This is a genomic window from Streptomyces sp. NPDC041940, from assembly GCF_055589465.1.
The window spans coordinates 57,672-168,611 of sequence record NZ_JBVJBP010000006.1 but is presented as its reverse complement, the minus strand read 5'-3'; the positions used below and the strand labels follow the sequence as shown (position 1 = coordinate 168,611).

Below are 110,940 nucleotides of genomic sequence, written 5' to 3'. Positions count from 1 at the left end.
TTGGTCTTGGCGGGCAGCGGCACCCCGGCGAGCAGGGCGGCCAGGCGGGGCGGGCAGCCGTGCCGGTCGGCGTAGGCGCGCAGCGTGTCCCGTACGCGTGCCCACAGTGCCGCCTCCGTCTCCGGATGCAGGTCGGCGAGGGCCGCGAGCATCTCGGCCACGTGGTTGACGAGCAGGCAGTACACGACCCGGTCCCAGCCGCGCCGCGCGTCGTACGTCATCGGCCCGGCCACGTCCGGCGGCAGCGCGGACAGCGTCTCGGCGTGCTGCTCGGGCACCAGCTTGGTGCCCTCCAGGTCCCGGAAGAGGACCTGGGCGGGCCGTCCGCCGCCGTCGACGCAGAGCAGCACGTTCTGCAGATGCGGCTCCAGGACCAGGCCGTGGTCGAAGTAGGCGGCCAGGACGGGCGGCAGGAGGAGGTCCAGGTAGGCCGACCACCAGTCGAGCGCCGTGGCCGCGTCCGCCCCGGCGAGGAGCCGGGAGGCCTGGGCGGCACCCGTCGGGTACTCGTCGGCGACGGCGGCCGCGAGCAGGGGAGTGGTGCCCGGGGCGAGACGACGGGACAGGCCCTCGCGGACGATGACGCCGAAGCCCTCCAGCAGATCGCGGTCCGGTGTGCCGTCGGGGCCGGGCAGGGCGAGGGTGCGGTAGGCCGGTTCGCGCAGCACGGCACTGCCGGGGAAGCGCCCGGCCAGGTCGGACAGGGCCGGGGCCAGCGCCCGGGTGAGGGCGACCGCCCCGGCCAGCTCGTAACTGCTGTTCTTGCGCAGACAGTTGGTGATCCGCACGTTCAGGCTGAACTTCAGGAACGTCTCCCCGTCGTACAGCGTGCGCACGGACGCGGTCGCCGCGAAGGGGCGGCCGCCCGGTCCCAGGTCGAGGACGTCACCGCTGTCCAGGGCGGCGCGCAGCAGCGGGTGCTCCCGGAGCGTCTCGTACTGCCAGGGGTGGGCGGGCAGCAGCCGGTAGCCGGCCGGGACGTCCGGGCGCTGCCGGTCCAGGGCGGCGGTCGCCCACGGCTCCGCGCTCTCCTGCGCGATCAGGTGCTCCCGCACGGCGAGGTGCCGCAGCGGGAAGGAGGCGCCCGTCTCCGGGGCGTACGCGGCCCAGGAACGCGGGTCGCCGGTGCGGGCCTTGGGCGTGGGGTGGAAGCGGTGCCCGAAGAGCAGGGACTGCTCGGAGGCGAGGTAGGCGGCCAGCGGGTCGTCCGGGGGCTCCGGAACCTCAGGCAGTGCCGGCCGGGCGGTGAGCGCTCCCTCGACGGCCGCGTGGCTGGAGGCGACCTGCGTCAGGAACTCCTCGTTGCGCACGCCGGTGCGCAACGACAGCTCGTCACGCGCGTACTCGGCCAGCCGCCGCCAGTCCACGTCCGCCCAGCCGCCGGCCCGCTCCTCGCGCACCGGGCCGGTGAACCGGTGCGCGCCGAGCAGCGATGTACGGCGCAGGGCGACACACAGCAGCACCCCGCGGCGGGGCAGCCGCAGCAGCAGACGGCCGTCGGCGACGACGGTCTGCCGCTCGGGCCCGGACACCTCGCGCAGCAGACAGTTCAGCAGGGTGTGGGCCACCACATCGTCGGCGGTGGGCAGACAGACCGGGTCGGCGGTGCGGCGGGGAGATTCGGTCAGCGGGGGCATGGCAGGCTCCAGCGGTTGCGCGGGTTCGTGGGAGGAAGGGGGCGAGTACGGGGAGGGACAGCGGAACCGGCGGTCCGGCTCGCGGCTCTCACGGCGTACTCCGCGACGGCAGCAGGTAGTTGGGCCCGGTGGTGTAGTGCTTGTTGATGTCGGCGGCGCCCGACCGCTCCTTGCTGAGCAGCGTCCCGGCCGAGACCATCGCCTTCACCGGCAGTTCCGGGGCGTCGAGGACTCGGGCACGCAGGACGTCCCCCGCCTCGCCGCCCAGCCGCTCCACGGCCTCGGTCAGCCGTTCGCGCACCAGCCGCAGCAGCACGGGCAGCGGGGCGCGGCCGTGCCGGGCCAGTCCGAACGCGTAGGCGCCCGCGCACAGATGGACGGTGATGGTGGCGAAGAGGTCGGCCACCGGGCCGTCCTCCGTGCCGAGGACCCGGGGGTCGTCGAAGTCCCACCGGCCCGGGAGCCGTGCGTGCAGCCGCCGCGTGTCGACGCGCGGCCCGTCGTTGTCCTTGAACAGCAGGCGGAGGCTGCCCGGCCGCAGTACCAGGGAGATGTTCTGCTGGTGCGACTCCAGCGCGACGCCGTACCCGAACAGTGTGGTCTGCCAGTCGAACAACAGCGTCAGACAGGCGTCGAGCAGGGCGAGCGGGTCGCCGTCGTGGAAGCGGTCGGCGAGATGGTCGACGACCAGCCGTCCGTCCGGCGCCTCGGCGAGGAGCGCCGCCATCGGCACGACGACCGAGTCCTCGAGACCGGCCGGGTGGCGGCGGCACAGCACGGCCAGCAGTTCGTGTCCCGCGTGGGCGTACGTGGTCTCGTCGGCGTGCAGGATCGTGTCCCGGAACCGGGGCTCGCGCGCGACCACCTCTTGGACGATCCGCTGTCCGACGGCCCCGTCGACGAGTGTGCCGGGCTTGACGGACCGCTTGTTGCGCAGTCCCAACGAGGAGGTGACGAGGGGCAGTTTGAGGTGCAGCGCCGGGTCCGCCACGGTCGCCACCGTCCGCATGGACAGGGTGGGTACGACGTCGAGGCAGCCTTGTCCGGCCAGTACCGCCCGCCCGCGCAGGCCGGTGGCGCGTAAGGCCGCGTCGAGCGGAGGGCCGACGGCCAGCGGGTGCACCGGCAGGGCGAGGTGCGTGCGCTCCAGCCCGGCCAGACCGAGCCGCGCGGGCGTGGGCCACAGCTCGGGAAGCGTGCCGGTCAGCAGGAGCGCGTCCCGGGGCACGGCGAGCCAGCGCAGCGGGAACCGCGGATGGAACTCGGGTGCGTACGACCGAAGTTGCTCCTCGTCCAGCCCCGCCCGGCCGCGTGCGGTCGGGTACACCGGATGGTCCAGCCGGGCGGCGAGCGCGTCGAACGCCGTCCCGCCGCCGAGGCCGGTCCAGCGTGCCGGATCGGCGCCGTGACGGCCGGTCAGCCGCCCGGCGACGGCATCGCGGGTGTCCGCGTGCAGCTGTAACGTGGCCAGCGTCTGCCGGCACTCCTCGGCGAAGGCGTCGAAACCGGCCCGGTCCTCCGGGGCGGCGAGCGCGCGCAGCGCGTCCAGCACCTCTTCGTGCGACGTCAGTTCGGCGCCGTCCGGCGCGCGCAGGAGCAGCGGCAGCCGGGCGGTGTACCGGCACTGGAAGCCGTCCTCGGCGACCGGCAGCAGCAGGGCGTCACGACCTGCGGCAAGCCGCAGCCAGGGACCGTCCGGCCGGTGGACGAGCGTGCTCCGGGTGCGCAGCCCGACGACGTCCTCCCGCAGCAGCGCGCTCAGCACCCGGGTGAGCAGTTCGGCCGCGCAGCTGTCCGGCGCGGGTGGCAGTACGGTCACGCCCGGATCTCCCAGCGGAGGCCGGCCAGGAAATCGGCGGCCACACGGTCCACGGTGTCCTGGTCGGTGCCGGTGGCCCGCAGGACGCCGAGGTAGTCGCGGTTGGTGCGGTACAGCTCGTGCCGCTCGCCCACCGCGCGCAGCGGACGGTACGTCAGGCACACTCCGTCGACGCTGAGCTCGGTGGCGGCCGGGGCGTCGGTCAGGGTCCCGGCGCGGTCGGCGCACGGGTACTCCAGGAGGGCGGCGCGGTCGCGGCGGGCATCCGGATCGGGCGGGAGCGGTTCGCCCAGGTGGGTGCGGAGGATGTGCTCGAACAGCGGGATGCCGAGGAGCCGTTCGAGCAGCAGGTCGCACTGGTCGCCGATGGCCCGGTAGTTGACCTCGATGATCCGTGCCCGCCCCTCGTGCACCACGAACTCGGTGTGACAGGCGCCGAACCCGACGCCGAGCGCGTCCAGTTGGGCGAGCACCTGCGCGACGACCGGCTCCGGGTGGGCCGGGACGAACGTGAGGCGCTCCTCGACGAAGTACGGGAGTGGCGACAACGCGGTGCGGAAGCCGCCCAGGACGTGCCGGACCCGGCCGTCGCCCAGCGTCTCCAGCGTGCACAGCTCGCCGGGGAGGTACTCCTCGACGACCAGGGCGGTGTCCGGCCGGCGCTCCAGGATCTCCTTCGCGCGGAGCGCCAGGTCCTCGGGCCCCTCCACTAGCACGACGTCCTCGCTGGCCACGCCCTCACGGGGCTTGACGACACAGGGGTAGGGCGCGTCGAGCGGGGCCGGTGCGGTGAGTTCGGCCGACCAGACGGTGTCCGCTCCGGCGGCGGCCAGCCGGCGGCGCGTCTCCGCCTTGTCCTTGCAGCGCAGGGTGGCCCGCCAGTCCTTGCCGGGCAGGCCGAAGTAGGCGGCGGCCAGGGCGGCCTGGGTCTGGAGGTGGTCGCTGTTGGTGAAGACGGCACCAGGGCTGCCGTGGACCGAGATGCGCGACACGACGGCCCGGAAGTCCCGCACGTCACACTCCAGGACCTCGACGTCCGGGCAGGTTCTCCGGTGGGCGTCGGGCTGGTCGGTGAGGACGGTCACGTCCAGGCCCAGCCGGGCGGCGGCGGGCATGAAGCCCTCGGTGACGGAGTCGGTCGGATTGAGGGCGAGCAGGTACAGGTGCATGGCGGTCTTCCATCGGTGGGTCGGGAGCACGTCCGACGATCTTGTACCTTAGGTTAGCCTTACCTATCCAATCGCGGGTGGCAACTGCCCGTAGGAGTGATCGATGCGCACTGTCCTGGAGTCACCGCCGACCCTCGCCTCCGTCCTCGGTACCGCCTACCGGCGGCTGACGGGCATCTGCGAGGCGCTGAGCGTCGAGGTCGCGGACCCCCGGACGGCCTACGGCGAACAGGCGCTCACCGCAGCCGGGCTGACGTCGGATCAGTCCGCCCTCGACGCCTTCCTGAAGGCCGAGGAGACGCGCATCCGCACCCGCTTCGCCCACACCCCCCGCCCCCACGTCACCGCCTCACGCGCCCTGCACGACTACGCCTGGTCCATCGCCCTCCTGATGAGCGGCGTCTGGTACCTGGAACGCCGGGTGCCGCGCATCCGGCCGCAGTCGGTGCGCCTGGACCTCGAGGCCGGGGCGTACACGATCACTCCGGAGTCCCGCGTCGCCTGCCTGCCCGGCGACCCCGTCGCCGCGCTGCCCGGCGCGGTGACCGTCGCGGGCGAGGAGGCCCTGCGGGCCGAGCTGCGCGCCGCGGTCGCCGACCACATGCGCCCGCTGCTCACCGCCCTCGGCCCCGCCGTGCGCCGCGGACCGCGCGCCCTGTGGGGCATGGTCGGCGACGACCTCGTCTCCGGGATCTGGTACCTGGGCCGGACCCTCGGCCGCGAGGAGGACGCCGTACGCGCGGCGACCGCGCTGCTCCCCGAGCCCGTCAGCCCCTACCCCTCGGGAGCGGACTTCCGTCTGCTGACCGGCACCGACGGCCGCCGTCACACGACCCGCACCCGGGCCGGCTGCTGTCTCTACTACGCCATCCAGCCGGACGAGGCCTGCGGCACCTGCCCCCGCACCTGCGACACGGAACGGCTGCGCCGGCTGGAGGAGTGACCAGCCGTCAGTCTCCTGACTCCACCTCTCGCCAGAACGCGTCGACCCGCGCGTTGAACACCTCCGGCACCTCCTGGAACGGCTGATGAGCCTCTCCGGGCAGCACCTCGAACTCGGCGTCCGGAATGCTCTGCGCGACCTCCCGGCCGAGGCGCGGCGGCGTGGCGAGGTCGAGTTCGCCGGAGAGGACGAGGGTCGGCGCGGTGATGCCGCCGAGACGGTCGGACGTGTCATGGCGGCAGAACGCCGCGAGCTGGCGCTGGAAGGCCTCGGCGGACTGCGGGTGCTCGAAGGCCAGCGTCTCGTCGATGAGGCGGTCGACCAGGCCGTCGGCATGGGCGCGCGGTGTGTAGATCCACAGGTAGAACGCCTCGAGCATGGCGCGCTCGGTCGGAGCCCGCTCCACCATCCACTCCCAGAAGCGCGTCATCGCGCGGAAGTAGGAGTCCGGGCGAGCCGTCGTGCTCATCAGGACCAGGCTGCGGACGAGGCCGGGATGCCTCAGCGCCAGCTCCTGGGCGATGAAGCTGCCTCCCGAGAAGCCGGTCACGTGGGCGGCCGGGATCTGGAGCGTGCGCAGCAGCGCGGCGGCGTCGTCGGCCATCCGGGGCATGGTGAGCGGCCCCTCGGGCAGGGGTGTACGCCCGGCGCCCCGGTTGTCGAAGGCGGTGAGCCGGTAGCGGTCCGCGAGCCCGTCGAGCTGTGACCGCCACGCCTCGGCCGGGTCCCCGAGCCCCGAGATGAGCAGGACGTCGGGCCCCTGGCCCCGTCGCTCGACCCAGAGCTCCACGCCGCCGGCGTCGATCATCTCTCCCATGGCCGCCTCCCGGAGCGGGGAACCGTGGCCGTCACCCCCGCGCCGGCGCGATGTTCTGGTTGGCGTGGAACAGGTTGTCCGGGTCGTAGGTCCGCTTGACCCGGGCGAGCCTGTCGTAGTGGTCGCGGTACGTCGCCCGGACCCGCTCCTGGCCCTCGCCCGTCCCCATGAAGTTCACGTACGAGCCGCCCATGGAGTACGGGTGCAGCTCCTCCTGGTAGTCGACGCACCACTGCCTGATGGCCCCGGCGTTGACCGGATCGGGGTCCACACCGGCGAAGACGCCCGACCAGACCGCGTCCCGGTAGCTCCACGCCGTGTCGTCCGGGCCCACTCGGTGGGCCGCCCCGTCGACCGGGTAGAGGTGCATCAGCGAGAGCTGGGTGGGGTTGTTCTCGGCGTATTTGAGGTGCACGTCCAGGGCGGCGTCCGGGATGTGGTCGAAGAAGTCGCCGCGCCAGTACCACTGGTAGCCGGTCGGGATCAGTTCGTCGAACATGCTCTGCAGCGCGACGTACGGCATCGGAGTCGTGAAGTGGAAGGCCGGCGATCCGGCCTCGTTCACCACGGAGAGCGTCTCGTCGAGCCGGTCCAGATCGTCGGTGAGGCACCACACGATGCCGCACACCTTCCGCCCGTGGAGTTCCTCGGGGAAGGGCGGGCCGGGCGGGACGACGAAGACGTTGAAGAAGCCGTACACGTCCTCGGGCGCCCGCGGGAGGAACTCGCGGTACCACGCCAGCGCCTCGCGGGTGTGCTCGACCGGCCAGACGGTCACCCCGACCCCGACCGTGTCCACCGGGTGCAGCCGGTAGGTGAGGGAGGTCGCGATGCCGAAGTTGCCGCCGCCTCCGCGCAGGGCCCAGAACAGGTCCGGGTGCTCGTCCGCGTTCGCGGTGACGTAGCTGCCGTCGGCCAGGACGACGTCGGCGGCGATCAGGTTGTCCGCGGTCAGGCCGTACTTGCGGGTGAGATAGCCGTGTCCGCCGCCGAGGGTCAGGCCCCCGACCCCCGTCATGGAGATGATGCCGGTCGGGGTGGCCAGGCCGAAGGCGTGCGTGGCGTGGTCCAGGTCGCCGAGCTGAGCGCCGCCGCCGGCTTGCGCGGTCCGCGCCGCCGGGTCGACCCGCACCCCGCGCATCGGCGACAGGTCGATGGTGACGCCGTCGTCCACCAGACACAGGCCCGGGCCGCTGTGCCCGCCGCCCCGCACGGCGAGTTCCAGACCGTGATCGCGGACGTAGGCGACCGCGGCCATGACATCCGCGGCGTCCGCGCACCGCACGATGGCGGCGGGATGCTTGTCGATCATCGCGTTGTAGATCTTGCGGGCCTGGTCGTAGTCCGCGTCCCGTGGGCCTATGACCGGCCCTCGCAGCGTGGTCCGCATGTCTTCCAGGGTGGCGCTGTTCATGACGATCTCCTCGGGACGCGTGCCCGTGCTGATATCACCAGCCTCCCGCCGACCGCGCGGCTGTGCATGTCCGGCGGAGAGCCACCGCCCGGCTGTCCGCGGACTCAGGTCAGGGTGACCTCCACCGGCAGCTTCTTGATCCCGTTGACGAAATTGGACCGCACTCGCGGCACGTCACCGGCCAGGCGGATGTCCGCCAGGCGCGGGATCAGCTCCTCGAACATGATCCGGATCTCGGTGCGCGCGAGGAGGTTGCCCAGGCACAGGTGAGGGCTGCCCTTGCCGAAGGTGACATGGTCGTTGTCGCGGCGCGTGACATCGAAGTCGTAGGGGTTGCCGAAGGCCTCCTCGTCGCGGTTGCCGGAGGCGAACCACATCACGACCTTGTCGCCCTCCCTGACCAGCCTGCCGCCCAGTTCGACGTCGCGCGTGGCGGTGCGGCGGAAGTGGTAGACGGGGGAGGCCCAGCGCAGGAACTCCTCCACCGCGACCGGGATCAGTGAGGGGTCCTGCTGGAGGCGGTCCAGCTGCTCGGGGTGCTGGATGAGGGCCAGCATCGAGTGGGAGATGGTGTGCCGGGTGGTCTCGTTGCCGGCGACGACCAGGAGCAGGAAGTAGTTGTCGAAGTCCTGCGGGGAGAGCGGCACACCGTCCCGGGGGGTGGTGTTGACCAGCCGGGACACCAGGTCGGTGCCGTCGCCGCCGCGTCGCCGCCGCGCCAGCTCCCGGCCGTACTCGAAGACCTCCAGCGAGGCGGGGGAGCGGAACGGCAGATCGCGGTACCGCTCGCTCTCCTCGCTGTGCAGCAGGACGTCCGCGTAGTCGGGGTCGGTGTGGCCGATGATGCGGTTGCCCCAGTCGATCAGCCGCTGGTTGTCCTCCGGGGGCACGTCCAGCAGCCGGGCCAGGACGTTGATCGGGAAGTCCGCCGAGACGTCCTCGACGAAGTCGAAGCGGCCCTTGGCGAGCGCGGCGTCGAGGGTGCGTGCCGTCAGTCCGCGCAGGAAGTCGGTGTAGCCGCCGATCACGTTCGCGCCGAACTGCCGCTGGATCAGGCTGCGCAGCGCCCGGTGCCGGACCCCGTCCAGTTCGAGGATCGAGGCGCGTTTCTTGATCTGGTCGTCGTCGACCTCCTCCAGGTTGACGAACCTCGTCGACGTGAAGGTCTCCGCGTCGCGGTCGACCCGGACGATGTCCTGGTGCCGGGTCACCGCCCAGAATCCGGAGTTGGGTGCCTCCTCGGGCTGCCAGTGCACGGGGTCCTCGTGACGCAGGGTGTGGAACATCCGCCAGGGCGTGACACCGTCCGTGAAGCGGTCCAGGTCGGCGAGGTTCACGTCGGCCAGGGGCAGCGGCTCGCGCAGGGCGTCGGTCGGGGTCTCGGTGGTCATCGAACAGCTCCTCGGCGTCACAGCGGGCGTCACAGGTGGTAGGCGTACTCGGTGAACTCCCAGTCGGTGACGTGCCGGTGGAAGCGTTCGACCTCGTCGCGCTTGTAGGAGAGGAAGGACGTGGTGAAGCCCTTGCCGAGCAGGTCGGTCAGGGCGGTGTCCGCCTCCAGCGCGTCCAGCGCTGCGGACAGGGTCTGGGGCAGGGCGGCGGACCGGGAGGTGTCGTAGCCGTAGCCCTCCAGCGGGGCGGGCGGCTCCTCGCCGGCCAGGACGCCCAGGAGGGCGGCGGCCGTCGTGGCGGCGATCGCCAGATAGGGGTTGGCGCTCGCGTCGCCCAGCCGCAGTTCGAGCCGGGCACCCGAGCCGCGCTCGGGCGGGACGCGCACCATGGCGCTGCGGTTGTCCAGCCCCCAGTCGATCAGCCAGGGCGCGAGGGTGTCCGGCCCGAAGCGCTTGTACGAGTTGACGGTGGGGTTGAGCAGCGCGGCCAGGGCGGGGGCGTGGGCGAGGACACCGGCGATGGCGTGCCGGGCGACGGCGGACAGGCCGTACGCCCCCGACGGGTCGTCGAAGGTGTTGCCGCCCTGGTCGTCCTCGCCGGAGAGGTGGAGGTGGAAGCCGGAGCCGCCCGCGTCGTTGAAGGGCTTGGCCATGAACGTGGCCAGGCGGCCCTCCTTACGGGCCAGTTCCTTGATCGCGGCCTTGAAGCGGAAGGACCGGTCGGCGGCCGAGAGGGCGTCGGAGTGCGCCAGGTTGATCTCGATCTGGCCGCCGTCGAACTCGTGGTTGCCGCTGATCGCCCCGATCCCCAGGTCGCGTACGTGGCGCAGGGTGCGCAGCAGGTGGTTGCCGGGGTCGGCGCGCAGCCCGGCGGTGTAGACGACGCCCGGCTCGGGCGCGTAGCGGCGCCAGCCGCCGGACGGGTCCTGCTCACACAGGAAGTACTCCAGCTCGGGCCCGACCACCGGCCGCAGCCCGTGCTCGGCGCACCGGGCGAGGACGGCGCGCAGCAGGTCGCGGGGCGACTCCGGGGCGGGCGCGCCGGTCGCCGGGTCGACGACCTCGCCCAGACAGGCGGCCACCCCGGCTCCCAGGGCAGGGGCACCAGGGTGCCGAGGTCCGGCCGTACGCAGATGTCCGGCAGCCCCGCGTCCAGCCCGCCGCTCACCGGGACCACGTCGCCCTGCGGGCTGGTGTGGTAGACGGCCCGGCAGAACGCGAGACCGTGCGCGCAGGCCCGGGGCAGCTCATCGAGGAGCACGTCACGCGCCCGGTCGGTGCCGATGAGGTCGGGATAGGTCACCCGGACCACGTCGATGCCGTCGGCGGCGAGCCGCTCCATGTGGCGGCGGACTTCTTCAAGGTCGTGAGCGCTCACCGTTGTCTCCTCGGGCGGACGTCGGGACACCTCCGGGGCACGGGGCCGGGGAGGCGGGTGGCGGGAGAGCGAGCAGGCCGGGCGCGGCGGAGCCAGGGACCGCCCGGTACTTTGTTTGATGCCAAACGGTAGGGGTGGGCGAGGGGGGCCGCAAGGGGGTGGGGGCAAGAATTTATCCATCCGGATAGCTATTGACCAGACCCCTGCCCCTGCCTACCTTGTTTGAAGCCAAACGAGTTCGGGGTGCGTCGAACCGCACCCCGTTGGCCGGGGCCCGGCCCGTCCGGCCGGGCCCCTTTCCCTCTCCCTTCGACGCCCTCACATTCAGGAGGACCGGCCATGAAGGTCGTCGTCGACATGAACAAGTGCCAGGACCACGGCCAGTGCGTCTTCGCGGCCCCCGACGTCTTCCACCTGGACGACACCGGCCGCCTGGCCCACGTCCCCGACCCCGACGACGCGCTGCGCGACGAGGTCGAGGAGGCCGCGGACGTCTGCCCGCTCCAGGCCATCCGGATCGAGGACTGACATGAGCGGGCGCATCGTCGTGGCAGGCGCCTCCCTGGGCGGCCTGCGGGCGGCCGAGCAGCTGCGCACCGCCGGCTGGACCGGCGGCATCACGGTGCTCGGCGACGAGCCGCACCCGCCGTACAACCGGCCCCCGCTGTCCAAGGAGGTCCTCGCGGGCAAGGCGGCCTTCGCGTCGCTGGCCTTCACCCCGAAGGCATCCGTGGCGGACGTGGAGTGGCGGCTGGGCACGAAGGCGGTCGCGGCGCGGCTCGCCGAGCGGACCGTCGAACTCGACGACGGCTCGGTGCTCTCCTACGACGGTCTGGTCGTCGCCACCGGCATGCGGCCCCGCCGGCTGCGCTGCCCCGGCCCGCTCGCCGGCCGCCACACCGTCCGCACGATCGACGACGCCCAGGTCCTGCGGGGCGAACTGACCCGGCCCGGGGTGCGGGTGGTCGTCGTTGGTGCGGGGTTCATCGGCTGCGAGGTCGCCGCGACGGCTCTCGGGCTGGGCGCGGCCGAGGTGACGGTCGTCGACCCGCTGCCCCTGCCGATGGTCGGGCCGCTCGGCGAGCTGCTCGCCCGCGCGCTGCTGCGGCGGCACGAGGAGCGCGGGGTCCGCTTCGCGCTCGGTGCGGGTGTCGCCGGGTTCGAGGGGCGGGACCGCGTCACCGGTGTCGTCCTGGGTGACGGCTCCGTGCTTCCCGCCGACGTGGTGGTGGAGTCCGTCGGCTCGGTCGCCAATACGGAGTGGCTGGACGGCAACGGGCTTGACCTGGACGACGGCGTGCTCACCGACGAGCACTTGCGGGTCGGTGGCCGCCCGGACGTCGTCGCCGTCGGCGATGTCGCCCGCTTCCCCAACGCCCGCTACGACGGGGTGCCGCGCCGGGTCGAGCACTGGTCCGTCCCGGCCGACTCGGCCAAGCACGCCGCGAAGGTGCTGGCCGGTGGTGTGGCCGGCCTGACGCCCTTCGCGCCGCTGCCCACCTTCTGGAGCGACCAGCACGACTTCCGGCTCCAGTCCTTCGGCGCACCTGCCCTGGGGCTCGGTGACGTCCGGGTCCTCGACGGCGACCCGTCGGGGGACGTCCTGGTCGGCTACCACCGCGACGGACTGCTGGTCGGTGTCGTCGCGCTCGGCGGACCGGCCGTCGGCCGTGCCGCCGCCCGCTGTCGCGCCGAGCTGCTGAAGCAGCCCGCCCTCACTGCGCAAGGAGCCCTCAAGTGACCGTTGTTCAGGGGTACTTCCACCCCAAGACGGCGAGCGGTGCCTCGTCGCTGATTCCCGCGCCGCCGTGGCACTACTCCGGAGACCTGCTGACCGTCGAGTACCGGACGGATCCCTCGCGGGTGCGCGAACTGCTGCCCGATCCCCTGGAGTTGGCCGACGAGGATCCGGGGGCCGTCGCCCTGATCTGGGCGGACTGGCAGTCGTGCTCGGGGGCGGGGGAGGAGCTGCTCGATCCTGTGCGGGCGCAGTACAAGGAGGCGTTCGCGGTCGTGCGGTGCGCGTTCCGTGGGCGGACCTACTCGCGGTGCGTCTACATCTGGGTCGACAAGGACTTCGCGATCGCGCGAGGGCTGCACCAGGGGTATCCGAAGAAGCTCGGGTCCATTCATCAGACGCGGCCTCATCCGTATGGGCCCGCGCCGCGGATCGAGGCGGGGGCGCGGTTCGGGGCGACGCTGGCCGCGGCGGACCGGCGGCTGGCTCAGGCCGTGGTGACGCTGCGCGAGCCTTCCGAGAGCGGCGGCTTCGTCAACGCGCATCCCATGGCTCATCACCGGTGGTTGCCGTCGATCGAGGGTAAGGGGCTGGCTCTTGATGAGCTGATCGCGTCCGGGGCGGCTTCGTTCGAGGGTGGGCAGGCGTGGGTCGGTGACGCGGAGTTGGAGCTGTTCGAGGCGCCTACCGAGGAGCTTGCCCGGCTGGAGGTGCGTGAGCCGATCGCTGCGTATTACCGGCAGGTCGGGGTGGTGTGGGACGGGGGGCGGCTGCTTGAGGTCGGTACGTCAGCAGCGTGTGCCGAGTGAGGTTTGTGGGCGGGTGCGGGTCCGTCGTGATTGTTCGCGCAGTTCCCCGCGCCCCTGAGGACGTGCGACAGCCCCTCTTCTGAATGGAACCCTTCTCATGCCTGACAACATCATCGTCGCCGGTGTCTCCGTCGATGCCCGGCACTGGATCGGCGGGCAACGCGTAACCTCCGCCGATACGTTCACTGACCATTCGCCGATCGACGGCAGTGCTCTCGGCGAGATCGCCCGGGGCGGTCCCGCTGAGGCCCGAGCCGCCGTCGCCGCCGCCCGGGACGCCTTTCCCGCCTGGGCGACGACCTCCCGTACGGAACGCGCCCGCATCCTTCACGCCATCGCCGACGGGGTCGAGAAGCGGATCGAAGAGCTCGCGATCGTCGAGACCACCGACAACGGCGCCCTCCTGCGTTCCCACTGCCGGGGCGTGATGCCCCGTGTCGCTCACAACTTCCGGTTCTTCGCGGACTGGTTGCTGTCGCTCGGCCACGAGGACTTCGAGACCCGGGGGCACACCAACCACGTCAGCTGGGATCCGGCGGGGCCCTGTGTGCTGATCACTCCGTGGAACGCGCCCCTGATGCTGGCCACCTGGAAGGTCGCCCCCGCCCTCGCCGCGGGCAACACCGTCGTTCTCAAGCCGGCGGAGTGGTCCCCGCTGACCGCCTCCCTGCTGGCCGACATCGCAGCCGAGGCGGGGCTGCCGGCCGGGGTGCTGAATGTCGTGCAGGGGTACGGCTCGGAGGTCGGGGACGCTCTGACCTCGCACCCGGAGGTGCGCCGGATCAGTTTCACGGGGTCCGTGCCGACCGCGAAGCGGATCGCGGAGTCGGCCGCTTCGCAGCTCACCCCCTTGAGTCTCGAACTCGGGGGCAAGTCACCGCTGCTGGTGTTCGCCGACGCCGATCTGGAGCTGGCCGTCGACCTCGCCGTCGAGCAGTACGACAACGCCGGGCAGGTCTGTCTGGCGGGCACCCGGCTGCTGGTCGAGGAGACGGTCGCCGACGAGTTCACCCGCCGGTTCGTCGAGAAGGCCACGGCCCTGGAACAGGGCGACCCGCGGGACGAGGCCACCGACATCGGGCCCACCATCCATCCCCGCCAGCTGGAGAAGATCGACGGGTTCGTGCGGCGGGCCGTCGCGGCCGGGGCACGGGCCGTCGTCGGAGGGCATCGGAAGGACGGGCAGTACTACGCGCCGACCCTGCTCACCGATGTCGCCCAGGACTCCGAGATCGTGCAGGAGGAGGTCTTCGGGCCGGTTCTGACCCTCCAGACCTTCGCGGGCGAGGACGAGGCGGTCCGGCTCGCCAACGACACCCGTTTCGGGCTGGCCGCCACTGTCGCCACCGGCGATCGCGACCGTGCCGAGCGGGTCACCGCGCGGCTCGTCGCGGGCACGGTCTGGGTCAACTGCTTCTTCGTACGCGACCTCCAGGCACCCTTCGGCGGCTCCCGGCAGTCCGGTGTCGGCCGTGAGGGCGGTACCTGGAGCTTCGACTTCTACTGCGACCTGAAGAACACCGTCACCGCCCCGAAGGGATGGAACCAGGACCATGGGTGAGATCGTCGGGGCCGGGCTGCTCGCCCACGTGCCCACCATCGTGCTGCCCGAGGCGGATCGCCGGGAGCTGAACGAGGGCAAGGAGATCACCCTCGTGACCGGGCTCCGGGAGCTCCGCGGGGACGTCTTCGAGCGTGATGCCGCCAACGAGTACGACACCGTGGTCGTACTCGACTCCCACTGGGCGACCACCGTCGAGTTCGTCGTCACCGCGCAGGAGCGGCGCGCGGGCCTGTTCACCTCCGAGGAGCTGCCGCGCGGCATGTGCAGGATGCCGTACGACTTCCCCGGCGACCCCGAACTCGCCCACAACGTGGCCGGGTTCGCCGACAAGCACGGCACCTGGATCACCCCGATCGACGACGCGTACCTGCCGATCTACTACGCCACCCTCAACCTCTGGAAGTACCTGGGGGAGGGACTGCCGGACAAGCGGTGGATCACCATCGGCGTCTGCCAGACCGGCGACATGGAGGACCATCTGCGGCTCGGGCGGGCGCTGGCCGACGGGATCGCCGCCACCCCCGGGAGACGGGTCCTGGTCATCGCCTCCGGCGCCCTGTCGCACACTTTCTGGCCGCTGCGCGAACTGCGCGACCATGAGGCCAGCGACCCCGTCCATATTCGTACGCCCGAAGCGCGCGAGGCCGATGAGGAGCGGATCGCCTGGTTCAAGGAGGGCCGTCACGACAAGGTCCTCGCCACCATGGACGAGTTCTGGCGGTACAAGCCCGAGGCGAAGTTCTTCCACTACCTGATGCTGGCCGGCGCCCTCGGCGAGCAGGCCTGTGTCGCCCCGGCCCGGCAGTACGGCGCGTACGAGAACTCCGTCGGCACCGGCCAGGTCCATCTCTGGTTCGACCGCCCGGCCGGCGGCTGGACCGGGGACCACGCCACCCCCGCCGCAGACCACACCCCCGCGCAGGAGTCCGCCCATGCCTGAGTACCGCCGTATCCTCCTCGACGGTGCCGCCGTCCAGGTCACCGTCGACGGTGACGAACTCGTCGCCGGGGACGGCCGCCGCGTCAAGACCGAGACGGCACAGCATCTGCCGCCGGTCGTGCCGTCCAAGGTCATCGCCGTCCATCTCAACCACCGCAGCCGGGTCGACGAGTTTCAGATCGGCCTGCCCGGCACCCCCACCTACTTCCACAAGCCGACCTCCGCCCTCAACTCCCACCGGGGCGCGATCGTCCGCCCCGAGGGCTGCAAGTGGCTCAACTACGAGGGCGAGGTCGCCATCGTCATCGGGCGGACCGCGCGGAACATCGCACCGGCCGAGGCGGGGGAGTACATCGCCGGGTACACCGTCGCCAACGACTACGGGCTGCACGACTTCCGCGACACCGACGCCGGCTCCATGCTCCGGGTCAAGGGTTCCGACACCCTCTGCCCGCTCGGCCCCGGCCTCGTCACCGACTGGGACTTCCACGGCAAGCGGCTGCGGACCTTCGTCAACGGAGAGGTCGTGCAGGACGGCTCCACCGACGAGATGACGTGGGACATGCACTACCTCGTCGCCGACATCGCCCGCACCATCACCCTGTACCCCGGGGACGTCCTGCTGTCCGGCACCCCGGCCAACTCGCGCCCCGTCCAGCCGGGAGACGTGGTGGAGGTGGAGGTCGAAGGGCTGGGACGGCTCACCAACCACATCGTGACCGGCCCGACCGCCGTCCGCACGGACGTGGGTGCCCAGCCCACCGAGTCGGAGGAGGTGCTGTCGACCGCGCTCGGCGGCGACTGGGAGTTCCGTGGCATCCGGCCGCCGCGTCGCTGAGGCGGGCACCGGACGCGGTGTCTCCGACGGGGGCACCGGCCCCGTCGCCGACCGGGACGGCCCGGGTAGGGTCGCGGGCATGACCGAGCCCGCCGGCCGCCGCCCCCGCAAGCGCGTGAACTACGGCACGGGCCGCGAGGCCCTGCTGGAGGCCGCCGTGCGGGTCGTCGCCCGGGGCGGGCTGCGCAGGCTCACCTACCGGGCGGTCGCGCAGGAGGCCGGTGTCACCCACGGCCTGGTCGTGCACCACTTCGGCTCCCGCGACGCCCTGATCGAAGAAGCCCTGACCCACGCCATCCGGTCCTCCCTGAGCAGCAGCGCCCTGGAGCCCGGCACGGGCGAGGCCGCCGACTTCTCGGTGGGCCTGACGGACATGGTGGAGTCGGGGCCGGACCTCCAGGCGTTCCAGTACGAACTGCTGCTGGAGTCCCGGCGCCGCCCCGAGCTCCTGGCCCACCTGCGGTCGCTGTACGAGGAGTACTTCGACGCGACCCGGCGCGAACTCACCCAGATGCTGCCCGGACCGGTCGACGAGGGCCTGTCCCGGATGGTCTTCGCCACGCTGGAAGGACTCGTCCTGCACCAGCTGGTCTTCGGCGAGCGCGAGGTCATCGACGCGGCCCTCGACGAGCTGCGCTCAGTGCTGCGGCTGCTCGCCGAGCGACGGGGCGACGAGGCCTGACCTCTCGGCGTCCTTCCGCGCCGCCCCGGCCCCGAAGCTCTGGAATTCCTCGTCCCTCACCCCTTGCCAAACGGATAGTTCCGCCCCACGATGAGGCAACTCGTTTGGCCTGAAACGATCCTTCCTCCCTCTGGCAGGTGATCCGAGTGGACAGTCAGACGGTCTCCCCGCACCCGGCGAAACCGGACGCGCCCACCACAGGCACGCTCAAGCCCGACGCCCTCGGCGTCCTGGGCATCCTCTTCTTCGTCCTGTCCGCCCAGGCCCCGCTCACCGGCATCGCCGGCGCGGCCCCCATCGCCGTGGCGCTCGGCAACGGGCCCGGCGTGCCCGCCGCCTATCTGGTGGCGGGCCTGGTGATCCTGCTGTTCTCGGTGGGCTTCGTCGCCATGGGCCGCCATGTCGTGGACGCGGGCGCCTTCTACACCTACATCGGCAAGGGCCTGGGCCGGACCACCGGCACCGGCAGCGCGGGCCTCGCGCTCTTCGCGTACTGCACCATCCAGGCCGCCATGTACGGGCTCTACGGAGCCATCGTGAGCGGCCTAGTCGCCGGCCACACCGGCCTCGACCTGCCGTGGTGGGTCTGGACGCTGGTCACCATGGCCGTCGTCCAGGCGCTCGGCGCGGCCGGTGTCGAGATGGGCGCCAAGGTGCTGGCCGTCTTCGTCCTGGCGGAGTTCAGCATCCTGGCGGTCTTCGCCCTGGTCACCCTCGTCAAGGGCGGCGGCCCCGAGGGGCTCGGCCTCGCCGACAGCTTCTCCCCGTCCGCCGCCCTGGACGGAGCGCCGGGCGTGGCCGTGATGTTCGCTGTGGCCTCCATGTTCGGCTTCGAGGCCACCGCGATCTACGGCGAGGAGGCCCGCGAGCCGAGGAAGACCGTGCCGCGGGCCACCTACCTCGCGGTCGCCGTCGTCACCGGCTTCTTCGCCCTGACCTCCTGGATGATCATCTCCTCCTACGGCCCCTCCCAGGCCACCGCGGCCGCGGGCAAGGCCCTGGAGGGCGGTGACGGGGCCGGGTTCGTCTTCGCGCCCATCGCGGCCGAGTTCGGCGGCTGGGTGGGCGACGTACTGCCGATCCTGCTCGCCACCTCCCTCTTCGCGGGCATCCTCACCTTCCACAACTCCGCCAACCGCTACCTGTTCTCGCTCGGCCGCGACGGACTGCTGCCGCGCCGGCTGTGCGGACTCAACCGCCGCCACGCCCCCTGGACGGCGGGGTGCGTCCAGACCGTCCTGGCCGTCCTCCTCGTGCTCCCCTTCGCGCTCGCGGGCAAGGACCCGGTGCTCACACTGTTCTCCTGGTTCAGCGGGGTCGCCGTCCTGGCGATGATGCTGCTGTACCTGCTGACGTCAGTGTCCGTCGTCGTCTTCTTCCGACGCGTTCGTCTCGACACCCGCCCCTGGAACACCCTGGTCGCACCCGTCCTGGGCGCGCTGGGCATCGCCGGGGCGATCTGGCTCATCCTCGCCAACTTCACCACCCTCATCGGCGGCGACCGCACCACGGCCCTGTGGCTCACGCTGCCGGTCCCGGTGGTCATGGCGCTGGGCGTCGTGGCCGCGCGGGTGCGCAAACCGTCCGTCAGCACATCGACCTGATCAGGGAAGCCCCCAAGGAGGTTCCATGCCGGCCGTCACCCACGACGAGTGGCTGCGCCGCGCCAAGGCGTTCCAGCTCTCCGGCGCCCATCACCTCGACGGCGCCGACGAACCCGGGCACGGGGCGACGTTCCCGGTCGTGTCCCCACGGGACGGCCGGATCATCGCCGAGGTCGCCGACGCCGGCCCCGCCGAGGTGGACGCGGCCGTCGCCGCCGCCCGGCGGGCCTTCGACACCGGCCCCTGGCCGCGCCTGGCACCCGCCGAGCGCGGCCGGGCCCTGCTCCGCCTCGCCGGCCTGCTCGACGAGCGGCGCGAGGAACTGGCGTTGACCGTCAGCCTGGAGATGGGCAAACCGATCACGGACGCCGACGGTATCGAACTGCGCGCCGTCATCAACACCTTCCGCTGGTACGGCCAGCTCGCGGACAAGCTCACCGACGAGTCCCCGCACACCGCCCCGGACGCCCTCGCCCTGGTCACCCGGGAACCCGCCGGGGTGGTCGGGGCGGTCGTCCCCTGGAACTTCCCGCTGACCCTGGCCGGCTGGAAGATCGCCCCGGCGCTGGCGGCCGGCTGCACGGTCGTCCTGAAACCCTCGGAGCACTCCCCGCTCTCCGCCCTGCTCCTGGGCCGCCTCGCGACCGAGGCCGGACTGCCGCCGGGCGTGCTCAACGTCGTGGGCGGCGACGGACCCACGGCCGGCCGGGCCCTCGGGCTCCACCCCGGCGTGGACGTCCTGGCGTTCACCGGCTCCACCGCCGTGGGCCGCCACTTCCTGCGCTACGCCGCCGACTCCAACCTCAAGCGGGTCTGGCTGGAACTCGGCGGCAAGTCGCCCAACATCGTCCTGCCCGACGCCCCCGACCTCGACAAGGCCGCCGCCACCGCCGCCTGGGGCATCTTCTTCAACCAGGGCGAGATGTGCACGGCCCCTTCGCGGCTGCTCGTGCACACCTCGATCGCCGAGCGCGTCACCGAGGCCGTGGTCCGGCGTGCCCGGGAGCTACGGGTCGGCGACCCCCTCGACCCGGCGACGGAGATGGGAGCACTGGTCGGACAGGCCCACCTGGACCGCGTACGCGACCACGTCCGACACGGCGTCGACGAGGGCGCCCGTCTGCGTACCGGCGGCGAACGGGTCCTCGCCGAGACGGGCGGGACCTACCTGGAGCCGACCGTCTTCGACCAGGTCGACCCCGGTGCGCGACTGGCCCGGGAGGAGATCTTCGGCCCCGTCCTGTCGGTGCTCGCCTTCGACGACCTCGACGAGGCGGTCCGCCTGGCCAACGCCACCGAGTACGGCCTCGCCGCCGGCCTGTGGACCTCCGACCTGTCCACCGCCCACCAGGTCTCCCGCAGACTGCGGGCCGGCACGGTCTGGGTCAACTGCTACGAGGAGGGCGACCTGACCGTGCCCTTCGGCGGCATGAAGCAGTCGGGCAACGGCCGCGACAAGTCCGCCCACGCGCTGGAGAAGTACACCGAGCTCAAGACCACCTGGATCCAGCTGTGAGGCCGCTGATCGCCGTCCCCGCCCGGTTCTCCGCACGGACCTCCGCCCTCCGGTACGCCGCCGAGGTCACCGCCCGGGCCCTGACCGAGGCCGTCTGGCGGGCCGGCGGCGAACCGGCGAGCATCCACCCGGCGGACAGCGGCACCGCCGCCCGCCTCGCCCGCTTCGACGGCGTCCTGCTCCCCGGCGGCGGAGACCTCGCCCCCGCCCGCTACTCCGCCGCCGACACGCACGACACCGTCTACGACGTCGACACCCTCCAGGACACCTTCGACCTCGACGTCGCCCGCCACGCCCTGGAGTCGGGCCTGCCCCTGCTCGCGATCTGCCGCGGCCTCCAGGTCGTCAACGTGGGCCTCGGCGGCACCCTGGAGCAGGACATGGGCGGCCCGGAACGCGAGCACCGCCACCTGGTGCACCCCGTCACCCTGGAACCGGGCTCGGTCGTCGCCCGGGCCACCGGAGCCGAGAAGACCGACGTCTCCTGCTACCACCACCAGCGCGTCGACCGCCTGGGCACCGGCCTCCGCGTCACGGCCCGGGCGGCCGACGGCACCATCGAGGCCCTCGAACTCCCCGGCGCCCACGGCTGGTTCACGGCCGTCCAGTGGCACCCCGAGGACACCGCCCACGAAGACCCCGCGCAGCAGGGCCTGTTCGACGCGCTCGTACGGGCCGCCGCCCGGTGACGCCGCCGCGGGAGTCAGGCCCGGGGCCGCCGCCCGCTGCGCCGGGGCGCGGGCTCGGCACCGCCCCGCAGGGACTCCCGCCGCTCCTCGCCGTGCTCCTCCACCTGGAGCACCACGCTCCGCAGCCCCTCGGCGAGACTGCGGCACTCGGCGTCGCTCAGCCGGCCCGTGACGAAGGCCTCCTCCTCGTTGAACGCCGGAAAGACCCGCTGCATGAACGCGTCGCCCTCCTCCGTCAGGCTCAGCAGCACCAGCCGCCCGTCACTCGGATGACCGTCCCGCCGCAGCAGTCCCCGCGACTCCAGCGTGCGCACCACCCCGGTCAGCGTGCCCTTGGAGATCCCCGCCTCGTCCGCCACGTGCCGGGTCTCCGACTCGCCCCACACCCAGACCACCCACAGCACGACGAAGGCCGTCCAGGTCAGGTCGGAATCGCGCAGCACCGAGTTCTCCAGGTGCTGCCGCACGGCGGACGCGGCCCGGTGGATGTTCGCCACCGCCGCCATCTGCTCCCGGCGGATCGGAATGCCGCCGAGCTTCGCCGCCGCGAGCTTCTCGGCCTCGGTGATGGATCGGTGGCCCGGCACGGGCGGCTCCTTCGTCTGGTCGCGACGTGTCACGCACGGGCGGCTCACCCGGGCCGTCCAGTCGTTCGGACTCAAATTGTACGAAGCCGAAAGGGAAACCCGTCATGCCCAGTCCTCCCCGCATGCTCCTCGTCCTCAGCGAGAACTGGACCCTGACCGGCGGCCGGGCCGATCTGCCCGCCGCCGTCCGCTGGGCCCGCGAGGCCGAGGACGCCGGCTTCGACGCCGTCATGGTCAGCGAGCACATCGTCCTCGGCCCCGACGCGGCAGCCGCCGGCATCATGGGCAACCCCCGCGACTACGCCCTCCCGGGCAACCAGGACCCGCACACCCCCTGGCCCAACTCCCTGCTGCTGCTCGCCGCCATCGCCTCCGTCACCTCCCGGCTGCGCCTCGCCGCCGCTGCCGTTCTCGCCCCACTTCGCCACCCGCTGCTGCTCGCCCGTGAGCTCGGCACCCTCGACCTCCTCAGCGAGGGACGGCTCGTCGTACAGCCCACGGTCAGCTGGAGCGAGGACGAGTACGACGCCCTCGGCGTGCCCTTCGCCCGGCGGGGACGGCTCCTCGACGAGCAGCTGGAGGTCTGGGCGAAGGCCTGGGGCCCGTCCCCGCTGTCCCACGAGGGACCGCACTACCCCTTCCAGGACGTCTGGTTCGAGCCCAAGGCTCACCGTCCGGACGGTCCCCGGCTCTGGTTCGGCGGGCAGCGCCTGCACGGCCCCGTCCTGCGCCGCCTGGTGCGCTACGGCCACGGCTTCCACCCGCTCGGCCGGCCCACGCCCGAGGACCTCCGGACGCTCAAGGAGTCGATGGCCGCCGCCGGGCGGGACATCGCCGGTCTGGAGATGATCGGCGGCACCCGGGCCGTCTTCCCGGACGACCGTTCACCGGCGGACCTCGGTGCGGCGCTCGCCGTGATCCCGGAGCAACTGGAGCAGGGCTTCACCACGTTCTGTGTCAAGCCGAACCAGTTCATCGACGACCCCGAGGGGGTCGGGGCGTTCTGCCGCGAGGTCATGCGGCGCGTCGGGCGACTGACCTCCTGACCTCGTCCCTTCCGACCGCCACGGCCCGGATCACCGCTCGACGAAACGCGCGAGGTGATCCGGGTCCGGACGCAGCAGCCCGTCCCGGACCGCGAGCGCGGTGGCCTCGGCGCGGGAGGCGCAGCCGGTCTTGCGCAGCAGATGCTCGACATGGCTGTGCACGGTCCGCGGCGACAGGAACAGGGCCTGCGCGATGGCCTGGTTGGTCTGCCCCGTGGCCGCCCGGGTGAGCACCTCCAGCTCCCGGGGGCTCAGCCCGTACGGCAGCTCCGTGGGCGTCTCGTGCACCAGTACCGCCGCCGACGCGAGGCCGGGGCCCGGCGGGTGCCGGTGCAGGGCGACCCGCCGCCAGCCGCCACCGGCCGGCCACAGCAGCCGCAGCCGCCGCCCGCCCATGCCCGTGAAGGCGTCGAGCAGCGCACGGAAGGGTCCGTCGTCCCGCAGTACGAGGGGCCGGTCCCGGCCGGGCAGGTCGATCACCCCGCCGTCGCCGGTGACCAGGCTCGCCGCGTCCTCCCCGGCCAGACCGTGCAGGTCACCGGCGTGTGCCAGCGGGTCGGCGAACGCGGCCAGGGCGGGGATCACGGAGGCGAGCAGCAGCCGGGCGTCGGTGTCGTAGGCGTCCGCGCTCTCGGTGGAGAGATGGACCAGCCCCACCAGACGGCCACGGTGGCGCAGCGCTCCCGTGACGCCGTCCCGGAAACCGGCAGGGCGGACGCGCTCGGCGTAGAACCAGCCGTGCCGGAAGCGCGGTCCGGCGTCCTCGGGATCCTCCGCGTCCTGGGAGATGGACGGTGGCAGCTCACGCCGTACGACGTTGCGGTACCAGGGCGTCCCGACGAACTCACGGGCCAGGGCCTGCGAGGCCGCGTCGGTGTAGCCGATGCCCGCGACCTGCACGTGGGAGCCGGTCACCGGGTCGATCGTGAGCAGGGTCGCGGCGTCCAGCGGCAGGGCGCCGGCGAGTTCGCGCAGGGCCTGCGCGGAGGCCGACGCGGTGTCGCGCTCGCGGGTGAGCATGCCGATGCGGGCGGCTGCCGCGATCTGGTGGTGGCTGGGCATGACGAGCCTCCGGGCGGCTCGGGCGACGATGTCGTTTGGGGCCTAACGATAGGGCTCCGGTCCGTGCCGGACAAGGTGTTCACCGGGCCTCGCCGCGCCCGCGGTCGGTATTTGTACGGATGGTGCGCAAGGCCCGGCGGGTCTTTCCTGTTCGGCACAGCCGGACGCCCGCTCACACCGGGCCCGCCCCTCGGAGAGCCCTCACCATGACCCCACCCCCGTACACCGCCTCGCGCAGACGCTTCCTCGCCCTCTCCGCCGCCACCGCCCTGGCGGCCGCCGGATGCTCGGCACCGGAGAACACGTCCGCCTCGTCCCGACCGTCGGCCTCCGGCGGCACCCGCCTGACGAAGATCGGCCTCGACTACCCCTTCACCCAGCTCCCGCTCTACTCCACGCTGGTCAAGCTCTCCACCGCCCAGGCCGAGCGGCACGGCATCTCGCTGCTCACGACCAGCGACAACGCGAGCGCCGACACCCAGGCGAGCAACCTCAACACCTGGGTCGCCCGCGAGGTCCCGGCGATCGTGTCCTTCCCGATGGTCTTCGAGGCCGCCGAGCCCATCGCCAAGGCGGCCCTGGACGCCGGACTGATTTGGGTGACCTACGGTGGCTCCCTCCAGCACCAGAGCGCCGACATACAGTTCAGCTTCCGCGAGGGCGGCACCCAGCTCGGCGAGGCCGCGGCGAAGTGGGCCGAGGAACACCTCGGCGGCAAGGGCAAGATCGCCTTCCTCACCGACAGCACCATCGAGCTGGGCCGGGAGCGCACCAAGGGCATGATCGACGCCTTCACCGAGCTGGCGCCCGGCGTCGACGTCGTGGCCCGGGAACAGGCCATCGACCCGGACACGGGCCTGTCCAAGACGAAGGCGATCCTCGCCAAACACCCCGACCTCAACCTCGTCCTCGGTGTCACCGACGCCGCCGCGTACGGCGGGTTCAAGGCACTCCAGCAGGCAGGCCGGGAGAAGGATGACGCGAAGACCTTCGTCGGTGGGCAGGACGGGGCCGCGCCGTCGCTCCTCGCCGTCAAGCAGGGCACCTTCTACCAGGCCTCCGCCGCCTTGGCGCCGAAGGACATCGCCGCCGCCGTCGTCGAGGTGCCGCGCGCGGTCGCCGCGGGCAAGGCGAACCCCAGCGCCCAGGTGCCGATCACGCTGGTCCGGCGTGGCGACGGCGCCGAGATCGACAAACTGCTCGCACAGAACGCGTAGGCCCGCCATGACGACCACGAACCTCCGCATCCGCGGCCTGACCAAGTCGTTCGGCGGAGTCCGGGCCCTGGACGGCGTGGACCTCACCGTCCCGGCCGGCCAGGTGCACGCACTGCTCGGCCACAACGGCGCCGGCAAGTCCACTCTCATCAAGTGCCTGGGCGGCGCCTTCCCGCCCGACGCCGGCACCATCGAGGTGGGCGGGACGACCCACACCCGCCTCAGTCCCCGCGAGTCGATCGCGGCCGGCGTGGCGATCATCTTCCAGACGCTCAGCGTGGTCGACGCTCTGACCGTGGCGGAGAACATCTTCCTCGGCCAGGAGTGGACCCGGTACGGCCGCATCGACCGGCGCGCCCAGGAGGACGTCGCCGCCGGGCTGCTGGAGCGGGTCGCGGCCCGGTGCTCCCCACGCGACCGGGTGGCGGATCTGCCCATGGGACAGCGGCAGTTGGTGGAGATCGCCAAGGCCCTCAGCCGCAGCGCCTCCGTCCTGGTCCTCGACGAGCCGACGGCCGCCCTGTCCGGGGCGGAGACCGACGCCCTGGCCGAACGCGTCGAAGACCTGCGCACCCAGGGGCTCGCCATCGTCTACGTCACCCACCTGCTGGCGGAGGTCGAACGGCTCGCGGACGCGGTGACGGTCCTGCGCGACGGACGGGTCGCGCACCAGGGCACGGTGGCGGGGCAGACCCGGGCCGAACTGGTCGCGGCGATCGCGGGGCGGCCGACGGAGGAAGTGCGCGGGCCCCGGCCCCGCCGTACGTCAACCGCACCCCGGCTCGTCGTCAATGCCCTGCGCGGCCCCGGCTTCGGCCCCGTCGATGTCACCGTGGGCGAAGGCGAACGCGTCGCCCTGTTCGGGCTCATCGGTTCCGGCCGTACCCGCGTCCTGGAGACCCTCTACGGCAGGCGGCGCGCCACCGCCGGATCGATCAGGGTCGGTGACCGTACCGTCGCCCCGGCCCGCCCGGCCGACGCGCTCGCCGCAGGGATCGCCCTCGTACCGGCGGACCGGCGCGCACAGGGCCTGTTCCCGTCGCTGTCCGCGCAGGACAACACGCTGCTGCCGGCCGTCCGGCCCCTGGCCCGGTACGGCGTGCGGGCATTGCGCACCGAGCGGCGGGTGTTCGAGGCGCTGGCCACAGCGGTGGGCCTGCGCCCGGCGCGGCCCGGGCTGCCGGCGGGCGCGTTCTCCGGCGGCAACCAGCAGAAGCTCGTCCTCGGCCGGTGGATCAACGAGGCCCGGCACGTGGACGTCCTGCTGCTGGACGAGCCGACGCAGGGCGTGGACGTGGGGGCCCGGCAGGAGATCTACCGGGTCGTGTCCTCCCTCGCCGCCGAGCGCGGCACCGCCGTGCTGTTCGCCTCCAGCGACCCCGAGGAGATCGTGGCGCTCGCCGACCGCTGCCTGATCGTCGCCGGGGGACGGATCGCCGGCGAACTCTCGGGCGCCGAACTCACCGAACAGGCCCTGCTGTCGGCCGTCCACACCCCCCTGTCCGCCGAAGGAGCAGCATGACCACCGCCGACCGCGTCCTCACGCGCCCCCGACTCCTGGCCACGGGCGGGCTGGACACCGTACGCCGCAACCCGCTGCTCGTCGTGCTAGTCGCGATGGTGCTGGTCTTCCAGCTGACCACGGGCAGCTTCCTCGACCCGGCCAACCTGAGCGGCATCACCACCGACGCCGCCACCCTCGCCATCGTCGCCGTCCCGCTGGCCCTGCTCGTCATCAGCGGCTACCTCGACCTGTCGGTCGGCTCCACGCTCGCCCTCGGCGGGCTGGTCGCCGGCTGGCTGGCCGGGCAGCACCACCAGTCACCCGCCGTCGCCCTGCTGGGTGCGCTCGCCGCCGGGGCGGCGGTCGGGGCGGTCAACGGCGTCCTGTGCTGCTACTTCGGCCTGTCCGCGTTCATCGTCACCCTCGGGATGCTGACGGCCGTACGGGGCCTGGCACAGCAGCTCTTCCCGCTGCCGCTGAGCGGCTTCGGGTCCGGGTTCGCCTGGATCGGCGGGGCGCGGATCGCCGGGTTCGCGGCGCCGGTCGTCATCGCGGCGCTGGTGCTGGCGGCGGGCACGCTCTTCCTGGCGCTCACCCCGGCCGGACGCCACGTCTTCGCCATCGGCGTCAACCGGGAGGCCGCCCACCTCTCCGGCATCCAGGTCCGCCGGACCCCGTTCGCGCTGTTCGTCGTCACCGGCGTGGCCGCCGCCCTGGCCGGGGCCGTCAAGGCGTCGGTGCTGGACAGCGTGGTCGCCGGAACCTCCGGGGCCGGGTTCGAACTGACCGTGCTCACCGCGGTGCTGCTCGGCGGAGTCGCCCTCACCGGCGGCACCGGCTCGATCCTCGGCGTCCTGCTCGGCGTGCTCTTCCTCGGCGGCCTGCAGAACGGCCTGACCCTGCTGAACGTGCCGACGTTCTGGCAGCAGATGGCCCAGGGTGTCGCGCTGGTCGCCGGCGCGGCCCTCGCGTACTTCGCACCCCGCTCGGGGCGCTGACCCACCTCCCCCCCCCCGAATCCGAGAACCCGAGAACCCGAGAACCCGAGAACCCGAGAACCCGAGACCCGAAGAGAGGTCACCTGTGAGCGACACCGCTCCCACCCTCGTCCTGACCGGCGGCCAGGTCCTCACCGTCGACGCCGGCTTCACCGTCGCCGAGGGTGTGGCCGTGCGCGGCCGCGACATCCTGGCCGTCGGCAGCGACGCGGAGATGCGCGCCCTGGCCGGACCCGGCACACGGATCGTCGAACTGGGCGGACGGACCGTGCTGCCCGGCATCAACGACTCGCACCTGCACGGGGCCGCCTACGGGATGACGAAACCGCCGTTCGCCATCGACGTCGGCCATCCGGCGGTGGGTTCCCTCGCCGACGTCGCCGCGGCCGTGGGCCGGGCGGCACGGGACGCCCCGGACGGCGAGTGGATCGTCGGCCTGGGCTGGGACCCCGGCTATCTCGCCGAGTGCCTGGCCGACCCGGGCCGCTTCCCGCACCGCCGGGACCTGGACGCGGTGGCGCCGCACCACCCGGTCTGTCTGACCGACTTCTCCTCGCACATGGTGTGGGCCAACTCCGAGGCACTGCGCCGCTGCGGCATCGACGCGGACACCGCGCCCCCGCCCGGCGGCGTCATCGACCACGACCCCGACGGCCGGCCGACCGGCATCCTGCGCGAGGCCGCCGGGCGCCTCGTCCAGGCCGAGCTGCCCGCCCCCACCGTCGCCCAGCGCCGCCAGGCCATCCAGGGCGTGATCCGCGAGCTGCACGCGCGCGGCATCACCAGCTACACCGAGCCCGGCCTCGGCCCCGGCGGCGCCGGAACCCTGTTCGGCGGCCTGAGCACCGAGAACTGGACCGCGTACGCCGAACTCGCGGCCGAGGGCGCACTCGAAGCCCGCGTCAGCGTCCTGCTCCTGCCCGCCCCCATGGGCGGTTCCGCCGCCGACGTCCGCAAGGGACTGGCCGAACTGCGCCGCCCCGAGTCGGCCGACCCCCGGCTGCTGCGGGCCATCGGCGTCAAGGTCTTCGGCGACGGCGTACCGCCCAACCGCACGGCGTGGATGAACGAGCCCTACCCGGAAGGCGGTCACGGCGCCCTCTGCGTGCACGGCGACACCCCCGCGCTCCAGGCGGACGAACTGCGCGAGATGATCCGGGTCGCCCACGAGGCCGGCTTCCAGCTCGGCGTGCACGTCACCGGGGACCGGGCCATCGACACGGTCGTGGACGCCTTCGTCGCCGCCGACACGGCGGCGCCCCGCCCCGACACCCGCCACTACGTCATCCACGGCGACTTCATCGGCCCCGGCAGCCTCGCCAAGCTCGCCGCGCACGGCTACGGCGTCAACATGAACCCCGCCATCAAGTGGACCATCTCCGACCTGATGGACGAGGTCGTGGGCCCCGAACGCTCGGCCTACCAGTGGCCGGTGCGCTCCGCGCTCGACGCCGGAGTACGGGTCTGCGCCAGCTCCGACGCCCCGATCACCGAGCCCGACTGGCGGCAGGGCGTGGCCTCGATGATGCTCCGCGAGTCCAAGGCCAGCGGCCGGCCCAGCGGCCCCGAACAGTGCGTGCCGCTCGCCGACGCCCTGCGCGCCTACACGGCCACCGCCGCCTGGCAGGACTTCGCCGACGACTGGAAGGGCACCGTCGAACCGGGCCGGGCCGCCGATCTGTGCGTCCTGGACCGGCCGCTGCTGGGCCTCGACCCGCACGAGATCACCGAAGTGCGGGTGGACCTCACCGTGTTCGACGGGCGGGTGGTCTTCGAACGCTGAGCCGCCGGCCGGCCACCCGGCACACGGCGTAGACGCCGAACGAGATCGTCGTGACGTAGGGGCTGATGGGGACGCTGCTGCCCAGCGCGAGCAGGATGCCGCCCTCGATCGAGGCCACGGCGAACAGCACGCTCAGCAGGGGCAGCAGCACCGGCGACGCGGTGACCCGGGCGGCGGCAGCGGCCGGGGTGACGACCAGGCTGAGCACCAGCAGCGCGCCGACGACCTGCACCGACAGGGCGACCGCGAGCCCGAGCACCAGCATGAAGCCGAAGGACAGCGCCCGCACCGGCACCCCGCGCGCCTGCGCCACATCCGGGTCGGCGCTGGCGAAGGCGAGCGGGCGCCACATGACCGCCAGGGCGATGAGCACCAGCACGGACGTGCCGAGCAGCCACGACATCTGCGGGGTGTCCACGGCGACGATCTGCCCGGTGAGCAGCCCGAACTTGTTGGCCGCCCGGCCCTTGTAGAGGGCCAGGAAGAGCACGCCCAGGCCCAGCCCGAACGGCATGATGATGCCGATCACCGAGTTGCGGTCCCGGGCCCGCGTCCCCAGCACCCCGATGGCCCCGGCCGCGAGGAGCGAGCCGGCGATCGAGCCCGCCACGATGTTCACGCCCAGCAGCAGCGCCGCCGACGCGCCCGCGAAGGACAGTTCGCTGATGCCGTGCACCGCGAACGGCAGGTCCCGCATCAGCACGAACACCCCGGCCAGCCCGCCCACCAGCCCCAGCGCCACACCCGCGACGAGGGAGTTGCGGACCAGGGCGAGGAGTTCGCCGTAGTCGGTGAAGTCGAAGATCTGGTGCCAGATCCCGGCGGCGAGCGTCATGCGCGCACTCCGTCCGCCTCGTGCGGCTGCTCGGGATGGTGTGCCGGTGCGGCCGGTTCGTCGGGCGCGCCCGCGACCACCACCCGGCCGCGCACCCGTACGACGTCGACCTGCGTGCCGTACAGCCGGGACAGCGACTCGGAGGTCAGCACCTCGTCCGGGGTGCCGACGCGGTGACCGCCGGGGGCCAGGTACAGCACCCGGTCGACCATGCCCAGCACCGGGTTGATCTCGTGCGTCACGAAGACCACCGCCGTGCCGCGGGAGCGGCGCCGGGCGTCGATCAGTTCGGTGACGGCCCGCTGGTGGTTCAGGTCGAGCGACAGCAGCGGCTCGTCGCACAGCAGGATCCGCGGGTCGGTGGCCAGGGCCTGCCCGATGCGGACGCGTTGCCGTTCGCCGCCGGACAGCATGCCGAGCGGGACATCGGCGTAGGACGAGGCTCCGACCGCCTCCAGGATCTCGTCCACCCGGCGGCGGACCCCGCCGGTGCGCAGCCGTGGCCCGAAGCGGTGCCCGTCGATGCCGAACCGTACGAGGTCCCGGGCCCGCAGCATGGCCTGGGCGGACAACGCGGCCTGCTGCGGGACGTAGCCGATCTCCCGGGCGGCGTCGCGCGCGGGGCGGCCGAGGACGGTCAGCGTCCCGGCGGACAGCCGCCGGCGGCCCAGCAGCGCCCCTACGAAACTGGTCTTGCCCGCACCGTTCGGCCCCAGCACGGCCAGGAACTCCCCGGCCCGTACGTCGAGATCGAGGCCGCTCCACACCTCGCGGGCACCGTACGACAGGGCCGCACCGCGCAGACTGATGACAGGAACGCCGTCCTGCCCGGATATCGCGGTCACTTGGCCAGCGCGCCCGCGAGCGCGTCGACGTTGGCGGTCATCCAGCCGAGGTAGCTCTTGCCCTTCGGCAGGGTCTCGGTCACGGGCACGACGGGGATGCCGGCCGCCTTGGCCGCCGCCTCGGTCCTCTCGGTCTGCGGGCCGGTGGTCTGCTCGTTGTAGACGAGGGCCTCGACCTTCCCGCCGCTGAACAGCGCCAGGTTCTCCTTGAGGATCCGGGGGGAGACGTCGTCACCCTCCTCGATCGCCTCGCTGAACTCGGCGGGCGTCCGGTCGACCAGGCCGCTCGCCTCGGTCATGTACAGCGGCACGGGCTCGGTGATCGCCACGCCCGCCCCGCCGTGCTCCTTCCTGATCCGGGCTTCCTTCGCCTCCAGTGGCGTGAGCCGGGCCTTGAAGGCGGCGGCGTTCTTCTCGAAGACGGCCGCATCCGACGGGGCGGCCTCGGTGAGGGCCGCGGCTATGCGGTCGGCGACCTTGGCGACGGTGGGGAAGTCGTACCAGACGTGCTCGTTCAGCTCGCCGCCCTTCGGCGCGGTCTTGCCGGACACCTCGACCGCGTTGATCACCTGGGCGGAGTCGTTGTGGCCGCCCTTCAGCATGCGGTCGACGAAGTCGTCGTAGCCGCCGCCGTTCTCCACGACGACCTCGGCCTTGGAGAGGGCGAGCTGGTTCTGGGGGTCGGCCTCGTAGGAGTGCGGGTCCTGGTCGGGGTCGTTGATGAGCGAGGTGACGTCGACTCTGTCGCCGCCGACCCGCCGCACGATGTCGCCGTAGACGTCCGTGGAGGCGACCACGGAAACGCGGGCTGGTGCGCTCTCGCCGCCGACGGAGTCCGAAGAGCTGCCGCAGCCCGCGAGAAGGGCGAGTGACGCGCTGGTCAGCAGCGCCAGGCGGCGGGACGTGGACAGGGTCATGGCTCCTCCAGGACGGACACGCACAGGGGTGTTCGGCAGCGCCACGCTAGATGGGAATGAATGTCAAGAGCGGGTTCCGGCCGAAGTCATGTGAAAACCATTGCCAATTGTTGAAGCGGAGATCTGGATCGGCTCTGGACTAGAAATCCAGACATTGGATGCGTAGTCTAAATCCATGCGAGAAACTCTGACCGCGGAACGGGATGCGATCCTCGCCGCGCTGACGCCGGTCGTCGAAGGAATCGCCGCGACCTTCGGGCCGGTCTGCGAAGTCGTGCTGCACGACTACCGGAGCCCGGAGAAGTCGGTGGTCGCCGTCGCCGGATCGGTGACCGGGCGGACGGTGGGCGGCGCGATGAGCGAGATCGGCATGCGCGTCCTCGCCGGGGGCGACGAGGCGGCCGATGAGCTGAACTACGTCACCCGCACCCGGAACGGGGCGCTCGTGAAGTCCTCCACGATGGTGCTGAGAGATTCCACGGGGGCCGTGTTCGGCGCGCTCTGCGTCAACGTGGACGTCAGTGCCGTCAGTCAGGTCCACGGCCTGCTCGGCGCACTCGCCGGAATCCGTCCCGAGCCGGCGGAGCTGCCGACCACCACCTTCGGCAACGACATCGACTCCGTGGTCGACGCCCTCGTCGACGTCCACCAGTCGCAGCAGCGGGGGAGCTGGGCGGAACTGGACCGCGCGGAGCGCCTGGAGCTGTTCGGCGGGCTGGACACGCGTGGCGTCTTCGCCGTGCGCGGCGCGGTCGAGCAGGTCGCTGCCCGGCTCGGCATCTCCCGCGCCTCCGCCTACAACTACCTCTCCCACGCCCGGGCCGCCCACGACACTTCCACCGGAGGAACCGCGTGACGACCACCACCCCACCGGTCGGCCTCGACGACGTCCGGGGCGCCGCCGCCCGGCTCAAGGGCGTCGCCCACCGCACCCCGGTGCTGCGCTCCCGCACCCTCGACACGCTCGCCGGTGCCGAGATCCACCTCAAGTGCGAGAACTTCCAGCGCGTCGGCGCCTTCAAGTTCCGCGGCGCCTACAACGCCGCCTCCCGCCTCACCCCCGAGCAGCTGTCCCGGGGCATCGCCGCCTACTCCTCCGGCAACCACGCCCAAGCCGTCGCCCTGGCCGCCCGCGAACTCGGCACCACCGCCGTGATCGTCATGCCGGAGGACGCCCCGCCGTCGAAGCGGGCGGCCACCACCGGCTACGGCGCCGAGATCGTCACCTACGACCGCTACACCGGCGACCGCGTCGCCATCGCCGAGGCCCTGGCCGCCGAGCGGGGTCTCACCGTCATCCCGCCGTACGAGCATCCGCACGTGATGGCCGGCCAGGGCACGGCAGCGCTCGAACTCCTCGAAGAGGCGGGAGAGTTGGGGGCGATAGTGACACCGGTCGGCGGCGGCGGGCTCATGGCCGGGAGTGCCACGGTGGCCAAGGGGCTGCACCCGGACATCCGGATGATCGGCGTCGAACCGGAGGCGGGAGACGACACCAAGCGCTCGCTGGAGGCCGGGCGGCGCATCAGCATCCCGGTGCCGCACACCATCGCCGACGGACAGGCCCTGCACACACCGGGCGAACTCACCTTCTCCGTCAACCGGCGGCTCGTCGACGAGATCGCGCTGGTCACCGACGACGAGATCCGGGACGCGATGCGGTTCGCCTTCGAACGCCTGAAGATCGTCCTCGAACCGAGCGGCGCCACCCCGCTGGCCGCCCTGCTGACCGGTCGCGTGGGCCGTCTCCCGCGCCGTGTCGGCGTCATCCTCTCCGGCGGGAACATCGACGCCGGACGCTTCGCCGAGCTCTGCGGACCCCAGGTCTGAGCGGGTGTTCCCCGGTTGGCGGCCCCGGATGGACGGGCGGACGATTGAGGGGCAGGAGGCCGGCCGCCGACGGCGGCGTCCAGGGCCGCCGGGGAGACCGGCCCCCGGCCGCGGTGCGCCGCGGTCGGAAGGGAGCGCGTCATGCTGGAAGTGAAGACGCTCGACAAGCCGGACGAGCGGCGTGATTTCCCCCGCGGCCACCTCGAAGCCGTCCACATGACGGATCTCGACTTCGCCGTGGCGACCTTCGAGCCCGGCTGGCGCTGGACGGAGTCCGTGGCCCAGCTCGCCGGCACCGAGACCTGCCAGATGCACCACAACTGCTTCATGCTCCAGGGCCGGATGCACATCCTCATGGACGACGGCGGCGAGAGCGAGGTCGGCCCCGGTGACGTCTTCGTGTGCACACCCGGCCACGACGCCTGGGTGGTGGGTGACGAGCAGGTCGTGGTCTACGACTTCCAGGGGCAGACGGCGAGGGAGTACGCGAAGAAGTAACCGCCCGGGGGAGAGAGGCGAGGTGCCGAGCAGGTGTACGCGACCGCGGCTCGCCGTCGCCTGATCACGCCCTCGGTCACACCGGCAGCAGCCGTGCCACCAGTGCGCTGAGCTGTGCGACATTGCGGCACTCGTGCATCTCGACCAGCTCGGCATAGAGCGGCGCGACGGAATCGCCCGTGCCCCACAGGGAACGCTGTTCGGGGTTCAGCCAGTAGACACGGCGCGCCCGCTCGGCGATCCGCCGCACGGCGGGCGGATTGGGGTCGCTCCGGTTCGTCCGGGCGTCACCGAGGACGAACACGGTCGTGCGATGACCGACCGCCTCGCCGTAGGCCTCGGCGAACTCGCCCAGCGCCGTGCCGTAGTCGCTGCTGTCGTGCCATCCGGTGAGGGTGGCCTCGGCCCCGATGCGGGCGCTGAGCCCTTCCGGGTCCGCGGTGCCGTGCCGGAGAAGCGCGGTCACCTCGTCGACCCGGTTGACGAAGGCGAACACCCGCACCTTGCTGAACTGGTCGTGCAGCGCCTGGACCAGCAGCATCGTGAAGTCCGAGAAACCCGACACCGACCCCGACACATCGCACAGCAGCACCAGTTCGGGACGGGCGGGGCGGCGCCTGCGCAGCACCGGCCTCATCGGCACCCCGCCCGTCGACAGCGAACCGCGCAGCGTCCGCCGCAGGTCGATCGTGCCCCGGGAGGCGCGGCGGCGCCGGGCCGCGAGCCGGGTCGCGAGCTTGCGGGCGAGCGGCTGGACCGCCCTGCGCAGCTCGGCCAGCCGGGCCTTCCCGGCGAACAGGAAGTCGACCCGGTCGGCGGTCGGGGCCACCGCCCGCCGGGCGATCTCGTCCCGGTCGCGCCGCTCGGCGACCCGGCGCCGCGCCTCCGAGGCCACCAACGCGCGGAAGCTCTCGATGCGTCGCCGGATCTCGTCCTCCAGCAGCCGGTCGGCGAACCCCGGACTGCCGCCCTGCCCGCGCACGTCGTCGCGGACCCGGGCGAGCAGGGTCTGCGGGCGCAGCCGCTCCAGCGCCTGGTACGACGACCAGCCGTCCGACTCCGGCGAGGAGCCGTAGCCACCGAAACCGTCGATCGCCTCGACCGCCAGCCGGCCCAGCAGCGCCTGGTCGTCGGCGGCGAGTGCGGCGGCCAGCCGGTCACGCAGGTTCTCCCTGCCCGCGGCCTTCTGCTCCGGGGCGCCGACGCCGCGCGGGAAGTACAGGTCGAAGACCGGGTCGAACACCTGGCGTTGCCCGGTGCCGTGCAGCAGCGTCGCCGCCAGCCCCTCGCGCAGCAGTTCCCGGTCCGTGAGGCCGAGCGCCTCGATCGCCTGCCCCGCGTCGACCGTCTCGCCCGTGCCGATCCGGATGCCGTGCGCGCGCAGCGCCCCGACCAGGGACGTCAGCCGCTCGGCGACACCCGCGCCCGCCGGGGTGGTCACAGGGCGTCCAGGTCGAGCTTGGCGCTCGCCTTGAGGACGTCCTCCTGATGCTTGAGGAGCACGCCGAGGCTGGCCCGCACAACCGTCTCGTCCAGGGTGCCGGCGCCCAGCGCGAGCAGCGTGCGCGCCCAGTCGATGGTCTCGGCGACCGACGGCACCTTGCGCAGGTCCATCGCCCGCAGCGCGCCCACGACCCGGACGACCGAGCGGGCCAGCGCCTCGTCGAGCCCCGGCACCTTCAGCCGTACGATCCGGCGCTCCAGCTCCTGGTCCGGGAAGCCGATGTGGAGGAAGAGGCAGCGGCGGCGCAGTGCCTCGGACAGCTCCCGGCTCGCGTTGGAGGTGAGGACGACGAAGGGTCGGCGCGTCGCGGTGATGGTGCCCAGCTCGGGCACGGTCACCTGGAAGTCGCTGAGCACCTCCAGGAGCAGGCCCTCCACCTCGACGTCCGCCTTGTCGGTCTCGTCGATCAGCAGCACCTTCGGGTCGTCGCCCCGGATGGCGGTCAGCAGCGGCCGGGTGAGCAGGAACTCCTCGCTGAAGATGTCCGTGCGCGTCTCGTCCCACGACTCGTCGCGGCCCGCGCTGATGCGCAGGAGCTGCTTGGCGTGGTTCCACTCGTACAGCGCCCGGGACTCGTCGACCCCCTCGTAGCACTGGAGGCGCACCAGGCGCGCTCCCGCGACCTCGGCGACGGCCTTGGCCAGCTCCGTCTTGCCCACCCCGGCCGGGCCCTCGACCAGCAGTGGCTTGCCCAGGCGGTCGGCGAGGAAGACGGTCGTGGCGACGGCGGGCGAGGCGAGATACCCGGTGTCGGCCAGACGTGCGGAGACGTCGTCGACGGATGTGAACAACGGGGCCTCCCGGACGGCGGCGATGGACAGAGCGGTGATCAGAGCACTATCTAAGCGCTTGTTCAGCCAGGATGTCACGGGGGTTCCGGGTACCGTTCGTCACGCCACCGCGACCGCCCCGACCGCCGGAGTGCGCAGCGTCCGCCGGGCCGTTGCCAGGCTCGTGCCCAGCGTCACCACCGTCGCGACCGCGACGACCGCCGCCCCGATGCCGAAGAACTCGCCCGGCACCACCTCGTCGGTGCGCACCACGGTGAAGGGCACGACCCCCGCCAGCGCCGCCAGCGTGCCGAAGACCACCCCCGTGACCATCAGGATCAGCCCTTCGGCCCCCACCAGCCCGAGCACCTGCCCCGGAGTGGCCCCCGCGAGACGCTGCTGCCCGAACTCCCGGACCCGGTAACTCGTCGCCGCGTAAAGCGAGTTGACCAGCATGACGCACACGAAGACCACGATGATCCCGACGACCGTGAAGTTGAGCGTCTCGAGATTCTTCGCGTCGACCGACTTGACCATGCCCGAAGCCTCGACGGCGTCGCTCTCCACCGCCTGCATGGTCAGCGTCGCCGTGGCGACCGCCGTGAACAGGATCAGCGACATCAGGATCCCGGCCAGCTGCCCGGCCCGCTCGCGCAGATTGCGCACCGCAAGCCAGCCGCTCGCGCCGTCGAGCGGCAGCCGGTCCAGCACGGCCGCCAGCAGCCGCGGCGCCCGCAGCGCGCACCCGACGGACAGCAGGATCGCCCCGTACGCCGGCGGCGCCATCAGAGCGGAGTCCGTCGCCGAGAACACGAACGTCGAGGTCGCCGAGGCGGCACCGGCCACCAGCGCCGCGTAGGCGAGGACCGTCCGCGCCCGGCCCCGCGCCCGGCTCCGGCCCGTCGCACGCCGCACGGCGAGGAACGCGGCCCCCACGGCGGCGAGCAGCGTGATGCCGGCACCGGACGCCGACGCCACCGGACCGAAGGAGTACTCGACGGACCGCGCGACCTGACCGCTGTCCTGGAACACCTCCAGCAGCGCCCGGCCACCCAGCAGCGCCGGGCCGACCGCCAGTGCCGCGCCCACCAGGGCCACGGCCAGCGCCTCACCCACGATCATCCGCTTGAGCTGCGCCGGCGTCGCCCCCGAGCAGCGCAACAGCTCCATCTCGGCGGCCCGCTGACGCACGTTCACCGTCAGCGTCGAGGCGATCGCGAAGAACACCAGCAGGGTGCCGTAGCCGCCGACCACGCCCGCCGCGGTGGACAGGGTCTCCTCGCTCACCGGGTCCACACCCGGCTGCCCGGCCGTGTCGTGCATCGAGTTGAACGTCATGACGATCGCCGCGCCGAGGAACGCGGACAGCAGGGTCGCGAGGAACCGCCCGGGCCGCTGCCGTATCGACCGCATCGCGAGAACGAACACGGCTCACACCCCCGCCTGCACGTCGTCGCCCAGGTGCGCCAGCCGCTCCGCGACCGCGTCGGCCGTCGGCGCGTCCATCCGGCCCGCGAGCCGGCCGTCCGCCAGGAACAGCACGGTGTCGGCGTACGAGGCGGCGACCGGGTCGTGCGTCACCATCACCACGGTCCGGCCGTGCACCCGCACCGCCTGCCGGAGCAGCCGCAGCACGTCCCGCGCGCTGCGCGTGTCCAGCGCGCCCGTGGGCTCGTCCGCGAAGATCACCCGCGGTTCGGTGACGAGCGCCCGGGCGATCGCGACCCGCTGGCGCTGACCGCCCGACAACTGATCGGGCCGGTGCCCGAGCCGGTCACCCAGTCCCACCGCCGTCAGCACCTCGCGGACCCGCTGCCGGTCCACCTTCCGCCCGGCCAGCTTCAGCGGCAGCACCGTGTTCTGGGCGACGGTCAGCGTCTCCAGCAGGTTGTACTGCTGGAACACGAACCCGATCCGGCCGCGCCGGAACCTCGTCAGCTCGGCCTCGCCGCCGCCCGTCAGCTCGGTGCCGTCGACCTGCACGATCCCGCTGTCGGGCCGGTCGAGTCCCGCCGCGCACTGCAGCAGCGTCGACTTGCCGGAACCGGACGGCCCCATCACCGCCGTGAACGTGCCACGTCCCAGACCGAGCGTCACACCGTCCAGGGCGGTCACGGCGCTGTCGGCGCTCCCGTAGGTCTTGGTGACCTTGACCAGCCGCAGCGCCTCGACAGCGGGTCCCGGGTCCTGGTCCTGGTCCTGTCGTGGGCCCCTCGTGCGCACCATCGTCGTCCCCCCCTTCGTCCGACACGCCCTGTGTCTCGTCCTCGACGCTACGGAGAAGGTGACGTGACCACACTGGCCGCAGAACCCGTATCGGGGGGTGTACTCAGCGACACCCCGGGGGTACCCGATCACACCGGCACCGAAAGGGATGACATGGCATGCGGATCGATCTGAAGGGCCGCACCGCGCTGGTGACCGGCTCCACGCAGGGCATCGGCGCCGCGATCGCCTCGGGCCTGGCCCGGGCGGGCGCCAGGGTGGGTGTCAACGGCCGCTCGCCCGGGCGGGTGGAAGAGGCCGTGGACCGGATGCGGGGCGAGGCCCCCGGCGCCGACCTGGTGCCCGTGGCCGCCGACGTGACGACCGAAGAGGGGGCGCGGCAGGCGGTGGACACCCTGGGGCAGGTGGACATCCTCGTCAACAACCTCGGCGTCTTCGAGTCCGCGGACCCCCTGGAGATCAGCGACGACGAGTGGCGGCGCTACTTCGAGGTCAACGTCCTGGCCGCCGTACGCCTCACCCGGCTCGTCCTGCCCGGCATGACCGAACGCGGCTGGGGGCGCGTCCAGTACATCGCCAGCGACTCGGCGGTCGTCGTCCCCGCCGAGATGATCCACTACGGCATGTCGAAGACCGCCCTGCTCGCGGTGAGCCGGGGCTTCGCCAAGCAGGCGGCCGGCACCGGCGTCACGGTGAACTCCGTCATCGCCGGGCCGACCCACACCGGCGGCGTCGAGGACTTCGTCTACCAGCTCGTCGACCGCGAACTGCCCTGGGACGAGGCCCAGCGCGCCTTCATGCGACAGCACCGGCCGCAGTCCCTGCTCCAGCGGCTGATCGAGCCGGAGGAGATCGCGAACATGGTCGTCTACCTCGGCTCCGACCAGGCCTCCGCCACCACGGGCGGCGCCCTGCGCGTCGACGGCGGCTACGTCGACTCGATCCTGCCCTGACCGACCAGCACCACTTCCAGCGTGCGCGGACCGTGCACTCCCTCTACCCGGTCCAGCTCGATGTCACTGGTCGCCGACGGCCCCGAGATCCACGTCAACGGGCGCGCCGGGTCGAGGCGTTCGAGGCCCTGCGGCACCGACGACACGACCTGCCCGGGGACGCGGACCACGCAGACGTGGTGGTCCGGGACGAGGGTGATCCGGCGCCGCCCTTGGTCGGGCGAGCCGTCGAGGACGATCGTGCCGGTCTCGGCGATGGCGACGGCACACCCGGTGACGACGCTGTCGACCCGGTCGAGTTCGTGCGGCGTGCTCACGGCCCGGTCGTGGACGCGTGTCGCGTCGACCGCCTTGAGCCAGTGCGGCGGCAGTTCGGGGGGCACCAGCACGGATCGCGTGCCCCGCTCCGCCAGGAGCCGCATGAGCACGTCCGGCAACTCGCCGTCCGTGCAGCGATGCACGACCGCCCGGTAGTCCGCCAGGTTCTCGGCGAGCAGATCCACCGTCTCCGCGACGGTCCGCTGCCCGTGCTCGCGCAGATAGTCCCGAGCGATCGGCACCTCGTCGGCCTGCACATCCGCCAGTGCGCGCCGCACCCGCCCCAGGACCCGCTCCCTGCTGTTCACTTGGCCCCGTCCTTCCCACCATGCGTGCGCTGCCACCAGTCCCGGAACGGCTCGGCGGGCACCGGCGGCAGATCCCGGGTCCCGCTCCAGGCCCGGCCGGGCCCCGGCAGCGTACGGGGATGGAAGCGCCGGGTCCGTGAGGCGGCGCGCTGGCCGGTGCGCAGCGCGCCCGGGTGCGTGAACGCCCAGCGGGCCGCCCGCATCGCCGCCCGCTCGGCGGCATGTCCCTTCGCGGGCCGCAGCACCACCTTGTTGCCCTCCCGGGTGACCTCACCGCCCTCCACGACCCGTTCCCGCAGATGCACCAGCACCTCGGGGATGTCGATCGCGACCGGGCACACCTCGTAGCACGCCCCGCACAGCGAGGACGCGTACGGCAGCGAGGCGTCGATCTCGCTGGCCGTGCCCCGCAGCTGGGGGCTGAGGATCGCCCCGATCGGGCCCGGGTAGACCGAGCCGTAGGCGTGGCCGCCGGCCCGCTCGTACACCGGGCACACGTTGAGACACGCCGAGCACCGGATACAGCGCAGCGCCTGCCGGCCGACCTCGTCGGCGAGGGTGTCGGTGCGGCCGTTGTCCAGCAGCACCAGATGGAAGGCGCTGGGTCCGTCCCCGTCGGTGGTGCCGGTCCATGTCGAGGTGTACGGGTTCATCCGCTCGGCCGTGGAGGAGCGGGGGAGGGTCTGCAGGAACACCTCCAGGTCCCGCCACGTGGGCACGATCTTCTCGATGCCGACGACCGAGATGAGTGTCTCGGGCAGGGTCAGGCACATCCGGCCGTTGCCCTCCGACTCCACGACCACCAGCGTGCCCGTCTCGGCGACCATGAAGTTGGCGCCGGAGATGCCGACCTTGGCGCGCAGGAACTTCTCCCGCAGATGCAGCCGGGCCGCCTCGGCGAGTTCGGTGGGCGTGTCGGTGAGGCCCTCGGGGGCCGGGCGGCCCCACTCGCTCATCTCGGAGCGGAAGATGTCCCGGATCTCGCCCCGGTTGCGGTGGATGGCCGGGACGAGGATGTGCGAGGGCCGGTCCTTGCCCAACTGCACGATCAGCTCGGCGAGATCGGTCTCGTAGGCGCGGATGCCCTCGGCCTCCAGCGCCTCGTTGAGCCCGATCTCCTGCGTGGCCATCGACTTGACCTTGACGACCTCCGACTCGCCGGTCATCTTCACCAGCTGGGTGACGATCTCGTTGGCCTCGTCCGCGTCGGCGGCCCAGTGGACGACGCCGCCCGCCGCCGTGACCGACTCCTCCAACTGCTCCAGATAGCGGTCGAGATGGCGCAGCGTGTGGTCCTTGATCCGCTTGCCCGCCTCGCGCAGCTCGGCCCAGTCGGACACCTCCGTCACGGCTTTCGCCCGCTTGGCGCGGATGGTGTGCGTGGCGTGCCGCAGATTGCCGCGCAGGGTCTCGTTGCCCACGGCCTCCCGTGCGGCCTCCGGAAACGCCGGCATCCCGACGAACGTCCCGCTCATACGGCCGGTTCCTCCTCCGTGCTCGCCAGGATCTCCGCGAGGTGCACCGGCCGCATGCCGGTCCCCAGCCGGGTCATCGTCCCGCCGATGTGCATCAGACAGGAGTTGTCGGCGGCGCACAGCACCTCGGCGCCCGTCGACTCGGCGTTGCGCACCTTGTCGGTGCCCATCGCCGCCGAGACATCGGAGTTCTTCAGGGCGAAGGTGCCGCCGAACCCGCAGCACTCGTCCGCCCCCGGCAGCTCGGCCAGCTCCAGCCCCTTCACGGCCTGGAGCAGCCGCCGGGGCCGGTCGCCGAGCCCGAGTCCGCGCAGTCCATGACAGGTCGGGTGGTACGTCACCTTGTGCGGGTAGTACGCCCCGACGTCCGTCACGCCCAGCACGTCCACCAGGAACTCCGTGAGTTCGTACGTCTTCGGCACCACCGGCGCCAGCGTGGCCGCGAGGGTGTCCCCACGCCCCTCGGCCCGGGCCCGCTCGCCCATCCGTGGGTACAGCTCACGCACCATCGCCCCGCACGACCCGGACGGCGTCACGATCGCCTCGTAATCGCCGAAGACATCGGAGAAATGCCGGGCGAGCGGCTCGGCCTCGTGACGGTATCCGGTGTTGTAGTGCGCCTGTCCGCAGCACGTCTGCGCCATCGGGAAGTCGACGTCGACGCCCAGTCTGGTCAGCAGTTTCACCACGGCGCGCCCGGTGTCCGGATACAGCGTGTCGTTGACGCAGGTCAGGAACAGGGCGACACGCATCGCGGCTCCTTGTGGTCGATCATCGGATGAGTGCAGCGTAGTGCGGGGACAAGACCCGGGGGAGACCCCGTCAGTCCCCGGCGAGCCGGTCCCGTGCGGCGCGCCACCGCCCGGTACCGCCGCGGGGCTCGTACCGCGTGAGCGGCTGCGTACGCACGAGCCGCCGCCGCATCCCCGCCAGGTCACCGACCAGACCGTGCGCCCACGCCTGTACCAGCACATTGCCCAGCGCGGCGGCCTCCGTCGGCCCGGCGACCACCGGCAGCCCGCAGGCGTCGGCGGTCAGCTGGCACAGCAGCGCGTTGCGCGTACCCCCGCCCACCACGTGCACCACGTCGACCGGATGCCCCGCGAGCCGCTGCGCGTCCTGGACGGCCTGGCGATGCGCGAGGGCGAGGGAGTCGAGGATGCAGCGCGTCACCTCGGCAGGCGACCCGGGCACGGGCTGCCCCGAGGCCCGGCACGCCTCGGCGATCCGCTCGGGCATCCGCCCCGGCGCGAGGAACGCCGCGTCGCCGGCGTCGACCACGGACCGGAGCGCCGGCGCCTTGGAGGCCTCCAGCAGCAGCGCGCCCAGGTCCGTCTCGCCCCAGGCCCGCACGCACTCCTGGAGCAGCCACAGCCCCATGATGTTGCGCAGATACCGGACGGTGCCGTCCAGCCCCAGCTCGTTGGTGAAGTTGGCCGCCCGGCTCTCCTCGGTCAGCACCGGCGCGTCCAGCTCCAGACCGGCCAGGGACCAGGTGCCGGTGCAGATGTACGCGAACCGCTCGCCCGACGCCGGTACGGCGGCGACCGCCGACGCGGTGTCGTGCGACCCGACGGCCGTCACCGGCACGGGCCCGGTCAGCCCGGTCTCCTCCAGCACCTCCGGCCGCAGCACCCCCGCCGGATCCCCGGGCTGCCGCAGCGGCGCGAACAGCCCGAGATCGATGCCCAGCCGCTCCGCGACCCCGTACGCCCAGTCCCGGGTGCGCGGGTCGATCAGCTGGGTCGTCGAGGCGTTGGTCAGTTCCGTGCCCTGCTCACCGGTCAGCCAGTACGTCAGCAGATCAGGCATCAGCAACAGCCGCCGACCCTGGGCGAGTTGGGACGTGGAACGAGCGGAGGTCAGCTGGTACAGGGTGTTGAAGGGCGCGTACTGAAGCCCCGTCGCCGCGTACAGCTCCTCGGCGGGCACCGTCGCCCACACCTTCTCCGCGACGCCCTCGGTACGGCTGTCGCGGTAGTGCACCGGGTTGCCGAGCAGCGCCCCGTCGGCGTCCAGCAGGCCGTAGTCCACGGCCCAGCTGTCGATGCCGACGGAGTCGACCGGCCCGGCCGCCCGCAGCCCGTCCAGCACCCCCGCGTAGAGCCCCAGCACGTCCCAGCGCAGCCCCTCGGTCACCCGCACCGGCCGGTTCGGGAAGCGGTGGGCCTCGCTCAGCTCCAGCGAGTCCGGACCGACCCGGCCGACCATGACGCGCCCGCTGGACGCGCCGAGGTCGACCGCGGCGTACGACTTCACACCCGCGCTCATCGCAGGAAGGCGGCCGCGACGCCGGCGTCGACCGGGATGTGCAGCCCGGTGGTGTGGGTCAGGTCGCCGCCGGTCAGCGCGAAGACGGCGCCCGCCACATGCTCGGGCAGCACCTCGCGCTTGAGGATGGTCCGCTGCGCGTAGAACTCACCCAGCTTCTCCTCCTCCACCCCGTACACGGCGGCCCGCTTCGCCCCCCACCCGCCGGCGAAGATCCCGGACCCGCGCACGACGCCGTCCGGGTTGATCCCGTTGACCCGGACCCCGTGTTCGCCCAGCTCGGCGGCGAGCAGCCGCACCTGATGGGCCTGGTCGGCCTTGGTGGCCGAGTAGGCGATGTTGTTGGGCCCGGCGAACACGGCGTTCTTCGAGGCGATGTAGACGATGTCGCCCCCGAGCCCCTGCGCGATCATCACCCGCGCCGCTTCCCGCGACACCAGGAAGGACCCGCGCGCCATGATGTCGTGCTGCAGGTCCCAGTCCTTGGCGGAGGTCTCCAGCAGCGGCTTGGAGATCGAGATGCCCGCGTTGTTGACGACGAGATCGACTCCGCCGAAGGCCAGCACGGCCGCACCGAACGCCTCGGCGATCTGCTCCTCGGACGTGACGTCGACCGTCACCGCGACGGCCTTGTCCGCCCCGCCCAGCTCCTCGGCGACGGCTTGGGCGTTCGCACCGTTGAGGTCCGCGACGACCACACACGCGCCCTCGGCCACGAGCCGGTGCGCGATGGCCTTCCCGATCCCGCTGCCCGCACCGGTGACGAGCGCGACCCGCGTCGCGAGCGCCTTGGGCTTCGGCATCCGCTGAAGCTTGGCCTCCTCCAGCGCCCAGTACTCGATACGGAACTTCTCCGACTCCTCGATCGGCGCGTACGTCGAGACGGCCTCGGCACCCCGCATCACATTGATGGCGTTGACGTAGAACTCCCCGGCCACCCGCGCGGTCTGCTTGTCCTTGCCGAAGCTGAACATGCCCACGCCCGGGACCAGCACGATCGCCGGGTCGGCGCCGCGCATGGCGGGGGAGTCGGGCAGCGCGTGCCGCCGGTAGTAGGCGGCGTACTCCTCGCGGTACCCCGCGTGCAGCTCCTTGAGCCGGTCGACGGCCTCGTCGAGCGTCGAGGACGGGGGCAGGTCGAGCACCAGTGGCCGGACCTTGGTCCGCAGGAAGTGGTCCGGGCAGGAGGTGCCCAGCGCCGCCAGCCGCGGATGCTCGGCGCTCGCCAGGAAGTCGAGAACGACCTCGGAGTCGTCGAAGTGCCCGACCTGGGGCCGGTCCTGGGAAGCGAGGGCACGTACGTACGGCGCGAGGGCGGCGGCCCGCTCCCGGCGTTCACCGGCGCTCAGCGCGGCATACCCCTCGATCACCGGCCCGAAGGGCTCGTCCTTCCCACGCTCGGCCAGGAACGTCTCGGCGGTCCGGATGATGTGCAGTGAGTTCCGCTCGCACTCCTCGGAGGTGTCACCCCAGGCGGTGATCCCGTGCCCGCCGAGCACGCATCCGATGGCCCCCGGATTGGCCTCCTTCACGGCGGCGATGTCCAGCCCGAGCTGGAACCCGGGCCGCCGCCAGGGCACCCACACCACACTGTCCCCGAAACACTCGGCGGTCAGCTTCTCCCCGTCGGCCGCACAGGCGAGCGCGATCCCGGAATCAGGATGCAGATGATCGACATGCGCGGCCCCGACCAGCCCATGCATGGCGGTGTCGATCGAAGGAGCCGCACCGCCCTTCCCGTGCAGGCAGTAGTCGAACGCGGCGACCATCTCGTCCTCGCGCTCCACCCCCGGATACACATCGACCAGCGCCCGCATCCGATCCAGCCGCAACACGGCCAGCCCGCCCTCGGTCAACGTCCCCAGATCCCCACCGGACCCCTTGACCCACATCAACTCCACATCACCCCCGGTGACGGGATCGGTCTCAGTGCCCTTGGCGGAGGCGTTACCGCCCGCGTAGTTGGTGTTGCGGGCATCGGAACCGAGCCGATGCGACCGAGCGAGCAGAGCAGCGGCCTCGGGATGGGTTGCCATGGATACGTGTTCCTTTCAAAGGAGGGTGGGGTGACTCACTCAGGGGCGCGGGGAACTGCGCGACCAGCCACAACCGGCCCGCAGTCCGAATCAAACAGAACCCGGCAGACGCTTACGCTCCCCAACCGGCCTGCTCCCCACCAACCCGCTCGGCAACGATCTTCTCCGCCCACCCCGAACGCCGGTACGCCGAAACAGGCTCGGGGTCCAACCCCATTTCCTCCCGCACCTCCCGAAGCAACGGCCGCACGTCCGTGTTGTACGCATCCATCACCACGGCATTGGCCTCCAACACATCCCCCGCCCCCTGAGCCGCGCGCAGCGCACCCCCATCGACCAGCAACGCCTTCGCCGTAGCCTCCTGCACATTCATCACCGACCGGATGATCGCCGGAATCTTCGCCTCGATGTTGTGACACTGATCGAGCATGAACGCGACCTCAGGCGTGAACCCCCCGCCCCGAATCACCTCGTACATGATCCGGAACAACTGGAACGGATCCGCGGCCCCCACCATCAGGTCGTCATCCGCGTAGAACCGCGAGTTGAAGTCGAACGCCCCGAGCTTCCCCTCACGCAACAGCGTCGCCACGATGAACTCGATATTGGTCCCCGGCGCGTGATGCCCCGTGTCGACCACGACCTGCGCCTTCGGTCCGAGCTTCAGACAGTGCGCGTAAGCGGTGCCCCAGTCCGGAACGTCCGTCGTATAGAACGCCGGCTCGAAGAACTTGTACTCCAGCAGCATCCGCTGCCCCTCGCCCAGCCGCTCGTAGACCTCGGCCAGCCCCTCGGCCAGCCGGTCCTGCCGCCCCCGGATGTCGTCCTGCCCGGGATAGTTCGTCCCGTCGGCGAACCACAGCTTCAGATCCGTCGACCCCGTCGCGTCCATGATGTCGACGCACTCCAGCAGATGGTCCACGGCCTTCCGCCGCACCGCCGCGTCCGGGTGGCAGATGCTCCCGAGCTTGTAGTCGTCGTCCTGGAAGGTGTTCGAGTTGATCGCGCCGAGCCGCACACCACGCCGCTCCGCGTGCTTCGCCAGCGCCGCGTAGTCGTCGACCTTGTCCCACGGAATGTGCAGGGCCACCGTCGGGGCGACCCCCGTGAACTCGTGCACCTTCGCCGCGTCGTCCAGCTTCTCGTACGGATCGCGCGGCACGCCCGCCTGCGCGAACACCTTGAACCGGGTGCCCGAGTTCCCGTACGCCCACGACGGCGTCTCGACGGCCTGGGTCTTGAGCGCGGTCTTCGCCGCGGCGAGCTCGGTCACGTCAGGGCTCCTGTGGCATCGGGTCGTAACGACCACCGAATGAAACGATTCAGGACGCGAAGCTATGGGCCCCCCGAAGGGGTGTCAACCCCTCCGGCCCACACGGTTACCCGTGACCGGCGCGTGACCTTCTGTCCTCGACCGGGCATCGAAATATTTTCGACCGGTACCCATTGACGTGACATGCGCGGCCCGCCTAACGTCCCGGCAACCCAGTTGAAACCTTTCACGACGCCGAGAGGGCCTCCCGCCGGCGTCGTCGAGGAGCCCTCATGACCCACCCGTCCACCACGGGTCCGGCCCCGGTTCTGGCGCTGAGGGGCGTGTCCAAGTCCTTCGGCGCGGTCCGCGCACTGCGGGACGTCTCCCTGGAGCTCTTCCCCGGGGAGGTGCACGCCCTCGCCGGCGAGAACGGCGCCGGCAAGTCCACCCTCATCAAGGCACTCGCCGGAGTGCACCGGCCGGACGCCGGCCAGGTGCTGCTCGACGGTGCGCCCGTCGTCTTCAACGGCCCCGGCGACGCCCGCGACGCCGGCATCGCCGTGATCTACCAGGAGCCCACGCTCTTCCCCGACCTGTCGATCGCCGAGAACATCTACATGGGCCGCCGGCCCAAGCGCGCCCTCGGCCGGATCGACCACAAGGCCACACACAACGCGACCGCCGCCCTCATGGAGCGCCTCGGCGTCGAACTCGACCCCGACCGGCCAGCCCGCGGCCTGTCCATCGCCGACCAGCAGATCGTCGAGATCGCCAAGGCCCTCTCCTTCGACGCCCGCGTCCTGATCATGGACGAGCCGACCGCCGCCCTCACCGGCAGCGAGGTCGCCCGCCTCTTCGGCGTCGTACGCACCCTGCGCGACCAGGGCGCCGCCGTGCTGTTCATCTCCCACCGTCTTGAGGAGATCTTCGAGATCTGCCGGCGCGTCACCACCCTGCGCGACGGCGCCTGGATCGCCAGCGAGCCCCTGGACGCCATGACCGAGGACGACCTGGTGCGCCGCATGGTCGGCCGCGACCTCGATGAGCTGTACCCCAAGCAGGACGTGACGCCGGGCGAAGTCGCCCTGAGCGTGCGCCGCCTCACCCGCGAGGGCGTGTTCACCGACGTCTCCTTCGAGGTGCGGCACGGCGAGATCGTCGGCCTCGCCGGGCTCGTCGGCGCCGGGCGTACGGAGGTCGCCCGGGCCGTGTTCGGCATCGACCGCTGGGACGCGGGGGAGGTCTCCGTCCAGGGCAAGGCCCTCGTCAACGGCGCCCCCTCCACCGCGATGTCCGCCGGACTCGCCCTGGTCCCCGAGGACCGGCGCGCCCAGGGCCTGGTGATGAACATGTCCATCGAGCGGAACATCGGCCTCACCGGGCTGCGTACGACCGTCAAGGCGGGGCTGATGGACCGGGGCGCCGAGCGCAGCCGCTCCCTCGACTGGGCCGTCAAACTCCAGGTGAAGTACGCCCGGATCGCCGACACCGTCAACACCCTCTCCGGCGGCAACCAGCAGAAGGTCGTGCTCGCCAAGTGGCTGGCCACCGGCCCCAAGGTGCTGATCGTCGACGAGCCGACCCGGGGCATCGACGTCGGCACCAAGGCCGAGGTGCACCGGCTGCTGTCCCAGCTCGCCGCCGACGGAGTGGCCGTCCTGATGATCTCCTCCGACCTGCCCGAGATCCTCGGCATGGCCGACCGCGTGCTGGTGATGCACGAGGGCCGCCTCACCGCCGAGATCCCGCGCTCCGACGCCACCGAGGAAACCGTGATGGCCGCAGCCACCGGGAGGGCCGCCGCATGACGGTCGTCACTCCCCGAGAGGCCCCCGTGGCCGACGTGCCCAAGTCGAGCGGCACGCGGCTGGTCGACCGGGTCTTCAAGATGCGCGAACTCGCCATCCTGGCCGTGTTCCTGGTGATGATCGCCGTCACCCAGGCCGGCAACAGCGAGTTCCTGTCCGAGCAGGGCATCAAGGACCTGCTGCTGAACGCGACGATCCTGGTGCTGGTCGCCACGGGCCAGTCCCTGGTGGTCATCACGAGGAACGTCGACCTGTCCGTCGGATCCACGCTCGGCATCAGCGCGTTCGCCGCCGGAACGTATCTCCAGGGCGGCGGCAACCCGGTCGTGGCGATCGCGCTGGCCGTCCTGCTCGGCATCGGCTTCGGACTGCTCAACGGACTGCTCGTCAGCCTCGGCCAGGTGCCCGCGCTCGTCGTCACCCTCGGCACGCTCTACATCATCCGCGGCATCGACTCCATCTGGGTCGGCTCCCGCCAGATCACCGCGGCCGACCTGCCCGGCGGGTTCGTCGACTTCGGCTCCGGCGGCATCTGGGCGGTGCCGTACCTGGCGCTGATCGCCCTGGCGGTGCTGGTGGCGACGGCCTACTACCTCAAGCACTACGGCAGCGGACGCGAGCTCTACGCCCTCGGCTCCAACCCCGAGGCCGCCCGGCTCGCCGGCATCCCCGTCCGCAAGCGGATCCTCGCCGCGTACACCTTCTGCGGCGCCCTCGCCGGACTCGCCGGCGCGATGTACCTCGCCCGGTTCGGCAACGTCGACTCCGGCACCGGCAACGGCTACGAACTGACCGTCGTCAGCGCGGTCGTGGTCGGCGGCGTCGTCTTCACCGGCGGCTCCGGCAGCGTCTACGGCGCGGCCCTCGGCGCGCTGCTGCTGACCTCCATCAACAGTGTGCTGCCGGCCCTCGGTGTCAGCTCGGTCTGGGTGCTCGCCATCAACGGCATCCTGCTCATCCTCGCGATCGCGGTCGACCGGGTCGTCGCGCTGCGAGTGGGCTCCGCCCTGAAGAAGAGGAACGCCCGTCATGCCTGACTCCTTGATGCGTACGGTCCGTTGGGACACGGTGGTGGGCGCCCTGCTCGTCGTCGTCCTGCTGTTCTCCTTCGGATACGTGGACGGGTTCGGCAACGCGCTCAACCTGTCGTTCCTGATCGGCAACACGCTGCCGATCGCGCTGATCGCCCTGCCGATGACGCTGCTGGTGGTGTCCGGGGAGATCGACCTGTCGGTCGCCTCCACGGCTGGTCTGTCGGGTGCCGTGATGGGTGCCCTGTGGAACCAGGGCATGGCCATCGAGACGATCATCCCGATCTGTCTGCTGCTGGGTGTGGTGTGCGGGCTGGTCAACGGGCTGCTGGTGACCAGGCTCGGGCTGCCGTCCCTCGCGGTCACCATCGGCACGCTCGCCGCCTACCGGGGGATCGCGCAGATCGTGCTCGGGTCCGACGCGGTGACCGACTTTCCCACGCAGTACCTGGACTTCGCGGCCGGGCGCCTAGGTGACACGTTCATCCCGTACGCCTTCCTGCCGTTCCTCGTCCTGCTCGCCATCGCCGTGGTCGCGCTGCACGCCACGCCGTTCGGGCGGTCGTTGTTCGCGATCGGGGCGAGTGAGGAGGCGGCGCGGTTCGCCGGTGTCCGCGTCAAGCGGCAGAAACTGCTCCTGTTCACGCTGACCGGGGTGATGGCCTCGCTGACCGGTGTCTTCTGGGCGCTGCACTACGCGAGTGCGCGCTACGACAATGCGACGGGGCTCGAACTGTCGGTTGTGGCCGCGGTGTTGCTCGGTGGGATCGACTTCGACGGGGGCAAGGGCACGTTGGGTGGTGCGATCGCCGGGGTGTTTCTGCTCGGCGCGTTGCAGAACGTGATGAGCCTTCAGGATGTCTCGGCGCAGTCGCAGATCGTCGTGACCGGTGTGTTGCTCGTGCTTTCCGTGCTCGGGCCGCGGGTGGCTCGGCAGATCGCCGTCTTGCGTGCGCAATCGTCCGGCTGACCGGCCGTCCGTGGCTGGTCGCGCAGTTCCCCGCGCCCCCAAGACAAACAAGGACGCGTCCCTCAACCTCGTTCAAAGGAAACCGTCATGCGTAAGTCCACCCTCCGCCGCAGCTGTGCGGCGCTCGCCACCGCCACCTCCCTCGCCCTGGCCCTCACCGCCTGCGGCGGTGGTACCACCAAGAAGGACGTGGCGAACGAAGGGGCGTCCGCCGCCACCGCCGGCAAGGCCGATCCGAACGCGGCCACCAAGAAGGGGCTCACCGTCGGGTTCCTGCCCAAGCAGGTCAACAACCCGTACTTCACCTCCGCCGACAAGGGCGGCGAGAAGGCGCTGAAGGAGCTCGGCTCCAGCTACAAGGAGGTCGGTCCGTCCAGCGCCACCGACACCGCCGGGCAGGTCAGCTACGTCAACACGCTCACCCAGCAGCAGGTCGACGCGATGGCCGTCTCCGCGCAGGATCCCGGCGCCCTGTGCACCGCGCTCAAGCAGGCCATGAAGAACGGCATCAAGGTCGTCACCTACGACTCCGACACCACGGCCGGCTGCCGCAACGCCTTCGTCTCGCAGGCGTCCGCCGAGGACCTGGGCCGCACCGAGGTGCAGCTGCTCGCCAAGCAGCTCGACTACAAGGGCGAGATCGCGATCCTGTCGGCCGCGCAGACCGCGACGAACCAGAACACCTGGATCGACTTCATGAAGGACGAGCTGAAGAAGCCCGAGTACAAGAACATGAAGCTGGTGAAGACCGCGTACGGCAACGACGACGCCCAGCAGTCCTTCCAGCAGACCCAGGGCCTGCTCCAGGAATACCCGAACCTGAAGGGGATCATCTCCCCGACCACCGTCGGCATCAAGGCCGCCGCCCAGTACCTGTCGGGCTCCAAGTACAAGGGCAAGGTCAAGCTGACCGGTCTCGGCACCCCGAACGACATGCGCAAGTACGTCAAGAACGGCACCGTCGAGGCGTTCGAGCTGTGGGACCCGGCCAAGCTCGGCGAGCTGGCCGCCCGCACCGCCGTCGCGCTGTCCTCCGGGCAGATCACCGGCAAGGAGGGCGAGACCTTCAAGGCCGGCTCCATGGGCGAGTACACCATCGGCAAGGACGGCGTGATCAGCCTCGGCAAGCCGACCGTGTTCGACGCCAAGAACATCGACCAGTTCAACTTCTAGTCCCCGGAGGTCTGTTGATGCAGCGCGTGTGCTTCCTGCTGAAGGTCAGGGCGGACCGTCTCGACGAGTACCGCGAGCGGCACGCCACCGTGTGGCCCGAGATGCGCCAGGCGCTCTCGGACACCGGCTGGCACAACTACTCGCTGTTCCTGCGCGAGGACGGACTGCTCGTCGGCTACCTGGAGACCGAGGACTTCGCGGCCGCCCTGGCCGGAATGGAAGCCACCGATGTCAACGCCCGCTGGCAGGCGGAGATGGCGCCGTTCTTCGAGTCGCTGGACGGCGCCCGGCCCGACGAGGCCATGAAACCGCTCACGGAAGTGTTCCACCTCGTATGACGATGGAGTCCATGAGATGCACAGACGTACGCTGCTGGCCGCCGCCCTCGCCGGAGCCGTGGTGACCCCCGCCCTCGCCTCCGGCACCGCCCGGGCCGCCGACCCCGGCCCCTCCGTCACCCGGACCGGCACCACCACGCTCGACAACCAGGCCGTCTTCTTCGTGTCGTACGACGGACTGGTCAACAACAACGCGTTCCAGAAGAACGGCCTGCTGACCTACAAGGGCTACCAGTACGCCGTCTGGTACACCGCCGACCGCAACGCCGTCGTCGGCCGCCGCGCCCTCGGGTCGAGCACCTGGTCCACCGTGAAGGTCGGGCACACCCTGCGGTACAACGACTCCCACAACGTCATTTCCATGGGCGTCTCCAAGGTCGACGGCCGGCTGCACCTCAACATGGACTCCCACAGCGACGGCTTCACCTACGTCAAGTCGGTCGCCGGGCTGATGGACAACCCCGGCGGGCTGAGCTGGACCGCCGCCCGTTTCGGGGCGCCGCAGTCCACCCTCGACGGCCTGGCGCTGACCTCGCAGTTCACCTACCCGCAGTTCGTCTCCACGCCCGAGGGCCGGCTCCAGCTGAGCTACCGCGTCGCAGTCTCCGGCAACGGCCGCAACGCGCTCGCCGAGTACGACGGCAGCAAGTGGACCAACCTGGGCGAGTGGTCCGCCTCCACGGGCACGTACACCAGCGAGCACGGCTCCTCGGCCGCCCGGAACATGTACCTGCACGGCATCGACTACGACCGCAACGGACGGCTGCACTCCTTCTTCACCTGGCGCGAGCAGAACGGCGCCGTGATGTGCGACGGCGGCGGCATCAGCAACCACGACACCGGCTATGTCTACTCCGACGACCGGGGGCGCACCTGGCGCAACAACGCCGGAACCGTCGTGGGTGTGACGGGCGGCTCCGACAAGGTGTCCGTGACCGACACCGGCCTGGTCGTCGACCCGCTGAACCCGGACCACTCCCTGATGAACCAGGAGAGTCAGTTCACCGACTCCGCGGGCCGGCCGCACGCGATCATCTCCTACGTCCCCGGCCGCTTCGGGCAGTGCACCACGAACTACGTCGCGAACCGGACCGCCAACGGGCGCGCCTTCCATGTCCGCAGGAACGCCTCCGGCACCTGGCAGAAGACCGAGATCCCGGTCCCGCTGAACTCCAGCCAGCGCACCAAGCTGATCCTGGACAAGTACGACAACGCGTACGCGGTCCTCCCCTTCGGCCGGATCGCCGCCGCCTCCGCGGCATCCGGGTACACCGACTGGAGGATCCTGTTCGACGGCAGCGGTCTCAACGCCTTCGGCGAGGTCGTCATCGACGAGACACGCGTCGCGCAGGACGGGGTGCTGTCCTTCATGTACCAGGAGAAATCCAGCGGTACGACGCCCTCGGCGCTGCACGTCACCGACTTCCGTCTGCCCGCCTGACCGGACCCGGTCGCCGGGGCGGCATGCCGGTAATGTGAAGCCGCGCCGGCCGCCGCCCCCTCTTTCCCCCTTCTGGAGGTCCCTGTCCGATGTCCCAGTCGGTGGGTATCAAGGACGTCGCCCGTGCCGCCGGAGTCTCCGTCGGCACGGTGTCGAACGTCATCAACCGGCCGGACACGGTCGCGACCGAGACCCGGGCCCGCGTGCAGTCCGCGATAGACCGGCTCGGCTACGTCCGCAGCGAGTCCGCGCGGCAGCTGCGCGCGGGCCGCAGCCGGATCATGGGGCTGCTCGTCCTCGACATGGGCAACCCGTTCTTCGTCGACGTGGCACGCGGCGCCGAGCGTGCCGCCCGTCAGGCCGGACTCGGTGTGATGGTCTGCAACAGCGCCCAGAATCCGGGCGAGGAGGCCGACTATCTCTCCCTCTTCGCCGAGCAGCGCGTGCGCGGCGTGCTGCTCACCCCCGCCGACGCCACGGGGCGCAACATCGAGGCGTTCCGCCGGCACGGCATCCCGTTCGTCCTGGTCGACCGGGTCGCCGAGGGCACCACGGAGTGCTCGGTCTCCGTCGACGACGTCGCGGGCGGCGCCCTGGCCGTACGCCATCTCGTCGACGCCGGGCACCGCTCGATCGCGTATGTCAGCGGCCCGCCCGGCCTCAACCAGGTCCGCGACCGGCGTACGGGCGCCCTGGAAGCGCTCGCCGAGGCCGGGCTCGGCCCCGACGCGCTGCGCGAGCTGCCCACCGAACGTCTTGACGTCGCGGCGGGCCGTGACGCCGGAGCCCGGCTGCTCGGCCTCGCCGACCGGCCGACCGCCGTGTTCTGCGCCAACGACCTGCTCGCGCTCGGCGTCCTCCAGGCCATGTACGCGGCGGGTGTGGGTGTCCCCGACGACCTCGCCATCGTCGGCTACGACGACATCGAGTTCGCGGCCGCCGCTGCCGTACCACTCACCTCGGTACGCCAGCCCGCCGTCACCATGGGCGCCATGGCGGCCGATCTGCTCCTGGAGGAGACGGAGGCGGAGGGCGCGGTGAAGCCGCACGAGCACCGACGGGTCGTCCTCCAGCCGGAGCTGGTGGTCCGCCGCTCCAGTCTGTCCGCCCGCTGAGCCCACCGAGCCTGAACGGCCGTTCAGCAAGATTTCATGATCCGAAGGGCCCACCCGCGGACGTTCCCTGTGATGAACTGGGACGCGGTCCGAAAGTCCGTCCGTCCCGGGAGCCCTGTTGACCGTCAGCTACCGCCAGCCCGGAGTCGTCCTCACCGACCGCCGCTTCACCGTCCCCCTCGACCACGACCGCCCCGAGGGCGACACGATCGAGCTGTACGCCCGCGAGGTCGTCGCGAGCGACAAGGCCCACCAGGACCTGCCCTGGCTGCTCTATCTGCAGGGCGGCCCCGGCTTCGGCGCGGACCGCTCCGTCGGCAGGCCCGGCTGGCTGGGCAGGGCCCTGAAGGAGTTCCGCGTCCTGCTCCTCGACCAGCGCGGTACCGGCCACTCCACGCCCGCCAACCGGCAGACGCTCCCGCTGCGCGGCGGCCCCGCCGAGCAGGCCGACTACCTCACCCGCTTCCGCGCCGACTCGATCGTCCGCGACTGCGAGGCCATCCGCCCGCTGGTCACGGGCGGCGCGCCCTGGACCGTCCTCGGCCAGAGCTTCGGCGGCTTCTGCGCGACCAGCTACCTCTCCCTCGCCCCCGAGGGCCTGGCCACCGCCGTGATCACCGGCGGGCTGCCCGCCCTGGACGCCCACGCCGACGACGTCTACCGGGCCGCCTTCCCGCGCATCGAACGCAAGGTCGCCGCCCACTACGCCCGCTACCCGCAGGACTCCGAACGCGCCCGCCGGATCGCCGACCACCTGCTGACCCATGACGTGGTCCTGCCGAACGGCTACCGGCTCACCGTCGAGGCGTTCCAGTCCCTCGGCATCCTCCTCGGCACCGGCGACGGCACCCACCGCCTCCATTACCTCCTGGAGGACGCCTTCGTCCGCAGCCCGCAGGGCTTCACCCTCTCCGACGCCTTCCAGGAGCAGGTGCAGGGCATGCTGTCCTACGCCCGCCACCCGCTGTACGCCCTGGTCCACGAGTCGATCTACGGCCAGGACGGCCGGCCCACCGCCTGGTCGGCCGAGCGGGTCCGCGCCGAGTTCCCGCAGTTCGACGCCGCCAAGGCACTGGCGGGTGACGAGCCGCTGCTGTTCACCGGCGAGTCGATCCACCCCTGGATGTTCGACTGCGACCCGGCCCTGCGCCCCCTGCGCGACACCGCCGACCTGCTCGCCGCCCGCACCGACTGGACACCCCTGTACGACGCGGCCCGCCTGGCAGCCAACAAGGTTCCGGTCGTCGCGGCCGTCTACCACGACGACATGTACGTCGACACGGACCACTCCCTGCGGACCGCCCGCACCATTCGCGGCCTGCGGACCTGGATCACGGACGAGTTCGAGCACGACGGTGTGCGCACCGGCGGCACCCGGGTCCTCGACCGGCTGCTGGCCATGGCGCGTGACGAGGCCTGAGACCGGTCCCCGGACTAGTCTGCGGACATGACGACCACTCAACTCCAGCCCATGCCCGACGACTGGCGGCGTGCCCTCGCGGTCGTGGCCCACCCGGACGACCTCGAGTACGGCTGCTCGGCGGCGATCGCGGCCTGGACCGACGGGGGCCGTGAGGTCGCCTATGTGCTGGCGACCCGGGGCGAGGCGGGCATCGACACGCTGGAGCCGGAGAAGTGCGGCCCGCTGCGGGAGCGCGAGCAGCGGGCGAGCGCGGCGGTGGTCGGCGTCTCGGCCGTGGAGTTCCTCGACCACAAGGACGGGGTGATCGAGTACGGCACCGCCCTGCGCCGCGACATCGCCGCCGCCATCCGCCGGCACCGGCCCGAGCTGGTCATCACGCTCAACCACCGGGACACCTGGGGTGGCGTCGCCTGGAACACCCCGGACCATGTCGCCGTCGGCCGCGCCACGCTCGACGCGGCAGGCGACGCCGGCAACCGGTGGATCTTCCCGGAACTCGTCGAGCGGGGCCTCGAGCCGTGGGACGGAGTGCGCTGGGTCGCCGTCGCCGGTTCCAGCACCCCCACCCACGCCGTCGACGCGACGTCCGGACTGGAGCGCGCTGTGGCCTCGCTGCTGGAACACCGCAGCTACATCGAGGTGCTGACCAGCGAGGACCCGGAGACATACGTCCGCCGCTTCTTGACCGGGCACGCCGAATCCATGGGGGAGCGGTTCGGGGGCCGGCCGGCGGTCGCGTTCGAACTGTTCAGCAGATGACGGGGGAGAGCATGACAGGCAGTGAGGAACTGGCCGACCGGTTCGAGGACCAACGGGGGCACTTGAAGGCGGTCGCGTACCGCATGCTCGGGTCACTGGCCGAGGCGGAGGACGCCGTCCAGGAAGCCTGGCTGCGGCTGAGCCGCACCGACCCGGACGACATCCAGAACCTCGGCGGCTGGCTCACCACGGTGACCGGCCGCATCTGCCTCGACCTCCTGCGGTCGCGCACCGCACGCCGTGAGGAGCCGATGGGCGACGCCTACGTCCCGGACCCGGTGCTCAGGCCCCTGTCGCACCTCGACCCGGCGGAGGAGGTGCTCCAGGCCGACTCGGTCGGCCTCGCCCTGCTGGTCGTCCTGGAGAACCTGGAGCCCGCCGAGCGGCTCGCGTTCGTGCTGCACGACATGTTCGCCGTGCCGTTCGACGACATCGCGCCTGTCGTGGAGCGCAGCCCGGCCGCGACCCGGCAGCTGGCGAGCCGCGCCCGGCGCCGGGTCCGCGGCGCCACGCCCTCGGCCGAGCCGGACCTCGGCCGGCAGAAGGAGGTGCTCGACGCCTTCCTCGCCGCCTCGCGCGGCGGCGACTTCGAGGCGCTGCTCGCGCTGCTGCACCCGGACGTGGTGCTGCGGGCCGACTCGGGTGCCCTCGTGCGGGGCGCGGCCGCGTCCAAGGTCGTCCAGGGCGCGAAGACGGTGGCGGAGCAGGCGCTCATGTTCGCCCGGTACGCGACGTCCGCGCGGCTGGTGCTGGTCAACGGCTCGGTAGGCCTCGTCCACGCACCCGAGGGGCGCGTGCAGTCGGTCATGGGTGTCACGATCGCCGACGGCCGGATCACCGGCATGTACATCCTGGCCGACCCGGAGCGGCTGGAGCGTCTGGAGGTGCCCGGACTCACGGGCTGACCGGTGTTCTTCGTTTCGTATGCTGAACGTCATGCGAGATCACCAAGCCGCGCGAGCGGAACTTCGCGGCGACTGCGAGCGGTGTTTCGGGCTGTGCTGTGTCGCCCTGCCCTTCGCGCGATCGGCGGACTTCGCGGTCGACAAGGACGCCGGAACACCCTGCCGCAACCTCCAGGACGACCACCGCTGCGGCATCCACGCCGGACTGCGGCAGAAAGGGTTCACCGGCTGCACCGTCTACGACTGCTTCGGCGCCGGACAGCAGGTCTCGCAGATCACCTTCGGCGGGCAGGGCTGGAGGTCCGGGCCGCCGGAGCGTGCCCGCCGCATGTTCGAGGTGTTCCCGGTCGTCCGGCAGTTGCACGAGCTGCTGTGGTACCTGACCGAGGCGCTCGCCCTGCCCGCGGCCCGCCCGGTCCACGCGGATCTGCGCACGGCCCTGGAGAGGACCGAGGAGCTGACCGACGGGACTCCCGAGGAACTCGCCGAGCTGGACGTGGCGGCGCACCGCCAGGAGGTCAACGTCCTGCTGCTGAGGACGAGCGAGCTGGCCAGGGCCGGCATCAAGGGCCGTAAGAAGAACCGCCGGGGCGCGGACCTCATGGGGGCCCGGCTGAAGGGCGCCGACCTGCGCGGCGCCAATCTTCGCGGCGCCTACCTCATCGCCGCCGACCTCACCGGCGCGGACCTCAGGGGCGCCGACCTGATCGGTGCCGATCTGCGCGACGCGGATCTCACCGGCGCCGACCTGACCGGGGCGTTCTTCCTCACCCAGCCGCAGCTGAACGCGGCCCGGGGGAGTGCCGGGACCCGGCTGCCCGAGTCAGTCACCCGCCCCGGGCACTGGACAGCGCAGCTCTGAGGCCGGCTCCCGCGCCGGAGTCCGTCGCTCCGGGTGCAGCCGCAGGTCCTCCGGCATCAGCGTCAGCCGTTCCGTGACGCGCAGCCGGTAGGCCGGGTCGGCCCGCAGCTCGTAGCGGCGCAGCAGCAGACCGAGGACCAACGTCGCCTCGTGCAGCGCGAACTGGCGGCCGATGCACGCCCGCGCCCCGGTCCCGAACGGCTTGAAGGTGTGCGGGGCCCGGGACCGCACGGCCTGCGCGTCGAAGCGGTCCGGGTCGAACCGCTCGGCGTCCGCGCCCCACACCTCGGGGTCCCGGTGCAGCATCGGCGTCAGCACCAGCGTCCACGCCCCGCGCCGCATGGGATGCTCCCCGGCCAGCACCGTGTCCTCGCGTGCCTCCCGGGCGAAGGCGGGCGCGGTGGGCCACAGCCGCAGCGACTCGTCCAGCACCCGGCGGACGTAACGCAGTCTGGCCACCTGCTCATAGGCCGGTTCCGCCGTGTCGCCCCACACCCGGTCCACCTCGGCGCGGGCCCGGGCCGCCGCCTCGGGGTGCCGGGAGAGGTAGTGCAGGGCGAAGGAGAGCGCGCCCGAGGTGGTCTCGTGGCCCGCGACGAGGAAGGTGATCACCTGACGGCGGACGTTCTCCGGCGCGAGCCGCTCCCCGGTCTCCGGGTGGGCCGTCTCCAGCATCCTGTCCAGCAGGTCGCCGTCGCCGCCGCCGGTCGCGCGCCGGGCCCGGACCAGCTCGTCGACCGTGCGGTTGAGGTGGGCGATGTCGGCCGCGTTGCGGCGGCTCGCGCTCCGCAGCAGCAGCGGGGCCAGCGGGAAGGGCACGGTGTTGAGCCGCTGCGCGTAGGTCAGCGTGCCGACCATAGCGGTCACGAAGGGATGCGGCCGGGAGCGCTCGAAGGACCCGAAGTCGTGCCCGAAGCCGGTCCGGGCGATCGTCTCCAGCGTCAGCTTCGTCATGTCGCCGGGCACGTCCACCGACCGGCCCGTCGCCGCCGCCCGGTCCCAGTGCTCCGTCAGCCGCCGTGCGACGTCCAGCATCATCGGGTGGTAGCCGGCCATGGCCTCGCGGCTGAACCCCGGGGCGAGCACGTCGTGCGCCAGCTGCCAGTTCGGCTCGTGGTTGTACGCCGTGAACAGGCCGTCCCCGGCGAGGGGCCGCAGATTGGCGATGCCGAGCCCCACGTGCTTGGCGAACCGCGACTCGTCCGCGAGATCGGCCGCGTGCCGGGCGCCCCACACGAACACGAACTCCTTGCCGAAGGCCTTCCGCCGGAAGACCGGCCCCAGCTGCCGGGCGTACCGCAGCGAGTCCTGGAGGGGGGTGCGCCGGTTCACGCCCACCACGTCACCGAGCAGCGGGATCCGGCGCGGCGGATGCGGAATGCGGTCCAGCTCGGGCCAGCCCAGCTCGGCACTCCGGAACCCGTTGGGCCCCGCGGCCCGTATCGGCGCCTCCGTCATGACGCGATCTCCCTTGATCCGGCGGCCGGTTCGCACGCGGCGTACGTGTTGTACGTGGGTTCAATAGCGCGGGTTCAGTCTGATCCCGTTGTTGAACCGGCGTCAAGTAAAGTGCGGGCATGGCCGCGAACCAGGGCGGGCGCACCCGCCGCCGGCTCAGCACCGAGGAGCGCCGGGAGCAGCTCCTGTCGGTCGGGGCGCGGCTGTTCTCGGAGAGCCCGTACGACGATGTGTGGATCGAGCAGGTCGCCGAGATCGCCGGGGTGTCGCGGGGGCTGCTGTACCACTACTTCCCGACCAAGCGGGACTTCTTCGCGGCGGTTGTGGAGCGCGAGAGCGAGCGGATGCTGCGCATGACGGCGGCGGTTCCGGGCGTCCCCGTGCGCTCGCAGCTCGCGGCCGGTCTCGACACGTTCCTGGAGTACGTCCGGGCCCACGCGCACGGCTATCGCGCCTTCCACCGTGCCGACGCGGCCGGGGACCAGGCGGTGCGGCGGGTCTACCAGCGGGCGCTGGCCGCACAGGAGCGGCAGATCCTCGCCGCGCTCGCCGCGGACCCCGAGTTCGGCCCGGCCTTCGAGGAGCGGCCCGAGGTGCGGCTCGCCGTGCGTGGCTGGCTGGCGTTCACCACGGCCGTCTGCCTGGAGTGGCTGCGCGACGCGGAGTTGGGCCGGGAGCAGGTGCGCGAACTGTGCGCCCGCGCCCTGCTGGGTGTGCTCACTCCCTGAAAGGCCTCGTAAAGATCACGTGACGTGGTTGGCTCACACCCGGATCTTCGGTAGGTTAGGCAAGGCTTACCTAAGGAGGTTCGGGATGGGTGACGACAGCCAAAGCTGGACGGCGGCCCCTGCCGCGGCGGAGCGGGCGCGCTCGGTGCTCGCCGCCGCGTGGTCTTGCTCGGTGACCGCGGAGGGCACGCGGGAGGAACTGGTCGGCGCGCACACGGTGACCGAGGACGGCAGGGTACTCGTGACCGTGCCGGAGGACAGCGCCCTGCTGGCGGCGGCGATCTGCGCGCCCCGCGGCGAGCCGTCCGCGGTGCTGGAGTTCGCCGATGTCGCGCCCGTCCCCGTGCGGGGCCGGATCCGTGCCCGGCTGTGGCTCGCGGGCTGGTTCGCGGTGGAGGAGGGGCAGCTGGCCTTCCGGCCCACGCGGGTCGTGCTGCGGCAGTCGTCCGGTGCGGTGGTCGTGGACCTCGACGACTTCGCCGCCGCCGTGCCCGACCCGCTCACCACGGCCGAGGCCCGGCTGCTGACCCACCTCGCCGACTGCCACGCCGACGCGGTCGAGCGGCTCACCCGGCTCGTGGAGCACGACAGCCTGCACGGCGCGGTCCGCGTCCAGCCGCTCGCCGTGGACCGGCACGGACTGACGCTGCGCATCGAACGGGCCCGTGCCCACGGCGACGTACGCCTGGCGTTCCACGCGCCCGCCGACGACGTCGCGCAGCTCACCGAGCGCATGCACGTCCTGCTCACGCAGGCGAGTGCCGCGTCCTGCCCGCGGGCCCTACAGCGGCAGCGCACAGACGGCGACCGGTGAGGGAAACGGTTCGCCGGCGCGCCGCAGCGCACCGGTCGTCTCGTCCACGTGGAAGACGGTGACCGTGCCGGACTTCTGGTTCGCCGCGAACAGCAGTGTGCCCTCCGGGGAGAAGGCGATCTGGCGGGGGAAGTCCCCGTCCACCGGCACGGTGTCCAGCGGCCGGAGCCGGGCACCGTCCGCCTCGACCGCATAGCGCGTGAGGCTGTTGGGGCCGCGGTTGGCCAGATAGGCGTACCGGCCGTTCGCCGTCACCAGGAGCTGTGCCGGGTAGTTCGTGCCCGAACCCGTGCCCGTGGACTGCGCCTCACCGACGGTCACCCGGCCGGAGGCCGGATCGTACGAGCAGACCGCCACCGTGTTGTCGACCTCGTCGGCGAGGTAGGCGTACCGGCCGCCGGGGTGGAACGTGAGGTGCCGCGGCCCCGCGCCCGGCCGGGTCTTCGCCCGCGACACCTCGGTGAGCTTTCCGGCCTTCTCGTCGAGCCGGTACGTGTACACCGTGTCCGTACCGAGGTCGACGGCGAGCACGTGCCGCCCGTCGGGGCTGGTGAAGATCTGGTGGGCGTGCGGCCCGTCCTGGCCCGGACCGGGCGGCGGAGCGGAGTGCCTCACGAGGTCGGTGCGCTCGCCGAGGGCTCCCGAGGAGTCGATCGGATGCACGGCCACGCTGCCCGAGCCGTAGTTCGCGCTGAGCAGCCAGCGCCCGCCCGGATGCACCGACAGATGGCAGGGGGCCGCGCCCCCGGTGCTCCGGCTGCCGAGGACCTTCCGGTCGGACAGCCGGACGGCGGTCACGGCGCCGTCCTCGCGTTCGTTCACCGCGTACAGCGTGCGGCGGTCCGGGTGGATCGCGAGATACGACGGGTCGCCGACGCCCGTGATCGTGCCGGTGCCGGTGATCCGGCCCGTCTCCGCGTCGTAGGTCGCGAGGCCGATGCCCTTGCCGCCGCCTTCGACGGAGGTGTAGGTGCCGAGGTAGAGCGGGCGCGGCCCGGAAGGCCGCCGGGCCTCTGCGGACGGGCTCGACTCGGGGGCCGACGGGGTCGTCGAGGCCGCGGGCGCGGGCGCCTTGTCACAGGCCGGGAGCGCCGCTGCGGCGGATCCTCCTGCCAGCGCGCCGACGAACCGGCGCCTGCTCCAGCCACCACTGCCCATGTCGCCCCTCAGGTCGTCACTCGTCCCCGTCGCGACAGCCACCTTGGCGTGGATCACCCACCGGGTGCAACAACGGCACCGCGCGTTGCGCGATACGCAACGGTTGGTGCCGACTGTCAGCGGGTCAGCGGGAACGCCCGTCGAACCCGGCGCGGTTCCGCCACAGCTCTTCCGTGACGCCCAGCCGTTCGCGCAGGCGCGTCAGCCGGGGCATCCGTGCGCGCTGCTCGCGCGACACACGGTCGAGTTCCTCGAACAGGCGCCGGGTGCGGTGCTCGGTGTCGAGTTCGTCGAGGATGCGGTTGACCTCCGTCAGGACGGCGCCCGGAAGCTGCCAGTGCCCGGGATCGCGCTCGGCCTCCTCGCGCAGCAGCAGGCCCAGCTTGTCGCGGGTGCCCGCCGCGGTGTGCAGTTCCGCGGCGAGACGTTCCTCGGCCGACTCGGCACTCGTGCTGAGGTGGGTGGTGACCAGCACCGCGAAGCTCACCACGGCGTCGGCGATCTCGGACAGCAACTGCTCCAGGGCGGCCCCCGTCTCGGCCTCGAACAGCGGCTTGGGTTCGCGCTCCTTCGCCAGGTCGGTGAGGGAGCGCGCGAGCACGCGCAGGACGACCGTGCAGATCTCCAGCGTGTCCAGGCCGGTGCGCATCACCACCCGGTGCAGCACGCTGTCCTGCACACGCGGGTTGAGCCGCAGACTGTCCTCGGCCTGTCTGAGGGCCGCGTCCACCTCGACGATGTCGTGGTCCAGGCGCCGCGCCTCGTGCAGCTGCTCCGCCGCGCGGTCCACGGGCGTACCGCCGGCGGCCTCCTCGCCCATGCGCAGCATCAGCTGCCGCAGCCGGCGTGCCAGCCCCTCGATCGACTCGCCCGCCTCCTCCACCCACACCGGCGGAGCCAGCAGCAGATTGCAGGCGAGCCCGACGCTCGCGCCGATCAGCGTCTCCACCACCCGGGCCCAGGCGGTGTTCCCGACGGTGGTGACCCCGAGGACCAGCATCGCGCTGATCGCCACCTCGGGGACGTACTCCTCCACCCGGACCAGCCGCCCCACGACCAGCGCGGCCACGAGGAGCATCGCCAGGCTCCACCAGGTCAGGCCCACCAGCAGGCTGAAAGCGATGGCGACGAGGACTCCCGTGACCACGGCGTTCACCCGGCGGAAGCCGTTGGTGAGCGTGGCGTACAGCGTCACCTGGACGACCAGCAGCGCGGTCAGGGGAGCGGTGAGAGGTGCGGCCGTCGGCTCGGGGCTCAGCCGGAGCGCGATGACGTACGCGATCGTCGCCGCGGTCGCGGACCGGAACGTCTGGACGACCACGGGATCCCGGCGCTTGTGCATGATCCGAGTCGCGTGCGCCGTCCACTCACGTACCTCTCGCATCCTCGGGCCGTTCCCCTTCGCCTGGCGCATCGAACGCATCCATGAAGGACGTTAGCGCCGCGGGAAAACAGGGGCGACCGTGGACGCTCAGGCGTCCACCTTGTCGAGAAAGGCGGCCAGCCCCTCCGTGGTCCGGTCTATCTGCTCCGCCAGGGTGAGGCTCTCCTCGAGGCGGGAGCCGCTCTCCGGCACCTTCTTCCCGCGTACGTAGAGGGAACAGGCGAGATCGGTGCACATGTACACACCGACGGAGTTCCCCTCACGCCCGGCCGCCCCGGCCTTCCGTGCGGTCATCAGCGAGACCCCGCCCCGCGGGTGCGTCGTCAGGCACAGCGAACACATGCTGCGCTGCAGGGACCCCCGCTGCGCCGGCTGGAACCGCATCGTCACCCCGACGAGCCGGCCGTCCCGCTCGGTCACGAGACAGCTCCGATCGGGCGCTCCCGGATCCCGCCATCCGAGGAAGTCGAGATCGTCCCAGGGGCGTTCCCCGAGATCCCGGGGGACGGCCAGGCGCTTGGCCTCTCCCTTCGAGCAGTTGATGAACGAGGTGCGGATGTCCTGCTCGGTGAGCGGCTTCATGGGAGGGCTCCTGGTTCTCTTCGGCCAAACCTAGGGGTCCTAGGTTTGCGAGGCCCGGTCAGGTTAGACAGCCGCGGCGGACGAGGCGAGTGGATTTCCGGAAGGCCGCCTCACTCCGGCTCCGCCGACGAGACCTCCGGCGGCCACACCCCTGGGGTCAGTACCCCCAGGGCGTAGGCGCGGGCCACCAGTTCCGTGCGGTTGGCGGCGTGCCAGCGGGAGGACAGACGGCGGAGGTGGTACGTCACGCCGTCGGTGGTGAGGCCGGTCTCGCGGGCGGCCCGGGCCGTGGTGGCGCCCGCTGCCAGCAGGGCCAGGATGCGGGCCTCCGCCGGGGTGACCCGTTCGGCGGGCGGGACGCCGCGGGCCTCGTGCTCGCCGTCCACCCGCAGCATCACCAGCAGGGCGGGTGTGTCCTCCACCGTGTCGCTCACCGGGTCCGCCGTCAGCTCCCCGTACCGCTCCGCCCCGCCGGGCGCCCGCCAGCGCACCGACACCTGGTACCGCGAGCGGTGCCGCAGCCGCAGCGCCTCGGCGATCCGCTCCACCTGTGTCGCCTCCCGCGGGCTGAACAGCTCCAGCACGTCACGGCCGCGCAGCCGCCCCGGCGTCGTACCGCACTCCGTGGCCATCGCCGGGTTCGCGAGCAGCACCGCCCCGTACACGTCGCACACCGCGACCGGCATCGCGACCCGGTCGAAGAGGAGCAGGGCACGGTTGCGCCAGGTCACGGCCTCCTGCCGGGCCAGGTCCACGAGCGTCTCCTGCCACGCCGGGTCGCTCCCGCGCAAGAGCGACGCATCTCCTTGCACTACACAATCATGTAGGGGTGCGGCACCGCCCGCCGGGCCCCGTGGATCACGCTGGATCGCAGTACTTCCGTACCGCGAAAGGCAGTTGCCGCGTCATGCCCCCCACCGGACAGACCTCCCGCCCCGCAGACACCCGCGACGACATCCCCGTCGCCGACATCACCGCCACCGGACCCGGCCCCGCGCCCATCCAGCAGGCCATGGACCTGATGCGCGAGCACGGTCCCGCGTTCGTCCGGCGGCTGTACGGGCGGGACACCCTGTTCGTGGGCGACCTGGACCTGGTCGCCGACCTCGCGGACGAGCAGCGGTTCGCCAAGCACATCGGGCCCGGCCTGGAGAACGTCCGCGAGTTCGCCGCCGACGGCCTCTTCACCGCCTACAACGACGAGCCCAACTGGGCCAAGGCGCACGACATCCTCATGCCCGCCTTCGCGCTGGGCTCGATGCGGACGTACCACCCCGTGATGCTGCGGGTGGCCCAGCGGCTCGTCGCGTCCTGGGACCGCGACGCCGGTGCCGGGAAGCCCGTCGACGTGCCCGGCGACATGACCCGCATGACGCTCGACACCATCGGTCTCGCCGGCTTCGGCTACGACTTCGGCTCCTTCGAGCGGGCCGAGCCGCACCCCTTCGTCGAGTCGATGGTCCGCTGCCTGGAGTGGAGCATGAAACGCCTCGCCCGCGTCCCGGGCCGCGACTACTCGGCCGAGGACGCGGCCTTCCGCGACGACTCCGCCTACCTCGCCCAGGTCGTCGACGAGGTCATCGCCGCCCGCACCGGCACCGACCAGAGCCAGGCCGACGACCTCCTCGGCCTGATGCTCACCGCCGAGCACCCGGCCGACGGCACCACGCTCGACACGGCCAACATCCGCAACCAGGTCATCACCTTCCTCATCGCGGGCCACGAGACCACCTCCGGCGCCATGTCCTTCGCGCTGTACTACCTCGCCAAGCACCCGACCGCGCTCCAGCTGGTGCAGCGCGAGGTCGACGAGATGTGGGGCGACGCGGCGGACGTCGAGCCGACGTACGACGAGGTCGGCCGGCTGACCTACACCCGCCAGGTACTCAACGAGGCGCTCCGGCTCTGGCCCACGGCCGCCGTGTTCGCCCGGCAGGCCCGCGAGGACACGCTGCTCGGCGGCCGCATCCCGATGCGCGCCGGGGACTCCGCCCTGGTGCTCACCCCGATGCTGCACCGGCAGCCCGTCTGGGGCGACAACCCCGAGCTGTTCGACCCCTCCCGCTTCACCGCCGAGGCGGAGGCGGAGCGCCCGGTGCACGCCTTCAAGCCGTTCGGCACCGGTGAGCGCGCCTGCATCGGCCGCCAGTTCGCGCTGCACGAGGCGACCATGCTGCTGGCCATGCTCGTGCACCGCTACCGGCTGGGCGACCACGCCGACTACCGGCTCGACATCAAGGAGACCCTCACCCTCAAGCCCGAGGGCTTCACCCTCGCGCTGACCCCGCGCACCTCCGCCGACCGGGTCCACACGCCGCTGCCCGGCGCCGCCCCGCTCCAGGACACCGGCTCGGCCGAGCCGCAGGACCTGCCCGCGCGCGTCCGCCCCGGCACCGCCGCCCTCTTCCTGCACGGCAGCAACTACGGCACCTGCCGCGACTTCGCCGCCCAGCTCGCCGACGAGGCCGCCGCCGTCGGCTGCGAGACCCAGGTGGCAGCCCTGGACGCCTACGCCGGCGGTCTGCCCACCGACCGTCCCGTCGTCATCGCGGCCGCCTCCTACAACGGCCGCCCCACCGACGACGCCACCGCCTTCGCCGCCCGCCTCGAAGAGGACCACGACCTGTCCGGCGTGACGTACGCGGTCCTCGGCGTCGGTGACCGCAACTGGGCCGCCACCTACCAGCACGTCCCCACCCGGATCGACGAGCGGCTCGCGGAGTCCGGCGCCACCCGGCTCCTCGACCGCGCCGCAGCCGACGCCTCCGGCGACCTCACCGGCACCGTCCGGGAGTTCACGGCGGCCCTGCGCACCGCCCTCCTGCGGCAGTACGGCGACCCCGACGCCACGACCCCGGAGCCCGAGCCCACGGCCGCCTACGAGGTCCGCACCCTGACCGGCGGCCCGCTGGACGCCCTCGCCGAACGGCACGAACTCGTCCCGATGCGGGTCACCGAGGCCCATGACCTCACCGCGCCCGGCTACGCGCGCCGCAAGCGGTTCCTGCGCGTCGCCCTCCCGGACGGCGTCACCTACCGCACGGCCGACCACCTCACCGTGCTGCCCGCCAACGACCCGGACCTCGTCACCCGCACCGCCACCGCGCTCGGCCTCGACCTCGACACCGTCCTGGACATCCGCGCCACCCGCCCCCGCCGCGACGGCATCGCCGTCGACCGGCCCGTGACGGTACGGCAGCTCCTCACCCACCATGTGGAGCTGCAGGAGCGCCCGAGCGCCGGGCAACTGGCCGCGCTCGCCGCCGCCAACCCGTGCCCGCCGGAGCGCATCGCCCTGGCCGCCCTCACCGACGACCCGCGCACCCTCGTGGAGATCATCGAGGACCACCCGGCCCTGCGGGGCGCCCTGGACTGGCCGCAGCTCCTCGACCTCCTCACCCCGCTGCGCCCCCGGCACTACTCCATCTCCTCCTCGCCCGCCGTCGACCCCGGCCACGTGGACCTGATGGTGTCGCTGCTGCAGGCACCCGCACGCTCCGGCAAGGGCGTCTACCGGGGCACCGGATCCGGCCACCTCAACGCGGTCGAGCCGGGCGACACGATCTACGCGCGCGTGCAGCCGTGCCGGGAGGCCTTCCGCATCGACGCCACCGGCGGATCCGCACCCGTCGTCATGGTCGCGGCCGGCACCGGCCTCGCCCCGTTCCGCGGCGCCATCGCCGACCGCACGGCCGCCCTCGCGGCGGGCGCCGAACTGGCCCCGGCCGTCTGCTACTTCGGCTGCGATGCGCCCGACGCCGACTTCATGCACGCCGACGAACTGGGCGCCGCCGACACCGCAGGTGCCGTCTCGCTGCGCCCCGCCTTCAGCGAGACCCCCGAGGGCGAGGTGCGGTTCGTGCAGCACCGCATCGCCGCCGAGGCCGAGGAGGTCTGGGCCCTGCTGGACGCCGGAGCGCGGGTGTACGTGTGCGGCGACGGTTCGCGGATGGCGCCCGGGGTGCGGGAGGCGTTCCGTACCCTGTACCGGAAGCACACGCAGGCCGTCGACGGCGCCGACGAGACGGCCGCCGAGCAGTGGCTCGACGGGCTGGTCGCGGACGGGCGTTACGTCGAGGACGTGTACGCGGCCGGCTGACCGAAGCGGTGGGGGAGGGGTGGGCGCACGGTGGTGGACTCCTGGGAACGGGCCCGGCGCGTCCTGGAGGCGGCGGGCCTGGACCCCGGCCGCCTCGCCCACCTCCGCCCGCTGACCGGCGGCACGTACAACACCGTCGAGGAACTCCGCCTCACCGACGGCACCCGCCATGTGCTGAAGATCCCGCCCGCCGCCGCCGTCCCCGGCCTCCGGCACGAGCGCCGACTGCTCGTGTCGGAGGCCGAGTTCTACCGCTCGGCCGCCCGCGCCGGGGTCCACGCGCCGCGGCTGGTGGCCATGGGGGACGACTTCCTGCTGATGACCGCCTGCCCGGGCGACCCCTGGGACGACTCCCTCACGGCCGCGGAACAGACCGCCCTGCGTACCGAGCTGGGACGCCAGACGGCCCGCCTGCACCGCGTGACGGGCCCCGGCTTCGGCTACCCCTCCGGCGCCCTCGGACCGCTCGCGCCCGACTGGCGGACCGCGTTCACGACGATGCTCGACGCCGTCCTCGACGACGCCCGGCGCTACGGGGCCCGGCTGCCGCGCCCGGTCGACGCCGTGGCCCGTACCGCCCGCTCCGCGTGCGGCGCCCTAGACGAGGTCACCGTCCCGTGCCTGGTCCACTTCGACCTGTGGCGGGGCAACATCCTCGTCGACCGCTCCGACGGAGAAGCCCGCGTCGGCGGCCTCATCGACGGGGAGCGCATGTTCTGGGGCGACCCCCTGGCCGAATTCGTCTCCCTCGCGCTGCTGGGGGACATCAAGGAGGACGAGGCGTTCCTGTCGGGCTACCGGGAGTCCGGCGCCCGGGCCGACTTCGACGCCCCGGCCCTCCTACGCCTCGCCCTGTACCGCGCCTACCTGTACCTGATCATGCTCACCGAGACGATTCCGCGCGAGGCCGGCGAGGACCAGGAGCGCTGGGTGCAGGAGGCCGTCGCCCCGGAACTCGTCGCTGCCCTGGACGAGATCGAGGAACTCCTCGGCAGGAAATCTCACAGCGTGAAATAAGGGGTGGAGGAATGTCACGCCGAGCCTGCCCCGGCGGTATGTTGCAGGTCGGAAGAGGGGCGGAAGGAGCCACATGGCGGGGCGGAACGGGCGCACGGTGCGCGATCTCAGGCGGGCCAACCGCACGGTCGTCCTCCAACGGCTCTACTTCGACGGACCGCTCAGCCGCTTCGCACTCGGCCCGGCGACCGGACTGAGCTCCGGCTCCGTCAGCAACGTCGTCGCCGACCTGCTCGCCGACGGGCTGGTGGAGGAGGCCGGCAGCATCGACTCCGACGGCGGCCGCCCCCGCACCCTGCTGCGCGTCGCGCCCGGCAGCGGCCACATGATCGGCGTCGACGTCGGTGAGACGCGGGTGCGTGTCGAACTGTTCGACCTCACCCTGACCGAGCTGGCCCGCGTCGAGCGCCCGCTCGCCGTCCAGGGGTACGAGGTCGAGGTCGTCGTCGACCACATCCGCCGGGGCATCGCCGAGGTGCTCGACACCGCCGGCCTCGCGCCCGAGCGGCTCCTCGGCGTCGGCATCGGCGTCCCCGGCATCGTCGAGCGCACGCCCGACCGGGGCGCGCTCGTGCACGGGCAGACCATCGGCTGGGACGCCGTCCCGCTGGAGGCCCTGCTCCGCACCGGAACCCCGCTGCCGGACACCGTCCCCTACTTCATCGACAACGGCGCCAGGACGCTGGGCCAGGCCGAGATGTGGTTCGGCGCCGGACGCGGCGCGCACAACGCCGTGGTGGTCCTCTTCGGCTCCGGCGTCGGCGCGAGCCTCGTCACTCCCGAGGCGGAGCAGGGCCGGGCCGTCGAATGGGGGCACCTGACCGTCCGGGTCCGGGGCCGCCGCTGCCGCTGCGGGGCGCTCGGCTGCCTGGAGGCCTACGCGGGCGCCGAGTCGCTGCTCGCCCGCTGGCGGGAGGAGGGCGGCCGGGGCCAGGACGGCACCGACGAGGAGTCCGCGCTCACCGCGATGCTCGCCGCGGCGTACCCGGCCGGGGACGGCGAGGCCGACCCGGTCGCGCTGGCCGTCCTGGAGGAGACCGCCGAGTACCTGGGCGCCGGTCTGGCCGGCCTGATCAACCTCTTCCAGCCCGAGCGCATCCTCATCGGCGGCTGGGCGGGCCTAGCCCTCGGCGCCCGCTTCCTGCCCGCCGTACGCCGTCACGCCCTGTCCTACGCGCTGCGCCACCCGGCCGGGAAGGTGACCGTCGAACTGGGCCGGCTCGGGCCCGACGCGGTCACGGTCGGCGCCGCGATCCTGCCGCTCGCCGACTTCTTCGCACGCGGCGGACGGCGTCCCGGTCCCGCACCGGAGCGTCCGCTCCCCGCCTGGCACGCGGTACTCGAGGAGCGGGCGCCACGCTGAGGTTTCGCAGGTCACGCCGGAGGTACTCGCGTGGCGCCCGGACCACGAAGGGAGGACGTTGTGACCGACCACCGCCTCGAAGGACCCGGCGAGAACGGTCAGCCGGTCCCGCGGGACATGCCGGACCAGCAGGCCGCCACCGGCGAGGACCCATGGGAGGCCGCCTCGCGCTTCACGGGTACCAGCGAGGCCGAGAGGGACGAGAAGGACCACACCGGCGAGCCCGCCGACGACGTCCCCGAAACGGACGAGGCGGGGACGGGCCGGCAGGGGGAGCCGCCCCGGCAGGGAACGGTGCACCCCGAGCATCCGGTGCCGGACGAGCCCGCCGACTGAGTGCCCCTGAACTCCGATGGCCGCAGCCGACCGTGGGGGCCGGCTGCGGCCATCGGTTGTGTGGGTGTGGGTGTGGGTGCGGGTTCGGGCGCGGCGAGTCCTGCGGTCAGCCCACCTTGTGTCCCCGCATCGGTTCCGTCCGCGCGCCCGCACCCTGCTGGAGCCCCTGCAGGAACTGCTCCAGCACCTCCGGCGCGGTGTGTTCCGGCCGCCAGCCGAGTTCCGTACGCGCGCGTGAGCAGTCCATCAGGGGCAGCCGCAGCACCGCGTCGAACAGGTGCGGTGAGGCGGGCAGCAGGCGCAGGCCCCAGGCGGCTGCGATCGCCGAACGTGCCGCCGTGCGCGGCAGTCGCACCGGACGGGCGCCGAACATCCTGCCCAGGAGGTCCGCGTCCACCGTCGGCTCGGCGGCCAGGTTGAACGCGCCCCGGGCGTCGGAGTGCACCGCCAGCCGGTACGCGTGTGCCGCGTCGTCCGTGTGCAGTGCCTGCACCCGCAGCCCCGCGATGTCGGGCAGGAGGGGCAGCAGCTCCGGACGGGCCGACGGGCCCGGCAGGAAACGCCCGCCGAAGATACGGCGTTGCTCACTCGCGGACTCCCGCTGGAAGAGGAAGGCGGGCCGCATCCGCACCACCCGTGTCTCGGGATGATCGCGCTCGAACGTGTCCAGCGCACGCTCCAGGTAGGCCTTCTCCCGACAATAGGCGGCGTCCGGCCAGCCGTGCGTCGGCCATGACTCGTCCACCGTCCGGTCCTTGGGGCCCGGCGAGTACGCGCCGACCGACGAGGCGTGCACCAGTGCCGGCACCCCCGCCGCGGTCACCGCCTCGAACACCCGCATGCTGCCGAGCACATTGGTGCGCCAGGTCGCCGCCGGGTCGTGCGTCGGCTGGAACGCCCAGGCCAGATGGACGACCGCGTCGGCGTCCGTGAACCGGTCCACGAGGTCGGACTCCGCGAAGGCCAGATCGACCGCGGACCAGTCCGTCTTCGGCGGCGACCACTCGGGGATCCGCCGGGCCAGGCCCAGCACGGAGGCGACCTCCGGATCCTCGGAGAGGAGGCGCACCACGCTGGTGCCCACATTGCCGGTGGCGCCTGTGACAACAACCCTCTTGCCCGTTCTGCTGCTCACCTTCCGCTCCTCTCGGCCGCGTGCTTCCGTCAGCGGTGACCGAGTACCCGGGGCTCACGTGGATGTCACCGCCCCCGGTCGTCCGGCAGGGTCTCGGCCCACAGGTTCTCCGCCTGCAGCAGCAGCGTGCCCAGGACCGCCGTGTGCGCGGCCCCCTCCCCGGCGTGCCGGCGCAGTTTCTCGTGCAGCTCCTGGTGCAGCTCCCGCATCGCCTCCTCGGTCTCCTCGTCCGGACGGGGCCGCACACTGCCGTCGAGCAGACTGTCTGCCTCGGTGTGGCAGGCTTCCCCGATCAGCTCCAGCAGACGCGCGTACGCGTCGAGGGCCGGGCCCTCGGGCGGGGCGGGCGTCCGCCTGTCGTCCACGGACACAGCCAGGGCCCGGGTCAGCGCGGCCACGTGCCCGGTGACCCGCGCGAACCGATCGTCCTCGTCCACCGGCGGCAGAGCGCCCCCGTGCGGCACGCGGTGCAGGCGCCGCAACGGGCCGTAGGTCAGGCGCAGGCTCTCCTGGCTCCACCGGCGTGCCGAGCGCAGCGCCTCCAGGCGGTGGTCCAGCCGGGACGACGCGCCGAGCCAGCCGGCGGCGGTCTGTGAGTCCCACTCACCCTCGCGCAGGTCGGCGGCGACGGTGCGCAGGACATCGCCCGCCTCTCGGGCGAGGGCCGCCAGGTTCTCCCGTACGTCCCGCAGATGGACCGGCGGCAGGACGAGCGCGTTGACCGCGACGCCGATCACGGCGCCGAGCGCCGCCTGCCCCACGCGATGCCCGACGCTTGACATGCTCACGGAGCCCGCAGTGAGGGTGAACAGGGCGGTGGTCGCCGCGTAGATGCCCTGGTCGCCGAAGCGGGACCAGTTCGCGAGCAGCATCAGCACCGGGACGGACAGGGCGAGCGCGCCCGTCGTGTCGCCGGTGAGCGCCTGTGCGGCCGAGGCCAGCACGGTGCCGACGCAGATCGCCCCGAACTGCCGCGCGCCCTGCACCAGCGAGCTGTAGACGGTGGCCTGCACCAGCACCAGTGCCACCCACGGCGCCATCAGCGCCAGCGGGTCCCCCATCCAGACCCCGCCCACCACCCAGGCGAGCACCGCCGCCGCGGCGGCCTTGAGGGACTGGACGACCAGATCGCGTTCCCGCCCGGGCCCGGTCCAGGCGGCTCGCAGGGCGCCCCAGGCGGCCCGCGTCCCGCGCCGCACGGAGGCCGGCCTCATGCCAGTGGACTCCCGCGGAGGGAGGACAGCAGGTGCGCGGGGTCGGCGTAGACCGCGTCCGCGCCGGACTTCTCCAGGTCGGTCCGCGGGATGCCGCCGCACAGGACGCCCACACAGCGCACCCCGGCGCGACGGCCCGCGAGCATGTCCCACACGGTGTCGCCGACGAAGACCGCCCGCTCCGCCGGCACCCCGGCCAGTTCCAGCGCGTGCTCGACCGGCTCGGGTGCCGGCTTGCCCTCGTCGACGTCGTCGGCGCTCGCCGTGGCGGTGATGGCGTCGTCCGCGTCGAGGGCCCGGCGCAGCGCGCTCAGTTCGGCGCCGCCCGCCGAGGTGGCCAGCACCACCGCCCAGCCCTCCCGGTGCAGCCGTCGCAGCAGCGGCCCGGCGCCCGGCAGCGCGGGCAGCCGGTCGACGTACTGCCCGTACAGCGCCTTGTGGGCGGCGCTGATGTCCGCGTCCCGGTCCTTGTCGCGGCTGTCTCCCAGCAGATGGGCGACGAGGTCGGTGGAGGGCAGACCCACGGCCCGGTGCACGGCGTGGGTCGGCACCTGGTGGCCCGCCTGCCGGAAGGCCTCCCACCACGCCACGACGTGCAGGTGATTGGTGTCGACCAGCGTGCCGTCGACGTCGAACACGGCCGCCCGTTCGGCGCTGCCCATAGGTGCTGCCCTTCCTCTCCGGCTCGCCCGGGTACCACCTCAGCCGCCCGCCACTCCGGACGGCACCCGCCGCTCTCGGGTCCAGGCCAGCAGCTCCGGAAGGGACCACGTCGTCACCACACGCTCCGGCGGCACCCCGCACTCCTCCGCCCGCGCGCACCCGTTGATCTGCCAGTCCAGTTGCCCCGGCGCGTGCGCGTCGGTGTCGACGGAGAACAGCACCCCCGCGGCCACCGCCCGGCGCAGCAGCCGCCGCGGCGGGTCGAGCCGCTCCGGCCTGCTGTTGATCTCCAGGGCCGTGCCGGTCTCGGCGCACGCCGCGAACACCTCGTCCGCGTCGAACTCCGACTCGGGCCGCCCCCGCCCCGTCACCAGCCGCCCCGTGCAGTGCCCGAGCACATCGGAGTGCGGATCACGCACGGCGGCCACCATCCGCCGGGTCATCGGCCGGGCGTCCATCCGCAGCTTGGAGTGCACCGACACCACCACGACATCCAGCCGGTCCAGCAGCTCCGGCTCCTGGTCGAGGGAGCCGTCCTCGAGGATGTCGCACTCGATGCCGGTCAGCAGCCGGAACGGCGCCCAGGTCTCGTTCAGCTCCGCGACCACGTCCAGCTGTTCCCGCAGCCGCTCGGCCGTGAGGCCCCGGGCCACCGTCAGCCGTGGCGAGTGGTCGGTCAGCGCCGCCCACTCGTGGCCCAGCGCCGCCGCGGCCCGGCCCATCTCCTCGATCGGGCTGCCGCCGTCCGACCAGTCGGAATGCAGATGGCAGTCGCCGCGCAGCAGCTCCCGCAGCCGCTCGCCGCCCCGCACGGCGGGCCGCTGGGCGGCCTCGCCCTCCAGGGTGCGCAGATAGGCGGGCTCCTGCCCGGCCAGTGCCTCCCGCACCACCTGCGCGGTCTTCGGGCCGACGCCCTTGAGCGACTCCAGCGAGCCGTCCGCCGCCCGCCGGCGCACCTCGTCGTCGCCCAGCTCCTTCAGCACCCGGGCCGCCGTACGGAAGGCGCGCACCCGGTACGTCGGTGCCAGGGACCGCTCCAGCAGGAAGGCGATCCGGTCCAGTGCCTCGACGGGATCCATCGCCACCTCCACCTCAAGGGTTCCCCAGCGCCCGGCTCACCGCACGACGGACTGAACCCCGCGCGGTCGCCGGTTGCGCTCTACTCTCGATGCATGACCGAAAGCGCGAGCCCGTACATATCCCACCCGCGGATCATGGTGCTCGGGGTGCAGCCGGGCACACCGCCTTTCCGGATCGTGGAGATCGACGGCCAGGTGGTCGGGGAGGCCAAGGGCGCCACCGACGTACTGACGGCCGCGGCCGCGTTCGGCATCACGGTCCACGACATGGACGATCCGGACGTGGTCCGCTGGGTGGGCGGCGACAAGTACACCTGGACCATGCGCTGAGGGGTCCTTACGCCTTCCCGGCCGACGCCTTCCTCTCCGCCCGGCCGCGCCGGGGCCTGCGCGCGTGGACCGCCCGGCTCAGGCGGCGGCCCAGGAGCAGGTAGCCGATCAGTGCGCCCGACGTGTTCAGGATGACGTCGTCGATGTCGAAGGCGCGGCCGGTGACCAGGGCGCCCTGGGCGAACTCCACCAGCAGCATCACGATCGCGGTCATCAGCAGGACGCGCAGGATGCCGCGCGTGCGGGGCGCGACGACGGGCACGAGGATGCCGAAGGGGACGCCGAGCAGGATGTTCCCGCCGATCTGCCGGAAGGCGTCCCGCAGTTCCGGCTGGTCGAGATAGGCCTTCAGGGAGTCGCCCGGCCGCAGATTGGTGTGGGTCAGTGCCTCCGAGGCGGGCGAGGGCTGCAGGGTCAGTTTCGCCAGCACCACCGCGAAGGCGACCATGAACGTGAAGGCACACAGCACCGCCAGCAGCCGGACGGGCAGCGGGAGTGGACGTCGCTCGCTCGCGGACCCGACGGTACGGGGACGTGAGGCTGCACTGGCCATACGATCCTCCACTCTTCAACTTCACTGGGTGACAGGGCGGTTACCCACGGGCGTGCCGACGATGCCGCCGGGGGTCGTTCCCAGCCACTGTTGCCCGCGTTCCGCCGGGGCACTCCGCCCTGTCCGCGCGTGCTCAGGTCCCGTACGACACGTTCACCTCCTTGAAGCCGAGGGAACGCAGCAGACCTTCGAGCATGCCGGTGGCGTTCTTCTCGGCGCGTGCGGTCAGCTCGCTCTCCTTCGCCGCGTCGCCGATGTGCCGTACCGCGAGTTTCTGCACGGCCTGTTCACCGTTGGGGTTGTCCGAGAAGAGGTCGCCGAGGCGGTCGAAGAGACCGCGCTGCTTGGAGACGGCGTAGGAGCGGTCGGGGTCGAGGGCCGGCTTGCCCAGTTGAGCGTGGGGCAGCCGGAGCGTGGCGGACGTGCGGTCGCCGTTGACCTTCACGTCGTTCTCGCCGACCTTGCCCAGGTCGACGTAGGCGTCCACGGTGCCCGCGCCGACGTACAGCGTGCGGGTGCCGCGGATCGCGTCGGGCAGGAACCTGGCGTCCTTCTCCAGGTCCACGACGACCTGGAAGTTGCCGGAGGCGGCGTCGTAACGGCTGATGTCCTGGATGGACTTCAGCAGCGCGGGGCCGGACCGGTCGTGGGTTTCGGTGCCGAACAGGTCCTTCAGGCCCGGGATCACGCTGAGCCGGATCCCGGCGAAGAACACGACGAGCACCAGGACGAGCGCGCCCACCACCTTGGCCCAGCCGGGCATGCGTCTGGGGAGACGCTTGACGGGAGTCGTCATGCGACGGCCCTCCTTCCTACTGTCCGGATGCCCGCCACATCCCCTGCCAGACCGGCCGGTTGAGGACGGGACGACTTCGGCGGAAGCACGAAGGGCGCATTCGGGGCGTCACACCGAGCCGGACGTGGCCTCCGGCTGTTCCAGGGCGGCGTCCAGCGTCGGCTGCGGCGGCAGCAGCCGGGACAGGCCGGTGATGCGCAGGACCCGCAGGGTCAGAGGGTGGGCGCAGACGAGGAGCACCTGACCGTCCCGGCCGAGGACCCGGCTCCTGGCCCGGTACAGCAACCGCAGGCCCGAGCAGTCGAAGAACTCGATCCGGCTGAGGTCGATCACGACCCGGGCGGCGGGGCGGTTCGTCTCCCGGTCCAGGTGCGGGGCGATCTCCGTGGCCGCGGCGAGGTCGATCTCGCCGCGGAACTCCAGCACGGTGTGCCCCCGCTCCTGGTGGACGCGCAGATGCCGGGTGAGCGGTGCAGGTTCCTGCCGCACGACGAGATCGCCTCCAGCTTGCTCCGTGCGTGGGGGAGGGGTCACGGCCTCAACACCGTTCCCCGCCCCGCAAGTTACCCTCCAACGAGTGAATTTGAGCATGTTCGATTGACATATGTCTCTGAATTGCGGCCGAGTTGGCCGAGGTTCGCGCGGGAGAGTGCGCGGGCGTGCGCTCCGGGCTACGACAGGGCGTGCCAGGCCTTGACGAGCGCCTGGCGGAACTGCTCCGTCTGGTGTGCCGTGAGGTCGCGCACCATCCGCTCCTCCAGCTCCCGGACCGGCCCGGCGTGCCGGGCGAGCAGCTCCCTGGCGTCGCCGGTGAGCAGGATCAGCAGCTCCCGGCGGTTGCGGGGATTGCGCTCCCGGCGCACCAGCCCGCGGCCCTCCAGGGAGCGGACGAGATCGGCGATGGACTGCGCGGTGACGAAGGAGTCGCGCGCCAGCTGGGCCGCCGACAGTCCGTCGTGTCGCTCCAGGACGGTCAGCGCGGTGTACTGAAGAGCGGTGATCCCGGAGGGTCTGACCAGCTCGTCCAGGTGGGAGCGCACGACGAGCTCCACCTGCTTGACCATGTAGAGCAGGGAAGGGGGCGCCTTGGTCACCTGTGTGTCGAGCATGGATGCAGGCTAGAGCATTGACAGGAAACCTGTCTGTAAAGAGACTGCGAACCAACAGGAATCCTGTTTGTTGAAATCTTGGCGACGACGCTGGGGAGCGGCGATGACCACCTTCGAGAGGGAACCCGGACAGCTGTTCATCGGGGGCCAGTGGCGCGAGGCCGCCGACGGGGCGCGCACCGAGGTGGTCGACCCGTCCCGGGGCACGGTCGTCACCACCGTCGCGGAGGCGGGCCCCGCCGATGTCGACGCGGCCGTACGCGCCGCCCGCGAGGCCTACGACGACGGCGCCTGGTCCGGACTGAGCGGCCGCGAGCGGGGCCGGGTGCTGCACCGCGTCGCCCGGCTGATCCGCGAGAACGCCGACGAGCTGGCCGCCCTGGAGAGCCTCGACGTCGGCAAGCCCATCTCGCTGTGCGGAGCGGTCGACGTGACGAACGCGGCCAACGACTACGAGTACTTCGCGAACCTCGCCCAGAGCCAGGACGGCGCCCTGCGCGACACCCCCATGAACGCCCTCGCCTACACCAGGCGCGAGCCGCTCGGCGTGGTCGCCGCGATCACCCCGTTCAACTTCCCGCTGATCCTCGCCGGCTCCAAGCTCGCTCCGGCGCTCGCGGCCGGCAACACCGTCGTCCACAAGCCCGCCGACGAGACCCCGCTCAGCGCCCTGTACATGGCCCGGCTGCTCCAGGAGGCGGGCGTACCGGACGGTGTGGTCAACGTCGTGACCGGCAGCGGCCCGGTCGCCGGCGAGGCACTGCTGCGCCACCGAGGTGTCGACAAGGTCGCCTTCACCGGCTCCACCGCGATCGGCCGGCACGTGGCGAGCGTCGCCGGCGAGGCGCTCAAGCCCGTCACCATGGAGCTGGGCGGGAACGCGGCCCACATCGTCTTCGAGGACGCCGACCTGGAGAAGGCGGTCGGCGCGGTCATCAAGGGCTTCGTCTTCAACACCGGCCAGTTCTGCATGGGCGGCCCGCGCCTGCTGGTGGCCCGGTCGGTGTACCCGACGCTGCTCGGCATCCTCGCCGAGGCCGTGCCCGGCGTGCCGATCGGCGACCCGCGCGACCCGGCCACGGTCATCGGCCCGATGGCGGCCGAGAAGCACCTGAAGAAGGTCGAGGAGTACGTCGCCCTGGCCCGCAAGGAGGGCGCCCGCGTCGTCTGCGGCGGCGAGCGGCTCGACCTGGACGGCGGCTACTACTACAAGCCCACCGTCATCGCCGACCTGGCGAACGACTCCCGTGTGATCCAGGAGGAGATCTTCGGCCCGGTCCTCACCGTGCAGCCCTTCGACGACGAGGACGAGGCCGTCGCCCTCGCCAACTCCACGCCCTATGGTCTGGCCTCGGGCGTCCAGACCAGCCACCTCGCCCGCGCCCACCGGGTCGCCGACCGGCTCCAGGCCGGGATCGTCTGGATCAACGACTGGGCGATGCTCGACCCCGCCGTGCCCTTCGGCGGTGTGAAGGACTCCGGCTACGGCCGCGAATACGGGCCCGAGGCCCTCGCCGGTTACACCAAGGTCAAGTCCGTCGTCGTCTCGCTCGACTGAGACACCGTCAAGGAGCTCTTGCGATGCCCACCACCACCCGTGCCGCGGTCGTCGAGTCCGGCGGCGCGCCCTTCACCCTCTCCGACGTCGTCCTCGACGAACCCGGCCCCCGCGAGGCGCTGGTCCGCATGGTCGCCACCGGCCTGTGTCACACCGACCTCGGCGTGGCGAGCGGCGGACTGCCCTTCCCGCTGCCCGGGGTCCTCGGCCACGAGGGCGCGGGCGTCGTCGAGGCCGTCGGCCCCGCCGTCACCGGCGTCGCGCCCGGCGACCACGTCCTGCTCTCCTTCACCTCCTGCGGCGACTGCCGCAACTGCCGCGGCGGGCACCCCGCCTACTGCGCGACCTGGCTGCCGCTGAACCTGCTCGGCGGCCGCCGCGCCGACGGCTCGAACACCATCAGCCGGGACGGCGAGGCCCTGGGCGGTCACTTCTTCGGCCAGTCCTCCTTCGCCGAGCGGGCCCTGGCCGACGAGCGCAGCCTGGTCAAGGTCGACCCGGACGTGCCGCTGGAGTCGATCGCCCCGCTGGGCTGCGGCGTACAGACCGGTGTGGGCGCCGTCTGGAACGTGCTGAAGCCCGACACGGGCGGCACCGTCGTCGTCCTGGGCGCCGGAGCGGTCGGCCTGTCGGCCGTGATGGCGGCGGCCCTCACCCCGGCCACCAGGGTCGTCGCCGTCGACCGGGTCGCCGAACGCCTGTCACTGGCCACCGAGCTGGGCGCCACGCACACCGTCGACACCAGCCGGGAGGACCTGGCCGAGGCCCTCGCCGGCATCACGGGCGGCCAGGGCGCGGACGGTGTCGTGGAGACCACCGGCAACGTCGGCGTCCTGCGCCAGGGCGTCGACGCGCTCGCCGCGCGCGGCACCCTGGTCGTCGTCGGCGCCCCGCCCTTCGGCACCGAGGTCGCCCTGGACGTCAACGGCCTGCTCGGCGGCAAACGGATCGTCGGCCTCACCCTCGGCGACAGCGAGACCCAGACCATGATCCCCGCCCTGGTCCGCCTGGTGAAGGAGGGCCGCCTCCCGCTGCACCGCCTGATCAGCACCTATCCCTTCGGGGACATCGACCGGGCGGTCCAGGACATGAGGTCGGGCAAGACGATCAAGCCGGTGCTGATGTTCTGACACCGGCGACTGAGCCGGGCAGGTCGGCCGCCCGCGCACCCTTTCCTACCTGCGGCGACGCCGTATCCGCGGACGCAACACCGTCGAACGCTGCATCAACAAGATCAGGGAGTGACGGGGCCTGGCCACCCGATACGACAAGACCGCCACCAGCTACCTCGCTGGACTCCACCTACGCGGTGCCGTGATCTGGATCCGCAGTCTCCGACCAACGTGATCCAAACCTGGAACAGACCTAGAGACCGCCCCCGGCTCGGGGACGGTTCCGGCGGCGGACCGTCATCCGCAGGGTGTGCGGCCGTACGGTGAGCCGGGCGACCTGGTGGATGACCTGGCCCTCGGCGAGTTCCAGCCGTACCGAACGCAGCAGCGTCGCGAGCGCCGTGACCATCTCGGTGAGGGCGAGACGGTCCCCCATGCACTTGTGCTTGCCGTCCCCGAAGGGCAGGAACGCGCCCGGCGGAGGATCCTGCGCGGGGTCGGTCCACCGGTCCGGGGCGAAGGTGTGCGGGTCGGGGAAGCGCTCGGGGTCGCGGTGCAGGGCGTGCTGGCAGTAGGCCAGTTCGGTGCCGGCGGGCAGAATCCACTCGCCGAGCCGAGTCTCCTCGGTGGTGCGGCGGGTGACCAGCCAGCCAGGGTGGTGCAGCCGCAGGGTCTCGGTGATGACCCGGTTCAGGTACGGCAGCCGGATCACGTCGTCGAAGGCGACCGGCCGTTCGCCGAGGACCTCGTCCAGCTCAGCCATGACCCGGGCCTCGATGTCGCGGTTGCGGGCGAGTTCGTACAGAGCCCAGGACAGCACCGACGCGGTGGTCTCGGTGCCGGCGACGGCCAGGGTAAGGATCTCGGAGCAGATCTGATGCCCGGTCAGCGGCTCGCCGGTCTCCTCGTCGATGGCCCGCAGCAGCATGGAGAGCATGTCCCCGGTGTCGTGCCCGGAGGCCTGCAGTTCGTCGACGGCGGTGTTGATGGTGGCGCGTACGCCGGCCCGGGCCCGGTCGAAGCGGCGGTTGAAGGGCAGCGGCAGACGCTCGGCCCAGTCGGGCAGCATGATGCGCACACCGACGTCGTTCAACACCACCGACAGATCGCTGCGCAGCCGACGGAAGACTCGGTCGTCGAGGCTGCCGGCGAACACCGTCTTGGCCAGCATGTCCAGGCTGAGCCCGACCATCGCCTCGCGTACGTCGAGGGTTCGCCCGGGCTCCCAGCCGGCGACCGTGGCCGTCACCTCGGCACGCATGATGTCGACGTACCGGCTGATCTCGGTGTGGGCGAACGCCGGTTGCAGCTGGCGGCGTTTGCGTACGTGGGTCCGGCCGGTGGCGGTGACGACACTGTCGCCCAGCAGCTGGCCCAGCTTGTCGTAGAGCCGGCCCTTGTCGAGGCTGGGCCCCAGGGCCTTGAGCATCTGGTGGATCAGGGCCGGGTCCTGGACCACGATGGTGCGTGTCCCGGGTTGCAGGATGATCTCGACAAGTGGTTCTCGTGTCTCGCGCAGCGAGTCGATGAAGCCGAGGTTGTCGCGCATTTTCAGAGTGTGGCCGATGAACGGAAACGATCCTGCGGCTCGAGGTATGGGGGGAGGCGCAGTGGACGTCACGGGTCATCACCTTCACGGCAATCATGGGTTCATGGGTGCCCCTATGGCTTCCCTGAACCTTCCCAAGTGCAATCCTGACATGAACGTGTCCTGCGCCACGTGGCGATGGTGAGGAGGGGAGGGGGAGCCCTCTCTCCTCTCCGGCTTCGACGGCGTCCAGCTGAGCCTGACCCAGTCATTCCGTGGCCCGGCCATCGCCGCCGAAGCCAACAGATGGCTAGCGCCCAAGGCCGGCGGCAGGAAGGAACCCGCCGAGAACAGCGGGAAGCCTGCCATCGGCCTTGGCGAAGCCCGCCTCGTCTGCGTAGCTGTTACCCGCGCCCGTCAGCGACTCGACCTCGGCGGCCTGTCCTGGATCAAAAACTACCCAAGCCACTCGACTCCCACGGCGCCCTCTTCCCGCAACCCGGTCGACGCCCAGCCATCGGCGTGGGATCGACCGATCAGGGCCCGCGCAGGCCGGGGGAAGGTGTGCCCGCCCAGCCCGGCTAGTCGTTCACCAGCACCAGCTTCCCCGTAGTACGCCCGGTGTCGCCCAGCGTGTGCGCTTCCGACGCAGCGGCCAGCGGGAAGGTGCCCGCGATCGTGGCGCGGAGCTTGCCCGTCTCGGCGAGTTCCGCGATCGCCCGCATGTCGCTTCGGTCGGCGTCCACGAGCATCCGGAGCCCTCGTGCGCCGAGCCGCTCGGCCTCCTCGTAGAAGTCGTTCGAGCCTCCCGGGAGGATCGAGACCACGACACCGCCGGGACGCAGGACGCGCAGCGAGCGCAGGGCGTTGTCGCCGCCGATCGTGTCCAGGACGACGTCGACGTCCTTCACGGCCTCGGTGAAGTCCGTTTCCCGGTAGTCCACCGTCTCGTCCACGCCGAGCCCGCGCAGGAACTCGTGCTTGCCCGCGCTCGCGGTGCCGATCACGTACGCGCCCCGCGCCTTGGCGATCTGCACCGCCACATGCCCGACCCCGCCCGCGGCGGCGTGGATCAGCACCCGCTGCCCGGGCCGTACGTCCGCGTGCTCGACCAGCGCCTGCCACGCGGTGAGCGAGACCAGCGGCAGCGCGCCCGCCTGGACGTGGTCGATGCCGGCCGGCTTGCGGGTGAGGGCGCGGACCGGAGCGATCACGTACTCCGCGTGCGAGCCGTGTCCGTACGGATACGGCAGCATGCCGAAGACCTCGTCACCGGGCGCGAAGGCCACGACGCCGATGCCGGCTGCCTCCACCACCCCGGAGACGTCCCAGCCGAGGACGAAGGGCGGCTCGCCCAGGAAGCCGCCGGTCGCGCGGTGCTTCCAGTCGGTCGGGTTGACCCCGGCGGCCCGCACCCGGACCAGCACCTGGTTCGGCCCCGGTGCCGGGCGCTCGACGTCGACTTCCTTGAGGACCTCGGGACCGCCGAGGACGTCCTGGCTGATGGCTCGCATCGTGTTCTGTGTGCTCATGGTGATCAAGCGTGCCGGTCCGCGCACCGCTCGCCAATGGCAAGATTGCCAACCTTCGATAGGATCGTGCCATGCGACGCGAACGAGTGGTGGTCCTGGCCCTGGACGGGGTGTACCCCTTCGAGCTGGGCATCCCCAGCCGGATCCTCGGCGCCGCCGACGGCCGGTACGAGGTGCTGACCTGCTCGGTCGACGGCGGCCCGGTGCGCACCAACGCGGACTTCGGCGTCACCGTGGAGCACGGCCCCGAGGTCCTGGCCACGGCCGGCACGGTGGTGATCGCGCCCGTCGCTCCGGACCGTCTGACCGAGGAGGTGCCGAGCGAGGTCCTCGCCGCCCTCGTGCTCATCCGGCCCGGCACGCGCATCGTCTCCATCTGCACCGGCGCCTTCGTCCTCGCCGCCGCCGGGCTCCTCGACGGGCGCAGGGCGACCACGCACTGGCAGGTCGCCGACGCGTTCCGGCGCATGTTCCCGCTCGTCGACCTCGACCCGGACGTGCTGTTCGTCGACGACCACCCCTTCCTCACCTCCGCCGGAGCCGCCTCCGGGGTGGACATCTGCCTGCACCTGGTCCGCAAGGACCACGGCAGCCGGCTGGCCAACACCGTCGCCCGCCGCTGCGTGGTCCCGCCGTTCCGGGACGGCGGCCAGGCCCAGTACATCGAACAGCCCGTCCCCGAGCAGGGCGCCGCGAGCACCGCGGCCACCCGCGCCTGGATCCTGGAACGCCTCGGCGAACCGCTCACCCTGGCCGAACTCGCCGGCCACGCCCGGATGAGCCGGCGCACCTTCGCCCGCCGTTTCCACGACGAGGTGGGCCTCAGCCCCGGCCGCTGGCTGATCCAGCAGCGCGTGGCCCGGGCCCGGCACCTGCTGGAATCCAGCGACCTCACGGTGGACCAGATCGCCGGCCGGGTCGGCTTCGCGACGGGCGCGTCCCTGCGCCAGCATCTCCACGCGGCGATCGGCGTCTCCCCGCAGACGTACCGCCGCACCTTCCAGACCGCACGCTGACGCGTCCACGGTCGGGTACGCGGCCAACTCCCGAAGCCAGCATGGGGATTTGTCGACCCGTTCCCTTCTGTCGGAGCGTGACGGAACCCTCACGTCCGCAGGGTGACGAGGTTGATCCTTTCGGGTCTAAACCCGATAAGGTTCCGATCGGCGCTGCGAGTTGACGCGATCGCGTCCGGTCGACTCGCGGTGCGTACTCATGAGTGCGATCCACACCCCCCCTGTTCGATCGTGTTTGTTCGAAGGATGCAGATGGAACTCGCCACTCCGCCACCGGCGGCGCGGGCCCCTGTCGCCTGGTACAGCTGGTGGTTGATGCCGCTGGGCTTGGGAGGCGGGGCGGTTGCCGCCACGTTCATGAGCTCGGAGCGAATAACCGCGGCCGTCGCCGGTCTCGCGGCGACGGCGGCCAGTGCCGTGTGCGTACGCCTGCTGCTGCGCACCCGGGCACAACTGCACAAGGCGGAGAACTCCTTCCGCACCACGCAGGCCGAGCACAACCAGCAGTGGCAGCAGCACGTGGCGGGCCTGGAACGGAAGTTCTCCGCCGAACGCGCCTCACTGGAGTCCCAGCTCACCGAGCAGAACGCGACCTACGAGCGGCGCCTGGCCGACCAGGGCGCCACGTACGAGACGCAGCTCTCCGACACCTCCCGCGCCTACGAGGAACGGCTGACCGAGCAGGCCACGTCCTACGAGGCCCAGCTCGCCGACCAGGCCGAGGTCTGGCAGGAACAGCTCTCCCACCAGCTCGCCGCGGTCGCCCGGCTCGCTGACGAGCAACTGCCCTCCGCCATGGAGGCGCTGCGCTCCGGCGACGCCATCGACGACGTGCTGCCCACGCTCAACCAGTGCGCCAAGGTCAGCTCCGACCTCCAGGCCGAGCTGCGCAAGGTGCTGCGCACCGCCCTGATCGGCCTGGAGTCGGAGTTCGACCGCTCCACCTCCGCCGAGCAGGCCGTCATCAGCATCGGCAACCGCATCCACGTGCTGACCAGCAAGCTCCGCGGCCGCCTGCACGAGATGCAGGGCGAGCACGGCAGGCTCCCGGCCGTCGCCCGGGGCCTGATGGAGCTCGACCAGGAGATTGGCCCCGCCGACCGTCTCGCCGCCAGCATCGGCGTGCTCGGCGGCTCGGACCGGCCCGGCCGGCAGTGGCAGGAGCCGCAGCGGCTGCTCAGCGTGGCGCGCGGCGGCATCGGCCGGATCAAGGACTTCCACCGGATCCAGATCCGCCACCTGCCCGAACTCGGCGTCGACGGCGGTCTCGTGGACCACCTCACGCTGATCTTCGCTCACCTCCTCGACAACGCGGCCCGCTACTCGCCGCCCACCGAGCCGGTGCTCATCTCCGGCAAGGAGGTGCCCAACGGCGTCGGCATCGAGATCCAGGACTCCGGCAAGGGCCTGAGCGAGGAGAAGAAGCGCGAGGCCGAGCACGCCCTCGCGGGCACCGCTCCCGGCGCCGGCCTCGGCGGCATCACCGAGGACGCGAACATCGGTCTGCGCGTCGTCGGAGCCCTCGCCCGCCGCTACGGCATCCGCGTCACCTTCGCGGACTCCCCGTGGCTCGGCACTTCCGTGGTGGTCGTGGTTCCGCACAAGTACTTCAGCCCGCTGCCCGCCGCCGCACCGGCCGCGCCCGAGGTCCGCACCGCCATGGCGGCCCCGGCCCGCGAGACGGTCACCGCACCGGCACCGGCACCGGCACCGGCACCGGCACCGGACGGCCCGGCCGAGGCCGCGGAGACCACGCCCGGAGGACTGCCCCGGCGCCGCAGCAAGCGGAACGAAGCGGCCGAGCCCAGGCAGGCCGAGCGGACGGACCGGAGCGCCGCCTCCGCCATCCCGCCGGACGCCTCGTTCTCCGGCCTCGCCGCCTTCGCCACCGCCGGACGCGACGCCGAAGAGGCGTCCCAGGCGGCCGGCGACCGCGACACCGACGCCGGACGCGAGTCCAACGAGCACCGCACCGAAGAGAGCGACTAGTCCTCATGACGCAACAAGGAACAGATGTGAGCTGGGCGCTCCGCGATCTCGTCGAGAGCATCCAGGAGATCCGCTTCGCCCTTGTGGCCTCCAGCGACGGCAAGGCCATCACCTCCTACGGCGCCGAAGACCCCGACGACGTCGACCGCTTCGCCGCCGTGGTGGCCGGTCTGCAGGCCCTCGCCCAGCCGGTCGCCGAGCAGTTCCCCAAGTACGCCGGGCAGCTGCGGCTCGCGATGATCGAAGTCGACGGCGGGCACCTCTTCGTGGTCCGCGCCGGTGTGGAGACCTACCTCGGTGTCCTTGCCAGGGAAGGCCTCGACCAGGGCCTGCTCGGGCACCAGATGAGAGACCTGGCCCGCAGGATGGGTGAGCTCCTCGGCACCACTCCGCGCCTGGAGGAGCACTCTGGATGAGTGCTCCCCGCAGGCCGTCGGACCCGTCCGGTCTCGAGCGCTACTACGTCCTCACGGGCGGACGCAGCGGACCGGGCGGTTCGGCGTCGAGCCTCGACGTGGCGACGCTGGTCGTCGCCCGCGCCGCCCCGTTACCGGGCATGCAGCACGAGCACGAGGAGATTCTCCGCCGGTGCCGCGATCCGCTGTCGGTCGCCGAACTCGGCGCTCACCTCGGGCTGCCCTTCAACATTCTCGCAGTGCTGCTGTCGGACCTGCTCGTCGCAGGTCGCGTCGAAGCCCGTAACCCCATCCCGGCGCACGACGCCGGCCGCGGGCCCGACCTCGCGCTCCTTGAGGAGGTACTCAGTGGACTTGAAAGGCTTTGACCAACCCGGAGGGCGGGCGGGCGGGGACGCCCGCTCGGTGAAGGTGATGATCGCCGGCGGGTTCGGCACCGGGAAGACCACGATGGTCCGGTCGGTCAGCGACATCAAGCCGCTCACCACCGAGGAGACCCTCACCCAGGCCAGTGCCGACGTCGACCGTCTCATCGGCGTCGCCGACAAGACGCAGACCACCGTCAGCCTCGACTTCGGCAAGATCGGCATCAACGAGAGCCTGGTGCTGTACCTGTTCGGCACGCCCGGTCAGGAGCGCTTCTGGTTCCTGTGGAACGGGCTGTTCAAGGGGGCGCTCGGCGCGATCGTCCTGGTGGACACCCGCCGCCTGGAGTCCAGTTTCCGGGCGATCGAGGAGATGGAGCGGCAGGAGGTCCCCTTCGTCGTCGCCCTGAACGTCTTCCCCGACTCCACCAACTACCCGGTCGAGGAGATCCGGGACGCCCTGGACATCCCCGAGCACACCCCGGTCATAGCCTTCGACGCCCGCGACCGGGCCTCCAGCCGGGACGTCCTCGTCGCCCTGATCCACCATCTGAAGGAACGCTCGGCCGTGGCCCTGGAGCCCCGATGAACGACTCGACCGAATCCGGACTCCAGCCCGTACGGGGCTGCCCCGTCGCCCATCACGGCGCCGACCTGACCAGGCTGTACGGCCCGGACGCCGCGACCGATCCGGGAGGCATCTACGAGCGGCTGCGCAAGGAGCACGGCTCGGTCGCGCCGGTCCTGCTCGAAGGCGACGTGCCCGCCTGGCTGGTCCTCGGATACCGCGACAACCGGCGGGTGCTCGACAACCCCCGTCAGTTCAGCCGGGACGCGCGGATCTGGCGGGACTGGCGGGACGGCCGGATCGAGGAGACCTCGCCGATCATGCCGATGGTCGGCTGGCGCCCCGACTGTGTGTCCCAGGACGGCGAACCGCACCGCAGGCTGCGCGGCGCCGTCACCGACGGGTTGCAGGCGGCGGCCGCCCGGGGCATCCGGCGGCACGTCACGTACTTCGCGAACAAGCAGATCGACGCGTTCGCCGACGCCGGGCACACCGACCTCGTGGCCGACTACGCCGAGCAGCTGCCGATGCTCGTGCTGACCAGGATGCTGGGCCTGCCCGCGGCGGACGGGCTACGCATGATCGAGTCGTGCGCCCAGGTCTTCAAGGGCGGTGAGGGCGCCCTCGAGCACAACGACCGGATCATGCAGATCCTCTCGGAACTCGCCGAGCGCAAGCGGGCCGAGCCGGGCTCCGACTTCGCCACGGCCCTGCTGGAGCACCCGGCCGGCCTCGACCACGACGAGGTCGTCAGCCATCTGCGCCTGGTGCTGATCGCCGCGCACACCACCACCAGCAATCTGCTGGCCCGGGTCCTGCAACGGGTCCTCACCGATGCCGCCCGGCTGTCCGGTCTGGTCAGCGGGGAGCTGAACATCTCCTCGGTGGTGGAGGAGGTCATGTGGGACGCCCCGCCGCTGTCCGTGCTGCCGGGCCGGTTCGCAACCGCCGACATGGAGCTCGGAGGCCATCACGTCCAGGAGGGCGAACTGCTCATCCTGGGCCTGGCCGCCGGCAACGTCGACCCGGATGTACGGCCCGACTCGGCCGTCGCCGTGCAGGGCAACCAGTCGCACCTGGCGTTCAGCGCCGGACCGCACGAGTGCCCAGGGCAGAACATCGGCCAGTCCATCATCGAGATCGGCGTGGACGTTCTGCTGCACCGGCTGCCGGACCTGCGCCTGGCTGTACCGCCGGAAGAACTCGGCTCGACGGCCTCCACGTGGGAGTCCCGGCTGGACAGCCTGCCGGTCGAGTTCGCCGTCTAGGCCACGCCGGCGCACCGTTGCCCGGCCGGCTTCCGGCCGGGCAACGGTGCGCGTGGGTGCAGGCGGTGGCTCACACGCTCAGCAGGTCGTCAACCGAGCTGGTGGGGGACGATCATGCCGATGTCGAGGTAAGCGCCGTCGCCGAGTACGGCCATGCCCTGGCAGTGCCTTCGCGTCTGCGGTGGGGCCGGGCACAGGCTGGGCCGTTACCACCACCAGGCGGGTGCGAGCAGCGGCCCGAGCCTTCAGGATCGAGGCGTCAGCCGTCGAGCCAGTCGCCTGCGACGCCCGTGGGACGGTATCCCGTGGCGTTCCAGAGGAAATGCGGGTGGGCGCAGCCGAACATGTAGGCGAGCAGTGCGGTGTCCTCCCTCCCGGTCTGAGGGTCGTGCAGGGTGTGGAACCTCTCGGATCCGACTACGCCGGAGTCTTGTTGGACATGACGGGCGCGGTCCGGCGATGGTGCGGCGCTGGATGCCTCCACGGCGGCGATGTAGGTGCGGCGCAAGATCTCCCATGTGCTGTCCGTGTTGCCGTACCAGGGGCCGTGCAGTGCTTCGAAGGCATGGAGCTCGGCGTCGAAGAGTGCCCATGTCCGGGGGTACTGCGCTCGGCAGAGTGCGGACAGTTCGGCGGTCCTGGTGCTCAGTGCTGGTGCGGTGGGCCGCGGGGCGATGGTGAGGGTGGTGCCGTGGGTGAGGAGGCCGGTGCATGGGTTGGGCTGCAGGTCGCACAGCGTGCACTCCTCGGCCGGGGGGAGGCCCTGGGTGATGCCGTCGAACCACAGGGCATGGCGGCCCGTGAGCCCCATCCAGACGGTGGTGGTGGTCATCAGCCAGGTGTTCCACATCGGGCTGTGGGCCTCGGGCATGCAGCCGTACTTGACGACGGCTATCGCGCAGGCAGCGTAGAGCGCCTTGGTGTGGGTGGGCATGTCGGCGAGCCAGAAGTTGCTGATCTCGCCGGTGAGGGCGTCGGCTCGTACATCGGCCATGTCGTCGATGACGCGGCACAGCAGCAGGGAGGCGAGGTTTTCTTCCTGCCAGAGTTCGGTGTCGGGGGCGACGTGCCAGAACAGGCAGTCCATCATCTGCAGGGCCGAGTAGGTGCTTTGGTTGAGCGGGTTGGTCTGGGGGAGCGTGACGCTGCCCGCGTCGTGCTGTTGGAGCCAGTACTCGTCGACGGATCGCTTGTGGGCTGCGAAGAGTCCGGAGACCAGGGCCCGTGCGCTGTTGGTGCTGAAATTCTCGGCCAGGCGGCCTTCGACGTGTTGGGTGAGGCGCGTTGTGTCGATGGTGTCGATCACGCGTTTGTATTCGTGGAAGACGAGGATGTCGTTCTCGAAGCGGTGGCGGTGGCCGAGGTCTCGTTCGAGGTCGTTCATCTGCCGGGTCCAGGACCATCCACCGGTCAGGACGCTGTCGAGTTCCCGGCGGTATGGCCAGGTCTTGACGGTGAGGGGACGACCGGCGCTCTGCCGCCAACGGTAGTCGTCCAGAGTGCGTGCGGGGGGCGTGGGCAGCCGACGGCACAGAGGGCAGGCGCAGACGGTTGTCTGCTCCTCCTCGCGCGGCGGGGCGAGTGCCCGGCTCCTCCAGGCCCCTTCCAGCATGGTGCAGGTCAGTCTGCAGACCTCAATGTCGGTGCTGACTTGGGGGAAGGCTGCTTCGATCATGCGCAGGTGGGTGTCGAGCTGCCTCAACCTGGCGTAGCCCTCCTCGTCGGGCGGGAGGAACGCGGGCCGCGCCAGATGGAGGGCTCCCTCCACCTGCAGCGTCGTGCTGGAGTGGGGGGAGCCGAATGCGTTCAGCCGCTGCTGAGCGGCGTTCTGGGACCTTCGGTACTGCTCCGTGCTCCCATTGATCTGTTTCACCAAGAGGCGGGCCAGGATGTTCCCCGCCTCCGTGGGCTGGAGCTGGGCGCTTGGCTGCGCCGGGAGCGAGCTGTCGGCGGATGCCTTCGTAACAGCACCTGCGACTCGAGATTTCACACCGGTCTCCCCATAAGCTGTGGTCCTGGCAACGGAATCGATCGACCGTGGTCGTTGACCTGCCGTGTCCGGGAATCTTCTGTACTTTCCGCGACGACCTCGCCGGACAGCCGGACTGATGCGACCGGCTTTGGCTCCTGCTGCGAACGACCGTGAGAGGCACGACTGCTGCGATGGCGGCACTCCTGCTGCAAGGCGAGCACCTGCATCGCCGCCTCAGCTGTGTTGATCAGGAAGCGCTCGCGGTCCGTCAGGCGTAGCGCGACCCCTGGAGCCGAGATGCGCTGCTTCGCCCGAGGCGTGTGGGTAGCTGACCGGGATGTCGAAGGGGAGGTCGAACCGGACGTCCTGAGGCATGGGCTTCCTTTCGGGAGACGGACCGCAGAGCCCCCCGCCCCTGCGAGCGGACGGTGCCTTGACCGGCCGCACACTCGAACTCGACTTCGCAGTCCGAACGTTGAACCGAGAAGCGGTACGAGACTGCCCACGGCGGGAATAGGCCATTCCGTGACACTGCCGTGATCTCGGTTACTGCGGAAAGCGCTTGAGCTGCGTATACTCCCTCGTCCCTCACCCGGCTCGGCCCGTCCGCCGGGCCTCCCCGGCCTCCTGGCGTCACACTGGACCTCGTCCGTTCTGACGACTCTTCAGGAGGCGCACCGACACTCCCGCGTCGAGCCCCACCGGACGGAACCTGACCGCGACCGGCCGCGCCCGGGTGGGCATCGGGCCGACCCGTGACGTCGTCCTCGTCGAGGGCACCGTCGAGACCGTCCAGCCCGGCGAACTGGACGGCCGCGAACTCATGCGCGACGAACGGTGGTTGACGGCCGACTGAATCGGCCGTACCGGGATAACCGCAAGGTACGAGGCCGCGGGGCAGCACGCCCCAGGGCCGGAATCCTGCGGAGGAGACATGGCCCTGGTGAAAGCGGGTGTCCTGGTGCTCGACTGCGCCGAGCCCGAGAAGCTCGCCGTGTTCTACAAGGAGTTGCTGGAAGGGGAGGAGTCGGACGCGACGGCCAACCGGGTGGAGATCAAGACCGCCGACGGCTTCCGGATCGCCCTGCGTCGGGACGTCAACGCCACCCCGCCCAGCTGGCCGCGTCCCGAGAACTCCCTCCAGGCCCATCTGGAGTTCGTGGTGGACGACCTCGACGCGGTGGAACGCCGGGTCATCAGTCTGGGCGGACGCCCCCTGGAGGCCAAGGACGCCTCGGGCCCCCTGGAGGAACGCGGCTACGCCGACCCGGCGGGCCACTCCTTCATCCTGCGCCGCACCCCGCCGACGGCACCCAAGCAGGGCTGAGTACGGCGCTCAGCCGGATGCCGGCAGCGGCCTGACGGTGAGCATCTGCTGGGCATGGCCGACGGGTCCGGCGAGGTCGTGCAGGACGGTGCTGGTGACGCCCTGGCCGGTGGCGCCGAAGGTGACGGTCGTGTCGAGCCCGGTCCAGGGGCCTTCCGGCCGGCGGTGGAGGTGGACGGTGAGGTCGACGTTCGGGAACATCCACCGGTCGGGCGACCGGCGTACGGCGATGCCGTTGGCGGTGTCGACGAGCGCGATGTAGGAGGCGAGCGGGCTCGCGGCCTGCCCGGCCACCAGGTCGAGCGAGGTGGAGATCCAGGCCGTCGTGCGGCCCGGCCGCGGTGGTGCGAGCGGACGGACGTCGAGGGAGGCGATGTATCCGCCGGGCCACACGGAGGTCAGTGGCCAAGAGGCGAGCTCCTCGGGCGGGGTGAGCCGGCCGGCCTCACCGCCGGCGGCCTCCGCCGTGTCGCAGTCGGCGAGGAGCCAGGCCCGGGCCCGTACGACGGGGCGGCCGGAGATGAGGGCGACGGCCTCGACGAGTTCGATGGTGCGGCCGGGCCGGACGGTCTCCACCCGGATCTCGCACTCGTCCAGGGCGAGGCGGCCCAGGATGTCGAAGCTGAGCCGGGACAGGGTCAGGCCGCTGCCCGGCCGTGCGGCCCGGTGGCGGTCGATCGCGTGGACCATGAGGCCGCCGAGCGGGCTGAAGTGCTGCTCGTCGGGATGCCATGCGCCGCCCGCGTGGGCGGTGGGCTTGTAGCGGTGCGCGCCGGTGGGTTCGAAGTAGCTTCCGGTGTTCAACGCGGGCGTGCCTTTCGAGGACGGGATCAGTGGGCGAAGACCGCGCCGGCCAGGGCCACATGGACGGCCGTGCCGGCGAGGATGCTGAGCAGGGCGTTGCGGAGCCACAGGTGCAGGCCGACGGTGACGGCCAGGGCGGCCAGCGGGGCCACGGCGCGTGACTCGGTGAGCGGCAGATCGCGCAGGCAGTAGACGACCAGGATCACCATCACCCCGGCGGGCATCCGGGTGCTGAGGTAGCGCACGGTGGCGCTGGCCCGCAGCGGTGCCAGGGCGGCGAACGGCAGGGCACGCAGCGACCAGGTGACGGCGGCGGTGACGAGGACCGCGACGACCGCGTAGGTGTCAGACATGAGCGGGCTCCCTCCGGGTGGCGAGCCGGCGTGCCAGGAGTCCGGCGGTGAACAGGGCGAAGGCCGCCGGCAGGAGCTGCCCGGGGAAGAGCAGGCGCGCGCCCAGGGCGCAGAGCAGGGCGAGCACCGGGGTCGGCAGGTCGCCCCGCAGGTCACGGATCGCGTCGAGAGCGAGGACGACGAACAGCGCGGTCAGGGCGAAGTCCAGTCCGGTGACACTGTCCGGGACGAGGGAGCCCAGCAGGGCCCCGGCCGTCGCGCTGCCGGCCCAGTACAGATGCATGAAGAACTGCAGCCACAGGATGCGCCGGCTCGACCAGTCGCGGGCCTGCCCGCCCGCGGTCAGCGCGTACGCCTCGTCGGTGAGCGCGAAGGTGCTGTACGTCCGTGCGAGCCTGCCGCGCACGCGGTGCAGGGGAAAGGACAGGGCGTAGAAGACGTGCCGTGCCTGCACCAGGAAGGCGGCCAGGGCGATGGACGCCAGGGGCGCGGCGGCCACGACCATGCCGATGAGCAGGAACTCGAACGAACCGCCGTAGATCAGCGCCGCGGAGAGCCCGGCCCACCACCAGTCGAGCCCCGACTGGACCACGAGCGCCCCGAAGGCGAGACCGAGCGGCACCATCCCGAGGCCCACGGAGGCACAGTCCTGGAAAGCGGCCCGCGCCGCAGGGCTTATTCGCATGTCGACATTTTAGGAAAGTTCACACCTCATATGGTTGCCGATTATGGCCCTATGATCTCTTCATGGGCAATGAAAGTGGCCTCGATGCCGTCGATCGCGAAATTCTGTTTCACCTGCGCCAGGGCGGCCGGCTGTCGAACGTCGAGCTGGCCAAGCGGGTGGGGCTGACTCCGCCGCCCTGTCTGCGCCGGGTCAAGCGCCTCGAGGAGAGCGGCGTCATCGCCGGCTACCGGGCCGTCATCGATCCCGGAGCCGTGGGCCGCGCGCTCGAAGTGCTCGTCGACGTCGAGATCTACGCCCAGGACCGCAGGACCGTCGAGGAGTTCGAGACCACCGTGGCCTCCTACGAGGAGGTCGTCGAGTTCCGGAGGATGTACGGGCGTCCCGACTACTTCCTCCGTGTCGCCGTGGCCGACCACGCCGCCTACGAGGCCTTCATGATGAGCAAGCTCAGCGGCCTGCCCGCCGTCCTGCGCCTCGAGTCGCACCTCACCATGAAGACGATCAAGGTGGACGGCTGAGCGGACCCCGGGCACAGGCCGGCCCCGCCCGCCGCACAGGCCGGACGGGGCCGGGCGAGGCCGGGGCAGTGTCAGTCCCGGCCGCCCTTCTCGTCGGCCGGCCACGCGCCGGTCGAACGCTCGATGGCCTTGGCGCCCGCGCGGTCCACGGCGCTGCGGACCACCGCGAAGATGGCGCCCTGGACGGCGGCGGCCAGCAGGATCTCGCCCCAGCCGCGGTCCCGGTCCAGCGCGTCGGGCGCGTCCTCCTCGTGCCGGAGCGCCATCCAGGTCTTGCGGAAGGCGAGTCCGGACAGCCAGCCGCTCGACCAGCCCAGGATGAACCCGAGGGGCTGGTAGGCGAGGGGCAGCTTCTTCTTCTTGGCCACGTGGATCTCCTTCGTCGCTCAGGGGGGTGGGTGGGAGTGGTCAGGGGGTGTGCGCGGCCGGGACCCGCTCCGTGTGCGCGGCCGGGACCCGCTCCTCGGCGCGGACCGGCCCCGGCGGCGTGCCGTCGCCGAAGGGCCGGCCGCCCAGTTCCGCACGGCGGTGCGGGGTCAGCCAGCCGGACAGGTCCGGGCCCAGCGGCACGACGCGGGTGGGGTTGATGCCCGTGTGCACCTGGTAGTAGTGGCGCTTGATGTGGTCGAAGTCGACGGTGTCGCCGAACCCGGGCGTCTGGTACAGGTCACGGACGTACCCCCACAGCACCTGGTTCTCCGTCAGCTTCCAGCGGTTGCACTTGAAGTGGCCGTGGTAGACCGCGTCGAAGCGGACCAGGGTGGTGAACAGCCGGATGTCCGCCTCGGTGACCGTGTCGCCGACGAGGTACCGCTGCCCCTCCAGCCGGTCCGCCAGCAGCTCAAGACGCCGGAACACTCCCGCGCAGGCGGCCTCGTACTCCTCCTGCCCGGTGGCGAAACCCGCCCGGTACACGCCGTTGTTGACGTCCTGGTAGACGTCCGCCATCACCTCGTCGATCTCGTCGCGCAGCCCGTCCGGGTACAGGTCGGGCGCGCCCTCCCGGTGCAGGGCCGTCCATTCGGTCGCGAGGTCGAGCGTGAGCTGCTGGTAGTCGTTGGTGACCAGCTTCCCGCTGGGCACGTCCACGATCGCCGGCACACTGACACCGCCGGGGTAGTCGGTCTCCCGCCGGTCGTAGGCCTCGCCGAGGTAGCGGATGCCGAGGACCGGATCGCGGCCGTCCTCGTCCAGCGTGAAGCGCCAGCTGCGGTCGTCCTGGATCGGGTCGGCGACGGCCAGGGACAGCGCGTCCTCCAGGCCGAGCAGCCGCCGGGAGACCAGCGACCGGCTCGCCCACGGGCAGGCGCGGCTGACGACCAGACGGTAGCGGCCCGCCTCCACCGGCCAGCCGTCCCGGCCGTCCGCCGTGATCCGGTCCGCGAAATGCGCCTTGGACCGTTTGAACGTCCTCCTGCCGTAGGCGCTGTTGCCGTCGCCGTCGTCGCGGCTCATGGTGGTGACCTCCTTGCCGTACGTGTGACCCGCCGGTCGTGCGTGTGCCCTGGTGAACGCGTTCCCCTTTTTCCGCCGACGGCACGGTGTGAGCACCGCCGACCGGGGCAATCGGCGTGGGTGAGTGATGAAGGAAGTGATCGCAGGACACGCGTCACCGTGCTGGTGGCGCTCGCGGCCAACCTGGTGATCGCGGCGGCCAAGGCCGTCGGCGGCCTGGCCGCGGGATCCCCTGCCCTGCTGTCGGAGGCGGCCCACTCGGTGGCCGACAGCCTCAACGAGGTGTTCCTGCTGGCGGCGCTGCGCCGCAGCCGCCGCCCCGCCGACCGGCGGCACCCCTTCGGCTACGGCAAGGAGCGGTTCTTCTGGTCGCTCCTCGCGGCGGTCGGGATCTTCGTCATGGGCGGCTGCTTCTCCTTCTTCCAGGGCTTCGAGGCCCTCGCGAGCGGATCGGAGGAGAAGCTCGGCGGCTATGTCGCCGGCCTGATCGTGCTCGGCATCGCCCTCCTCGCGGAGGGCGGTTCCTTGTTGCGCGCCCTGTATCAGGTGCGCGGGCAGGGCGGTGTGCGCGCCGGGCTGCGCGACCCGGCCCTGCGGACGGTCGTCGCCGAGGACGGCACCGCGGTGCTCGGTGTCACGCTGGCCATGGCGGGCATGGCCCTGCACATGGTCACCGGCCAGGTGGTGTGGGAGGCGTCCGCCTCACTCGCGATCGGTGCCCTGCTGGTCTTCGTCGCCTACCGGCTGGGCCGGGAGGCGCGCGACCAGCTGATCGGCGAGGCCGCCGACCCGGAGGCGAGCGGGCGGATCCAGGCACTGCTGCGGGCGCAGCCCGAGATCGACAGCGTGGAGGCACTGTTCACGATGAAGACGGGCCTCGACTCGGCCCTTGTGGCCGCCCGCGTCGACCTGGTGCCCGGCCTGGACAGCGAGCACGTCGAGGAGGTCGCCGTCCGCATCAAGCGCTCCATCGCGCGGACGGTGCCCGAGGCGGACCAGATCTTCCTCGACGTCACGGACCGCGGCGCCCGGGAGGCAGCGGAAAGCCCCGCCGCGACGGGGGAACGCGGCGGGGCCTGAACCACGCGTGCCCCGCCGCCGACGGTTCATGCACCCCGATCGGAATTTCTTCGCCGCCCGCCCTGGCCTCAGTCGCCGGCGACGGGCTCCAGCACGAACAACGGAATCTCCCGGTCCGTCTTCTTCTGGTAGTCCGCGTACGCCGGATACGCCGCGACGGCCCGGTCCCACCACTCGGACTTCTCCTCGCCCGTGACCTCACGGGCGGTCATGTCCTGCTTCCGGGGCCCGTCCTGGAGCTCCACAAGCGGGTCGGACTTGAGGTTGAAGTACCAGACCGGGTGCTTGGGCGCACCGCCGAGGGAGGCGACGGCGGCGTAACGCCCCTCGTGCTCCACCCGCATCACCGGTGTCTTGCGCAGCTTGCCGCTCTTGGCGCCCCGTGAGGTCAGGACCACGACCGGCATCTTGGAGCCCTGCAGCGTCGTCCCCTCCGTACCGCCGGAGCTCTCGTACAGTTCCACCTGCTTGCGCACCCACTGCGTCGTGCTGGGTTCGTACTCGCCTTCGAGAGGCATGGCAATCCGTCCCATCGTCGTGTCAGAGGCCTACCGGTAACTGATACCTGCCCTCAACACCGGTACGCGCGCGATTCATCCTGGAGATACCGCCATTCGCACGGCCAAGGCCGTCATCACCCCGCTCGCCACCAGCGCCGTCGCCAGCCGGCCCCGATGACCGGTCAGCGCCCGGCCCAGCAGGGCACCGCTCCCGGCGAGCAGCACCTGCCAGCTCGCGGAGGCGGCGAAGGCGGCCAGGACGAACACACCCTGCTCCACCGGCCCGGCCGGACCCGTGGCCCGGGAGCCGAGCACGAGCGCCGCGAAGTAGATCACGGTGGTGGGGTTGAGCAGGGTGATGCCGAGCAGCCCCAGGTAGGCCCGGGCGGGACTCGGGGGAGCGGGGGCCGTCCGCGTGGCGAGCCGGTGGCCGCGGTACTCGCGCAGGGCGGTGACCGCGCCCCGCACCGCCAGCCCGAGCAGCACCAGGACACAGACCCAGCGCAGTGGCCCGAGCACCGGCCGCAGCGCGGCGGCCAGGGCCGTACCCCCGAGCGTGGCGGCGAGGGCGTACAGCCCGTCGGCCGTGGCGACGCCGAGCGCCGCGCAGACACCGGTACGCAGGGACGTGCGGGCGGTGAGGGACACGAGGTAGGTCCCGACCGCGCCCACGGGGACGGCGATGCCGTACCCGGCGAGCAGCCCCGCGAGGAGCGCGTCGGTCATGACCGAGGCGGTGTCGGTCCTCCACTGCGGCCGGACCGCTGCTGTCGGCGCGCGGCGGAAGCGGCGACGGACAGCGACGGCGGAAGGACATCGAGCGTAGGCATGGCTGGATCCTGAGGCCTGTCCCGCAGCACCGACAACCGGTTTTCGAATCGCCGCCATGACGGCCCCGGAGTCCCCGGCTCCCCTCGAAGGCCCTGTTCGCTCAGCACGGGCTCCCGGCCCCGGCCTTCGAACGTGAAGACGGCTTTCCCCGGCCATGTTGCGGCCGCGACCGATCTGGCCGAACTTCGCGTCGCCCTATAGGTGCCCGGGGCATCTAATGATGATCGGCACGACGCACTACTCGTCTGCGAGGTCTTCATGACGGACACGACCGCACCCGTCGCCTTCCCCCAGAGCCGGACCTGCCCCTACCACCCGCCCGCCGCCTACGACTCGCTGCGCACCGAGCGCCCCCTCACCCGCATCACGCTCTTCGACGGCCGCGAGGCCTGGCTGGTCAGCGGGCACGCGATCGCCCGCGCGCTGCTGGCCGACCCGCGTCTGTCGTCCGACCGCGACCGGCCCGGCTTCCCCGCCCCGACCAGGCGGTTCGCCGGGATCCGCAACCGCAGAACGGCCCTGCTGGGCGTCGACGACCCCGAGCACCGCACCCAGCGGCGCATGGTCGTCGGGGACTTCACCCTCAAGCGGGCCGTCGAACTCCGGCCACGGATCCAGCAGATCGTGGACGAACGGCTCGACGCGATGATCGCCCAGGGCCCGCCCGCGGACCTGGTGACCGCCTTCGCGCTGCCGGTGCCGTCCATGGTGATCTGCGCCCTCCTCGGCGTCCCGTACGCCGACCACGACTTCTTCGAGACCCAGTCGCGACGGCTGCTGCGCGGCCCGGAGACCGCCGACGTGCTGGACGCCCGCGACCGGCTGGAGGCGTACTTCGGCGAGCTGATCGACCGCAAGCGGAAGGACCGGGGGACCGGTCTGCTGGACGACCTGGTCCACCGGCAGCCGGACGAGGATGCGCTCGACCGCGAGGGCCTGATCGCGATGGCTCTCATCCTGCTGGTCGCGGGCCACGAGACGACCGCCAACATGATCTCGCTCGGCACCTTCACCCTGCTCCAGCACCCCGAGCGGCTCGCCGAACTGCGCGCGGACCCGCGGCTGCTGCCCACCGCGGTCGAGGAGCTGATGCGGATGCTGTCGATCGCGGACGGCATGCTGCGCCTGGCCGTCGACGACATCGAGGTGGCCGGGACGACGATCCGCAAGGGCGAGGGCGTGGTCTTCGCGACCTCCGTCATCAACCGCGACGAGACGGTCTACCCCGACCCGGACACGCTCGACTGGAACCGTCCCTCCCGGCACCATGTCGCCTTCGGTTTCGGCATCCACCAGTGCCTCGGCCAGAACCTCGCCCGCGCCGAACTGGAGATCGCCCTGCACGCCCTCTTCGACCGGTTGCCCGGCCTGCGCCTGGCGGCCCCGGCCGACGAGATCCCCTTCAAGCCGGGCGACACGATCCAGGGGATGCTGGAACTCCCCGTGACCTGGTAAGAGGCTTCCGCACATGCACATCGACATCGATATCGACACGGACGTCTGCATCGGCGCGGGCCAGTGCGCCCTGACCGCCCCGGAGGTGTTCACCCAGGACGACGACGGCTACAGCGCCCTGCTGCCCGGACAGGAGGACGGCGGCGGCAGCCCGCTGGTGCGGGAGGCGGCCCGGGCCTGTCCGGTGAGCGCCATCACCGTCTCGGAGAGGGTGAGCTGAAGCCCGGCCTCATGTGGTCCCCAGGAGCAGCCGGGCCGCCTCGCGCGCCTCGGCCGCGGGCTCGGCGCTCCTGGTGACACCCGCCGTGACCATGGCGCCCTCGGCCAGCAGGAACAGCTGCGCGGCCAGCGCGTCGGGCAGCCCCGCCGCGTTCACGAGCGAGGCGAGGTAGTCCCGGAACGCCCCCTTGTGCGCGCGCACCTGGCCGGCCACGCGCGCGGACGTGGCGCCGAGCTCGCCGTAGGCGTTGATCCAGGCGCAGCCGTGGAAGTCCGGCTCGCCGAACCACCCGCCGAGCCAGTCGAACACGGCCAGGATCCGCTCCCGGGGCTCCCCGTGCCGCTCGACGTACTCGGCCAGCCGCCCGCGCCAGCGCACGTCGCGCCGCTCCAGATACGCCTCCACCAACTGCTCCTTCGCCGGGAACAGCTGGTAGAGCCGCTTGAGCGAGACCCCGGACACGCCGCGCACGTCGTCCATCCCGACGGACCGCACGCCCCGCCCGTAGAACAGCTCCTCGGCCGCGTCCAGCGCCCGCTCCCGGGCCACCGCGCTGTCCATGTACCACCACTCCTTGACGGGAGAACGAACGTTCTCCTACGGTAGCAGCCATCGGGAGAACGCTCGTTCTCCGCTGTGACCGGGGAGAATCCATGACCGACCGCCCGCCCCTGCCGCCCTTCACCCGAGAGAGCGCCGCACAGAAGGTCCAGGCCGCCGAGGACGCCTGGAACACCCGCGACCCGCACAAGGTCGCCCTCGCCTACTCGGAGGACTCCGTCTGGCGCAACCGCGACACCTTCGTCACCGGCCGCGCCCGGATCGTCGAGTTCCTGACCCGCAAGTGGGAGCGCGAGCGGGACTACGCGCTGCGCAAGGACCTCTGGGCCTTCGACGGGAACCGCATCGCCGTCCGCTTCCAGTACGAGTGCCGGGACACCGAGGGACAGTGGTGGCGCTCCTACGGCAACGAGCTGTGGGAGTTCGACGAGCACGGCCTGATGACCCGTCGCGAGGCGAGCATCAACGACGTACGGATCGAGGAGAAGGAGCGCCGCATCCTCGGCCCACGGCCGGAGCCGGAGCACGGTCGCGCCTTCCCCCTCCGGTGAGCCTGGGGGAGTCGCCTAGGGTTTCCGGGATGACCGACCAGGCCGCCCGCAAGCCCTTCCTCTATGTCGTCGTCTGCGCCGCCGGCATCGCCGCGGACGTCAGCAAACTGATCACCGCCGCGCAGGAGCGGGACTGGGCGGTCGGGGTTTTCGCGACACCGGTCGCCATGAACGGCTTCTTCGACGCGGCCGCCGTCGAAGCCCAGACGGGCCGCCCGATCCGGTCCGCCTGGCGCGCCCCCGGAGAACCGCGCCCCTTCCCGGCACCCGACGCCCTGGTCGTCGCACCCGCCACCTTCAACACCGTCAACAAGTGGGCGGCCGGCATCGCCGACACCCTCGCGCTGGGCACCCTGTGCGAGGTCGCGGGGCTCGGCGTGCCGATCGCCGTCCTGCCGTGCGTGGCCGACGCGCTGGCCGCCCATCCCGCCTACCGGGACAGCCTCGAACGGCTGCGGGGGATGGGCGTGCGGTTCGGGGAGCCGTACACCGGAGAGCCGGGTGAGGACGGCGGACGGCCGGAGTTCGGCTGGGAACGGGCGCTGGACCTGGTCGAACGGGGCTGACGGTCAGCCGCAGCCGACCGTGGGCCCCTCCACCATGCCGCCGGTGTAGAGGGCCTGCCCGCGTGGCATCCAGTAGCCCAGCTTCGAGACCACCGTCGAGCAGGCGGACCCCGGGGTCACCTGGACCCGCACGGTGGCCGGTCGGCCCGGCTGCAAATCGGTCAGCGCACAGTCCACGGAGTACGTCAGCCGGTCCTGGGACGGGGCCCGTCCGATGAGCGGGTTGACGCACCGGGCGTCCGCCGTGCTGATCCGCACCCCCGTGCTCTCCTCGCCGATCAGCCCGAAGCGGGCACTGCCGTCGCCCTGTTCGCTGTCGCGGTACACCCGGTACGTCAGCGTGGTGGTGGCCCCGCGACGCAGGGTGGTCCGGTCGACCTCGACCCGGTGGGTGGGCCGCTGCTTCGGCGCGCTCAGGGTGAGCACGGCCCGGACCGTGCCGCGCAGGTCCACACCGCCCGGCGTGGAGCGCACATGCACGGTGGCCGTGACGTCGTACACCCCCGGGCCGGGGTACGGCTGCGAACCGGGCAGTGTCCCGGAGGCGACCGTCCTGCCCTGGCGTTTCGCCGTCCAGGTGCCGGAGGTCAGACAGGCGTACCGGACGGACGTGCCGGGGCGGTCGCAGTTCGCGGGCGCGGAGACCGCCATCACCGGGGTGCCGCTGCCCGCGCACAGGCTGACCGTGGCCCGCTCGCCGTCCGCGCCGCGCAGGACGCCCGCGGGTGCGCACAGCGTCGCCGGTCCCTCGGCCACCGGAGCCTGGGCCCTGACCTCGTGTCCGGGCGGGGCCGGACGGCTCCAGGCGGTCGAGATCAGGGCGAGCGACGCCGCGGCCGCCCCGGTCAGGATCCTGAGTGTCCTCCGTCGTGCCGCCACGCGTTCTCCCGTACGCCGCCGACCGGCCGGGCGCCGGTCACCTGCGCCGAGGATGCGGCAGCGGTCCGGCCCCCTCGCCGCTCCCACGCCGTGCGGTCACCTGGGGGCAGCAACGATGACGGCCCGTCAGCCGGTCCGGCCCACCCTGCCTTCGAGCGCGCACGAGCACGTACGCTCCCCCTGGAACCCCCTCCCGAAGGCAGGAGCAGCAACGATGCAGTACGTGAAGCTCGGTTCGACGGGCCTGGACGTCTCCCGGATCTGTCTGGGGTGCATGACCTACGGCCTGCCCGACCGCGGCCGTCACGAGTGGACCCTCGGCGAAGAGGCCTCGCGCCCGCTGATCCGGCAGGCGGTCGAGGCGGGGATCAACTTCTTCGACACGGCGAACGTCTACTCCGACGGCACCAGCGAGGAGATCACCGGCCGTGCCCTGCGCGACTTCGCCCGCCGCGACGAGATCGTGCTCGCGACGAAGGTGCACGGCCGGATGCGGCCCGGGCCGAACGGCGGCGGACTGTCCCGCAAGGCGATCATCACCGAGCTCGACCAGAGCCTGACCCGCCTCGGCACCGACTACGTCGACCTCTACCAGATCCACCGCTTCGACCCGCACACGCCCGTCGAGGAGACGATGGAGGCCCTGCACGACGTCGTCAAGGCCGGCAAGGTCCGCTACATCGGGGCCAGCTCGATGTACGCCTGGCAGTTCTCCAAGGCCCAGTACACCGCGCGGCTGAACGGCTGGACGCGCTTCGTCTCCATGCAGAACCACTACAACCTCGTCTACCGCGAGGAGGAGCGCGAGATGCTGCCCCTCTGCGCGGACCAGGGTGTGGGCGTCCTGCCCTGGAGCCCCCTCGCCCGCGGCCGCCTCACCCGCGACTGGGACACCACGACCGAGCGCAGCGCCACCGACACCTTCGGCAGCAACCTGTACCAGGAGGGCGACCGCACCATCGTCGAGGCCGTCACCCGCATCGCGGCCGACCGCGGCGTCCCTCGCGCCCAGGTGGCCCTGGCCTGGCTGCTCCACCAGCCCACGGTGACGGCGCCGATCGTCGGAGCGTCGAAGCCGCAGCACCTGGAGGACGCGGTGGCCGCCGTGGAACTCCGGCTGACGGACAAGGAGCTGGAGGAGCTGGAGCGCCCCTACACGCCCCATCCCATCGCCGGCCACTGAAACGCCCTGCCTCACGGCCTTCGCGCGGAGCGGTCAGTGGGGCCCCTGCGGCGACGCGAACTCCGTCCCGCAGGGCCCCGCCCCCTCACTCTCGGGCAGTTCCACCCGCGCCCCACTCATCGACAAGGTCCGGTAGAACCTTCCGATCCGCTCGGCCGACCGCCCCACATAGTGTCCGATGAACGACCGCCGGAACCGGTCGACCGCGTGGTTCGGCTGCGACCCGTGCACCAGACTCCCGTTGAAGAACAGAACGTCCCCCGGCGCCATGTCCACCGGCACGGCGGCCATCCCCGGGGGCGGCGGAACGTACTCCCGCGCGAACGACACGTCCGAGTCGGCCAGCTCTGGACAGAACACGTCCATGCGGTGCGTGCCCGGCACGACCTCCAGGCCGCCGTTCTCCCGGTCGATCACATCGCACGCCACCCACGCGGCCACACAGGTGCCCGGCTCGACCCGCAGATAGAAGTTGTCCTGGTGCAGCGCCTGTCCCCGCGCTCCCGGCGGCTTGAAGTAGAACATGCTCTGCGCGGCCAGCGCCTCCTCCCCGAGCAGCGCTTCCAGGACCGTCCGCAGCCGGGCGTCCAGCAGTACCTCACGTGCGAGGTCGTTGATCTCGTGCGGCTGCATCACCCTGGGCCAGACGTGCAGCGGATCGGCCCCCGGCGCGTCCGCCGCGCGCGGTTCGAAATGCCCGGGAATCGGGCCGCCGGCACGCAGCGCCGCGAATTCGCCGCACAGCCGCTCGATCTCCCCGGCCCCGAAGAGCCCGCGCACCACCGTGAAACCGTCCTCCTCGAAACCCTCCCGGTACCGCCGGAGCCCGGCGGGGTCCAGGCGGGAAGCGCCGGCGGCGCTGTTGTCCATGACTGTCATGAGCGCACTCCTCGGTCGGGTGACTTCGATATGAAACGCTAGGCCGACGGACGGCCGAGGAGGATGCCCGTGCGTGCTGATGGATTGCCCGGCACTGCTGCGAACGGGGACCACGGGGTCCCCGCACCGCCGCCCGGCCTGGTCGTGCTCGGCCATTTCGACCAGCCGCCCGGCTACGCCGTCAACCGCCCGCGCGGCTCGGCGAGCTGGCTCTTCACCTGGACCACGGGAGGCCGGGGCCGACTGCGGCAGGGCGCCGTGGAGACCTCGGTCCGCGCCGGTGACCTCGTGGTGCTCGCCCCGGGTGTCCCGCACGGCTACACGGTGGAGTCCGGCGCCGGGCACTGGCGGTTCTGGTGGGCGCACTGCCAGGCCCGCCCGTCGTGGGCCGGGTGGCTGCGGCCGTACGACGCCGGCGACGGGGTGTACGTGGTCACCTCCGCCCCGGCCGGTGTGCACGGCCGCGTCGAGTCGGCGTTCCGGCGGATGCACACCGACGCCCGCCGGCCCGGGACCGAGGTACCGGCCGCACCGGCGTCCCCGGACGGGCAGGTGGCCGTGGCACACGGCAGCGCGGCCCGCGAACTCGCCCTGTGCGCGCTGGAGGAGATCGTCCTTCTCACCACTGCCGGCGCCCGGCCGGCGGCGCCCCGCCCCGGCCTCGACGCGCGGGTCCGCCGGGCCGAGGAGCTGATCGCCGCCGACCCGGGCGCCCCGCACACCGTTCGCTCGCTCGCCGAGGACGTCGCCCTGTCGCCGTCCCGCTTCGCCCACCTGTTCAGCCGGCAGCTCGGCCAGTCGCCCATGCGCGCCCTGCGCGAGGCCCGGCTGCGGCACGCCGCGCGGCTGCTGGAGGGCACCGACCTGCCCGTGGAACGTGTGGCCGCGGCCTCGGGTTTCGCCAGCCCCTTCCACTTCAACCGCGTCTTCCGCGAGCGCTACGGGATACCGCCCGGCGCGTACCGGACAAAGTGCGGCGACCCGTCCGGCCCAGCGGTTTCCGGACGGCGACGGGAACCGGGCGAATACCTGCCATAAATGCCGAGCGGGCAGCCCGGGAATCCCTTTCGGCACGCTGATTGACAGTTTGTCAAAAAGCCCTGGCCGCCTACGCAATGCACGAAACCGTGAGATCTCTTGTTCGCTGTCGCTGACCTGTGCAAAGGTGTGCCCTGTCGGCGTGCGGACAGCACGCCGTTCTTTCGTATGCGCGAGGCCGCCGTGCCGGCATACCCCTTGGTATGGACTTTATTCCGCATGTCCTTGAGAGGAATGCATCCGTGAACGACGCAAGTCCGTCGAATTCCCCGGCCCCGGCCCGCAGGTTCGGCCCGACGGACGAGCAACTGAGCGCCGAGCTCAGGAAGTGGACGGGCGCGACGCCCGCGCTTCATCCCGTCGGCGAGCTGCTCGACCGGCACTGGGAGGCGGCTTTCGCCTACGCCCGGCTGTGCACCGCCGGTCCGCATTTCGCCGGAATGCTCACCACCGCGGCCTTCACCCGGCTCTTCGGCGAAAGCCTGCGCCAGAACGGTCCGACATCCGCCTGGCGGCCCCAACTGCTCGTCACCGTGCGGCGGATCGCGGCCGAGTGGGCCACCGACCACCGACGCGACATGCTCCACCCGGATCTGCTGTCCGAGGCCGGTGACGGGGAGCGGCCGGCCGCCCGGCTGCTGCCGCAGCAGCACCGGCGCCTGCTGTCCGGGGCCTTTCAGCGGCTGCCCCAGTCGGCCCGCTGCCTGCTCTGGCACATCGAGGTCGAGGACGAACCGCTCACGGTCCCCGCCGGGTTGCTCGGGCTGGACGAGGAGGGCGCGCGCGTCGAACTGGCCCGGGCCCGTGACCGGATGCGCGAGGAGTGCCTCCAGCTGCACCGCGAACTCGCTCCGGACGAGGAATGCCGGCGCTATCTGCGCCTGCTCGACGTGACGTACCGACGGGGCGCCCTCGAACTCGACCCGGATCTACGCGCGCATATCGAGGGGTGCGGGCACTGCAGCGCCGCCGCGGACCAGCTCGACCGGTTCAACCACGGGCTCGGCGTCGCCCTGGCGGAGGCGGTGCTGGGCTGGGGCGGGCAGGAGTACGTGGAGAGCGCGTCGGTCAGCGCCGCGGAGGCCTCCCCGGAGAGCGGCGTCCCCGGGGACACGGCCGGCACGGAACCGGCCGGTGCCGCGCGTGCGGCGTTCCCGGACCCCGTCGCCCTCGCCGGCGCGGTGGGGGAGTCGTTCACCGACCCCGTCGACCCGGTGGCCGCGCCACCCGCCCCCGCGGCCGAAGCGGGAGCGGAACCCCCATCGCAGGTCCCGGTCCAGATGCAGGGCCAGACGCAGGGCCAGACGCAGGACCAGGCCCGTGCGGTGGCGCGGGCCCTGGCCATCGTCCATGCCCAGGAGGCATTCCCCACCGCCCCTCCCGACGCGCCGGCACCGGCCGGTGGAACGGCCCCCGGCCCGGACGCCGTGGGCCCGCGCACCGCCTCTCCCAGATCGGCCTCTCCCAGATCCGCCCACAAGGCGGCCCGCCGTGCCGCCCGTCGCCGCAATCTCACCGTGGGCGTCCTGACCGTCAGCGGCCTGGTCGTCCTCCCGCTGGTCCTGTGGTCCATCGGCAGCGATGGCGACGCCGCCCCGCCGGCCGCCGCGGACCGGCCCTCCGAGGCATCCGGCCCGGGCGCGGCCAAGCCGACCGGTGACCCGTCCTGGATCGGCGCGGGCGAGCCCCGCAAGGGCGCTCTGCGCGGCCGGCTGCTCAATGTCGCCTCGGGCCTGTGCGTCGGCATCGAGGGCAAGAAGGCCGTCGAGGACGCCGAAGCCGAACTCACCAGCTGCTCCTCGGACCCCGCCCAGCAGTGGACGTACGAGACCGACGGGCTGCTGCGCAGCGGTGCCGACCCCGACCTGTGCCTGGACTCGCGGCTCGGCTACTCGGTGCGGCTCGCCCCCTGCACGGGCCCGTCCCGGCCCGACGCCAAGGACATCAGCTACGACTTCATCCTCCAGGGCGCCCTGGTGCCACGCCGGGACCAGGAGCTCGCCCTGGCCCCGGCCGCGACCGACGGCTCGGGGGCCCTGGTGCTCAAGACCCGGGCGGACGACGAGGTCCAGCGCTGGGTGATCGACACCTCCAAGACCGATCTCCAGATGGAGGCCGTCAACTGGGAAGCGGCCGCTCCGGTGCCGCAGCCCGAGCCCACCCCGACCCCCACCCCCACACCGTCGAGGACACCCGAGCCGACCCCCACGCCGACCCCCACCCCGACCGCCGCTCCGTCGACGTCCCGGCCGGCACCCCCGAGCCCGTCGCCCAGCACCACCTGCCACTACTACGGCTACTACTGCTCCTGGAACGGTGACCAGGGCTACCCCGGCTACGGCTACGGCCATGGCTACGGCTACGGCGGTCGCGGCCGCTGACCACCGGGCGGAACTCAGCCCCCGAGGACCCCCAGCGAGAGCCACAGCGCCACCACGGCCGGCACCAGCGCGGCGGGTACCGCGAGCAGCCCGAGCCGGGTGAATTCCCCGAGCTCGACGCGGTGCCCGTGCTGCTGCACGATCCGCCGCCACAGCAGGGTCGCCAGCGATCCGGCGTAGGTCAGGTTGGGGCCGATGTTCACGCCGAGCAGCACCGCGAGCACGGCACCGGGACCGGCCCCGGCGGTCAGCGGCAGCAGCACCAGTACCGCGGGCAGGTTGTTGATGAGGTTCGCCAGGACGGCGGCCAGTACGGCCACGCCCAGCAGCGCGAGCAGGCCCGAGCCGTCGGGCAGCACACGGTGGAGCGCGTCGGCGAGACCGTTGTCGACGACCGCGCGCACCACGACGCCGAGCGCGAGCACGAAGGCCAGGAAGGCCGGGGCCGCGGAGCGCACCACCGTCAGCGGGGTGGCCCGCCGCCGCAGCAGCGCCCGCCCTGCCAGCATCAGCGCACCCGCCAGCGCGGCCCATGCCGGTGCGATCCCGAGGGCGGAGGCCACGACGAACCCGGCCAGGGTGCAGCCCACCGTGACCAGGGCGAACAGCGGCAGCTCGGGAGGGGGCGCGGGGTCGGGGACGGGGAGAGGGGCGGCCAGTTCATCGCCGAAGAAACGCCGGAAGATCAGGTACTCGGCGCCGATGGCGACCAGCCAGGGCAGTGCCATCAGTGCCGTGAACCGGGTGAAGCTCAGCCCGCTCGCCGTGAAGGCGAGGAGGTTGGTCAGGTTGGAGACCGGCAGCAGCAGCGAGGCGGTGTTCGACAGATGGGCGCACGCGTAGAGGTGCGGACGGGCCTGGACGCCCATCCTGGTGGCGGTGGCCAGCACGACCGGTGTCAGCAGGACGACCGTGGCGTCCAGGCTGAGTACGGCGGTGATGACGGAGGCCAGTGCGAACACCGCGGTCAGCAGCCGCCCGGGACGCCCCGCCGCCCAGCGGGCCATCCACGCCCCGCACGCCGTGAAGAGTCCCTCGACGTCGCAGAAGTGGGCGAGCACCAGCACGGCCGCGAGGAACCCGACCACGGGTCCCAGCCGCTGGATCTCCTCCCACGCGTGAGCGGGCGAGATCACGCCGACGGCGACCGCGAGCCCGGCGGCCGGAACCGCCAGTACGGCCTCGGGCAGCCCCTTCGGACGGACGACGGCCCAGACGAGCACCGCGGCCAGCAGCGCCACGGACAGGACTTCGGCGAGCGGGGTGTTCAGGGCGGGGTCCTCCGGGCGTGTGCAGGCGGTGCCCGCCCATGAAACCAGGCTCCGGTAAGAACGCTCACATCGCGTCGAGCATCGTCAGCTCCGCCCAGATGGTCTTGCCGTCCGCGGTGTGCCTGCTGCCCCAGCGCTGGGTGAGCTGGGCGACCAGGAGCAGACCGCGGCCGCCCTCGTCCCAGGTCTTGGCCCGGCGCAGGTGCGGCGCCGTGTGGTTGGTGTCGGACACCTCACAGATCAGCGT

Annotated in this window: 105 protein-coding genes and 3 pseudogenes (2 of these 108 running past the window's edge); 58 read left to right on the top strand and 50 right to left on the bottom strand. The window is 72.0% G+C overall.

Translation table 11 applies throughout. From position 1 onward, the window contains the following. The 3 genes from ACZ6I3_RS13320 to ACZ6I3_RS13310 all read right to left on the bottom strand — a co-directional run. Positions 1-1,637, bottom strand: partial view of an IucA/IucC family protein gene (locus tag ACZ6I3_RS13320; RefSeq protein ID WP_469414306.1) — the 5' portion only. It extends 109 nt beyond the left edge of the window; 1,637 of the gene's 1,746 nt are visible here — the first part of the coding sequence; it begins with the start codon at positions 1,635-1,637; the stop codon falls past the left edge of the window. Positions 1,638-1,725: 88 nt separating this feature from the next. Beyond that, positions 1,726-3,456: an IucA/IucC family protein gene (locus ACZ6I3_RS13315; RefSeq protein WP_469414305.1), complete on the bottom strand. Its 1,731-nt coding sequence runs from the start codon at positions 3,454-3,456 to the stop codon at positions 1,726-1,728. Further along, complete coding sequence (locus ACZ6I3_RS13310) at positions 3,453-4,625, bottom strand: ATP-grasp domain-containing protein (protein ID WP_469414303.1); 1,173 nt, start codon at positions 4,623-4,625, stop codon at positions 3,453-3,455. Before ACZ6I3_RS13310 ends, ACZ6I3_RS13315 begins: the two co-directional genes overlap by 4 nt. Before the next feature lie 103 nt (positions 4,626-4,728). On the opposite strand from ACZ6I3_RS13310, the gene ACZ6I3_RS13305 reads away from it, so the two are divergent. Then, positions 4,729-5,568: a (2Fe-2S)-binding protein gene (locus ACZ6I3_RS13305; RefSeq protein WP_469414301.1), complete on the top strand. Its 840-nt coding sequence runs from the start codon at positions 4,729-4,731 to the stop codon at positions 5,566-5,568. Positions 5,569-5,575: 7 nt separating this feature from the next. Here the strand turns inward: ACZ6I3_RS13305 and ACZ6I3_RS13300 are convergent, their stop codons facing one another. The 4 genes and pseudogenes from ACZ6I3_RS13300 to ACZ6I3_RS13285 all read right to left on the bottom strand — a co-directional run bounded on the left by ACZ6I3_RS13300 (position 5,576) and on the right by ACZ6I3_RS13285 (position 10,568). Further along, positions 5,576-6,385, bottom strand: coding sequence for an alpha/beta fold hydrolase (locus tag ACZ6I3_RS13300; RefSeq protein WP_469414300.1), 810 nt, complete (start codon positions 6,383-6,385; stop codon positions 5,576-5,578). Between the two features lie 31 nt (positions 6,386-6,416). Further along, entirely contained in the window at positions 6,417-7,799 is a 1,383-nt protein-coding gene (locus ACZ6I3_RS13295; protein ID WP_469414298.1) for an FAD-binding oxidoreductase, read from the bottom strand. A 104-nt stretch (positions 7,800-7,903) separates the two neighbouring features. Next, the gene (locus ACZ6I3_RS13290) at positions 7,904-9,190 is read right to left on the bottom strand and encodes a cytochrome P450 (protein WP_469414296.1); all 1,287 of its coding nucleotides are present in this window, start codon (positions 9,188-9,190) and stop codon (positions 7,904-7,906) included. Positions 9,191-9,219: 29 nt separating this feature from the next. Next, positions 9,220-10,568 (bottom strand): annotated as a pseudogene (locus tag ACZ6I3_RS13285) (glutamine synthetase family protein). A 339-nt stretch (positions 10,569-10,907) separates the two neighbouring features. Here ACZ6I3_RS13285 and ACZ6I3_RS13280 point away from each other — a divergent pair. The 10 genes from ACZ6I3_RS13280 to ACZ6I3_RS13235 all read left to right on the top strand — a co-directional run bounded on the left by ACZ6I3_RS13280 (position 10,908) and on the right by ACZ6I3_RS13235 (position 20,948). Further along, positions 10,908-11,096 carry a ferredoxin gene (locus ACZ6I3_RS13280; RefSeq protein WP_399022705.1) on the top strand — a complete coding sequence of 63 codons (189 nt, stop codon included), beginning with the start codon at positions 10,908-10,910 and terminating at the stop codon, positions 11,094-11,096. A gap of 1 nt (position 11,097) precedes the next feature. Then, positions 11,098-12,309, top strand: coding sequence for an NAD(P)/FAD-dependent oxidoreductase (locus ACZ6I3_RS13275; RefSeq protein ID WP_469414295.1), 1,212 nt, complete (start codon positions 11,098-11,100; stop codon positions 12,307-12,309). Next, positions 12,306-13,115, top strand: a complete 810-nt coding sequence (locus tag ACZ6I3_RS13270) for an acetoacetate decarboxylase family protein (RefSeq protein ID WP_469414294.1) — start codon at positions 12,306-12,308, stop codon at positions 13,113-13,115. Before ACZ6I3_RS13275 ends, ACZ6I3_RS13270 begins: the two co-directional genes overlap by 4 nt. A 97-nt stretch (positions 13,116-13,212) precedes the next feature. Beyond that, positions 13,213-14,676, top strand: a complete 1,464-nt coding sequence (locus tag ACZ6I3_RS13265) for an aldehyde dehydrogenase (RefSeq protein ID WP_469414292.1) — start codon at positions 13,213-13,215, stop codon at positions 14,674-14,676. Continuing rightward, on the top strand, positions 14,669-15,619 hold the full coding sequence (locus ACZ6I3_RS13260) for a 3,4-dihydroxyphenylacetate 2,3-dioxygenase (RefSeq protein WP_469414290.1): 951 nt from the start codon (positions 14,669-14,671) through the stop codon (positions 15,617-15,619). Before ACZ6I3_RS13265 ends, ACZ6I3_RS13260 begins: the two co-directional genes overlap by 8 nt. After that, complete coding sequence (locus tag ACZ6I3_RS13255; RefSeq protein ID WP_469414288.1) at positions 15,612-16,457, top strand: fumarylacetoacetate hydrolase family protein; 846 nt, start codon at positions 15,612-15,614, stop codon at positions 16,455-16,457. Before ACZ6I3_RS13260 ends, ACZ6I3_RS13255 begins: the two co-directional genes overlap by 8 nt. Positions 16,458-16,536: 79 nt before the next feature. Then, entirely contained in the window at positions 16,537-17,139 is a 603-nt protein-coding gene (locus ACZ6I3_RS13250; RefSeq protein ID WP_469414287.1) for a TetR/AcrR family transcriptional regulator, read from the top strand. A gap of 146 nt (positions 17,140-17,285) precedes the next feature. Further along, complete coding sequence (locus ACZ6I3_RS13245) at positions 17,286-18,743, top strand: APC family permease (RefSeq protein WP_469414286.1); 1,458 nt, start codon at positions 17,286-17,288, stop codon at positions 18,741-18,743. 25 nt (positions 18,744-18,768) lie between these two features. After that, positions 18,769-20,259 (top strand): aldehyde dehydrogenase, encoded by a 1,491-nt coding sequence (locus ACZ6I3_RS13240; protein ID WP_469414284.1) that lies wholly within the window; start codon positions 18,769-18,771, stop codon positions 20,257-20,259. Further along, complete coding sequence (locus ACZ6I3_RS13235; protein WP_469414282.1) at positions 20,256-20,948, top strand: gamma-glutamyl-gamma-aminobutyrate hydrolase family protein; 693 nt, start codon at positions 20,256-20,258, stop codon at positions 20,946-20,948. Before ACZ6I3_RS13240 ends, ACZ6I3_RS13235 begins: the two co-directional genes overlap by 4 nt. A 14-nt stretch (positions 20,949-20,962) precedes the next feature. On the opposite strand, the gene ACZ6I3_RS13230 is transcribed toward ACZ6I3_RS13235, so the two are convergent. Next, on the bottom strand, positions 20,963-21,535 hold the full coding sequence (locus ACZ6I3_RS13230) for a MarR family winged helix-turn-helix transcriptional regulator (RefSeq protein WP_469414280.1): 573 nt from the start codon (positions 21,533-21,535) through the stop codon (positions 20,963-20,965). A gap of 104 nt (positions 21,536-21,639) precedes the next feature. Here ACZ6I3_RS13230 and ACZ6I3_RS13225 point away from each other — a divergent pair, with 104 nt between their 5' ends. Beyond that, on the top strand, positions 21,640-22,581 hold the full coding sequence (locus ACZ6I3_RS13225; RefSeq protein WP_469414279.1) for a TIGR03619 family F420-dependent LLM class oxidoreductase: 942 nt from the start codon (positions 21,640-21,642) through the stop codon (positions 22,579-22,581). A 30-nt stretch (positions 22,582-22,611) separates the two neighbouring features. Here the strand turns inward: ACZ6I3_RS13225 and ACZ6I3_RS13220 are convergent, their stop codons facing one another. After that, positions 22,612-23,643, bottom strand: coding sequence for a helix-turn-helix transcriptional regulator (locus ACZ6I3_RS13220; RefSeq protein ID WP_469414277.1), 1,032 nt, complete (start codon positions 23,641-23,643; stop codon positions 22,612-22,614). A gap of 206 nt (positions 23,644-23,849) precedes the next feature. Between ACZ6I3_RS13220 and ACZ6I3_RS13215 the strand changes: the two genes are divergently transcribed. The 4 genes from ACZ6I3_RS13215 to ACZ6I3_RS13200 all read left to right on the top strand — a co-directional run bounded on the left by ACZ6I3_RS13215 (position 23,850) and on the right by ACZ6I3_RS13200 (position 29,145). Then, a complete protein-coding gene (locus ACZ6I3_RS13215) occupies positions 23,850-24,860 on the top strand; it encodes a sugar ABC transporter substrate-binding protein (RefSeq protein ID WP_469414275.1) in 1,011 nt (336 codons plus the stop codon). 7 nt (positions 24,861-24,867) lie between these two features. Continuing rightward, complete coding sequence (locus ACZ6I3_RS13210) at positions 24,868-26,382, top strand: sugar ABC transporter ATP-binding protein (protein ID WP_469414274.1); 1,515 nt, start codon at positions 24,868-24,870, stop codon at positions 26,380-26,382. After that, complete coding sequence (locus tag ACZ6I3_RS13205) at positions 26,379-27,362, top strand: ABC transporter permease (RefSeq protein ID WP_469414272.1); 984 nt, start codon at positions 26,379-26,381, stop codon at positions 27,360-27,362. The genes ACZ6I3_RS13210 and ACZ6I3_RS13205 overlap by 4 nt, the downstream gene beginning before the upstream one ends. 85 nt (positions 27,363-27,447) lie before the next feature. Then, entirely contained in the window at positions 27,448-29,145 is a 1,698-nt protein-coding gene (locus ACZ6I3_RS13200; protein WP_469414271.1) for an amidohydrolase, read from the top strand. Here ACZ6I3_RS13200 and ACZ6I3_RS13195 read toward each other — a convergent pair. From ACZ6I3_RS13195 to ACZ6I3_RS13185, 3 genes are read right to left on the bottom strand one after another with little or no spacing between them, the layout of a single operon-like run. Then, positions 29,108-29,980 carry a metal ABC transporter permease gene (locus tag ACZ6I3_RS13195; RefSeq protein ID WP_469414269.1) on the bottom strand — a complete coding sequence of 291 codons (873 nt, stop codon included), beginning with the start codon at positions 29,978-29,980 and terminating at the stop codon, positions 29,108-29,110. The two genes, ACZ6I3_RS13200 and ACZ6I3_RS13195, sit on opposite strands and share 38 nt — an antisense overlap. After that, positions 29,977-30,825, bottom strand: a complete 849-nt coding sequence (locus tag ACZ6I3_RS13190; protein WP_469414267.1) for a metal ABC transporter ATP-binding protein — start codon at positions 30,823-30,825, stop codon at positions 29,977-29,979. The genes ACZ6I3_RS13195 and ACZ6I3_RS13190 overlap by 4 nt, the downstream gene beginning before the upstream one ends. Next, the gene (locus tag ACZ6I3_RS13185; RefSeq protein WP_469414265.1) at positions 30,822-31,742 is read right to left on the bottom strand and encodes a metal ABC transporter solute-binding protein, Zn/Mn family; all 921 of its coding nucleotides are present in this window, start codon (positions 31,740-31,742) and stop codon (positions 30,822-30,824) included. The genes ACZ6I3_RS13190 and ACZ6I3_RS13185 overlap by 4 nt, the downstream gene beginning before the upstream one ends. A gap of 175 nt (positions 31,743-31,917) precedes the next feature. Here ACZ6I3_RS13185 and ACZ6I3_RS13180 point away from each other — a divergent pair, with 175 nt between their 5' ends. From ACZ6I3_RS13180 to ACZ6I3_RS13170, 3 genes are all read left to right on the top strand, one after another. Continuing rightward, complete coding sequence (locus ACZ6I3_RS13180) at positions 31,918-32,598, top strand: helix-turn-helix transcriptional regulator (protein ID WP_469414264.1); 681 nt, start codon at positions 31,918-31,920, stop codon at positions 32,596-32,598. Further along, a complete protein-coding gene (locus ACZ6I3_RS13175) occupies positions 32,595-33,572 on the top strand; it encodes a pyridoxal-phosphate dependent enzyme (RefSeq protein WP_469414263.1) in 978 nt (325 codons plus the stop codon). The genes ACZ6I3_RS13180 and ACZ6I3_RS13175 overlap by 4 nt, the downstream gene beginning before the upstream one ends. 141 nt (positions 33,573-33,713) lie before the next feature. Then, positions 33,714-34,070 carry a cupin domain-containing protein gene (locus tag ACZ6I3_RS13170; RefSeq protein WP_469414261.1) on the top strand — a complete coding sequence of 119 codons (357 nt, stop codon included), beginning with the start codon at positions 33,714-33,716 and terminating at the stop codon, positions 34,068-34,070. Between the two features lie 76 nt (positions 34,071-34,146). On the opposite strand, the gene ACZ6I3_RS13165 is transcribed toward ACZ6I3_RS13170, so the two are convergent. The 4 genes from ACZ6I3_RS13165 to ACZ6I3_RS13150 form a co-directional block, all read right to left on the bottom strand. After that, on the bottom strand, positions 34,147-35,511 hold the full coding sequence (locus tag ACZ6I3_RS13165) for a vWA domain-containing protein (protein ID WP_469414259.1): 1,365 nt from the start codon (positions 35,509-35,511) through the stop codon (positions 34,147-34,149). After that, the gene (locus tag ACZ6I3_RS13160) at positions 35,508-36,365 is read right to left on the bottom strand and encodes an AAA family ATPase (protein WP_469414559.1); all 858 of its coding nucleotides are present in this window, start codon (positions 36,363-36,365) and stop codon (positions 35,508-35,510) included. Before ACZ6I3_RS13160 ends, ACZ6I3_RS13165 begins: the two co-directional genes overlap by 4 nt. A gap of 99 nt (positions 36,366-36,464) precedes the next feature. Beyond that, complete coding sequence (locus ACZ6I3_RS13155; protein ID WP_469414257.1) at positions 36,465-37,772, bottom strand: FtsX-like permease family protein; 1,308 nt, start codon at positions 37,770-37,772, stop codon at positions 36,465-36,467. Between the two features lie 3 nt (positions 37,773-37,775). Next, the gene (locus tag ACZ6I3_RS13150) at positions 37,776-38,570 is read right to left on the bottom strand and encodes an ABC transporter ATP-binding protein (RefSeq protein WP_469414256.1); all 795 of its coding nucleotides are present in this window, start codon (positions 38,568-38,570) and stop codon (positions 37,776-37,778) included. Between the two features lie 158 nt (positions 38,571-38,728). Here ACZ6I3_RS13150 and ACZ6I3_RS13145 point away from each other — a divergent pair, with 158 nt between their 5' ends. Continuing rightward, a complete protein-coding gene (locus ACZ6I3_RS13145; RefSeq protein ID WP_469414254.1) occupies positions 38,729-39,523 on the top strand; it encodes an SDR family NAD(P)-dependent oxidoreductase in 795 nt (264 codons plus the stop codon). On the opposite strand, the gene ACZ6I3_RS13140 is transcribed toward ACZ6I3_RS13145, so the two are convergent. The 6 genes from ACZ6I3_RS13140 to rhaI all read right to left on the bottom strand — a co-directional run bounded on the left by ACZ6I3_RS13140 (position 39,499) and on the right by rhaI (position 47,204). Beyond that, positions 39,499-40,149 carry a LutC/YkgG family protein gene (locus tag ACZ6I3_RS13140; protein ID WP_469414252.1) on the bottom strand — a complete coding sequence of 217 codons (651 nt, stop codon included), beginning with the start codon at positions 40,147-40,149 and terminating at the stop codon, positions 39,499-39,501. The genes ACZ6I3_RS13145 and ACZ6I3_RS13140 overlap by 25 nt on opposite strands. Then, positions 40,146-41,624 (bottom strand): LutB/LldF family L-lactate oxidation iron-sulfur protein, encoded by a 1,479-nt coding sequence (locus tag ACZ6I3_RS13135; RefSeq protein ID WP_469414250.1) that lies wholly within the window; start codon positions 41,622-41,624, stop codon positions 40,146-40,148. The genes ACZ6I3_RS13140 and ACZ6I3_RS13135 overlap by 4 nt, the downstream gene beginning before the upstream one ends. Then, positions 41,621-42,376 (bottom strand): (Fe-S)-binding protein, encoded by a 756-nt coding sequence (locus ACZ6I3_RS13130; RefSeq protein ID WP_469414249.1) that lies wholly within the window; start codon positions 42,374-42,376, stop codon positions 41,621-41,623. Before ACZ6I3_RS13130 ends, ACZ6I3_RS13135 begins: the two co-directional genes overlap by 4 nt. A 70-nt stretch (positions 42,377-42,446) precedes the next feature. Further along, positions 42,447-43,895 (bottom strand): rhamnulokinase, encoded by a 1,449-nt coding sequence (locus tag ACZ6I3_RS13125; RefSeq protein ID WP_469414248.1) that lies wholly within the window; start codon positions 43,893-43,895, stop codon positions 42,447-42,449. Continuing rightward, positions 43,892-45,931: a bifunctional aldolase/short-chain dehydrogenase gene (locus ACZ6I3_RS13120; RefSeq protein WP_469414246.1), complete on the bottom strand. Its 2,040-nt coding sequence runs from the start codon at positions 45,929-45,931 to the stop codon at positions 43,892-43,894. The genes ACZ6I3_RS13125 and ACZ6I3_RS13120 overlap by 4 nt, the downstream gene beginning before the upstream one ends. A gap of 112 nt (positions 45,932-46,043) precedes the next feature. Then, a complete protein-coding gene (gene rhaI, locus ACZ6I3_RS13115; RefSeq protein ID WP_469414245.1) occupies positions 46,044-47,204 on the bottom strand; it encodes an L-rhamnose isomerase in 1,161 nt (386 codons plus the stop codon). Positions 47,205-47,476: 272 nt separating this feature from the next. Here rhaI and ACZ6I3_RS13110 point away from each other — a divergent pair, with 272 nt between their 5' ends. From ACZ6I3_RS13110 to ACZ6I3_RS13060, 11 genes are all read left to right on the top strand, one after another. Next, complete coding sequence (locus tag ACZ6I3_RS13110; RefSeq protein ID WP_469414243.1) at positions 47,477-48,994, top strand: sugar ABC transporter ATP-binding protein; 1,518 nt, start codon at positions 47,477-47,479, stop codon at positions 48,992-48,994. After that, a complete protein-coding gene (locus ACZ6I3_RS13105; protein WP_469414242.1) occupies positions 48,991-50,031 on the top strand; it encodes an ABC transporter permease in 1,041 nt (346 codons plus the stop codon). Before ACZ6I3_RS13110 ends, ACZ6I3_RS13105 begins: the two co-directional genes overlap by 4 nt. Then, complete coding sequence (locus ACZ6I3_RS13100) at positions 50,024-50,995, top strand: ABC transporter permease (RefSeq protein ID WP_469414240.1); 972 nt, start codon at positions 50,024-50,026, stop codon at positions 50,993-50,995. Before ACZ6I3_RS13105 ends, ACZ6I3_RS13100 begins: the two co-directional genes overlap by 8 nt. Before the next feature lie 87 nt (positions 50,996-51,082). Further along, positions 51,083-52,168 carry a rhamnose ABC transporter substrate-binding protein gene (gene rhaS, locus ACZ6I3_RS13095; RefSeq protein WP_469414238.1) on the top strand — a complete coding sequence of 362 codons (1,086 nt, stop codon included), beginning with the start codon at positions 51,083-51,085 and terminating at the stop codon, positions 52,166-52,168. Between the two features lie 17 nt (positions 52,169-52,185). After that, complete coding sequence (locus ACZ6I3_RS13090; RefSeq protein ID WP_215116872.1) at positions 52,186-52,506, top strand: L-rhamnose mutarotase; 321 nt, start codon at positions 52,186-52,188, stop codon at positions 52,504-52,506. 16 nt (positions 52,507-52,522) lie between these two features. Next, entirely contained in the window at positions 52,523-53,947 is a 1,425-nt protein-coding gene (locus ACZ6I3_RS13085; RefSeq protein ID WP_469414236.1) for a BNR repeat-containing protein, read from the top strand. Between the two features lie 89 nt (positions 53,948-54,036). Continuing rightward, entirely contained in the window at positions 54,037-55,062 is a 1,026-nt protein-coding gene (locus ACZ6I3_RS13080) for a LacI family DNA-binding transcriptional regulator (RefSeq protein WP_469414234.1), read from the top strand. Between the two features lie 118 nt (positions 55,063-55,180). Next, a complete protein-coding gene (locus ACZ6I3_RS13075; RefSeq protein WP_469414233.1) occupies positions 55,181-56,482 on the top strand; it encodes an alpha/beta fold hydrolase in 1,302 nt (433 codons plus the stop codon). A 27-nt stretch (positions 56,483-56,509) separates the two neighbouring features. Further along, positions 56,510-57,244, top strand: coding sequence for a PIG-L deacetylase family protein (locus tag ACZ6I3_RS13070; RefSeq protein WP_469414231.1), 735 nt, complete (start codon positions 56,510-56,512; stop codon positions 57,242-57,244). A gap of 11 nt (positions 57,245-57,255) precedes the next feature. Continuing rightward, complete coding sequence (sigJ, locus tag ACZ6I3_RS13065; RefSeq protein ID WP_469414229.1) at positions 57,256-58,149, top strand: RNA polymerase sigma factor SigJ; 894 nt, start codon at positions 57,256-57,258, stop codon at positions 58,147-58,149. A 19-nt stretch (positions 58,150-58,168) separates the two neighbouring features. Beyond that, entirely contained in the window at positions 58,169-59,011 is an 843-nt protein-coding gene (locus tag ACZ6I3_RS13060; protein WP_469414227.1) for a pentapeptide repeat-containing protein, read from the top strand. Here ACZ6I3_RS13060 and ACZ6I3_RS13055 read toward each other — a convergent pair. After that, positions 58,973-60,469 carry a cytochrome P450 gene (locus tag ACZ6I3_RS13055; protein ID WP_469414226.1) on the bottom strand — a complete coding sequence of 499 codons (1,497 nt, stop codon included), beginning with the start codon at positions 60,467-60,469 and terminating at the stop codon, positions 58,973-58,975. The genes ACZ6I3_RS13060 and ACZ6I3_RS13055 overlap by 39 nt on opposite strands. Positions 60,470-60,588: 119 nt before the next feature. Here ACZ6I3_RS13055 and ACZ6I3_RS13050 point away from each other — a divergent pair, with 119 nt between their 5' ends. Both ACZ6I3_RS13050 and ACZ6I3_RS13045 read left to right on the top strand, forming a co-directional pair. Further along, a complete protein-coding gene (locus ACZ6I3_RS13050; RefSeq protein ID WP_468185820.1) occupies positions 60,589-61,197 on the top strand; it encodes a TetR/AcrR family transcriptional regulator in 609 nt (202 codons plus the stop codon). 85 nt (positions 61,198-61,282) lie between these two features. Continuing rightward, positions 61,283-62,011, top strand: coding sequence for a DUF2470 domain-containing protein (locus ACZ6I3_RS13045; protein WP_469414225.1), 729 nt, complete (start codon positions 61,283-61,285; stop codon positions 62,009-62,011). Here ACZ6I3_RS13045 and ACZ6I3_RS13040 read toward each other — a convergent pair. From ACZ6I3_RS13040 to ACZ6I3_RS13025, 4 genes are all read right to left on the bottom strand, one after another. Beyond that, positions 61,979-63,169: a lactonase family protein gene (locus ACZ6I3_RS13040; protein WP_469414557.1), complete on the bottom strand. Its 1,191-nt coding sequence runs from the start codon at positions 63,167-63,169 to the stop codon at positions 61,979-61,981. The two genes, ACZ6I3_RS13045 and ACZ6I3_RS13040, sit on opposite strands and share 33 nt — an antisense overlap. 124 nt (positions 63,170-63,293) lie before the next feature. Continuing rightward, entirely contained in the window at positions 63,294-64,553 is a 1,260-nt protein-coding gene (locus ACZ6I3_RS13035) for an FUSC family protein (RefSeq protein ID WP_469414223.1), read from the bottom strand. Positions 64,554-64,640: 87 nt separating this feature from the next. Further along, on the bottom strand, positions 64,641-65,135 hold the full coding sequence (locus ACZ6I3_RS13030; RefSeq protein WP_469414221.1) for an FBP domain-containing protein: 495 nt from the start codon (positions 65,133-65,135) through the stop codon (positions 64,641-64,643). Between the two features lie 110 nt (positions 65,136-65,245). Further along, entirely contained in the window at positions 65,246-65,821 is a 576-nt protein-coding gene (locus ACZ6I3_RS13025) for a PAS domain S-box protein (RefSeq protein ID WP_469414555.1), read from the bottom strand. A gap of 221 nt (positions 65,822-66,042) precedes the next feature. On the opposite strand from ACZ6I3_RS13025, the gene ACZ6I3_RS13020 reads away from it, so the two are divergent. The 4 genes from ACZ6I3_RS13020 to ACZ6I3_RS13005 all read left to right on the top strand — a co-directional run bounded on the left by ACZ6I3_RS13020 (position 66,043) and on the right by ACZ6I3_RS13005 (position 71,950). Further along, positions 66,043-69,234, top strand: coding sequence for a cytochrome P450 (locus ACZ6I3_RS13020; RefSeq protein ID WP_469414219.1), 3,192 nt, complete (start codon positions 66,043-66,045; stop codon positions 69,232-69,234). A 30-nt stretch (positions 69,235-69,264) separates the two neighbouring features. Next, complete coding sequence (locus tag ACZ6I3_RS13015) at positions 69,265-70,251, top strand: phosphotransferase family protein (protein ID WP_469414217.1); 987 nt, start codon at positions 69,265-69,267, stop codon at positions 70,249-70,251. A 73-nt stretch (positions 70,252-70,324) separates the two neighbouring features. Then, positions 70,325-71,614 carry an ROK family protein gene (locus tag ACZ6I3_RS13010; protein ID WP_469414215.1) on the top strand — a complete coding sequence of 430 codons (1,290 nt, stop codon included), beginning with the start codon at positions 70,325-70,327 and terminating at the stop codon, positions 71,612-71,614. 60 nt (positions 71,615-71,674) lie between these two features. Next, positions 71,675-71,950, top strand: coding sequence for a hypothetical protein (locus tag ACZ6I3_RS13005; protein WP_469414213.1), 276 nt, complete (start codon positions 71,675-71,677; stop codon positions 71,948-71,950). A 106-nt stretch (positions 71,951-72,056) separates the two neighbouring features. Here the strand turns inward: ACZ6I3_RS13005 and ACZ6I3_RS13000 are convergent, their stop codons facing one another. From ACZ6I3_RS13000 to ACZ6I3_RS12985, 4 genes are all read right to left on the bottom strand, one after another. Further along, positions 72,057-73,085 (bottom strand): SDR family oxidoreductase, encoded by a 1,029-nt coding sequence (locus tag ACZ6I3_RS13000; RefSeq protein ID WP_469414211.1) that lies wholly within the window; start codon positions 73,083-73,085, stop codon positions 72,057-72,059. Between the two features lie 65 nt (positions 73,086-73,150). Further along, positions 73,151-74,299, bottom strand: a complete 1,149-nt coding sequence (locus ACZ6I3_RS12995; RefSeq protein ID WP_469414209.1) for an FUSC family protein — start codon at positions 74,297-74,299, stop codon at positions 73,151-73,153. Next, positions 74,296-74,961, bottom strand: coding sequence for an HAD family hydrolase (locus ACZ6I3_RS12990; protein ID WP_469414207.1), 666 nt, complete (start codon positions 74,959-74,961; stop codon positions 74,296-74,298). The genes ACZ6I3_RS12995 and ACZ6I3_RS12990 overlap by 4 nt, the downstream gene beginning before the upstream one ends. Positions 74,962-75,000: 39 nt before the next feature. After that, a complete protein-coding gene (locus ACZ6I3_RS12985; RefSeq protein WP_469414206.1) occupies positions 75,001-76,041 on the bottom strand; it encodes a PHP domain-containing protein in 1,041 nt (346 codons plus the stop codon). A 93-nt stretch (positions 76,042-76,134) separates the two neighbouring features. Here ACZ6I3_RS12985 and ACZ6I3_RS12980 point away from each other — a divergent pair, with 93 nt between their 5' ends. Beyond that, entirely contained in the window at positions 76,135-76,371 is a 237-nt protein-coding gene (locus tag ACZ6I3_RS12980; RefSeq protein WP_469414205.1) for a hypothetical protein, read from the top strand. 7 nt (positions 76,372-76,378) lie between these two features. On the opposite strand, the gene ACZ6I3_RS12975 is transcribed toward ACZ6I3_RS12980, so the two are convergent. The 4 genes from ACZ6I3_RS12975 to ACZ6I3_RS12960 all read right to left on the bottom strand — a co-directional run bounded on the left by ACZ6I3_RS12975 (position 76,379) and on the right by ACZ6I3_RS12960 (position 78,829). Beyond that, positions 76,379-76,924 (bottom strand): VanZ family protein, encoded by a 546-nt coding sequence (locus ACZ6I3_RS12975; protein ID WP_469414203.1) that lies wholly within the window; start codon positions 76,922-76,924, stop codon positions 76,379-76,381. A 133-nt stretch (positions 76,925-77,057) separates the two neighbouring features. Further along, positions 77,058-77,720, bottom strand: coding sequence for a DUF4230 domain-containing protein (locus ACZ6I3_RS12970; protein WP_469414201.1), 663 nt, complete (start codon positions 77,718-77,720; stop codon positions 77,058-77,060). A gap of 108 nt (positions 77,721-77,828) precedes the next feature. Beyond that, complete coding sequence (locus ACZ6I3_RS12965) at positions 77,829-78,209, bottom strand: anti-sigma factor antagonist (protein WP_469414199.1); 381 nt, start codon at positions 78,207-78,209, stop codon at positions 77,829-77,831. 182 nt (positions 78,210-78,391) lie between these two features. After that, the gene (locus ACZ6I3_RS12960) at positions 78,392-78,829 is read right to left on the bottom strand and encodes a MarR family winged helix-turn-helix transcriptional regulator (RefSeq protein ID WP_469414198.1); all 438 of its coding nucleotides are present in this window, start codon (positions 78,827-78,829) and stop codon (positions 78,392-78,394) included. A gap of 103 nt (positions 78,830-78,932) precedes the next feature. Here ACZ6I3_RS12960 and ACZ6I3_RS12955 point away from each other — a divergent pair, with 103 nt between their 5' ends. The 3 genes and pseudogenes from ACZ6I3_RS12955 to ACZ6I3_RS12945 all read left to right on the top strand — a co-directional run. Continuing rightward, positions 78,933-80,387 (top strand): aldehyde dehydrogenase family protein, encoded by a 1,455-nt coding sequence (locus tag ACZ6I3_RS12955; protein WP_469414196.1) that lies wholly within the window; start codon positions 78,933-78,935, stop codon positions 80,385-80,387. A 23-nt stretch (positions 80,388-80,410) separates the two neighbouring features. Then, on the top strand, positions 80,411-81,517 hold the full coding sequence (locus tag ACZ6I3_RS12950; RefSeq protein WP_469414194.1) for an NAD(P)-dependent alcohol dehydrogenase: 1,107 nt from the start codon (positions 80,411-80,413) through the stop codon (positions 81,515-81,517). A gap of 73 nt (positions 81,518-81,590) precedes the next feature. After that, positions 81,591-81,734: pseudogene (locus tag ACZ6I3_RS12945) on the top strand (IS5/IS1182 family transposase); the annotation flags it as partial. An 18-nt stretch (positions 81,735-81,752) separates the two neighbouring features. Here the strand turns inward: ACZ6I3_RS12945 and ACZ6I3_RS12940 are convergent. Both ACZ6I3_RS12940 and ACZ6I3_RS12935 read right to left on the bottom strand, forming a co-directional pair. Then, a complete protein-coding gene (locus ACZ6I3_RS12940; protein ID WP_469414192.1) occupies positions 81,753-83,120 on the bottom strand; it encodes a cytochrome P450 in 1,368 nt (455 codons plus the stop codon). 488 nt (positions 83,121-83,608) lie between these two features. Next, a complete protein-coding gene (locus ACZ6I3_RS12935; RefSeq protein ID WP_469414191.1) occupies positions 83,609-84,559 on the bottom strand; it encodes an NADP-dependent oxidoreductase in 951 nt (316 codons plus the stop codon). Positions 84,560-84,630: 71 nt separating this feature from the next. On the opposite strand from ACZ6I3_RS12935, the gene ACZ6I3_RS12930 reads away from it, so the two are divergent. From ACZ6I3_RS12930 to ACZ6I3_RS12905, 6 genes are all read left to right on the top strand, one after another. After that, entirely contained in the window at positions 84,631-85,575 is a 945-nt protein-coding gene (locus ACZ6I3_RS12930) for a GlxA family transcriptional regulator (RefSeq protein WP_469414190.1), read from the top strand. Positions 85,576-85,827: 252 nt separating this feature from the next. Further along, complete coding sequence (locus tag ACZ6I3_RS12925) at positions 85,828-87,564, top strand: sensor histidine kinase (RefSeq protein WP_469414189.1); 1,737 nt, start codon at positions 85,828-85,830, stop codon at positions 87,562-87,564. 5 nt (positions 87,565-87,569) lie between these two features. Next, on the top strand, positions 87,570-87,980 hold the full coding sequence (locus ACZ6I3_RS12920) for a roadblock/LC7 domain-containing protein (protein ID WP_003994857.1): 411 nt from the start codon (positions 87,570-87,572) through the stop codon (positions 87,978-87,980). Then, positions 87,977-88,348, top strand: a complete 372-nt coding sequence (locus tag ACZ6I3_RS12915; RefSeq protein ID WP_215116839.1) for a DUF742 domain-containing protein — start codon at positions 87,977-87,979, stop codon at positions 88,346-88,348. The genes ACZ6I3_RS12920 and ACZ6I3_RS12915 overlap by 4 nt, the downstream gene beginning before the upstream one ends. After that, positions 88,329-88,934, top strand: coding sequence for a GTP-binding protein (locus ACZ6I3_RS12910; protein ID WP_399022579.1), 606 nt, complete (start codon positions 88,329-88,331; stop codon positions 88,932-88,934). Before ACZ6I3_RS12915 ends, ACZ6I3_RS12910 begins: the two co-directional genes overlap by 20 nt. Further along, positions 88,931-90,181 (top strand): cytochrome P450, encoded by a 1,251-nt coding sequence (locus ACZ6I3_RS12905; RefSeq protein WP_469414188.1) that lies wholly within the window; start codon positions 88,931-88,933, stop codon positions 90,179-90,181. Before ACZ6I3_RS12910 ends, ACZ6I3_RS12905 begins: the two co-directional genes overlap by 4 nt. Before the next feature lie 259 nt (positions 90,182-90,440). Here the strand turns inward: ACZ6I3_RS12905 and ACZ6I3_RS12900 are convergent, their stop codons facing one another. Beyond that, positions 90,441-92,054: a hypothetical protein gene (locus tag ACZ6I3_RS12900; protein WP_469414186.1), complete on the bottom strand. Its 1,614-nt coding sequence runs from the start codon at positions 92,052-92,054 to the stop codon at positions 90,441-90,443. A 781-nt stretch (positions 92,055-92,835) separates the two neighbouring features. Between ACZ6I3_RS12900 and ACZ6I3_RS12895 the strand changes: the two are divergent. Both ACZ6I3_RS12895 and ACZ6I3_RS12890 read left to right on the top strand, forming a co-directional pair. Then, positions 92,836-93,009: pseudogene (locus ACZ6I3_RS12895) on the top strand (pyridoxamine 5'-phosphate oxidase family protein); the annotation flags it as partial. Positions 93,010-93,087: 78 nt separating this feature from the next. After that, positions 93,088-93,480, top strand: coding sequence for a VOC family protein (locus ACZ6I3_RS12890; protein WP_469414185.1), 393 nt, complete (start codon positions 93,088-93,090; stop codon positions 93,478-93,480). A 9-nt stretch (positions 93,481-93,489) separates the two neighbouring features. Here the strand turns inward: ACZ6I3_RS12890 and ACZ6I3_RS12885 are convergent, their stop codons facing one another. The 3 genes from ACZ6I3_RS12885 to ACZ6I3_RS12875 are packed head-to-tail and all read right to left on the bottom strand — an operon-like array spanning position 93,490 to position 95,322. Continuing rightward, the gene (locus ACZ6I3_RS12885; RefSeq protein WP_469414184.1) at positions 93,490-94,284 is read right to left on the bottom strand and encodes a thioesterase family protein; all 795 of its coding nucleotides are present in this window, start codon (positions 94,282-94,284) and stop codon (positions 93,490-93,492) included. A 26-nt stretch (positions 94,285-94,310) separates the two neighbouring features. Continuing rightward, positions 94,311-94,637 carry a branched-chain amino acid transporter permease gene (locus ACZ6I3_RS12880; RefSeq protein WP_469414183.1) on the bottom strand — a complete coding sequence of 109 codons (327 nt, stop codon included), beginning with the start codon at positions 94,635-94,637 and terminating at the stop codon, positions 94,311-94,313. Continuing rightward, entirely contained in the window at positions 94,630-95,322 is a 693-nt protein-coding gene (locus tag ACZ6I3_RS12875; protein WP_469414182.1) for an AzlC family ABC transporter permease, read from the bottom strand. The genes ACZ6I3_RS12880 and ACZ6I3_RS12875 overlap by 8 nt, the downstream gene beginning before the upstream one ends. A gap of 62 nt (positions 95,323-95,384) precedes the next feature. On the opposite strand from ACZ6I3_RS12875, the gene ACZ6I3_RS12870 reads away from it, so the two are divergent. Further along, positions 95,385-95,843, top strand: a complete 459-nt coding sequence (locus tag ACZ6I3_RS12870) for an Lrp/AsnC family transcriptional regulator (protein WP_469414180.1) — start codon at positions 95,385-95,387, stop codon at positions 95,841-95,843. Positions 95,844-95,914: 71 nt separating this feature from the next. Here the strand turns inward: ACZ6I3_RS12870 and ACZ6I3_RS12865 are convergent, their stop codons facing one another. Next, positions 95,915-96,211, bottom strand: coding sequence for a DUF4235 domain-containing protein (locus ACZ6I3_RS12865; protein ID WP_469414178.1), 297 nt, complete (start codon positions 96,209-96,211; stop codon positions 95,915-95,917). A 40-nt stretch (positions 96,212-96,251) separates the two neighbouring features. Continuing rightward, complete coding sequence (locus ACZ6I3_RS12860; RefSeq protein ID WP_469414177.1) at positions 96,252-97,298, bottom strand: glutathione S-transferase family protein; 1,047 nt, start codon at positions 97,296-97,298, stop codon at positions 96,252-96,254. Between the two features lie 159 nt (positions 97,299-97,457). Here ACZ6I3_RS12860 and ACZ6I3_RS12855 point away from each other — a divergent pair, with 159 nt between their 5' ends. Next, positions 97,458-98,378: a cation diffusion facilitator family transporter gene (locus ACZ6I3_RS12855; protein WP_469414553.1), complete on the top strand. Its 921-nt coding sequence runs from the start codon at positions 97,458-97,460 to the stop codon at positions 98,376-98,378. 68 nt (positions 98,379-98,446) lie between these two features. Here the strand turns inward: ACZ6I3_RS12855 and ACZ6I3_RS12850 are convergent, their stop codons facing one another. Together ACZ6I3_RS12850 and ACZ6I3_RS12845 are read right to left on the bottom strand one after the other, a co-directional pair. Then, on the bottom strand, positions 98,447-98,896 hold the full coding sequence (locus tag ACZ6I3_RS12850; protein WP_469414175.1) for a nitroreductase family deazaflavin-dependent oxidoreductase: 450 nt from the start codon (positions 98,894-98,896) through the stop codon (positions 98,447-98,449). 75 nt (positions 98,897-98,971) lie between these two features. Beyond that, complete coding sequence (locus ACZ6I3_RS12845; RefSeq protein ID WP_469414174.1) at positions 98,972-99,604, bottom strand: LysE/ArgO family amino acid transporter; 633 nt, start codon at positions 99,602-99,604, stop codon at positions 98,972-98,974. A gap of 363 nt (positions 99,605-99,967) precedes the next feature. Here ACZ6I3_RS12845 and ACZ6I3_RS12840 point away from each other — a divergent pair, with 363 nt between their 5' ends. Both ACZ6I3_RS12840 and ACZ6I3_RS12835 read left to right on the top strand, forming a co-directional pair. After that, a complete protein-coding gene (locus tag ACZ6I3_RS12840) occupies positions 99,968-101,164 on the top strand; it encodes a cytochrome P450 (RefSeq protein ID WP_469414172.1) in 1,197 nt (398 codons plus the stop codon). 13 nt (positions 101,165-101,177) lie between these two features. After that, a complete protein-coding gene (locus ACZ6I3_RS12835) occupies positions 101,178-101,384 on the top strand; it encodes a ferredoxin (protein WP_184587100.1) in 207 nt (68 codons plus the stop codon). Positions 101,385-101,393: 9 nt separating this feature from the next. Here ACZ6I3_RS12835 and ACZ6I3_RS12830 read toward each other — a convergent pair whose 3' ends face one another. Beyond that, positions 101,394-101,945: a TetR/AcrR family transcriptional regulator gene (locus ACZ6I3_RS12830; RefSeq protein ID WP_469414171.1), complete on the bottom strand. Its 552-nt coding sequence runs from the start codon at positions 101,943-101,945 to the stop codon at positions 101,394-101,396. Between the two features lie 92 nt (positions 101,946-102,037). Here ACZ6I3_RS12830 and ACZ6I3_RS12825 point away from each other — a divergent pair, with 92 nt between their 5' ends. After that, a complete protein-coding gene (locus ACZ6I3_RS12825) occupies positions 102,038-102,496 on the top strand; it encodes a nuclear transport factor 2 family protein (RefSeq protein ID WP_469414169.1) in 459 nt (152 codons plus the stop codon). Between the two features lie 29 nt (positions 102,497-102,525). Beyond that, positions 102,526-103,062: a flavoprotein gene (locus ACZ6I3_RS12820; RefSeq protein WP_469414168.1), complete on the top strand. Its 537-nt coding sequence runs from the start codon at positions 102,526-102,528 to the stop codon at positions 103,060-103,062. A 3-nt stretch (positions 103,063-103,065) separates the two neighbouring features. Here the strand turns inward: ACZ6I3_RS12820 and ACZ6I3_RS12815 are convergent, their stop codons facing one another. Then, the gene (locus ACZ6I3_RS12815) at positions 103,066-103,941 is read right to left on the bottom strand and encodes a hypothetical protein (protein WP_469414167.1); all 876 of its coding nucleotides are present in this window, start codon (positions 103,939-103,941) and stop codon (positions 103,066-103,068) included. Positions 103,942-104,155: 214 nt separating this feature from the next. Between ACZ6I3_RS12815 and ACZ6I3_RS12810 the strand changes: the two genes are divergently transcribed. After that, positions 104,156-105,124 (top strand): aldo/keto reductase, encoded by a 969-nt coding sequence (locus ACZ6I3_RS12810; protein WP_469414165.1) that lies wholly within the window; start codon positions 104,156-104,158, stop codon positions 105,122-105,124. 33 nt (positions 105,125-105,157) lie between these two features. Here the strand turns inward: ACZ6I3_RS12810 and ACZ6I3_RS12805 are convergent, their stop codons facing one another. Continuing rightward, positions 105,158-106,003, bottom strand: coding sequence for a phytanoyl-CoA dioxygenase family protein (locus ACZ6I3_RS12805; RefSeq protein WP_469414164.1), 846 nt, complete (start codon positions 106,001-106,003; stop codon positions 105,158-105,160). A gap of 63 nt (positions 106,004-106,066) precedes the next feature. Here ACZ6I3_RS12805 and ACZ6I3_RS12800 point away from each other — a divergent pair, with 63 nt between their 5' ends. Together ACZ6I3_RS12800 and ACZ6I3_RS12795 are read left to right on the top strand one after the other, a co-directional pair. After that, positions 106,067-107,041: a helix-turn-helix domain-containing protein gene (locus tag ACZ6I3_RS12800; RefSeq protein WP_469414163.1), complete on the top strand. Its 975-nt coding sequence runs from the start codon at positions 106,067-106,069 to the stop codon at positions 107,039-107,041. Positions 107,042-107,283: 242 nt separating this feature from the next. Beyond that, the gene (locus tag ACZ6I3_RS12795) at positions 107,284-109,422 is read left to right on the top strand and encodes a ricin-type beta-trefoil lectin domain protein (protein WP_469414161.1); all 2,139 of its coding nucleotides are present in this window, start codon (positions 107,284-107,286) and stop codon (positions 109,420-109,422) included. A gap of 14 nt (positions 109,423-109,436) precedes the next feature. Here the strand turns inward: ACZ6I3_RS12795 and ACZ6I3_RS12790 are convergent, their stop codons facing one another. Next, complete coding sequence (locus ACZ6I3_RS12790) at positions 109,437-110,663, bottom strand: SLC13 family permease (protein WP_469414159.1); 1,227 nt, start codon at positions 110,661-110,663, stop codon at positions 109,437-109,439. 94 nt (positions 110,664-110,757) lie between these two features. Continuing rightward, on the bottom strand, positions 110,758-110,940 hold the end of the coding sequence (locus ACZ6I3_RS12785) for a SpoIIE family protein phosphatase (protein ID WP_469414158.1). 2,205 nt of this gene lie beyond the right edge of the window; the window shows 183 of its 2,388 coding nt (coding positions 2,206-2,388); its start codon lies off the right edge, out of view; the stop codon is at positions 110,758-110,760.

Bases quoted from the DNA above. Each gene is read 5' to 3' on its own strand.
- ACZ6I3_RS13040 (WP_469414557.1), bottom strand. From the start codon at position 63,169: ATGGGCAGTGGTGGCTGGAGCAGGCGCCGGTTCGTCGGCGCGCTGGCA.
- ACZ6I3_RS12845 (WP_469414174.1), bottom strand. From the start codon at position 99,604: ATGACCGACGCGCTCCTCGCGGGGCTGCTCGCCGGGTACGGCATCGCC.
- ACZ6I3_RS13080 (WP_469414234.1), top strand. From the start codon at position 54,037: ATGTCCCAGTCGGTGGGTATCAAGGACGTCGCCCGTGCCGCCGGAGTC.
- ACZ6I3_RS12995 (WP_469414209.1), bottom strand. From the start codon at position 74,299: ATGAGGCCGGCCTCCGTGCGGCGCGGGACGCGGGCCGCCTGGGGCGCC.
- ACZ6I3_RS13170 (WP_469414261.1), top strand. From the start codon at position 33,714: ATGCTGGAAGTGAAGACGCTCGACAAGCCGGACGAGCGGCGTGATTTC.
- ACZ6I3_RS12915 (WP_215116839.1), top strand. From the start codon at position 87,977: ATGAGTGCTCCCCGCAGGCCGTCGGACCCGTCCGGTCTCGAGCGCTAC.
- ACZ6I3_RS13120 (WP_469414246.1), bottom strand. From the start codon at position 45,931: ATGGCAACCCATCCCGAGGCCGCTGCTCTGCTCGCTCGGTCGCATCGG.
- ACZ6I3_RS12980 (WP_469414205.1), top strand. From the start codon at position 76,135: ATGACCGAAAGCGCGAGCCCGTACATATCCCACCCGCGGATCATGGTG.
- ACZ6I3_RS12860 (WP_469414177.1), bottom strand. From the start codon at position 97,298: ATGAGCCGCGACGACGGCGACGGCAACAGCGCCTACGGCAGGAGGACG.
- ACZ6I3_RS13215 (WP_469414275.1), top strand. From the start codon at position 23,850: ATGACCCCACCCCCGTACACCGCCTCGCGCAGACGCTTCCTCGCCCTC.
- ACZ6I3_RS12820 (WP_469414168.1), top strand. From the start codon at position 102,526: ATGACCGACCAGGCCGCCCGCAAGCCCTTCCTCTATGTCGTCGTCTGC.
- ACZ6I3_RS13125 (WP_469414248.1), bottom strand. From the start codon at position 43,895: ATGAGCGCGGGTGTGAAGTCGTACGCCGCGGTCGACCTCGGCGCGTCC.
- ACZ6I3_RS13265 (WP_469414292.1), top strand. From the start codon at position 13,213: ATGCCTGACAACATCATCGTCGCCGGTGTCTCCGTCGATGCCCGGCAC.
- ACZ6I3_RS13105 (WP_469414242.1), top strand. From the start codon at position 48,991: ATGACGGTCGTCACTCCCCGAGAGGCCCCCGTGGCCGACGTGCCCAAG.
- ACZ6I3_RS13010 (WP_469414215.1), top strand. From the start codon at position 70,325: ATGGCGGGGCGGAACGGGCGCACGGTGCGCGATCTCAGGCGGGCCAAC.
- ACZ6I3_RS12805 (WP_469414164.1), bottom strand. From the start codon at position 106,003: ATGACAGTCATGGACAACAGCGCCGCCGGCGCTTCCCGCCTGGACCCC.
- rhaS (WP_469414238.1), top strand. From the start codon at position 51,083: ATGCGTAAGTCCACCCTCCGCCGCAGCTGTGCGGCGCTCGCCACCGCC.
- ACZ6I3_RS12925 (WP_469414189.1), top strand. From the start codon at position 85,828: ATGGAACTCGCCACTCCGCCACCGGCGGCGCGGGCCCCTGTCGCCTGG.
- ACZ6I3_RS13255 (WP_469414288.1), top strand. From the start codon at position 15,612: ATGCCTGAGTACCGCCGTATCCTCCTCGACGGTGCCGCCGTCCAGGTC.
- ACZ6I3_RS13300 (WP_469414300.1), bottom strand. From the start codon at position 6,385: ATGGGAGAGATGATCGACGCCGGCGGCGTGGAGCTCTGGGTCGAGCGA.
- ACZ6I3_RS12835 (WP_184587100.1), top strand. From the start codon at position 101,178: ATGCACATCGACATCGATATCGACACGGACGTCTGCATCGGCGCGGGC.
- ACZ6I3_RS13280 (WP_399022705.1), top strand. From the start codon at position 10,908: ATGAAGGTCGTCGTCGACATGAACAAGTGCCAGGACCACGGCCAGTGC.
- ACZ6I3_RS13220 (WP_469414277.1), bottom strand. From the start codon at position 23,643: ATGCCCAGCCACCACCAGATCGCGGCAGCCGCCCGCATCGGCATGCTC.
- ACZ6I3_RS13225 (WP_469414279.1), top strand. From the start codon at position 21,640: ATGCCCAGTCCTCCCCGCATGCTCCTCGTCCTCAGCGAGAACTGGACC.
- ACZ6I3_RS13295 (WP_469414298.1), bottom strand. From the start codon at position 7,799: ATGAACAGCGCCACCCTGGAAGACATGCGGACCACGCTGCGAGGGCCG.
- ACZ6I3_RS12825 (WP_469414169.1), top strand. From the start codon at position 102,038: ATGACCGACCGCCCGCCCCTGCCGCCCTTCACCCGAGAGAGCGCCGCA.
- ACZ6I3_RS12990 (WP_469414207.1), bottom strand. From the start codon at position 74,961: ATGGGCAGCGCCGAACGGGCGGCCGTGTTCGACGTCGACGGCACGCTG.
- ACZ6I3_RS13240 (WP_469414284.1), top strand. From the start codon at position 18,769: ATGCCGGCCGTCACCCACGACGAGTGGCTGCGCCGCGCCAAGGCGTTC.
- ACZ6I3_RS13090 (WP_215116872.1), top strand. From the start codon at position 52,186: ATGCAGCGCGTGTGCTTCCTGCTGAAGGTCAGGGCGGACCGTCTCGAC.
- ACZ6I3_RS13260 (WP_469414290.1), top strand. From the start codon at position 14,669: ATGGGTGAGATCGTCGGGGCCGGGCTGCTCGCCCACGTGCCCACCATC.
- ACZ6I3_RS13035 (WP_469414223.1), bottom strand. From the start codon at position 64,553: ATGCGAGAGGTACGTGAGTGGACGGCGCACGCGACTCGGATCATGCAC.
- ACZ6I3_RS13180 (WP_469414264.1), top strand. From the start codon at position 31,918: ATGCGAGAAACTCTGACCGCGGAACGGGATGCGATCCTCGCCGCGCTG.
- ACZ6I3_RS12960 (WP_469414198.1), bottom strand. From the start codon at position 78,829: ATGCTCGACACACAGGTGACCAAGGCGCCCCCTTCCCTGCTCTACATG.
- ACZ6I3_RS12955 (WP_469414196.1), top strand. From the start codon at position 78,933: ATGACCACCTTCGAGAGGGAACCCGGACAGCTGTTCATCGGGGGCCAG.
- ACZ6I3_RS12870 (WP_469414180.1), top strand. From the start codon at position 95,385: ATGGGCAATGAAAGTGGCCTCGATGCCGTCGATCGCGAAATTCTGTTT.
- ACZ6I3_RS13110 (WP_469414243.1), top strand. From the start codon at position 47,477: ATGACCCACCCGTCCACCACGGGTCCGGCCCCGGTTCTGGCGCTGAGG.
- sigJ (WP_469414229.1), top strand. From the start codon at position 57,256: ATGACAGGCAGTGAGGAACTGGCCGACCGGTTCGAGGACCAACGGGGG.
- ACZ6I3_RS13055 (WP_469414226.1), bottom strand. From the start codon at position 60,469: ATGACGGAGGCGCCGATACGGGCCGCGGGGCCCAACGGGTTCCGGAGT.
- ACZ6I3_RS12875 (WP_469414182.1), bottom strand. From the start codon at position 95,322: ATGCGAATAAGCCCTGCGGCGCGGGCCGCTTTCCAGGACTGTGCCTCC.
- ACZ6I3_RS13290 (WP_469414296.1), bottom strand. From the start codon at position 9,190: ATGACCACCGAGACCCCGACCGACGCCCTGCGCGAGCCGCTGCCCCTG.
- ACZ6I3_RS13310 (WP_469414303.1), bottom strand. From the start codon at position 4,625: ATGCACCTGTACCTGCTCGCCCTCAATCCGACCGACTCCGTCACCGAG.
- ACZ6I3_RS12975 (WP_469414203.1), bottom strand. From the start codon at position 76,924: ATGGCCAGTGCAGCCTCACGTCCCCGTACCGTCGGGTCCGCGAGCGAG.
- ACZ6I3_RS12970 (WP_469414201.1), bottom strand. From the start codon at position 77,720: ATGACGACTCCCGTCAAGCGTCTCCCCAGACGCATGCCCGGCTGGGCC.
- ACZ6I3_RS13275 (WP_469414295.1), top strand. From the start codon at position 11,098: ATGAGCGGGCGCATCGTCGTGGCAGGCGCCTCCCTGGGCGGCCTGCGG.
- ACZ6I3_RS12985 (WP_469414206.1), bottom strand. From the start codon at position 76,041: ATGGATCCCGTCGAGGCACTGGACCGGATCGCCTTCCTGCTGGAGCGG.
- ACZ6I3_RS13135 (WP_469414250.1), bottom strand. From the start codon at position 41,624: ATGAGCGGGACGTTCGTCGGGATGCCGGCGTTTCCGGAGGCCGCACGG.
- ACZ6I3_RS13150 (WP_469414256.1), bottom strand. From the start codon at position 38,570: ATGGTGCGCACGAGGGGCCCACGACAGGACCAGGACCAGGACCCGGGA.
- ACZ6I3_RS13030 (WP_469414221.1), bottom strand. From the start codon at position 65,135: ATGAAGCCGCTCACCGAGCAGGACATCCGCACCTCGTTCATCAACTGC.
- ACZ6I3_RS12930 (WP_469414190.1), top strand. From the start codon at position 84,631: ATGCGACGCGAACGAGTGGTGGTCCTGGCCCTGGACGGGGTGTACCCC.
- ACZ6I3_RS13205 (WP_469414272.1), top strand. From the start codon at position 26,379: ATGACCACCGCCGACCGCGTCCTCACGCGCCCCCGACTCCTGGCCACG.
- ACZ6I3_RS12850 (WP_469414175.1), bottom strand. From the start codon at position 98,896: ATGCCTCTCGAAGGCGAGTACGAACCCAGCACGACGCAGTGGGTGCGC.
- ACZ6I3_RS12935 (WP_469414191.1), bottom strand. From the start codon at position 84,559: ATGAGCACACAGAACACGATGCGAGCCATCAGCCAGGACGTCCTCGGC.
- ACZ6I3_RS13145 (WP_469414254.1), top strand. From the start codon at position 38,729: ATGCGGATCGATCTGAAGGGCCGCACCGCGCTGGTGACCGGCTCCACG.
- ACZ6I3_RS13185 (WP_469414265.1), bottom strand. From the start codon at position 31,742: ATGACCCTGTCCACGTCCCGCCGCCTGGCGCTGCTGACCAGCGCGTCA.
- ACZ6I3_RS12920 (WP_003994857.1), top strand. From the start codon at position 87,570: ATGACGCAACAAGGAACAGATGTGAGCTGGGCGCTCCGCGATCTCGTC.
- ACZ6I3_RS13195 (WP_469414269.1), bottom strand. From the start codon at position 29,980: ATGACGCTCGCCGCCGGGATCTGGCACCAGATCTTCGACTTCACCGAC.
- ACZ6I3_RS13305 (WP_469414301.1), top strand. From the start codon at position 4,729: ATGCGCACTGTCCTGGAGTCACCGCCGACCCTCGCCTCCGTCCTCGGT.
- ACZ6I3_RS12890 (WP_469414185.1), top strand. From the start codon at position 93,088: ATGGCCCTGGTGAAAGCGGGTGTCCTGGTGCTCGACTGCGCCGAGCCC.
- ACZ6I3_RS13210 (WP_469414274.1), top strand. From the start codon at position 24,868: ATGACGACCACGAACCTCCGCATCCGCGGCCTGACCAAGTCGTTCGGC.
- ACZ6I3_RS12880 (WP_469414183.1), bottom strand. From the start codon at position 94,637: ATGTCTGACACCTACGCGGTCGTCGCGGTCCTCGTCACCGCCGCCGTC.
- ACZ6I3_RS12810 (WP_469414165.1), top strand. From the start codon at position 104,156: ATGCAGTACGTGAAGCTCGGTTCGACGGGCCTGGACGTCTCCCGGATC.
- ACZ6I3_RS13130 (WP_469414249.1), bottom strand. From the start codon at position 42,376: ATGCGTGTCGCCCTGTTCCTGACCTGCGTCAACGACACGCTGTATCCG.
- ACZ6I3_RS13085 (WP_469414236.1), top strand. From the start codon at position 52,523: ATGCACAGACGTACGCTGCTGGCCGCCGCCCTCGCCGGAGCCGTGGTG.
- ACZ6I3_RS12830 (WP_469414171.1), bottom strand. From the start codon at position 101,945: ATGGACAGCGCGGTGGCCCGGGAGCGGGCGCTGGACGCGGCCGAGGAG.
- ACZ6I3_RS13100 (WP_469414240.1), top strand. From the start codon at position 50,024: ATGCCTGACTCCTTGATGCGTACGGTCCGTTGGGACACGGTGGTGGGC.
- ACZ6I3_RS13070 (WP_469414231.1), top strand. From the start codon at position 56,510: ATGACGACCACTCAACTCCAGCCCATGCCCGACGACTGGCGGCGTGCC.
- ACZ6I3_RS12800 (WP_469414163.1), top strand. From the start codon at position 106,067: ATGCCCGTGCGTGCTGATGGATTGCCCGGCACTGCTGCGAACGGGGAC.
- ACZ6I3_RS13060 (WP_469414227.1), top strand. From the start codon at position 58,169: ATGCTGAACGTCATGCGAGATCACCAAGCCGCGCGAGCGGAACTTCGC.
- ACZ6I3_RS13025 (WP_469414555.1), bottom strand. From the start codon at position 65,821: ATGCCGGTCGCGGTGTGCGACGTGTACGGGGCGGTGCTGCTCGCGAAC.
- ACZ6I3_RS13020 (WP_469414219.1), top strand. From the start codon at position 66,043: ATGCCCCCCACCGGACAGACCTCCCGCCCCGCAGACACCCGCGACGAC.
- ACZ6I3_RS12950 (WP_469414194.1), top strand. From the start codon at position 80,411: ATGCCCACCACCACCCGTGCCGCGGTCGTCGAGTCCGGCGGCGCGCCC.
- ACZ6I3_RS12840 (WP_469414172.1), top strand. From the start codon at position 99,968: ATGACGGACACGACCGCACCCGTCGCCTTCCCCCAGAGCCGGACCTGC.
- ACZ6I3_RS13050 (WP_468185820.1), top strand. From the start codon at position 60,589: ATGGCCGCGAACCAGGGCGGGCGCACCCGCCGCCGGCTCAGCACCGAG.
- ACZ6I3_RS13045 (WP_469414225.1), top strand. From the start codon at position 61,283: ATGGGTGACGACAGCCAAAGCTGGACGGCGGCCCCTGCCGCGGCGGAG.
- ACZ6I3_RS13250 (WP_469414287.1), top strand. From the start codon at position 16,537: ATGACCGAGCCCGCCGGCCGCCGCCCCCGCAAGCGCGTGAACTACGGC.
- ACZ6I3_RS12905 (WP_469414188.1), top strand. From the start codon at position 88,931: ATGAACGACTCGACCGAATCCGGACTCCAGCCCGTACGGGGCTGCCCC.